103 protein-coding genes, 1 other RNA gene and 2 pseudogenes (2 of these 106 running past the window's edge) are annotated in these 112,388 nt (G+C 64.5%); 41 read left to right on the top strand and 65 right to left on the bottom strand.

From position 1 onward, the window contains the following. The 7 genes from ACEN8U_RS16735 to lnt form a co-directional block, all read left to right on the top strand. A protein-coding gene (locus ACEN8U_RS16735) for a LysR family transcriptional regulator (protein WP_015003705.1) crosses the window boundary here: on the top strand, window positions 1-354 show its 3' portion. The gene continues 621 nt to the left of window position 1, outside the view; only the last 354 of its 975 coding nucleotides appear in the window; its start codon lies off the left edge, out of view; the stop codon is at window positions 352-354. A gap of 365 nt (window positions 355-719) precedes the next feature. Continuing rightward, entirely contained in the window at window positions 720-2,105 is a 1,386-nt protein-coding gene (miaB, locus tag ACEN8U_RS16730) for a tRNA (N6-isopentenyl adenosine(37)-C2)-methylthiotransferase MiaB (RefSeq protein ID WP_015003706.1), read from the top strand. A gap of 90 nt (window positions 2,106-2,195) precedes the next feature. Next, window positions 2,196-3,269, top strand: a complete 1,074-nt coding sequence (locus ACEN8U_RS16725; protein WP_013589566.1) for a PhoH family protein — start codon at window positions 2,196-2,198, stop codon at window positions 3,267-3,269. A 70-nt stretch (window positions 3,270-3,339) separates the two neighbouring features. Then, complete coding sequence (gene ybeY / locus ACEN8U_RS16720) at window positions 3,340-3,801, top strand: rRNA maturation RNase YbeY (RefSeq protein ID WP_015003707.1); 462 nt, start codon at window positions 3,340-3,342, stop codon at window positions 3,799-3,801. Window positions 3,802-3,819: 18 nt separating this feature from the next. Further along, entirely contained in the window at window positions 3,820-4,536 is a 717-nt protein-coding gene (locus tag ACEN8U_RS16715) for a gamma-glutamylcyclotransferase (protein WP_015003708.1), read from the top strand. 329 nt (window positions 4,537-4,865) lie between these two features. Continuing rightward, window positions 4,866-5,759: an HlyC/CorC family transporter gene (locus ACEN8U_RS16710; RefSeq protein ID WP_015003709.1), complete on the top strand. Its 894-nt coding sequence runs from the start codon at window positions 4,866-4,868 to the stop codon at window positions 5,757-5,759. Window positions 5,760-5,880: 121 nt separating this feature from the next. Next, window positions 5,881-7,620: an apolipoprotein N-acyltransferase gene (lnt, locus tag ACEN8U_RS16705; RefSeq protein ID WP_015003710.1), complete on the top strand. Its 1,740-nt coding sequence runs from the start codon at window positions 5,881-5,883 to the stop codon at window positions 7,618-7,620. A gap of 75 nt (window positions 7,621-7,695) precedes the next feature. Here the strand turns inward: lnt and ACEN8U_RS16700 are convergent, their stop codons facing one another. Beyond that, window positions 7,696-8,454 (bottom strand): M48 family metallopeptidase, encoded by a 759-nt coding sequence (locus tag ACEN8U_RS16700; protein WP_041746388.1) that lies wholly within the window; start codon window positions 8,452-8,454, stop codon window positions 7,696-7,698. A gap of 259 nt (window positions 8,455-8,713) precedes the next feature. Next, window positions 8,714-9,328, bottom strand: coding sequence for a glutathione S-transferase family protein (locus tag ACEN8U_RS16695; RefSeq protein WP_175126331.1), 615 nt, complete (start codon window positions 9,326-9,328; stop codon window positions 8,714-8,716). 284 nt (window positions 9,329-9,612) lie between these two features. Between ACEN8U_RS16695 and ACEN8U_RS16690 the strand changes: the two genes are divergently transcribed. From ACEN8U_RS16690 to purH, 5 genes are all read left to right on the top strand, one after another. Then, on the top strand, window positions 9,613-11,019 hold the full coding sequence (locus tag ACEN8U_RS16690; RefSeq protein WP_015003713.1) for an aminopeptidase P N-terminal domain-containing protein: 1,407 nt from the start codon (window positions 9,613-9,615) through the stop codon (window positions 11,017-11,019). 6 nt (window positions 11,020-11,025) lie between these two features. Next, the gene (locus tag ACEN8U_RS16685; RefSeq protein ID WP_015003714.1) at window positions 11,026-12,501 is read left to right on the top strand and encodes a UbiH/UbiF/VisC/COQ6 family ubiquinone biosynthesis hydroxylase; all 1,476 of its coding nucleotides are present in this window, start codon (window positions 11,026-11,028) and stop codon (window positions 12,499-12,501) included. 264 nt (window positions 12,502-12,765) lie between these two features. Continuing rightward, window positions 12,766-13,839, top strand: a complete 1,074-nt coding sequence (gene dusB, locus ACEN8U_RS16680; protein WP_015003715.1) for a tRNA dihydrouridine synthase DusB — start codon at window positions 12,766-12,768, stop codon at window positions 13,837-13,839. Then, the gene (locus tag ACEN8U_RS16675; RefSeq protein ID WP_007180440.1) at window positions 13,836-14,069 is read left to right on the top strand and encodes a Fis family transcriptional regulator; all 234 of its coding nucleotides are present in this window, start codon (window positions 13,836-13,838) and stop codon (window positions 14,067-14,069) included. Before dusB ends, ACEN8U_RS16675 begins: the two co-directional genes overlap by 4 nt. A 46-nt stretch (window positions 14,070-14,115) precedes the next feature. Then, window positions 14,116-15,681 (top strand): bifunctional phosphoribosylaminoimidazolecarboxamide formyltransferase/IMP cyclohydrolase, encoded by a 1,566-nt coding sequence (purH, locus tag ACEN8U_RS16670; RefSeq protein ID WP_015003716.1) that lies wholly within the window; start codon window positions 14,116-14,118, stop codon window positions 15,679-15,681. A gap of 139 nt (window positions 15,682-15,820) precedes the next feature. Here the strand turns inward: purH and ACEN8U_RS16665 are convergent, their stop codons facing one another. Continuing rightward, the gene (locus tag ACEN8U_RS16665; protein WP_015003717.1) at window positions 15,821-16,060 is read right to left on the bottom strand and encodes a hypothetical protein; all 240 of its coding nucleotides are present in this window, start codon (window positions 16,058-16,060) and stop codon (window positions 15,821-15,823) included. A 128-nt stretch (window positions 16,061-16,188) separates the two neighbouring features. On the opposite strand from ACEN8U_RS16665, the gene ruvC reads away from it, so the two are divergent. The 4 genes from ruvC (at window position 16,189) to ACEN8U_RS16645 (ending at window position 19,604) form a co-directional block, all read left to right on the top strand. Further along, entirely contained in the window at window positions 16,189-16,731 is a 543-nt protein-coding gene (gene ruvC, locus ACEN8U_RS16660; RefSeq protein WP_041745765.1) for a crossover junction endodeoxyribonuclease RuvC, read from the top strand. Between the two features lie 105 nt (window positions 16,732-16,836). Continuing rightward, the gene (gene ruvA, locus ACEN8U_RS16655; RefSeq protein WP_015003719.1) at window positions 16,837-17,418 is read left to right on the top strand and encodes a Holliday junction branch migration protein RuvA; all 582 of its coding nucleotides are present in this window, start codon (window positions 16,837-16,839) and stop codon (window positions 17,416-17,418) included. 133 nt (window positions 17,419-17,551) lie between these two features. Then, a complete protein-coding gene (gene ruvB, locus ACEN8U_RS16650; protein WP_015003720.1) occupies window positions 17,552-18,616 on the top strand; it encodes a Holliday junction branch migration DNA helicase RuvB in 1,065 nt (354 codons plus the stop codon). Window positions 18,617-18,659: 43 nt separating this feature from the next. Continuing rightward, window positions 18,660-19,604: an oxygenase MpaB family protein gene (locus ACEN8U_RS16645; RefSeq protein WP_041745767.1), complete on the top strand. Its 945-nt coding sequence runs from the start codon at window positions 18,660-18,662 to the stop codon at window positions 19,602-19,604. Between the two features lie 65 nt (window positions 19,605-19,669). On the opposite strand, the gene ACEN8U_RS16640 is transcribed toward ACEN8U_RS16645, so the two are convergent. From ACEN8U_RS16640 to tyrS, 3 genes are all read right to left on the bottom strand, one after another. Continuing rightward, on the bottom strand, window positions 19,670-20,341 hold the full coding sequence (locus tag ACEN8U_RS16640; protein ID WP_015003722.1) for a histidine phosphatase family protein: 672 nt from the start codon (window positions 20,339-20,341) through the stop codon (window positions 19,670-19,672). 66 nt (window positions 20,342-20,407) lie between these two features. Then, entirely contained in the window at window positions 20,408-20,878 is a 471-nt protein-coding gene (gene dtd / locus ACEN8U_RS16635) for a D-aminoacyl-tRNA deacylase (RefSeq protein WP_015003723.1), read from the bottom strand. A gap of 49 nt (window positions 20,879-20,927) precedes the next feature. Continuing rightward, the gene (gene tyrS / locus ACEN8U_RS16630) at window positions 20,928-22,178 is read right to left on the bottom strand and encodes a tyrosine--tRNA ligase (RefSeq protein ID WP_015003724.1); all 1,251 of its coding nucleotides are present in this window, start codon (window positions 22,176-22,178) and stop codon (window positions 20,928-20,930) included. Between the two features lie 238 nt (window positions 22,179-22,416). Here tyrS and ACEN8U_RS16625 point away from each other — a divergent pair, with 238 nt between their 5' ends. After that, entirely contained in the window at window positions 22,417-23,547 is a 1,131-nt protein-coding gene (locus ACEN8U_RS16625; protein WP_041745769.1) for an anhydro-N-acetylmuramic acid kinase, read from the top strand. 130 nt (window positions 23,548-23,677) lie between these two features. Here ACEN8U_RS16625 and erpA read toward each other — a convergent pair whose 3' ends face one another. From erpA to rplM, 3 genes are all read right to left on the bottom strand, one after another. Continuing rightward, on the bottom strand, window positions 23,678-24,043 hold the full coding sequence (gene erpA, locus ACEN8U_RS16620; protein ID WP_007180424.1) for an iron-sulfur cluster insertion protein ErpA: 366 nt from the start codon (window positions 24,041-24,043) through the stop codon (window positions 23,678-23,680). 265 nt (window positions 24,044-24,308) lie between these two features. After that, complete coding sequence (gene rpsI, locus ACEN8U_RS16615; protein WP_013340464.1) at window positions 24,309-24,701, bottom strand: 30S ribosomal protein S9; 393 nt, start codon at window positions 24,699-24,701, stop codon at window positions 24,309-24,311. An 11-nt stretch (window positions 24,702-24,712) separates the two neighbouring features. Next, window positions 24,713-25,141: a 50S ribosomal protein L13 gene (rplM, locus tag ACEN8U_RS16610; RefSeq protein ID WP_013340465.1), complete on the bottom strand. Its 429-nt coding sequence runs from the start codon at window positions 25,139-25,141 to the stop codon at window positions 24,713-24,715. A gap of 688 nt (window positions 25,142-25,829) precedes the next feature. Between rplM and ACEN8U_RS16605 the strand changes: the two genes are divergently transcribed. After that, window positions 25,830-26,252 (top strand): OsmC family protein, encoded by a 423-nt coding sequence (locus tag ACEN8U_RS16605; RefSeq protein WP_008919632.1) that lies wholly within the window; start codon window positions 25,830-25,832, stop codon window positions 26,250-26,252. Between the two features lie 151 nt (window positions 26,253-26,403). Here ACEN8U_RS16605 and rnpB read toward each other — a convergent pair. The 3 genes and pseudogenes from rnpB to pyrC form a co-directional block, all read right to left on the bottom strand. Beyond that, window positions 26,404-26,826, bottom strand: an RNA gene (rnpB, locus tag ACEN8U_RS16600) — RNase P RNA component class A. An 87-nt stretch (window positions 26,827-26,913) separates the two neighbouring features. Next, window positions 26,914-27,534, bottom strand: a pseudogene (locus tag ACEN8U_RS16595) (DUF3025 domain-containing protein); the annotation flags it as partial. A gap of 229 nt (window positions 27,535-27,763) precedes the next feature. After that, window positions 27,764-28,834, bottom strand: a complete 1,071-nt coding sequence (gene pyrC / locus ACEN8U_RS16590) for a dihydroorotase (protein WP_015003728.1) — start codon at window positions 28,832-28,834, stop codon at window positions 27,764-27,766. A gap of 209 nt (window positions 28,835-29,043) precedes the next feature. Between pyrC and ACEN8U_RS16585 the strand changes: the two genes are divergently transcribed. Next, the gene (locus ACEN8U_RS16585) at window positions 29,044-29,982 is read left to right on the top strand and encodes a class II glutamine amidotransferase (RefSeq protein ID WP_081588226.1); all 939 of its coding nucleotides are present in this window, start codon (window positions 29,044-29,046) and stop codon (window positions 29,980-29,982) included. Window positions 29,983-30,091: 109 nt separating this feature from the next. Here ACEN8U_RS16585 and ACEN8U_RS16580 read toward each other — a convergent pair whose 3' ends face one another. The 6 genes from ACEN8U_RS16580 to ACEN8U_RS16555 form a co-directional block, all read right to left on the bottom strand. After that, a complete protein-coding gene (locus ACEN8U_RS16580) occupies window positions 30,092-30,817 on the bottom strand; it encodes an amino acid ABC transporter ATP-binding protein (protein ID WP_013589589.1) in 726 nt (241 codons plus the stop codon). Next, complete coding sequence (gene gltK, locus ACEN8U_RS16575; protein ID WP_013589590.1) at window positions 30,814-31,491, bottom strand: glutamate/aspartate ABC transporter permease GltK; 678 nt, start codon at window positions 31,489-31,491, stop codon at window positions 30,814-30,816. Before gltK ends, ACEN8U_RS16580 begins: the two co-directional genes overlap by 4 nt. After that, a complete protein-coding gene (locus ACEN8U_RS16570; protein ID WP_013589591.1) occupies window positions 31,491-32,231 on the bottom strand; it encodes an amino acid ABC transporter permease in 741 nt (246 codons plus the stop codon). The genes gltK and ACEN8U_RS16570 overlap by 1 nt, the downstream gene beginning before the upstream one ends. Before the next feature lie 82 nt (window positions 32,232-32,313). After that, window positions 32,314-33,207 (bottom strand): glutamate/aspartate ABC transporter substrate-binding protein, encoded by an 894-nt coding sequence (locus ACEN8U_RS16565; protein ID WP_013589592.1) that lies wholly within the window; start codon window positions 33,205-33,207, stop codon window positions 32,314-32,316. 298 nt (window positions 33,208-33,505) lie between these two features. After that, window positions 33,506-34,819 (bottom strand): Glu/Leu/Phe/Val family dehydrogenase, encoded by a 1,314-nt coding sequence (locus tag ACEN8U_RS16560; RefSeq protein ID WP_013589593.1) that lies wholly within the window; start codon window positions 34,817-34,819, stop codon window positions 33,506-33,508. A 204-nt stretch (window positions 34,820-35,023) separates the two neighbouring features. After that, the gene (locus ACEN8U_RS16555) at window positions 35,024-35,980 is read right to left on the bottom strand and encodes a LysR family transcriptional regulator (protein WP_015003731.1); all 957 of its coding nucleotides are present in this window, start codon (window positions 35,978-35,980) and stop codon (window positions 35,024-35,026) included. Between the two features lie 250 nt (window positions 35,981-36,230). On the opposite strand from ACEN8U_RS16555, the gene purB reads away from it, so the two are divergent. Next, window positions 36,231-37,619 carry an adenylosuccinate lyase gene (purB, locus tag ACEN8U_RS16550; protein ID WP_015003732.1) on the top strand — a complete coding sequence of 463 codons (1,389 nt, stop codon included), beginning with the start codon at window positions 36,231-36,233 and terminating at the stop codon, window positions 37,617-37,619. Between the two features lie 135 nt (window positions 37,620-37,754). Here the strand turns inward: purB and ACEN8U_RS16545 are convergent, their stop codons facing one another. From ACEN8U_RS16545 to edd, 4 genes are all read right to left on the bottom strand, one after another. Further along, complete coding sequence (locus ACEN8U_RS16545; protein WP_015003733.1) at window positions 37,755-38,249, bottom strand: gluconokinase; 495 nt, start codon at window positions 38,247-38,249, stop codon at window positions 37,755-37,757. Between the two features lie 10 nt (window positions 38,250-38,259). Further along, window positions 38,260-39,654 (bottom strand): GntP family permease, encoded by a 1,395-nt coding sequence (locus ACEN8U_RS16540; RefSeq protein ID WP_013589597.1) that lies wholly within the window; start codon window positions 39,652-39,654, stop codon window positions 38,260-38,262. A 247-nt stretch (window positions 39,655-39,901) separates the two neighbouring features. Then, window positions 39,902-40,543, bottom strand: coding sequence for a bifunctional 4-hydroxy-2-oxoglutarate aldolase/2-dehydro-3-deoxy-phosphogluconate aldolase (eda, locus tag ACEN8U_RS16535; RefSeq protein WP_015003734.1), 642 nt, complete (start codon window positions 40,541-40,543; stop codon window positions 39,902-39,904). Between the two features lie 107 nt (window positions 40,544-40,650). Further along, window positions 40,651-42,588 carry a phosphogluconate dehydratase gene (gene edd / locus ACEN8U_RS16530; RefSeq protein WP_015003735.1) on the bottom strand — a complete coding sequence of 646 codons (1,938 nt, stop codon included), beginning with the start codon at window positions 42,586-42,588 and terminating at the stop codon, window positions 40,651-40,653. A 290-nt stretch (window positions 42,589-42,878) separates the two neighbouring features. Here edd and ACEN8U_RS16525 point away from each other — a divergent pair, with 290 nt between their 5' ends. Beyond that, window positions 42,879-43,724 carry a MurR/RpiR family transcriptional regulator gene (locus ACEN8U_RS16525; protein ID WP_015003736.1) on the top strand — a complete coding sequence of 282 codons (846 nt, stop codon included), beginning with the start codon at window positions 42,879-42,881 and terminating at the stop codon, window positions 43,722-43,724. Window positions 43,725-43,870: 146 nt separating this feature from the next. On the opposite strand, the gene ACEN8U_RS16520 is transcribed toward ACEN8U_RS16525, so the two are convergent. The 12 genes and pseudogenes from ACEN8U_RS16520 to ACEN8U_RS16465 all read right to left on the bottom strand — a co-directional run bounded on the left by ACEN8U_RS16520 (window position 43,871) and on the right by ACEN8U_RS16465 (window position 58,081). Continuing rightward, window positions 43,871-45,631, bottom strand: a complete 1,761-nt coding sequence (locus tag ACEN8U_RS16520) for a methyltransferase domain-containing protein (protein ID WP_015003737.1) — start codon at window positions 45,629-45,631, stop codon at window positions 43,871-43,873. 7 nt (window positions 45,632-45,638) lie between these two features. Then, window positions 45,639-47,450: pseudogene (locus tag ACEN8U_RS16515) on the bottom strand (peptide transporter); the annotation flags it as partial. Beyond that, a complete protein-coding gene (locus ACEN8U_RS16510; protein ID WP_015003739.1) occupies window positions 47,363-47,689 on the bottom strand; it encodes a hypothetical protein in 327 nt (108 codons plus the stop codon). The pseudogene ACEN8U_RS16515 and the gene ACEN8U_RS16510, both read right to left, overlap by 88 nt. A 478-nt stretch (window positions 47,690-48,167) precedes the next feature. Beyond that, window positions 48,168-48,584, bottom strand: coding sequence for a CopD family protein (locus tag ACEN8U_RS16505; RefSeq protein WP_015003741.1), 417 nt, complete (start codon window positions 48,582-48,584; stop codon window positions 48,168-48,170). 151 nt (window positions 48,585-48,735) lie between these two features. After that, on the bottom strand, window positions 48,736-50,007 hold the full coding sequence (locus ACEN8U_RS16500; protein ID WP_015003742.1) for a glutamate-5-semialdehyde dehydrogenase: 1,272 nt from the start codon (window positions 50,005-50,007) through the stop codon (window positions 48,736-48,738). A 294-nt stretch (window positions 50,008-50,301) separates the two neighbouring features. Beyond that, on the bottom strand, window positions 50,302-51,426 hold the full coding sequence (gene holA / locus ACEN8U_RS16495) for a DNA polymerase III subunit delta (protein ID WP_015003743.1): 1,125 nt from the start codon (window positions 51,424-51,426) through the stop codon (window positions 50,302-50,304). A gap of 37 nt (window positions 51,427-51,463) precedes the next feature. Beyond that, entirely contained in the window at window positions 51,464-52,018 is a 555-nt protein-coding gene (lptE, locus tag ACEN8U_RS16490; protein WP_013589608.1) for an LPS assembly lipoprotein LptE, read from the bottom strand. A 91-nt stretch (window positions 52,019-52,109) separates the two neighbouring features. After that, complete coding sequence (gene leuS, locus ACEN8U_RS16485) at window positions 52,110-54,701, bottom strand: leucine--tRNA ligase (RefSeq protein ID WP_015003745.1); 2,592 nt, start codon at window positions 54,699-54,701, stop codon at window positions 52,110-52,112. Window positions 54,702-54,853: 152 nt separating this feature from the next. Next, a complete protein-coding gene (locus ACEN8U_RS16480) occupies window positions 54,854-55,348 on the bottom strand; it encodes an ExbD/TolR family protein (protein ID WP_015003746.1) in 495 nt (164 codons plus the stop codon). 124 nt (window positions 55,349-55,472) lie between these two features. Next, window positions 55,473-56,192, bottom strand: coding sequence for a MotA/TolQ/ExbB proton channel family protein (locus ACEN8U_RS16475; RefSeq protein ID WP_015003747.1), 720 nt, complete (start codon window positions 56,190-56,192; stop codon window positions 55,473-55,475). A gap of 79 nt (window positions 56,193-56,271) precedes the next feature. After that, window positions 56,272-57,069: a 4-hydroxy-tetrahydrodipicolinate reductase gene (gene dapB / locus ACEN8U_RS16470; protein WP_013589612.1), complete on the bottom strand. Its 798-nt coding sequence runs from the start codon at window positions 57,067-57,069 to the stop codon at window positions 56,272-56,274. A gap of 175 nt (window positions 57,070-57,244) precedes the next feature. Continuing rightward, a complete protein-coding gene (locus tag ACEN8U_RS16465; RefSeq protein WP_013589613.1) occupies window positions 57,245-58,081 on the bottom strand; it encodes an outer membrane protein assembly factor BamE in 837 nt (278 codons plus the stop codon). A gap of 158 nt (window positions 58,082-58,239) precedes the next feature. Here ACEN8U_RS16465 and fur point away from each other — a divergent pair, with 158 nt between their 5' ends. Continuing rightward, window positions 58,240-58,668: a ferric iron uptake transcriptional regulator gene (gene fur, locus ACEN8U_RS16460; RefSeq protein WP_013589614.1), complete on the top strand. Its 429-nt coding sequence runs from the start codon at window positions 58,240-58,242 to the stop codon at window positions 58,666-58,668. 222 nt (window positions 58,669-58,890) lie between these two features. On the opposite strand, the gene ACEN8U_RS16455 is transcribed toward fur, so the two are convergent. The 3 genes from ACEN8U_RS16455 to ACEN8U_RS16445 all read right to left on the bottom strand — a co-directional run bounded on the left by ACEN8U_RS16455 (window position 58,891) and on the right by ACEN8U_RS16445 (window position 61,971). Continuing rightward, entirely contained in the window at window positions 58,891-59,448 is a 558-nt protein-coding gene (locus tag ACEN8U_RS16455) for an ureidoglycolate lyase (RefSeq protein WP_015003749.1), read from the bottom strand. Window positions 59,449-59,459: 11 nt separating this feature from the next. Beyond that, a complete protein-coding gene (gene alc, locus ACEN8U_RS16450) occupies window positions 59,460-60,470 on the bottom strand; it encodes an allantoicase (RefSeq protein ID WP_015003750.1) in 1,011 nt (336 codons plus the stop codon). Window positions 60,471-60,630: 160 nt separating this feature from the next. Beyond that, window positions 60,631-61,971 carry a C4-dicarboxylate transporter DctA gene (locus ACEN8U_RS16445; protein WP_015003751.1) on the bottom strand — a complete coding sequence of 447 codons (1,341 nt, stop codon included), beginning with the start codon at window positions 61,969-61,971 and terminating at the stop codon, window positions 60,631-60,633. A 228-nt stretch (window positions 61,972-62,199) separates the two neighbouring features. On the opposite strand from ACEN8U_RS16445, the gene ACEN8U_RS16440 reads away from it, so the two are divergent. Beyond that, window positions 62,200-62,892 (top strand): FadR/GntR family transcriptional regulator, encoded by a 693-nt coding sequence (locus ACEN8U_RS16440; protein ID WP_015003752.1) that lies wholly within the window; start codon window positions 62,200-62,202, stop codon window positions 62,890-62,892. A gap of 110 nt (window positions 62,893-63,002) precedes the next feature. Here ACEN8U_RS16440 and gap read toward each other — a convergent pair whose 3' ends face one another. Then, entirely contained in the window at window positions 63,003-64,013 is a 1,011-nt protein-coding gene (gene gap / locus ACEN8U_RS16435; RefSeq protein ID WP_013589619.1) for a type I glyceraldehyde-3-phosphate dehydrogenase, read from the bottom strand. A 118-nt stretch (window positions 64,014-64,131) separates the two neighbouring features. After that, on the bottom strand, window positions 64,132-66,153 hold the full coding sequence (gene tkt / locus ACEN8U_RS16430) for a transketolase (protein WP_013589620.1): 2,022 nt from the start codon (window positions 66,151-66,153) through the stop codon (window positions 64,132-64,134). Window positions 66,154-66,456: 303 nt separating this feature from the next. Between tkt and speE the strand changes: the two genes are divergently transcribed. The 3 genes from speE (at window position 66,457) to ACEN8U_RS16415 (ending at window position 68,623) form a co-directional block, all read left to right on the top strand. Further along, window positions 66,457-67,338 (top strand): polyamine aminopropyltransferase, encoded by an 882-nt coding sequence (gene speE / locus ACEN8U_RS16425; protein WP_041745776.1) that lies wholly within the window; start codon window positions 66,457-66,459, stop codon window positions 67,336-67,338. Window positions 67,339-67,449: 111 nt separating this feature from the next. After that, entirely contained in the window at window positions 67,450-67,863 is a 414-nt protein-coding gene (locus ACEN8U_RS16420; protein WP_028362801.1) for a VOC family protein, read from the top strand. A gap of 19 nt (window positions 67,864-67,882) precedes the next feature. Further along, the gene (locus tag ACEN8U_RS16415; RefSeq protein WP_041746395.1) at window positions 67,883-68,623 is read left to right on the top strand and encodes a 16S rRNA (uracil(1498)-N(3))-methyltransferase; all 741 of its coding nucleotides are present in this window, start codon (window positions 67,883-67,885) and stop codon (window positions 68,621-68,623) included. A 377-nt stretch (window positions 68,624-69,000) separates the two neighbouring features. On the opposite strand, the gene ACEN8U_RS16410 is transcribed toward ACEN8U_RS16415, so the two are convergent. The 3 genes from ACEN8U_RS16410 to ACEN8U_RS16400 form a co-directional block, all read right to left on the bottom strand. Further along, window positions 69,001-69,570 (bottom strand): barstar family protein, encoded by a 570-nt coding sequence (locus ACEN8U_RS16410; RefSeq protein ID WP_015003757.1) that lies wholly within the window; start codon window positions 69,568-69,570, stop codon window positions 69,001-69,003. 7 nt (window positions 69,571-69,577) lie between these two features. Further along, on the bottom strand, window positions 69,578-69,994 hold the full coding sequence (locus ACEN8U_RS16405; protein ID WP_015003758.1) for a ribonuclease: 417 nt from the start codon (window positions 69,992-69,994) through the stop codon (window positions 69,578-69,580). A 406-nt stretch (window positions 69,995-70,400) separates the two neighbouring features. Continuing rightward, window positions 70,401-72,740: an NADP-dependent malic enzyme gene (locus tag ACEN8U_RS16400; protein ID WP_041745778.1), complete on the bottom strand. Its 2,340-nt coding sequence runs from the start codon at window positions 72,738-72,740 to the stop codon at window positions 70,401-70,403. Window positions 72,741-72,836: 96 nt separating this feature from the next. On the opposite strand from ACEN8U_RS16400, the gene thiL reads away from it, so the two are divergent. Genes thiL through ACEN8U_RS16380 form a run of 4 tightly spaced genes read left to right on the top strand, consistent with a single transcriptional unit; the run spans window position 72,837 to window position 75,455 of the window. Then, complete coding sequence (gene thiL, locus ACEN8U_RS16395; RefSeq protein ID WP_015003760.1) at window positions 72,837-73,835, top strand: thiamine-phosphate kinase; 999 nt, start codon at window positions 72,837-72,839, stop codon at window positions 73,833-73,835. After that, window positions 73,825-74,382, top strand: a complete 558-nt coding sequence (locus ACEN8U_RS16390; protein ID WP_013589628.1) for a phosphatidylglycerophosphatase A — start codon at window positions 73,825-73,827, stop codon at window positions 74,380-74,382. The genes thiL and ACEN8U_RS16390 overlap by 11 nt, the downstream gene beginning before the upstream one ends. A gap of 28 nt (window positions 74,383-74,410) precedes the next feature. Beyond that, complete coding sequence (locus ACEN8U_RS16385; protein WP_013589629.1) at window positions 74,411-74,911, top strand: CinA family protein; 501 nt, start codon at window positions 74,411-74,413, stop codon at window positions 74,909-74,911. 28 nt (window positions 74,912-74,939) lie between these two features. Further along, complete coding sequence (locus ACEN8U_RS16380; protein ID WP_015003762.1) at window positions 74,940-75,455, top strand: cupin domain-containing protein; 516 nt, start codon at window positions 74,940-74,942, stop codon at window positions 75,453-75,455. A gap of 219 nt (window positions 75,456-75,674) precedes the next feature. On the opposite strand, the gene pyrF is transcribed toward ACEN8U_RS16380, so the two are convergent. From pyrF to mpl, 16 genes are all read right to left on the bottom strand, one after another. Next, window positions 75,675-76,490 (bottom strand): orotidine-5'-phosphate decarboxylase, encoded by an 816-nt coding sequence (gene pyrF / locus ACEN8U_RS16375; protein WP_015003763.1) that lies wholly within the window; start codon window positions 76,488-76,490, stop codon window positions 75,675-75,677. 86 nt (window positions 76,491-76,576) lie between these two features. Further along, window positions 76,577-77,656, bottom strand: a complete 1,080-nt coding sequence (locus ACEN8U_RS16370; RefSeq protein ID WP_013589632.1) for an aldose 1-epimerase — start codon at window positions 77,654-77,656, stop codon at window positions 76,577-76,579. A gap of 322 nt (window positions 77,657-77,978) precedes the next feature. Further along, complete coding sequence (locus ACEN8U_RS16365; RefSeq protein WP_041746397.1) at window positions 77,979-78,899, bottom strand: SMP-30/gluconolactonase/LRE family protein; 921 nt, start codon at window positions 78,897-78,899, stop codon at window positions 77,979-77,981. Continuing rightward, window positions 78,896-79,696 carry an SDR family NAD(P)-dependent oxidoreductase gene (locus ACEN8U_RS16360; protein WP_015003766.1) on the bottom strand — a complete coding sequence of 267 codons (801 nt, stop codon included), beginning with the start codon at window positions 79,694-79,696 and terminating at the stop codon, window positions 78,896-78,898. The genes ACEN8U_RS16365 and ACEN8U_RS16360 overlap by 4 nt, the downstream gene beginning before the upstream one ends. Window positions 79,697-79,742: 46 nt before the next feature. After that, entirely contained in the window at window positions 79,743-80,759 is a 1,017-nt protein-coding gene (araH, locus tag ACEN8U_RS16355) for an L-arabinose ABC transporter permease AraH (RefSeq protein ID WP_015003767.1), read from the bottom strand. A 52-nt stretch (window positions 80,760-80,811) separates the two neighbouring features. Beyond that, entirely contained in the window at window positions 80,812-82,344 is a 1,533-nt protein-coding gene (araG, locus tag ACEN8U_RS16350) for an L-arabinose ABC transporter ATP-binding protein AraG (RefSeq protein WP_013589636.1), read from the bottom strand. An 86-nt stretch (window positions 82,345-82,430) separates the two neighbouring features. Further along, window positions 82,431-83,429 (bottom strand): arabinose ABC transporter substrate-binding protein, encoded by a 999-nt coding sequence (locus ACEN8U_RS16345; protein WP_013589637.1) that lies wholly within the window; start codon window positions 83,427-83,429, stop codon window positions 82,431-82,433. A gap of 115 nt (window positions 83,430-83,544) precedes the next feature. Then, window positions 83,545-84,321: an SDR family oxidoreductase gene (locus tag ACEN8U_RS16340; RefSeq protein ID WP_015003768.1), complete on the bottom strand. Its 777-nt coding sequence runs from the start codon at window positions 84,319-84,321 to the stop codon at window positions 83,545-83,547. Further along, window positions 84,318-84,998 (bottom strand): 2-dehydro-3-deoxy-6-phosphogalactonate aldolase, encoded by a 681-nt coding sequence (locus ACEN8U_RS16335; protein ID WP_015003769.1) that lies wholly within the window; start codon window positions 84,996-84,998, stop codon window positions 84,318-84,320. Before ACEN8U_RS16335 ends, ACEN8U_RS16340 begins: the two co-directional genes overlap by 4 nt. Window positions 84,999-85,007: 9 nt before the next feature. Then, entirely contained in the window at window positions 85,008-86,117 is a 1,110-nt protein-coding gene (locus ACEN8U_RS16330; protein WP_015003770.1) for a 2-dehydro-3-deoxygalactonokinase, read from the bottom strand. Continuing rightward, on the bottom strand, window positions 86,114-87,103 hold the full coding sequence (locus ACEN8U_RS16325; RefSeq protein WP_015003771.1) for an IclR family transcriptional regulator: 990 nt from the start codon (window positions 87,101-87,103) through the stop codon (window positions 86,114-86,116). The genes ACEN8U_RS16330 and ACEN8U_RS16325 overlap by 4 nt, the downstream gene beginning before the upstream one ends. Window positions 87,104-88,136: 1,033 nt before the next feature. Next, window positions 88,137-88,859 carry a monofunctional biosynthetic peptidoglycan transglycosylase gene (gene mtgA / locus ACEN8U_RS16320; RefSeq protein ID WP_013589643.1) on the bottom strand — a complete coding sequence of 241 codons (723 nt, stop codon included), beginning with the start codon at window positions 88,857-88,859 and terminating at the stop codon, window positions 88,137-88,139. Window positions 88,860-88,908: 49 nt separating this feature from the next. Further along, entirely contained in the window at window positions 88,909-89,772 is an 864-nt protein-coding gene (gene aroE / locus ACEN8U_RS16315) for a shikimate dehydrogenase (protein WP_015003772.1), read from the bottom strand. Further along, complete coding sequence (locus ACEN8U_RS16310; RefSeq protein WP_015003773.1) at window positions 89,769-91,907, bottom strand: ribonuclease catalytic domain-containing protein; 2,139 nt, start codon at window positions 91,905-91,907, stop codon at window positions 89,769-89,771. Before ACEN8U_RS16310 ends, aroE begins: the two co-directional genes overlap by 4 nt. A gap of 186 nt (window positions 91,908-92,093) precedes the next feature. Further along, complete coding sequence (locus tag ACEN8U_RS16305) at window positions 92,094-92,768, bottom strand: YqiA/YcfP family alpha/beta fold hydrolase (RefSeq protein ID WP_310107270.1); 675 nt, start codon at window positions 92,766-92,768, stop codon at window positions 92,094-92,096. Continuing rightward, window positions 92,765-94,159 (bottom strand): UDP-N-acetylmuramate:L-alanyl-gamma-D-glutamyl-meso-diaminopimelate ligase, encoded by a 1,395-nt coding sequence (mpl, locus tag ACEN8U_RS16300; protein ID WP_015003775.1) that lies wholly within the window; start codon window positions 94,157-94,159, stop codon window positions 92,765-92,767. The genes ACEN8U_RS16305 and mpl overlap by 4 nt, the downstream gene beginning before the upstream one ends. Before the next feature lie 269 nt (window positions 94,160-94,428). On the opposite strand from mpl, the gene ACEN8U_RS16295 reads away from it, so the two are divergent. From ACEN8U_RS16295 to ACEN8U_RS16250, 10 genes are all read left to right on the top strand, one after another. Further along, entirely contained in the window at window positions 94,429-95,082 is a 654-nt protein-coding gene (locus ACEN8U_RS16295; protein ID WP_015003776.1) for a hypothetical protein, read from the top strand. Window positions 95,083-95,090: 8 nt separating this feature from the next. After that, entirely contained in the window at window positions 95,091-95,669 is a 579-nt protein-coding gene (locus ACEN8U_RS16290; protein ID WP_015003777.1) for a TlpA family protein disulfide reductase, read from the top strand. Between the two features lie 194 nt (window positions 95,670-95,863). Next, complete coding sequence (gene aroQ / locus ACEN8U_RS16285) at window positions 95,864-96,319, top strand: type II 3-dehydroquinate dehydratase (RefSeq protein ID WP_015003778.1); 456 nt, start codon at window positions 95,864-95,866, stop codon at window positions 96,317-96,319. A 68-nt stretch (window positions 96,320-96,387) separates the two neighbouring features. Beyond that, window positions 96,388-96,867, top strand: a complete 480-nt coding sequence (accB, locus tag ACEN8U_RS16280; RefSeq protein ID WP_015003779.1) for an acetyl-CoA carboxylase biotin carboxyl carrier protein — start codon at window positions 96,388-96,390, stop codon at window positions 96,865-96,867. Between the two features lie 144 nt (window positions 96,868-97,011). Beyond that, window positions 97,012-98,379, top strand: a complete 1,368-nt coding sequence (gene accC, locus ACEN8U_RS16275) for an acetyl-CoA carboxylase biotin carboxylase subunit (RefSeq protein ID WP_013589652.1) — start codon at window positions 97,012-97,014, stop codon at window positions 98,377-98,379. A gap of 3 nt (window positions 98,380-98,382) precedes the next feature. Next, window positions 98,383-99,285, top strand: a complete 903-nt coding sequence (gene prmA / locus ACEN8U_RS16270; RefSeq protein ID WP_015003780.1) for a 50S ribosomal protein L11 methyltransferase — start codon at window positions 98,383-98,385, stop codon at window positions 99,283-99,285. A gap of 48 nt (window positions 99,286-99,333) precedes the next feature. Next, window positions 99,334-100,704 carry a DUF3426 domain-containing protein gene (locus ACEN8U_RS16265; RefSeq protein ID WP_015003781.1) on the top strand — a complete coding sequence of 457 codons (1,371 nt, stop codon included), beginning with the start codon at window positions 99,334-99,336 and terminating at the stop codon, window positions 100,702-100,704. Window positions 100,705-100,777: 73 nt separating this feature from the next. Further along, window positions 100,778-101,278, top strand: coding sequence for a thiol peroxidase (tpx, locus tag ACEN8U_RS16260; RefSeq protein WP_013589655.1), 501 nt, complete (start codon window positions 100,778-100,780; stop codon window positions 101,276-101,278). Between the two features lie 96 nt (window positions 101,279-101,374). Then, the gene (locus ACEN8U_RS16255; RefSeq protein ID WP_015003782.1) at window positions 101,375-102,313 is read left to right on the top strand and encodes a carbohydrate kinase family protein; all 939 of its coding nucleotides are present in this window, start codon (window positions 101,375-101,377) and stop codon (window positions 102,311-102,313) included. 25 nt (window positions 102,314-102,338) lie between these two features. Then, the gene (locus ACEN8U_RS16250; RefSeq protein ID WP_013589657.1) at window positions 102,339-102,815 is read left to right on the top strand and encodes a glycine zipper 2TM domain-containing protein; all 477 of its coding nucleotides are present in this window, start codon (window positions 102,339-102,341) and stop codon (window positions 102,813-102,815) included. Window positions 102,816-103,083: 268 nt separating this feature from the next. Here ACEN8U_RS16250 and ACEN8U_RS16245 read toward each other — a convergent pair whose 3' ends face one another. From ACEN8U_RS16245 to ACEN8U_RS16215, 7 genes are all read right to left on the bottom strand, one after another. Next, complete coding sequence (locus ACEN8U_RS16245) at window positions 103,084-103,728, bottom strand: histone H1-like DNA-binding protein (RefSeq protein ID WP_013589658.1); 645 nt, start codon at window positions 103,726-103,728, stop codon at window positions 103,084-103,086. Between the two features lie 30 nt (window positions 103,729-103,758). Beyond that, the gene (locus ACEN8U_RS16240; protein ID WP_013589659.1) at window positions 103,759-104,085 is read right to left on the bottom strand and encodes a hypothetical protein; all 327 of its coding nucleotides are present in this window, start codon (window positions 104,083-104,085) and stop codon (window positions 103,759-103,761) included. 86 nt (window positions 104,086-104,171) lie between these two features. Further along, window positions 104,172-105,404, bottom strand: a complete 1,233-nt coding sequence (locus ACEN8U_RS16235; protein WP_028362445.1) for a ribonucleotide-diphosphate reductase subunit beta — start codon at window positions 105,402-105,404, stop codon at window positions 104,172-104,174. A gap of 663 nt (window positions 105,405-106,067) precedes the next feature. Continuing rightward, the gene (locus ACEN8U_RS16230; RefSeq protein ID WP_015003787.1) at window positions 106,068-109,070 is read right to left on the bottom strand and encodes a ribonucleoside-diphosphate reductase subunit alpha; all 3,003 of its coding nucleotides are present in this window, start codon (window positions 109,068-109,070) and stop codon (window positions 106,068-106,070) included. A gap of 538 nt (window positions 109,071-109,608) precedes the next feature. Next, the gene (gene ampD / locus ACEN8U_RS16225; RefSeq protein ID WP_015003788.1) at window positions 109,609-110,205 is read right to left on the bottom strand and encodes a 1,6-anhydro-N-acetylmuramyl-L-alanine amidase AmpD; all 597 of its coding nucleotides are present in this window, start codon (window positions 110,203-110,205) and stop codon (window positions 109,609-109,611) included. Next, window positions 110,202-110,528: a PP0621 family protein gene (locus ACEN8U_RS16220; protein WP_015003789.1), complete on the bottom strand. Its 327-nt coding sequence runs from the start codon at window positions 110,526-110,528 to the stop codon at window positions 110,202-110,204. Before ACEN8U_RS16220 ends, ampD begins: the two co-directional genes overlap by 4 nt. Window positions 110,529-110,537: 9 nt before the next feature. Further along, window positions 110,538-111,485, bottom strand: coding sequence for an inner membrane protein YpjD (locus tag ACEN8U_RS16215; RefSeq protein WP_015003790.1), 948 nt, complete (start codon window positions 111,483-111,485; stop codon window positions 110,538-110,540). Window positions 111,486-111,565: 80 nt separating this feature from the next. Here ACEN8U_RS16215 and ffh point away from each other — a divergent pair, with 80 nt between their 5' ends. Further along, window positions 111,566-112,388, top strand: partial view of a signal recognition particle protein gene (ffh, locus tag ACEN8U_RS16210; protein WP_013589665.1) — the 5' portion only. It continues 545 nt past the right edge of the window; 823 of the gene's 1,368 nt are visible here — the first part of the coding sequence; it begins with the start codon at window positions 111,566-111,568; the stop codon falls past the right edge of the window.

Genomic DNA, 112,388 nt, shown 5'->3' with positions numbered 1-112,388 from the left:
GACGAAGTGCAGCATTACACGGTGCCGCTCGACAGCGCGCGCGAAACCAACGACGGCGCCGTCGCCCGCGAATGGGCGCTGCGCGGCTACGGCATCGCGATCAAGTCGATGTGGGACGTCGAAGCGGATCTGCGCGCGGACGGCCTGAAAATCCTGCTGCCCGAATGGCGCTATCCGGATGCGCCGCTGCACGCGCTTTACCACCGCAACCGCTTCATGGCGCCGCGCGTGCGGGTGCTGCTGGATTTTCTGAGCGAGCGCTTCGCGCAGGTGTCGGACGAACTGGAAAGCCTGCTGGGCTTGCCGCCGGCGGGACAGGACGGGGCGCCGGGCGCAGCGCCGGACGCCGTGTAAGGCGGCGGGCTGCGCGCGCTGCACCGCTGCGCCGCAGCGCGGAATCGGGCCACGAGCCCCTATTCGCCGAAGGGCTATAATAGTGCGCCAAGCGGCAAACGGCGGCGGCCTCGGCGGCCTCGGCGGCCTAAGTAGCAGACAGCGGCGGCAGCGGCGCCAGGCAGCCATGCATGGCCACTCCGACCGCGCAGACCGTCCGGCAGTGCGCCATGAAAGCGCACCTGAAAGCGCGGCTGACAGCGCAGCCGGAAACCGCAACCGAAAGCGACCCCAAGCGCCGTCCCACGGACCGTCCGCACGTTTTCGGCTCTCCTTGACCTTTTATTCAGCGCCCCCAGGTTAACCACTGCGACCGGCGAAATTCGATGACCAAGAAAGTTTATGTAAAGACCTTTGGCTGCCAGATGAACGAGTACGACTCCGACAAGATGGTCGACGTACTCGGCGCGGCAGAAGGCCTCGTCAAGACCGACACGCCCGAAGATGCGGACGTGATTCTCTTCAACACCTGCTCGGTGCGCGAGAAAGCGCAGGAAAAAGTGTTCTCCGACCTCGGCCGCGTGCGCGAGCTGAAGGAAGCGAACCCCGATCTGATTATCGGCGTAGGCGGCTGTGTCGCGAGCCAGGAAGGCGCGTCGATCGTCGCGCGCGCGCCCTACGTCGACCTCGTGTTCGGCCCGCAAACGCTGCACCGTCTGCCGCAAATGATCGACAAGCGCCGCGAAAGCGGCCGCGCGCAGGTCGACATCACGTTTCCGGAAATCGAAAAGTTCGACCATCTGCCGCCCGCGCGCGTGGAAGGCCCGAGCGCGTTCGTGTCGATCATGGAAGGTTGCAGCAAGTACTGCAGCTATTGCGTCGTGCCCTACACGCGCGGCGAAGAAGTCTCACGTCCTCTTGACGACGTGCTGACGGAAATTGCCGGTCTCGCCGATCAGGGTGTGCGCGAAGTGACGCTGCTGGGTCAGAACGTGAATGCCTATCGCGGCGCCCTGACGCTCGGCTCGTCGGAAATTGCCGACTTCGCGACGCTGATCGAATACGTCGCCGACATTCCCGGTATCGAACGCATTCGCTACACCACGTCGCATCCGAAGGAATTCACGCAGCGTCTGATCGACACCTATGCCAAGGTGTCCAAGCTCGTCAGCCACCTGCATCTGCCGGTGCAGCATGGTTCCGACCGCATTCTGGTGGCGATGAAGCGCGGCTACACGGTGCTCGAATACAAGTCCGTGATCCGCAAGCTGCGGGCGATCCGCCCCGACCTGTCGCTTTCCACTGACATGATTGTCGGATTTCCCGGCGAGACGGAAGAAGATTTCGACAAGATGATGGCGCTCGTGCACGAGATGAAATACGACACGAGCTTCTCGTTTATCTACAGCCCGCGCCCGGGCACGCCGGCTGCGAATCTGCACGACGACACCCCGCGCGAAGTCAAGCTGAAGCGCCTGCAGCACCTGCAAGCCACTATTGAAGAAAACGTGCAGCGCATCAGCGATTCGATGGTCGGCAAGGTCGAGCGCATTCTGGTCGAGCGCCCCGCGCGCAAGGACCCGAACGAGCTCGCGGGCCGCACGGAGAACAACCGCGTGGTGAATTTCCCGGCGCCGGTGGCCTCGCATGCCCGGCTGATCGGTCAGATGGTCGACGTGAAAATCGTCAAGGCGTACCCACATTCGTTGCGTGGCGAGCTCGTGCTGCTGCACGACCCTGCAGCGGACGAGGCGAGCGCCGCCACCCATTGACCGACCATTGACGCCGACGCGCGGCGCGCCGCCACCGTAACTGCGCCCGCGCCGCCTGCGTACTGAAACCGACAGGATCGACCCATCGCCTTGAAAACCACTCAGCCGCATCTGGAATTCACCGCTCCGCGCGACGACAACGCGCGGCTTGCCAACCTCTGCGGACCGCTTGACGAAAACCTGCGGCAAATCGAGCAGGCGCTCGACGTGACGCTGCAACGCCGCGGCCACCGCATCACGATCCGCGGGCGCGGCGCGAAGCTCGCGCTCACCGCGCTCGAAAACTTCTACAACAACGCGCGCGATCCGCTGTCGGTCGACGACATCCAGCTCGCGCTCGTCGAAGTGCGCCACCCGGCGCGGCATCGCGCGAACGGCAACGGCAATGGCGACGAAGCGGGCGACCCGCGCTTTCCGGGCAATCCCGACCATCCGTTCGACCAGCCGGCCGACAGCGGCGACGACGACCTCGAAGAACTCGGCCCGAAGCTGTACACGCGGCGCGCCGATCTGCGCGGCCGCACGCCTGCGCAGCGCGAGTATCTGAAGCAGATCGTCTCGCACGACGTCACTTTCGGCGTCGGCCCGGCCGGCACGGGCAAGACCTATCTCGCGGTCGCCTGCGCGGTGGACGCGCTCGAGCGCGACCAGGTAAAGCGCATCGTGCTCACGCGGCCGGCCGTCGAAGCCGGCGAGCGCTTAGGCTTCCTGCCGGGCGATCTCGCGCAGAAGGTCGACCCCTATCTGCGTCCGCTGTACGACGCGCTGTACGACCTCCTCGGTTTCGACAAGACCGCGAAGATGTTCGAGCGGCAGATGATCGAAATCGCGCCGCTCGCGTACATGCGCGGCCGCACGCTGAATCACGCGTTCATCATTCTGGACGAGGCGCAGAACACCACGCCCGAGCAGATGAAAATGTTCCTCACGCGCATCGGCTTCGGCTCGAAAGCCGTGGTGACCGGCGACACGACTCAGGTCGACCTGCCGCGCGGCCACAAGAGCGGTCTGATCGAAGCGCAGCAGGTGCTGTCCGACGTGCGCGGCATTGCGCTCACGCGCTTTACCAGCGCCGACGTGGTGCGGCATCCGCTCGTCGCGCGCATCGTCGAGGCCTACGACGCGCATTCGCAGAAAACCGCCAGTCCGGCGGACTCGCGTTGATGCGGCCGGCCGCCCTTCGCGCAGGCGTACACGCCACGGCGCGAAATCTCGTCACCCACATCGAACCAGCATGAGCCGCGCCCCGAAACTGACGCTGAATCTGCAATTCCCGGCCGCCAAGGCGTGGCCCGAACACAAGGCGCTGCTGCCGCGCGCCACGGTAGCCGGCTGGATCAAGGCCGCGCTTTTCGCCGACGGCGAACTGACCGTGCGTTTCGTCGACGCCGAAGAAGGCCGGACGCTGAACCGCACCTATCGCGGCAAGGACTATTCGACCAACGTGCTGACCTTCGCGTACGCGGAATCGGAAGACGATCCTGTGACGGGCGACCTGATTCTGTGCTGCCCGGTGGTGGAGAAAGAAGCCGCCGAGCAGGGCAAGCCGCTCGTCGCGCATTACGCGCATCTGCTCGTGCACGGCACGCTGCACGCGCAGGGCTACGACCACGAGGTCGAGGAAGAAGCCGAGGAAATGGAAGGGCTCGAAACCGAAATTCTCGGCAAACTGGGCTTTCCCGACCCGTACCGCTAACCGCCGTCCGCACCGACCGTGAGCTCCTTTCCTTCTGATGACGCCGCCGCCCGGCCGCCCTGCCCGGACTATCCGCCCGCGCTCGGCGAGTCGCGGCTTCTGACGGACGAGGAACTGCGCGCATCGCTCGAATGCACGCTGCGCGACTGGGACCGCCAGCGCGACTTGTGGCTCTTCGGCTATGGCTCGCTGATCTGGAATCCGGGGCTGCCTACCGTCGAAGCCACGCGCTCGAAGGTGCATGGCTATCACCGCGGTCTGTATTTGTGGTCGCGCGTGAACCGCGGCACGCCCGAGCAGCCGGGCCTCGTGCTCGCGCTCGACCGCGGCGGCTCGTGCACGGGCATCGCGTTTCGTCTCGCGGCAGAAGGCGCCATGCCGCATCTGGAAGCGCTCTGGCGCCGCGAAATGGCGATGGGGTCGTACCGGCCCGCGTGGCTGCCGTGCGTGCTCGCCGACGGCCGGCGCGTCGACGCCTTGGCATTCGTGATGCGCCGCGACGTGCCGAGCTACACGGGCAAGCTCGACGACGACGTCGTGAGAACGGTGTTCGGCTGCGCGCGCGGTCGCTACGGCACCACGCTCGATTACGTAAGCCGCACGGTTCACGCGCTGCGCGAAAGCGGCATGCCCGACCGCGCGCTGGAAGCCCTGCTGGAACGCTGCCGCGAGGGGCACGGCCAACCGGGCCCCGCTCGGGAAGACTTGCGCGCCGCGCCCAGATCCGAGTCATAGAAGGCTTCGCGCGCGGCGAACCCGGTCGCCGGATGCATGGGCAAAAGGGTGCCGGAAACGGTGCGGCGCGCGAACCCGCGCGACAACGAGCCTGGCGTATGCGCTGCGCCAGGTAACAACGTGCCGCCGCCCGAGCGCCGCCCCTTTTTTCTCCAAAGCGCGTATCCCGGTGGAATCAGTTAGGATTGACCCATGGCCCGCGCCTTGCGGCGCTCCGGTGTCAGCCGGTTTCATTCATCGCCCGGCCGGGCGGGACACGGTCCTGCCATGTGCCTGGTGTATCCTTAATGCTCTGCAACAGCGCGCCCAGTCTTGCCGGGCGCACTAACATGAACGACACGTATCCCAGTCGACGCCACACCGACAAACCTCACGAAAAGCGCTCGCTGCTGGAGCGTCTGACCGATTTCATCTCGCCCGAGCCCGACTCGCGCGCCGAACTTCTTGAAATTCTGCAGGACGCGCACGAGCGCAACCTGATCGACGCAGACTCGCTGTCGATGATCGAAGGCGTGTTCCAGGTCTCCGAACTCAGCGCACGCGACATCATGGTGCCGCGCGCGCAGATGGACGCGATCAACATCGCGGACAATCCCGCCGAATTCATCCCTTATGTGCTGGAAAAAGCGCATTCGCGCTATCCGGTCTACGAAGGCAATCGCGACAACGTGATCGGCGTGCTGCTCGCGAAAGACCTGCTGCGCTACTACGCCGAGGAAGAGTTCGACGTGCGCGGCATGCTGCGGCCCGCGGTGTTCATCCCCGAGTCGAAGCGGCTGAATGTGCTGCTGCACGACTTTCGCGTGAACCGCAACCACCTCGCGGTGGTCGTCGACGAATACGGCGGCGTGGCCGGTCTGATCACGATCGAGGACGTGCTGGAGCAGATCGTCGGCGATATTGAAGACGAATACGATTTCGACGAGGAGAGCGGCAACATCATCGCCTCGCCTGACGGGCGCTTCCGCGTGCGCGCGCTGACCGAGATCGAGCAGTTCAACGAAACCTTCGGCACGCATTATTCAGACGAAGAAGTGGATACCATCGGCGGACTCGTCACGCATCATTTCGGGCGCGTGCCGCACCGGGGCGAGAAGGTTCGTCTCGACGATCTGATCTTCGAGATTCTGCGCGGCGACGCGCGCCAGATTCACATGCTGCTCGTGCGGCGCGATCCGCTGGCCGGTCAGCGCGAGCGCGAAGCGCAGCACGTGCAGACCTGAGCGGGCGGCTTTCGCTGTCGCCCCCGCTCTCGTCCGCTTTTCGCACGCTTCTGGCACGTTTTTCGCCTCCACCCTCGCCCGAGTCTTTCAACCTGCCACTTCCCACGCCGACCGCGCAACAATGGCCGACCCGATCACTTCCTCCTCGCGCCGCGGCGGGAGCGCGTCCGCCGCGCACTCCACGCGCGCGCGCACGCTTCCCCGCTGGCATTACCTCGTCGCGCTGGCGGCAGGCGCCGTCAATACGTTGTCGTTCGCGCCCACGCCGCACGGCGGCTGGCTCGAACTCGCGATCTTCGTGTTCCTGTTCGCGTGGCTCACGCGCAGCACCGGCTGGAAAAGCGCCGCACTGACGGGCGGCGCCTTCGGCTTCGGCAACTTCGTGACCGGCGTCTGGTGGCTCTACGTCAGCATGCATTTTTACGGCGGCATGCCCGCGCCGCTCGCCGGCACGGCGCTCGTGCTGTTTTCGCTGTATCTCGCGCTGTATCCCGCTCTGGCTGCCGGCGTCTGGTCGTTTTGCGCCGGACAGGCGCGCAACGGCGCATCGGGCACGGACACACCGTTCGCCCCCACATGGCACGGCGCATTGGCTTTCGCGAGCGCGTGGGCCATCGGCGAATGGTTGCGCGGCACAGTGTTCACCGGCTTTCCGTGGCTCGCAAGCGGCTATGCGCAAGTGGACGGGCCGTTCGGCGGATTCGCGCCGCTCGTCGGCGTGTATGGCGTCGGCTGGGTGCTTGCGTTGGCGGCCGCGCTGATCGCGCAGGCGCTCATGGCCGCGCTGCCGGCGCTGCGCCGCTCGCGCGGTCCGGGCGATGCCTCGTCGGACGCCGCTGCAGATCGCCCAAGCGCGCGCGGCCGTGCAGGGAGCTTTGCGCTGCCGGGCGGCATCGCGCTCGTATTGATCGCGGCGGGTCTGCTGCTGCCCCTCGCGAGCTGGACCGTGCCGGCGAACGCGCCGCTGAGCGTGCGTCTCTTGCAAGGCGACGTCAAGCAGGACATGAAGTTCGAGGAAGCAGGCGTGCGCGCCGCCATCGACCAGTATCAGCAGATGATCACGTCGAAGCCCGCCGACCTGATCGTCACGCCCGAAACCGCCATTCCGGTTCTCGCCCAACAGTTGCCAGTGCCGTTTGCGTCGGCGGTGCGCAGCTTCGCGGACTCCACGGGCAGCGCCGTGCTGTTCGGCGCCATCGGCGGCTCTGTCACGCCCGAAGGGCGCGTGGTCGACTACACGAACAGCCTCTTCGGCGTCACCCCGGGCACACGCGACATCTACCGGTACGACAAGCACCACCTCGTGCCGTTTGGCGAGTTCGTCCCGTGGGGCTTCCGCTGGTTCGTCAATCTGATGAATATTCCGCTCGGCGATTTCGCGCGCGGCGGCCCCGTGCAAAAGCCGTTCGTCGTGCACAACCAGCCGGTCGCAGTCGACATCTGCTACGAAGACATTTTCGGCGAGGAGATTGCGCGAACCATCCGCGAGAGCGAGACGCCGGCCGGCGTGCTGGTCAACTCGACCAACCTCGCGTGGTTCGGCGACACCATCGCGCTCGACCAGCATCTGCAGATTGCGCGCATGCGCTCGCTCGAAACCGGCCGCCCGATGCTGCGCGCGACCAACACCGGCATGACAGCGGCAATCGACGCGAACGGCAAGGTGCTCGGCAAGCTCACGCCCTACACCATCGGCTCGCTCGACGTGACGGTGCAAGGCACGGCCGGCCGCACGCCGTACGTGACGAGCGGCAATAATACGGTGCTCGCCGTGTCGCTCCTGCTGCTCGCATTCGGCTTTGCATTCGGTCCGGGCATGGCGCGACGCAAAAGCGGTCAGGCCGCAAACGGCGCCGAATAAACAATTGAGACGGCAATAGAAAACGCGCGCTGCGGCATGACCGGCAGCGCGCGTTTTTTTATTCGCCCGACAAAGTTACTGATTCGACGCGATGCGCTGCTGAATATGCTGCGCCCGTGCCGGCGACGCCGGATGCGAACTCAACATACTCGATTTGCCGCCATCCATTTGCGCGAGTTTATTGAAAGCCGTGACGAGACCCGACGGGTCGAGATTCTTCTTTTTCTGCAAATCGAACGAATAATCGTCCGCGGCGGTTTCCTGGGTTTGGGAGAACTGCGCGTTAATCAGCTTCTCCGAGAATTCGCCCAATTGCGAACCGGACAGCGCGCCCGCAATGCCGCCCGCCGACGACGCCACCGAGCGCACCGCCGACGTCGCATACGCCACCTGCATCGCCTTCCTGGTATGGCCGAGTGCCACGTGGCCCATTTCATGGCCGACCACGCCACGCACTTCGTTGTCGTTCATCATGTCCATCAGGCCGCTGTAGACGCGCACGCAGCCGTTCGCCATGGCCCACGCATTGACGTCCTTCGTCACATACACCTTGTAATTCACCGGCGTGCCGTTGATGTTGTCGCCCAGTTGCGCGGCGATCTTGGCGAGGCGCTTCTGATACTTGCTGTTGGCGGGCGCGATGGTGTTTTCGCTGTCGAGCTGCGCGCAGGACTTGTCGGTGAGCGCGCGCACGTCGGCGTCCGACAGCGTGGCCGCCTGCGTGGCGAGCTGGCCGGACTGGATCAGCGCGGACGGATCGAGGCTGTTGACATTGGAACACGCGGCAAACAGCGCGCACACGGATGCGGCAATAACGAGGCCATACGGTTTCATCGTGAAAGTCTCTTTGTGTGTTATTCGTTTGACGGCGCGATCAACTCGCCGTCCGTTTGCAATGGCCGCATTCAGCAAAAAAATCTCGCCGGATATGTGAACTGCATAACCATTGCCCCACATGGCAGACGAAAAAAAAAGCGCCTGGCGGGAGGCGCTTTTTTACCACATCTGAAAGCGTTAATTCATGACTTTGAAAGTACGATTAACGCAATTTTGCAAACTCGCTGTAAATGTCAGCAGATTCGCTTTTAGCCGTTCAGCCTGCCGGCATCGTATCGATAAATGACTGGCGCAGCGAAAGCTTCTGAAAATGCTTGTCGAGGTTCGGATACGAATCGCGCCAATTCAGGTCGGGCATGCGGAAGTCGAGGTAACCCAGCGCGCAGCCCACGGCGATATCGGCGAGCGAGTAGTGATTGCCCGCGCACCACGCTTTGCCGCCGAGCCCCTGCGACATGGCGACGAGCGCTTCGTCGATCTTGCGCTGCTGGCGCGCCACCCACGCGTCGACGCGCTGCTCCGGCGTGCGCTGCGTGCTCTCCAGACGAATCAGCACGGCGGCGTCGAGCAGACCGTCGGCGAGCGCTTCCCAGCACCGCACCTCGATGCGCTCGCGCCCCGATTGCGGGATCAGCTTGCCGACCGGCGACAGCGTATCCACGTACTCGCAGATCACGCGCGAGTCGAATACCGCTTCGCCGTCTTCCATCACGAGACACGGCACCTTGCCGAGCGGATTGAAGGTATGAATGCGCGTATCCGGCGCCCAGACGTTCTCGGGCACCAGCTCGTAGTCGATCTTCTTGTCGGCCAGCACGATGCGCGCCTTGCGCACGAACGGGCTGGCGAGCGAACCGATGAGTTTCATCATTGCCATCTGCCTTTTTCTGAATCCGGCGCAAGTATAAGTGCTTGGCGGCGTGCGCGAGCGCCCCGCGCGCGCCTGGCGAGCCGCCCGCGCGATCGCTGTGGATGGATTGCAACATTGCCCTGCCACGCGCGCCGCGTCTAGCCAGCCGAATGGCCAGGCGACGCTGCAGCGGTTAAATAAACCGGTGCGAGCGTCGCGCCCGGACCGGCACGTGCGGTCGCGGCGGCGCCAGGCGCGCGCGGCCGCGCAAAATCCGTCTGCGCATTGGGCGCTACAATCGCACGATGAACCAGCCGACCGAACCCACCATCGCCATCGACGTCTACCGCGCGCGCCGCGAGCGCGTACTCGCCGCGCTGCGCGCAGCGGGCGGCGGCGTCGCCATCGTCCCGACCGCGCCCGAAGCGCTGCGCAACCGCGACGCCGATTATCCGTACCGGCACGACAGCTACTTCTATTACCTGACGGGCTTCACGGAACCCGAGGCGCTGCTCGTGCTCGACGCCAGCGCCGCTGCCGGCGAACCCGCGTCGATCCTGTTCTGCCGCGAGAAAAACGTCGAACGCGAGATCTGGGAAGGCTTTCGTTTCGGGCCCGACGGCGCGCGCGTCGCGTTCGGCTTCGACGCCGCGTTCGCATTCGGCGAAATCGACGCGCAACTGCCTCACATTCTCGCCGACAAGCCGTCGCTGCACTACGCGCTGGGCACGTCGGAAAAGCTCGACGGCCAGGTACGCGGCTGGCTCGAGGCCGTGCGCATGCAGGGCCGCAGCGGCGTGGCTGCGCCCACGGCCGCGCGCGATCTGCTGCCGTTGCTCGACGAGATGCGGCTCGTCAAGGACGACCACGAACTCGCCATCATGCGCCGCGCCGGCCAGCTTTCCGCGCAGGCGCACCGCCGGGCAATGGCGGCCTGCCGCCCGGGCGTGCGCGAGTACGAGCTCGAAGCGGAATTGCTCTACACGTTCCGCAAGTTCGGCGCACAGGCGCCCGCTTACACGTCGATCGTCGCGGCGGGCGCGAACGCTTGCGTGCTGCACTACCCGGCCGGCAATGCGATCGCGCAGGAAGGCGACCTGATCCTGATCGACGCGGCGTGCGAGCTGGACGGCTACGCGTCGGACATCACGCGCACGTTTCCCGCGAGCGGCCGCTTCACGGCGCCGCAGCGCGAACTCTACGACATCGTGCTGACCGCGCAGCAGGCCGCGATTGCCGCGACGCGCGCCGGCGTCACCTTCGACGAGCCGCATCAGGCCGCCGTGCGCGTGCTGTCGCAAGGCCTGCTCGACACGCGCATCGTCGACCGCGCGAAGTTCGCGTCCGTTGACGACGTGATCGCCGAGCGCGCCTACGCGCCCTTCTATATGCATCGCACCGGCCACTGGCTCGGCATGGACGTGCACGACGTCGGCGACTACCGCGAACGCGGCGCGCCGCGTGACGAAGCGGGCGTGCTGCCGTGGCGCACGCTGCAGGCTTCCATGACACTGACCATCGAGCCGGGTCTCTACGTGCGGCCGGCTGAAGGCGTGCCCGAGCGCTACTGGAACATCGGCATCCGCATCGAGGACGACGCGATCGTCACGCCGGACGGCTGCGAGCTGATGACGCGCGACGTGCCGGTCGCCGCCGGGGAAATCGAGGCGCTGATGCAGGAAGCCCGCGCGGCTTACGAACCAAGGAAGTAACCCGCCATGAACGATGTTTCCCCGTCGACGGTCATTCTGAAGCCCGGCGCGCAGCAGCAGGCGTTCGATTTCGACGTGACGATCGTCGGCGCCGGGCCGGTCGGGCTCGCGCTGGCCGGCTGGCTCGCGCGCCGCAGCGTCACGCGCGAGCTGAAGATCGCGTTGATCGACGCGCGCGAGCCGGAAGATTCGATTGCCGATCCGCGCGCGATTGCGGTCTCGCACGGCAGCCGCATGATCCTCGAACCGCTGCGCTGGCCCGCCGACGCAACCGCGATCCAGCGCATCCACGTCTCGCAGCGCGGACATTTCGGCCGCACGCTGATCGACCATGGCGAGCACGGACTGCCGGCGCTCGGCTACGTGCTGCGCTACGGCTCCATCGTGCATGGCCTCGCTGAAGCCGTGCATGCCACGCCGGTCCACTGGTTCCGCTCGACGTCCGCCGCGGCGCCCGTAGAGGAAGAAGACGGCGTCACGCTGCCGATCGAAACCGCGGGCGTGACGCGCCGGCTGCGCACGCGCATTCTGGTGAGCGCCGAAGGCGGCCTGTTCGGCGATCAGAAGGCGGCAAAGCACCGCGACCGGCATGCAGAAAGACACGGCGGCCAGCGTGTGTCAGGCGGCGAAAGCGCGCTGCACGCCGCGCAACCCGTCGCCCGCATCGCCCGCGTCGAACCGGCGGACGACGAGACAGCGCACGCGCAGCTAGCCGCACGTGACGGGCACGACGGGCACGATGGGAACGATGGACGCAGCGAGGCACCCAGCGGGGCCGCCCACCATGCCAACCACGCCAACCCCGCGCACCAGCAGAGCACCGCGCGCCGCGACAAGGCCAGCTCGCGCGACTACGGCCAGACCGCGCTGGTCGGCACCGTCAGTGTGTCGGCGCCGCAGCCGCACGTCGCGTGGGAACGCTTCACGCCGGAAGGCCCCATCGCCCTGCTGCCGATGGGCGGTGTGCGCGGCGCCGACTACGCGCTCGTCTGGTGCTGCGCGCCGGAAGAAGCCGCGCGCCGCGCTCAACTCTCCGACGACGAATTCCTGCGCGAACTCGGTGAAGCATTCGGCGGCCGCATGGGGCGCTTTACGCAGATCAAGGGACGCGCGTCGTTCCCGCTCGGGCTCAACGCGGTGGACACGCTCGTGCGGGGCCGCGTCGTCGCTATCGGCAATGCGGCGCAGACGCTGCATCCGGTCGCGGGACAGGGCCTGAATCTCGGCCTGCGCGACGCGCACGCGCTCGTCGACGCGTTGTGCGCGGAAGGCCCCACGCCGCTCGCGCTCGCCACCTTCGCGCAACGCCGCGCCCTCGACCGGCGCATGACGATCGGCGCCACGGACACGCTCGCGCGCCTTTTCACCGTCGACTTCGCGCCGCTCGCGGTGCTGCGCGGCCTCGCGCTGACCGCGCTCGAATTCGCGCCGCCGGTGAAGACCGCGCTCGCGCGGCAGATGATGTTCGGGCAGCGCCGCTGAGCGTGCCCCGCGCCGCTGCGATGCTGCGCGGCATGGTCGGCGCAGCATTGCGAGCCGGACCGGCAGCCGTCGCGCGGGCGGACCGAACTCTATGGCGCCGGCCACTTTCATAGAAGATTTAATGAGTTACGACGCCCGCAACTGAAGTGCGGGCTATCTGTTAACGCTAAAATAGCGGTTTTCCCTCGCATTTCGCGAACGCTCCGATTGACTGCATCGAGCAATCGACCAATCGACAATCGGGGCCGCGCGCGCGTCCACGTCATGCCCACCATCGGCTCGCACAATCTGCGCAATAACCTGTTCGTCGCGCCCATGGCCGGCGTCACCGACCGTCCGTTCCGGCAGCTGTGCAAACGGCTGGGTGCAGGCTATGCCGTGTCGGAAATGGTCGCGTCGAATGCGCAGCTGTGGAAAAGCGAGAAGACCATGCGCCGCGCGAACCACACGGGCGAGGTCGAGCCGATCGCCGTGCAGATCGCGGGCGCCGATCCCGCCATGATGGCCGAAGCCGCCCGCTACAACGTGGCGAACGGCGCACAGATCATCGACATCAACATGGGTTGCCCGGCGAAGAAGGTGTGCAACGTGGCCGCGGGCTCGGCGTTGCTGCAGAACGAGCCGCTCGTGCAGCGCATCGTCGAGGCGGTGGTGGGCGCGGTCGGCGTCGGTCCGGACGCCGTGCCAGTCACGTTGAAAATCCGCACCGGCTGGAATCGCGAGAACAGGAACGCGTTGAACGTCGCGCGGCTCGCCGAAGCCGCCGGCATTGCCATGCTGACGGTGCATGGCCGCACCCGCGCCGACCTGTATCACGGCGAGGCCGAATACGACACCATCGCCGCCGTGAAGGCCGCCGTGCACATTCCGGTCGTCGCCAACGGCGACATCACGTCGCCGGAAAAAGCGCGCCACGTGCTCGCCGTGACCGGCGCGGACGCCGTCATGATCGGCCGCGCGGCGCAGGGCCGCCCGTGGCTCTTTCGCGAGATCGAGCATTTCCTGCAGACGGGCGAATTGCTGCCGCCGCCGCGCATCGACGAAATCCAGCAGGTCATGAACGAGCACCTGGAAGATCACTACGCGTTCTACGGGGAATTTACGGGCGTTCGCACTGCGCGCAAGCACATCGGCTGGTACACTCGCGGCCTTTCTGGCGCCAACGTGTTCCGGCATCGCATGAATACGCTCGACACCACGCGCGAACAACTCCTCGCCGTCAACGAATTTTTCGACGCACAGAAGGCGCTCTCCGACCGCCTCGTTTACGTCGACGAAAACGTCGACGAGACGCCCGGGCACAAGGGCGAGGACCACACCGACAAACTAGCAGCATGAGCAAGAACAATATCGAACAATCTGTCCGCGACAGCCTGGGCATGTATTTCCAGGACCTCGACGGCTCGAATCCGCACGACGTCTATGACATGGTGATTTCGTGCGTGGAAAAACCCCTGCTCGAAGTGGTGCTCGAGCAGGCCGGCGGCAACCAGTCGCTGGCCGCCGAGTATCTCGGCATCAACCGCAATACGCTGCGCAAGAAACTGCAACAGCACGGCTTGTTGTAGCCTTCACGCGCCCTGCCACGTTTCCCTTCGGCTTTTCGTCTTCATCATGATCAAGCAAGCGCTCATCTCCGTTTCCGACAAGTCCGGCATTGTCGACTTCGCCAAGTCGCTGTCGGACCTCGGCGTCAAGATCCTGTCGACCGGCGGCACCGCGAAACTGCTCGCGGACGCGGGCCTCTCCGTCACCGAGGTCGCCGACTACACGGGCTTCCCGGAAATGCTGGACGGGCGCGTGAAAACGCTGCATCCGAAGGTGCACGGCGGCATCCTCGCGCGCCGCGACCTGCCGGAACACATGGCGGCGCTCGAAAAGCACGATATTCCGACCATCGACCTGCTCGTCGTGAACCTCTACCCGTTCGTGCAGACGGTGTCGAAAGAAGAGTGCTCGCTGGAAGACGCCATCGAGAACATCGACATTGGCGGCCCGACCATGCTGCGCTCGGCCGCGAAAAATCATCGCGACGTGACAGTGGTGGTCGACCCGGCCGACTACGCGGTCGTGCTCGAGGAAATGCGCGCGAACAGCAATGCGGTCTCGTACAAGACGAACTTCCGCCTCGCAACCAAGGTCTTCGCGCATACCGCGCAGTACGACGGCGCGATCACGAACTACCTGACGAGCCTGACCGACGAGCTGCAACACGCGTCGCGCAACGTCTATCCGGCCACCTTCAACCTCGCGTTCAACAAGGTGCAGGATCTGCGCTACGGCGAAAACCCGCATCAAAGCGCCGCGTTCTACCGCGATCTGTCGGTGCCGGCCGGCGCGCTGGCGAACTACAACCAGTTGCAGGGTAAGGAACTGTCGTACAACAACATCGCCGATTCCGACGCTGCTTGGGAATGCGTGAAGACCTTCGACGTGCCGGCCTGCGTGATCGTCAAGCACGCTAATCCGTGCGGCGTGGCGGTGGGCGCGGACGCGAACGAAGCCTATTCGAAGGCATTCCAGACCGATCCGACCTCGGCGTTCGGCGGCATCATCGCCTTCAACCGCGAAGTGGACGAAGCCGCGGCACAAGCGGTGGCCAAGCAGTTCGTCGAAGTGCTGATCGCCCCGTCGTTCAGCGAAGCGGCGCGCCAGGTGTTCGCCGCGAAGCAGAACGTGCGTCTTCTGGAAATCGCGTTGGGCGAAGGCCATAACGCATTCGACCTGAAGCGCGTGGGCGGCGGCCTGCTCGTCCAATCGCTCGATTCCAAGAACGTCCAGCCGCGCGAATTGCGCGTGGTCACAAAGCGTCATCCCACGCCGAAGGAAATGGACGACCTGCTCTTCGCCTGGCGCGTGGCGAAGTACGTGAAGTCGAACGCGATCGTGTTCTGCGGCAACGGCATGACGCTCGGCGTCGGCGCGGGCCAGATGAGCCGCGTGGACTCGGCGCGCATCGCGAGCATCAAGGCGCAGAACGCCGGCTTGACGCTGGCCGGCTCGGCGGTCGCGTCGGACGCGTTCTTCCCGTTCCGCGACGGCCTCGACGTGGTCGTGGCCGCGGGCGCGACCTGCGTGATCCAGCCCGGCGGCTCGATGCGCGACGACGAAGTGGTAAGCGCCGCCGACGAGCACAATATCGCGATGGTGCTGACCGGCGTGCGTCACTTCCGGCATTGAGTTCGGCTTGCGCGGCGGCGAGGTGTTGCAGCCGCCGCTGTAGGTGAGGATTTAGCGGCCTGGTGGAAATTTCTGCCGGGCCGTTTTGTTTTTGCTTTGGCCGGCGCCCGGTGCCCGGGATCTGACACCGTGCCGGTCGTCAGCCGGGCGGGTCGTCGCGGTCGTAGCCGTGCCTCACTTCCGGATGCTGGCTGATATAAGTGCTCAGGCCCTCGCCCAGCTTGGCGAGCCGCTTCAACTCGGCGAGATGCCGCGCGCCGACGCCCTTTTTCGAGTACCGGTACGTTTCGCCGCCATCGAACTGCGCGCGAACAAAATCCTCGCCGATTTCATATGCGACGACGCCGGATATCCCACTCCTGTTTCCATAGGGCTGCATAGCTGATCACCTCCTTCCGACGGACGCAGCAGCTTTTATTCCTCTCGCGCGACCCTTTGCAAGCCGCCGCGCCGCGTGTCTGTTGTAGTATCGCAGGCACCTGGCCTTAACCGCATGTGCGGCACTTCATGAGAATTCTTGGCATCGACCCCGGCTTGCGCGTCACCGGCTTCGGCGTGATCGATCAAAGCGGACACACGCTCAGCTACGTGGCGAGCGGCGTGATCAAGACCGCCGACGCCGACCTGCCGTCGCGCCTCGGCACCATTTTCGACGGTATTTCCACGCTGATCCGCCAGCATGCGCCGGACCAATCGGCGATCGAAAAGGTGTTCGTCAACGTCAATCCGCAGTCCACCTTGCTGCTCGGCCAGGCGCGCGGCGCGGCGATCTGCGGCCTGGTCGCGGGCGGCGTGCCGGTCGCCGAATACACCGCGCTGCAGTTGAAGCAGGCGGTGGTCGGCTATGGCCGCGCGACCAAGGAACAGATGCAGCAGATGGTGGTCCGCCTGCTCAACCTGTCTGGCGTGCCGAGCACCGATGCCGCCGACGCGCTCGGCATGGCGATCTGTCACGCGCACGGCGGCACGACGCTCAGCACGCTCGGCGGCATCGCGCCCTCGCTCGCCAAAAAGGGCTTGCGAGTGCGGCGCGGGCGTCTCGTCGGCTAGGCGCCGCACAGCCAACAGGCTTTTTTCGCGCGGTGCCGGCGCCCGCCGTCGGCGGCGCATCTTCGCTGCGCTACACTCGCCCTTTCTCACACGTCTGAACTCGCCATGATCGGTCGCATTGCCGGCGTTCTGCTGGAAAAAAACCCGCCGCATCTGCTCGTCGACTGCAACGGCGTCGGTTACGAAGTCGATGTGCCGATGAGCACTTTCTACAACCTGCCTTCCACCGGCGAGCGGGTCGTGCTGCTCACGCAGATGATCGTGCGCGAAGACGCGCATCTGCTGTACGGCTTCGGCACCGCCGAGGAACGCTCCACCTTCCGCGAGCTGCTCAAAATTTCCGGCATCGGCGCGCGCATGGCGCTCGCCGTGCTGTCGGGCATGAGCGTCCACGAACTTTCGCAGACGGTCACGCTGCAGGACGCCGCACGCCTCACGCGCGTGCCGGGCATTGGCAAGAAAACCGCCGAGCGGCTGCTGCTCGAACTCAAGGGCAAGCTCGGCGCGGACCTGGGCGCCATGGCCGGCGCGGTGTCGGCCTCCGACCACGCTTCCGACATTCTCAACGCGCTGCTCGCGCTCGGCTATTCGGAGAAGGAAGCGTTGGCGGCGATCAAGAACGTGCCGGCCGGCACGGGCGTGTCCGAGGGCATCAAGCTCGCGCTGAAGGCCTTGTCCAAGGCCTGAGGCTTGCAGCCGAAGGCTGATGCCGTGCGCCGGCCGCACGCGCGATAAAACAAGCTTCGCACAGCCCGACGAGCGGCGCACCCTGGCCGTTCGGCCGGGTTTCGCAACGCGCCTCGCGCGGTACAATGACCGGATGATCGAAACCGACAAACTCGCCGCCGAGCGCATCATCGCGGCCACGCCCGTCTCGCCGAACGAGGAAGCGTTCGAACGCGCGTTGCGCCCGCGCCAGCTCGAAGAATATGTCGGGCAGGAAAAGGTGCGCGGCCAGCTCGAAATTTTTATCGAGGCCGCCAAGCGCCGCTCGGAGTCGCTCGACCACGTGTTGCTGTTCGGGCCGCCGGGTCTCGGCAAAACCACGCTTGCGCACATCATCGCGCGCGAAATGGGTGTGAATCTGCGGCAAACGTCCGGGCCGGTGCTTGAGCGCGCGGGCGACCTCGCCGCGCTGCTCACCAATCTCGAAGCAAACGACGTGTTGTTCATCGACGAGATTCACCGGCTTTCGCCAGTCGTCGAGGAAATTCTGTACCCCGCGCTCGAGGATTATCAGATCGACATCATGATCGGCGAAGGCCCCGCCGCGCGCAGTGTGAAGCTGGACTTGCAGCCGTTCACGCTGGTCGGTGCGACCACGCGCGCCGGCATGCTGACCAATCCGCTGCGCGACCGCTTCGGCATTGTCGCGCGGCTCGAGTTTTACAACGCCGACGAACTCGCGCGTATCGTCACGCGTTCGGCTTCGCTGCTGAACGCGCAGATTCATCCGGACGGCGCGTTCGAAATCGCAAGGCGCGCGCGCGGCACGCCGCGTATCGCCAACCGCCTGCTGCGGCGCGTGCGCGACTACGCGGAGGTCAAGGCCGACGGCAACATCACCGCGCAAGTGGCGGACGCGGCGCTCCGAATGCTCGACGTCGACGCGGTCGGCTTCGACCTCATGGACCGCAAGCTGCTGGAAGCGATCCTGCACAAGTTCGACGGCGGCCCGGTCGGCGTCGACAATCTGGCGGCCGCCATCGGCGAAGAGCGCGACACGATTGAGGACGTGCTCGAGCCGTATCTGATCCAGCAAGGCTTCCTGCAGCGCACGCCGCGCGGCCGCGTCGCCACGCTGCTCACTTACCGGCACTTCGGACTCGCGGCGCCGGACGCGTCGAGCGCGCTGCCCGGTCTGTGGGACTCGGCTGCAACCTAGCCGCGGCATAAGCAGCGGCACGGCGCAGCGAGGCGGAACAAGCATGTCCGATGAGACGAGACAACCCCGATCTCCCGGTATGATGGCGCAGTTGCTGACCGGGCGCCTTCGCGCAAGACTCGCGGCGGGCGTCACGCATCTGACTACCGGCAGCGGCCCGACGCTCGACTATTCATCGCCGCCCGGCGACCCTGGCCTCTTTGGCCCGGACTCCGTGTGCTGGAAAGTGCACGCCGACTTCACCTCGATGATGACGGGCGGCATCAGCGCGTTGCTGTTGCAAGCCTTGCATCCGCTCGCGCTGGCGGGCGTCTGGGACTACTCCACCTTTCGCACCGACATTCTGGGCCGTCTGCGCCGCACGGCGACGTTTATTGCCGGCACGACGTACGGCAGCCGGAACGATGCGCTTGCGCTGATAGAACGCGTGAAGCGCATCCACCTCGGTGTGAGCGGTATTGCGCCCGACGGCCGGCCTTATCGCGCAAGCGAGCCTGCGCTGCTGACGTGGGTTCACGTCGCCGAAGTGTCGAGCTTCATGACCGCGCATCTTCGCTATGTGAACCCCGCACTTCCCGTTGCGGCGCAGGACCAGTATTTCGCGGAAACCGCGCGCATCGCGCAGATGCTCGGCGCGTCGGACGTTCCGCGCTCGCGCGCCGCGATCGACGCTTATCTGCTGGCCATGCGATCCGAACTGCTCGCAAGTGAACGCACGCGCGAGGTCGTCCGGATGCTGAAGCATGCGCCGGCCCCGAGCGCAGCGATGCGTCCCGCCGGCGTGTTGATGTTCAATGCGGGCGTCGACCTTCTGCCCGATTGGGCTCAGACGATGCTGGGATTAGAGCGCCATGCGCTGATGCGCCGCGCGGTGGCGCGACCTGGCGTACGCGCCGTCGCGCCTGTTATCAGATGGGCGCTGGTGAATGGCGTGTCGAAGCGGGCGCGCCGCCGCGTTGCGGTTAAGCCGGAGGGCGGCTCACGCTGAGCTGAACTTGCGTCGCGCCGTGGGGCGCGTGCGTAGCGCTGGCGTCCGTGGCTGGCGTTGCGTGATTAGCGCCCCGGCTCCGGAACCTTCTTGAAACTGTCGTCGGCACTGGGCGCGTCGAGATGCGATACGTCGCCCCACGACACGATCGTCGCGCGGCCGTCGGCGAAATCGACCACGTTCACGCTCGTGTTCAGCAACGTGTAGTCGCGCGGGGCATCGAGCGCCAAACTGCACGCGAAGCGCCGCACGCAATCCAGCACGCCCCCGTGCGCAACGCAGGCGATCCGGCCGCCGGGATGCGCAGCAACGAGCGGCTCGACGGCATGCAGCACGCGATGGTAGAACGCGCGCTGCGACTCGCCCTCCGGCGGTGCGAAGCCGGGGTCGCGAGTTTGCCAATGGGCATATTCGTCGGGGAACCGCTCGGCGATTTCATCGCTGTCGTGGCCCTGAAACGCGCCATAGGAGCGCTCGCGCAAGCCTTCGCGCAGCTGCACCGGCAAGCCGAGCGCGTCGGCGATCGGTTGAGCGGTTTGCCGCGCGCGCTGCAGATCGCTCGAATAGATCGCATCGAGCCGCGCGCCGTTTCGCACTTCAGCGGCGATGCGGCGCGCGAGGTGTTGCGCCTGGGCAAGACCCGCCGCTGCAAGCGGAATGTCGATATGCCCTTGAATGCGCTTGATGCGGTTCCAGTCGGTCTCGCCGTGCCGGATAAACAGAATCTGCGTGGTCATGGGATCAAGATGGGCGCTCTTCGCCGGTTGTGCCGAGCCGCTATGGTCGCAAGAACCGCGCGGAACTCAGGCGTTGGTCTGCAGCCAGAATGTGACGGGCCCGTCGTTGACGAGCGAAACTTGCATGTCCGCGCCGAACTCTCCCGTCTCGACGATGGGATGCTTCGCGCGCGCCGCCTCAACAAAATAGTCAAAGAGGCGCTTGCCTTCGTCCGGGGGCGCGGCCGGCGTGAAGCTTGGACGCAGGCCGCTGTTGGTGTCCGCCGCCAGCGTGAATTGCGAAACCAGCAGCAAGCCGCCCGCGCGGCCCGCGCCGTCAAGATTCTGTACCGACAGGTTCATCTTGCCCGCCGCGTCGCTGAACACGCGGTAGCCGAGCACCTTCGCCAGCAGCCGGTCGGCCGCCGCCTCGGTGTCGCCACGCTCGGCGCAGACGAGCGCGAGCAGGCCGGCGTCGATCGCACCTGTCACACGCTCGTTTTCACCGTCTGCGACGCGCACTTCGGCGCGCCGCACGCGCTGGATTAACGCGATCATCGGACTGCTTCCGGCTTCGACATTCGGATCGTGATCATGGCCTGCAGGCTCACGCCGTCAGCGTGACGCGCGCGAAGCGGCGCTTGCCGACCTGAACCACGTATTCGCCGGCCTCGACTTTCAGGCCCTTGTCGGACACCGTCGCGCCGTCGATCTTCACGCCACCCTGCTCGATATTGCGCAGCGCTTCGCTTGTCGACGGCACGAGGTTCGCCTGCTTGAGCAACTGGCCGATGGCAAGCGGCGCCCCGGCGAGCACGACCGCCGGAATGTCGTCCGGCACGCCGCCCTTCGCGCGGTGATTGAAGTCTTCGAGCGCACGCTCAGCGTCGGCTTGCGAATGAAACCGCGCGACGATTTCCTGCCCGAGCATCACCTTGAAGTCGCGCGGATTACGGCCAGCCTCGGCTTCTTTCCTGAACGCGGCAATCTCGTCCATCGGACGGAACGACAGCAGTTCGAAGTAACGCCACATCAGCGTGTCGGAAATACTCATCAGCTTGCCGAACATATCTGTCGGTTTTTCGCTGATGCCGATGTAATTGTTCTTCGACTTCGACATTTTTTCGACGCCGTCGAGCCCTTCGAGCAGCGGCATCGTCAGAATGCATTGCTGCTCCTGGCCGTACTGCTTCTGCAATTCGCGACCGACCAGCAGGTTGAACTTCTGATCCGTGCCGCCGAGTTCGAGGTCGGCGTTCAGGGCCACCGAGTCGTAGCCCTGCATGAGCGGATACAGGAATTCGTGAATCGAAATCGGCACGCCGCTCTGGAAACGCTTGGTGAAGTCCTCACGCTCGAGGATTCGAGCGACCGTGTAGCGCGACGCGAGCTTGATCATGCCGTCGGCGCCGAGCGGCATCGACCATTCGCTGTTATAGCGAATCTCGGTCTTTTCGCGATCGAGCACGAGCGCAGCCTGCTCGAAGTAAGTCTTCGCGTTCGACTCGATCTGTTCGCGCGTGAGCGGCGGGCGCGTGGCGTTGCGGCCCGACGGATCGCCGATCAGCGAGGTGAAGTCGCCGATCAGAAAAATGACCGTGTGACCGAGGTCCTGCAACTGGCGCATCTTGTTCAGCACGACCGTGTGGCCGATGTGGATGTCGGGTGCGGTCGGATCGAGCCCGAGCTTGATGCGCAGCGGCGTGCCGGTCGCCTGGCTTTTCGCGAGTTTTTGCGCGAATTCATCTTCGATCAGCAATTCGTCGACGCCGCGCTTGGTAACGGCGAGCGCGTGACGGACTTCGTCGGTGATCGGGAAGGCAGGGGCGGGGTTCGGCTTGTTGGACTCGGTGCTCATGCTGGAAACGTGAAGTCGCGAAAAAAACAGATTGTCCCATAGATGCGCGCCGCCGCGCCCACCAAAGCCGTGGCGGGCGCGCCTCTACGCGGCGATTGGCACGCCGCGCCCGGGTTCAAGGCCACGCGGCCGCTTCATATTCGAGCGCGCTTGCGTCGATAATCTGCTACAACCTTCGCAAACGAGCGATCAGGAACGAGCCGTGAATCCGCAACGAATCATCGACAGAAGCAGTAACGTGACGCAAGTCTCCGCAGACGGCGTCTATTTTGGCCTCATGTCCGGCACGAGCATGGACGGCGTGGACGGCGTGGCGGTCCGCTTCGCCGAAGGCAAGCCGCCCGTCGTGCTGGCGGAGGCGTTCGTCGGTTTCGCCGCCGGCTTGCGCGAGGCGCTGTTCGCGCTGCAACAGCCGGGCGCCAACGAAATCGAGCGCGAGGCGCTCGCGGCCAACGCGCTCGCCACGCGCTATACCGTGTGCTGCCATGAACTGCTGCGCGGCTGCCACGTGTCCGCGGCTGAAGTCCGCGCCATCGGCGTGCATGGGCAAACGGTGCGGCATCGGCCGGAAAAGGGTTATACGCGGCAGATCAACAATCCCGCGCTGCTCGCCGAGATGATGCATATCGACGTGGTCGCCGATTTCCGCAGCCGCGACGTCGCCGCGGGCGGCCAGGGCGCGCCGCTGGTACCGGCTTTTCACGCAACGGTGTTCGGCGCCAAAAACGAGACGCGTGTGGTGTGCAACCTGGGCGGCATCAGCAATATCACCATTCTGAACGCCACCGGCGGCGTGCGCGGCTTCGATTGCGGTCCGGCGAACGCGCTGCTCGACGAGTGGGCGCAACGCCATCTAGGCAAGCCATTCGACGAGAACGGTCAGTTCGCAGCGAGCGGCCAGGTGGACCGCTCTCTGCTCAACGCATTGCTCGACGAGCCGTTTTTCGTCCAACAGCCGCCCAAGAGCACCGGCCGCGATCTCTTCAACGCCGAGTGGCTGGACGCGAAACTGCAGCCGTTCGCAGCGCTCGCGCCCGCCGACGTGCAGGCCACGCTCGTCGCGCTGACCGCGGTGACGGTCGCGCGAGAAATCGAACGGCATGCATCCGACGCGAGAGCGGTCTATGTCTGCGGCGGGGGCGCGCGCAATCCGGAGATTCTCAAGGCCTTGCAACGGGCGCTGGAAGACAGCGGCGTGAGCGGCGTGCCGGTCATGACGACGGACGCGCTCGGTGTGCCGCCAAGCCAGGTGGAGCCGCTGGCGTTCGCGTGGCTGGCGATGCGCTGCATCGCGAGACTGCCGGGCAGTTTGCCGGCCGTGACAGGGGCGAGCGCCGAGCGGGTGCTCGGGGCGATTTATCCGCGTTAATGCCGGGCCCACCTGGCAAGCCCGGTGGGCCCATGGTGGGCTTCCGCGCCCGGTCGTTGCCCTGCCGGCAATGAAAAACGGGGCCGAAGCCCCGTTCCTTGATGCGGATGTGCTGTTGTCCGGCTGGCGTTCAGACCGAGAACGACGAACCGCAGCCACAAGTCGTAGTGGCGTTCGGATTTTTGATGACGAACTGCGCGCCGTTGATGTCGTCCTTGTAGTCGATCTCAGCGCCCACCAGGTACTGGTAGCTCATCGAGTCGATCAACAATTGCACGCCGCTCTTGTTCATGACGGTGTCGTCTTCATTGACGGCTTCGTCGAACGTAAAGCCATATTGAAAGCCCGAGCAGCCGCCGCCCTGCACGAAAACGCGCAGCTTCAGGTCCGCATTGCCTTCTTCTTCGATCAGTTGCTTGACCTTGTCAGCCGCTGCGTCGGTAAAAACGAAGGGGGCGGGCATCTCGGTCACGGGTGTGTCGGTGACTGCGTTCATTCGAACTCTCCAGAAATCTCTAACCGCTATTGTAGGGCCGATCTCAATATCGTGCTGATGCCCACAAAATCAATGGGTTCTTACAGGATTCGCGCGCGACAGCGGCAGCGGGCAACGAATTGGCGCTGGGCGGCCGCCACGGCGAGGCACGGCGGCTGCGCCCACATCCGCCGGTGGCGGCAAAAGCATAAAAAAAGCCGCCTTCGCGACAGCGTTGGCGGCTTTTGCTGCGTTCCGGCGATAAACCGGTTCGCGCCCGAAACGATTAACGCTTCGAGAATTGCTTGCGGCGACGTGCCTTGTGGAAACCGACCTTCTTACGTTCCACTTCACGAGCGTCACGCGTCACGAAGCCGGCCTTCGACAGTTCCGGCTTCAGCGTTGCGTCGTAGTCCATCAGCGCACGGGTGATGCCGTGGCGAACCGCACCGGCTTGACCCGTTTCACCACCGCCCGTCACGTTGACCTTGATGTCGAACGTGGCAGCGTGGTTCGTGAGTTCCAGCGGCTGACGCACGATCATCAGCGACGTTTCGCGCGAGAAGTAGTCGGCGATAGGCTTGCCGTTCACAACGATGTCGCCCTTGCCTGCCTTGATGAACACGCGTGCGACGGCGCTCTTGCGGCGGCCCGTGCCGTAATTCCAGTTACCGATCATGTGGGCTCCCCTTAGATCTCGAGCGCCTTCGGCTGTTGTGCCGAATGCGGATGCGTTGCGTCAGCGTAGACCTTCAGCTTCTTGATCATCGCGTAGCCGAGCGGGCCCTTCGGCAGCATGCCCTTGACCGCCTTCTCGAGCGCGCGGCCCGGGAAGCGTTCCTGCATCTTGCCGAACGTCGTTTCATAGATACCGCCCGGGTAGCCCGAGTGACGGTAGTACTTCTTGTCCGTGGTCTTGTTGCCCGTGACCTTCAGCTTGCCGGCGTTGATAACGATGATGAAATCACCGGTGTCGACGTGGGGAGTGAATTCAGGCTTGTGCTTGCCGCGAAGACGGTGTGCCACTTCGCTGGCGACACGCCCGAGAACCTTATCCGTCGCGTCAATCACGTACCATTCGCGCGCCACCTCATGGGCTTTTGCGGAAAACGTCTTCATGATCGATCCAAAAAAATTGCTGCGCCCAATGTGTTTTTTCCTGCTTGTAGTGTGCGCATCGAGGCGCGTGCAGGCTCTCCCTGTTCTTCCTCCGCGGGCGCGGATGCGGAAAAGCCCTGAATTATAAAGGAATTTGCAACGCCAAGTCAAAATGTACGGGACTTGGTGCCGCAAGGCGCCGCCAACAGACTTCAAAGCGGCTTCAAAGCGCTCCGCAACGGGCCGGCTCTTACGAAACGCACCCTCGAGCGCGGCAAGATCGCAGGCGAAAAAAAACCCGAACAAGTGGTTCGGGTTTAATCCACCAAAGGAGGAGGTGGAGGAGACAGCGGAGGTTGCGCACTGCTGCAACCGATGGACCAATTATATGAAGCATCCTTGTGCGTTGCAAGAAGATTTGCAATGCGAAATCAGATTTTATATTGTGGGATTTACAGACGCATCTGCCGGGATCCCCGCTACACCGGCAGATCAGGGTGTCGCGACGCCGGATGTGAGTCAGTTAAGGTCAACCCTTAGAGTAAAACCCCTAAATCTCCGGCAATATGCGAGCGACGACGCAACATGCCGCGCCGCAACACGCAAGCCGCTATCGCGCATAAATTTTCCGTCGAAGCCCCCTCGGACGGACACTGAAAGGCCGGGCTACAATGCCGTCTCGATATTGCGCAGCGCGGTGGAGCACAGCATGGAATGCAAAGTGAGCTGGATGGGGCAAGACGGCATGGCGTTCGCGGCCGAGACAGGCAGCGGCCACCTGGTCGCGATGGACGGCGCGCCCGAAGGCGGCGGCCGCAACCTCGCGCCGCGCCCCATGGAAATGGTCTTGCTCGGCACAGGCGGCTGCACCGCCTACGACGTCGTGATGATTCTGAAGAAAAGCCGTCAGGAAATTGCCGGTTGCTCGGTCACGCTGAAGGCCGAGCGCGCCAGCGAAGATCCGAAAGTGTTCACGAAAATTCACTTTCACTTCACCGTGACCGGCAAGAACCTGAACCCGGCGACCGTGGAGCGCGCGATCAACCTGTCGCACGACAAATATTGCTCGGCGTCGATCATGATCGCCAAAACGGCGGAACTGACGCACTCGTTCGACATCGTGGCGAGCTGAGCATCGCGGTCGGCGCGCCGGAAGCGGTTCGGCCCAGGCGCCAACGCGCGCGGCGCCTGATGTGCCGCGCAAACGTGCCGCGCAAACCAAACGTGCCGCTGAAACAAAAATGCCGGCGTCCTGAAAAGACGCCGGCATTAATGTTGTGAGGTGGCAAAGCAGGCCGATAAGCCGGATTCTGTGCACGCGCAACGTCCGAAGACGCGACGCGCGTGGCAGCCATTCCTCTAGGCGCGCCATTACTGACGCGCTCAAGCTTCCTACCCGCAGACGAGACGGGGGCCCCGCCCTGCATCTCGAAGATGCGCGCCTGCCTACTTGGAATTGCTCCGGGTGGAGGTTACCGTGCCGGTCTGCCTTGCGGCAGCCGCGGTGCGCTCTTACCGCACCGTTTCACCCTTACCTGATCCCGGCTTGCGCCGGGCCATCGGCGGTTTGCTTTCTGTTGCCCTGTTCCGCGTGTCGCCACGGATGGCCGTTAGCCATCACCCTGCCCTGTGGAGTCCGGACTTTCCTCGCCCCCGCCGGTTCCAACGTGTGAAACCGCCGAGGCCGCGACTGCCTGGCCTGCTTTGCTGGCGCCGATTTTAGCATCTGTGCGCCGGCCCGCGCGGAACACCGACTTGTCGTCGTAAAAGCCCGGCTCGGCGTTCTGCCGCCACCAGCCGGGGATGCCCAGCACCGGAAGCGGCGCGAACAGCCGGCTCGTCAGCGCCTCGGTGTCCAGCAAAGCCGCGCTGACCGCCTCGTCGAGCCACGCGTCGCGCAAAGCCGCATCCCATTCGAAATAGGCGGGCGGCACGTCGACGATCCACGCGTGGCCGGTGCAGGCCTTGAACGGCGCGATCAGCTTCTCGAGCAACGCATGGCCGAAACAGCGCACCTCGCAGCTCCCGCCCCACGCATCGCGCCGTTCAACGAACAGCGTGCGCCAGTCAAAGCCGCGGAGCGCCGCGCTCAGGGCCGGATCAGCCGACGCGAAGAGCAGCGCGTTTTCGTCGAACAGCGTCAGCGCGTCGCGCACGCCGCCGCGCGTCGGCCCAACGCCCAGCTGGTCGATCGCCGCCGACTGCCGCGCGTTCAGCGCCGCCTTGATGCGCGGAAACGCAAACCACATCGACGCATTGAAGAAGTCGTGCAGATTGTGGCGCGTCGGCACGCAGCCGGTGGACGCGATATGCGCCTCGTAGGCGGCGCCGGGCGGCAGGTCGTCCTGCGCGATAAACGCAAGGCGCTGGCCGCGGCCGGTGAGCTGGCGCGTCTGCCCGGCGTCGGCATTCATTTCGGCGAGCAAAGCGGCGTAGCTTTCGAGCGCCGCACGCTGCCAGCGCTGGCCGCGCGCGGCGAACTGCGCGAACCACGGCCTCGACCAGTCGATGGCGGCGAAGGCTGACGCGTCGGGCGCCAGCGCTTCATTTCCGGCTCGCCGGCCCGGGCATGAGCGTGCGCTCGCATCGCGCCCGTGCGGCAGATCACGCACGTCTTTGCGCTCCGCCATCCTCAACCTCGCCTCACACCAAACGCCAGCCGATCGGTTCACCGCCGCGCAGCGGCACAACCGGCGTATCGCCGACGGGCAGCTCCGCGGGCAGCGTCCATTCCTCGCGGCGCAGCGTGACCTGCTCGCCGTTGCGCGGCAGACCGTAAAAATCCGCGCCGAAGAAGCTCGCGAAGCCTTCCAGCTTGTCCAGCGCGCCGGCTTTGTCGAACGCCTCGGTGTACAGCTCCAGCGCGTGCAGCGCGGTGTAGCAGCCCGCGCAGCCGCACGCGTGCTCCTTCAGGCCCTTCGGATGCGGCGCGCTGTCCGTGCCGAGGAAGAAACGCGGATTGCCCGACGTAGCCGCCTCGACGAGCGCCACGCGATGCGTCTCGCGCTTGAGCACCGGCAGGCAGTAGTAATGCGGGCGAATGCCGCCCTGGAAGATCGCATTGCGGTTATAGAGCAGATGGTGCGCGGTGATGGTCGCGCCCAGCAGATCGGGGCCGACGCCCGCTTCGCAAATGTAGTCCACCGCGTCTTTCGTCGTGATGTGCTCGAACACTACCTTCAGCGCCGGAAAATCCCGGCGCAGCGGCGTCATGACCCGGTCGATGAACACCTTTTCGCGGTCGAACAGATCAATCGACGAATCCGTCACCTCGCCGTGCACGAGAAGCGGCATGCCGGCTTCCTGCATCGCCTCGAGCGTCTTTGCGCACTTCATGATGTCGGTCACGCCCGCGTCGGAGTTGGTCGTCGCGCCGGCCGGATACAGCTTCACGCCGTGCACGAAACCGCTTTCGCGCGCGCGGCGAATTTCGTCGGGCGGCGTGTTGTCGGTCAGATACAGCGTCATGAGCGGCTCGAACTTCGCACCGGCCGGGATTGCGGCGACGATCCGCTCGCGGTATGCCGCCGCCATCGCCGTGGTCGTGACCGGCGGCTTCAGGTTCGGCATGATGATCGCGCGGCCGAACTGGCGCGCCGTGTCCGGCAACACCGCCGCCAGCATGGCGCCGTCGCGCACGTGCAGGTGCCAGTCGTCCGGGCGGGCGAGCGTGATGGAGTCGCGGGAATCGGGAGAAGCGTTGGAAGCGGTCATGGCAAGAGGAGAACGGGAGCGGAACGGATGGCAGCGCCGAATGCGCACGATACGGAACGATGGCCGGACAATGCACCGACGATGAGGTCAAACCGTTGTGTTGCGGCCTGAATACACGTCAATTTTGCTATTTGGCGCTTCTGGCTCGGTGATATGCTTGGAAAATCATCATTGTAACGGCTTGCCCCGTTCACAGGCTCACCCGCAACATGTGCCAACTTCTCGGAATGAATTGCGCCGCGCCGACGGACGTCACGTTCTCTTTCACCGGCTTTGCGGCGCGCGGCGGCGTCACCGATCACCATGCCGACGGCTGGGGCATCGCCTTCTTCGAAGACAAAGCGTGTCGCCTGTTCATCGACCATCAGTCGTCGGCCACTTCGCCGATCGCCGAAATGGTCAAGCGCTATCCGATCAAGTCGAAAAACACGATCGCGCATATCCGCAAGGCGACGCAAGGGCACATCCTGCTCGAAAACTGCCACCCGTTCATGCGCGAATTGTGGGGGCGCCATTGGATCTTCGCGCACAACGGCGATCTGAAGGACTATTCGCCGGTGCTCTCGGGCGTCTATCAGGCGGTCGGCACCACCGACAGCGAACTCGCCTTCTGCGCGCTGCTCGAAGGGTTGCGCAAGGCGTTCCCAGGCGCGCAGCAGCCGCCGCTCAACGAGCTGTTCGCCGCGCTCGAAACGCTCACGCGCGAGATCACCCAATTCGGCGTGTTCAATTTCCTGATGTCGAACGGTCAGGCGCTGTTCGCGCATTGCTCCACGCACCTGCATTACATCGTGCGGCGCTGGCCGTTTTCCACCGCGCATCTGGTAGATGCCGACGTGTCCATCGACTTCGCCAAGTACACCACGCCCGAAGACCGTGTCGCCGTCATCGCGACGCAGCCGCTCACGGACAACGAAGTGTGGACCGCGTTTGCTCCCGGCGATCTGCTGATGTTCCAGCACGGCGACGTGATTGGCCGCGTCAATGTACCGGTGCCGGCCTCGGTGCTGGAAAAACTGCGCAATCCGTGTCTGGACGCGTCGGCTTCGGCAAGCACGATTGCGGCTTCGGTCGCCGCTTCGCCTGCTCTCGCGGAAGTGGAAGTGGATCTCGAAGCGGCGGACGACGCCGCGGCATTCGAGTCGTGACGCGCACCGGCGAACCCGCTGCGCGTCGATAAAAAAAGCCGCTCGTTCGAGCGGCTTTTCGTTGGCCGAGCGCCGCGCAAAAAGCGCTGCGGCCTCGGGTGTTCCAGCCTCAGTGCAGGATCTTCGCCAGAAAATCCTTCGCGCGATCCGACTTCGGATTGGCGAAGAAGTCTTCCTTGCGGTCGTCTTCGACGATCAAACCCTTGTCCATGAAAATCACGCGATGCGCGACCTTCTTCGCGAAGCCCATTTCGTGCGTCACGCACATCATGGTCATGCCTTCCTGCGCGAGTTCGACCATCACGTCGAGCACTTCGTTGATCATTTCCGGGTCGAGCGCGGACGTGGGCTCGTCGAACAGCATCGCGATCGGGTCCATGGACAGCGCGCGCGCAATCGCCACACGTTGTTGCTGACCGCCCGACAACTGCCCCGGAAATTTGTCCGCGTGCGCGCGCAGGCCGACGCGCTCCAGCAGCTTCAGACCCTTCGCCGACGCTTCGTCCTTCGAGCGGCCGAGCACCTTGATCTGCGCGAGCGTGAGGTTTTGCACGATCGACAGATGCGGGAACAGCTCGAAGTGCTGGAAGACCATGCCGACCTTCGAGCGCAGCTTCGACAGATTGGTTTTCTTATCCGTCAGCGACTGCCCGTTGATGACGATCTCGCCCTTCTGGAACGGCTCCAGGCCGTTCACGGTCTTGATCAGCGTGGACTTGCCCGAACCCGACGGGCCGCACACCACGACCACTTCGCCCTTTTTGACTTCCGTGGTGCAGTCGGTCAGGACCTGAAACTGGCCGTACCACTTCGAAACATTCTTGATAGAGATCATCTTGCGACCTTTTTCTGAAGACCTTTGACGAGGCTCGACGCGATCACGCAGATCACGAAATAACACGCGCCCGCGAACAGTACCATTTCGACATTCGTGCCGTCACGGTCGCCAATATTCGTGGCGGTGCGGAAGAAGTCGGCGAGGCTGATCACGTAGACGAGCGACGTATCCTGAAACAGCACGATGCCCTGCGTGAGCAGCAAGGGCACCATCGCGCGAAATGCCTGCGGCAGGATGATGAGGCGCATGGCCTGCCCGTAGCCCATGCCGAGGGCGAACGCCGCGTTGACCTGCCCGCGCGGCACTGCCTGAATGCCCGCGCGAATGATCTCCGAGTAATACGCCGCCTCGAAGAGCGAGAACGCGACCATGGCCGACGCGAGACGAATGTCGATATCCGCCGACAGCCCGAGCACGTTCTGCAGCACCTGCGGCACGATCAGGAAGAACCACAGCAGGACCATCACGAGCGGGATCGAACGGAAAATCGTCACGTAGCCCTTCGCGAACCACTCGAAAGGCTTGAACGACGACAGCCGCAGCATCGCGAGGACCGTGCCCCAGACAATGCCGACCACGATCGCGATCAGCGTGATCTTGAAGGTGACGATGGCGCCGGTCCACAGCGTAGGCAGTGCGCCCGGAATACCGCTCCAGTCGAAATGGTGCATCACTTGCCTCCGATATAGCCGGGCAACCGGGTTCTTGCTTCGACCCAGCGCATCAGTTGCATCACGACCAGGTTGATCAGCACGTACGCGAGCGTGACCGCGATGAACGACTCATAGGTCTGCGACGTGTAATCGACGAGCTGACGCGCCTGCGCCGACAGATCGAGCAGACCGATGGTCGACGCGACCGCCGAGTTCTTGAAGATATTCAGGAACTCGGACGTGAGCGGTGGCACGATGATGCGGTACGCGACCGGCAGCAGCACATAGCGATACGTCTGCCATTGCGTGAAACCCATGGCGAGGCCCGCGGCGCGCTGGCCGCGCGGCAGCGCATTGATGCCCGAGCGCACCTGCTCGCACACGCGCGCGGCCGTAAAGAGCCCGAGGCAAATGATCGACGCGGAGAAGAACTGCGCACCCGGCGGCAGTTGCTTGAACCAGTTGCCGATGGAGACCGGCAGCAGTTCCGGTATCACGAGATACCAGGTGAAAAACTGCACGATCAGCGGAATGTTACGGAAAATCGCAACGTAGACGGTGCCGATGCCCGACGCCCATTTATTCGGCACCGTGCGCAGCACACCGAAAAACGAACCGACGATCAGCGCGATCACCCATGCCGACAGCGACACGGTAATCGTCACCCAGAAGCCCGACAGCAGCCAGCCCAGATAAGTGGTCGGCTCGCCGGTGGAGACCGGACTTAGCAGAATGCCCCAGTTCCAGTGATATGACATGACCAAGACTCCAGCAAAAAGAAACGGAAGAAGCGCGCGGCCCCTTCCGTTTCATTCAGCATTTCAAAAAAACAGCTAAGGTTTAATCGATTGCCTTGTCATTCGGGCTCTTGAAGAGCGCCTTGATGTCGTCGCTTTCCGGGAAGTTCAGGTTCAGGCCCTTCGGCGGAATCGGCGATTCGAACCACTTCTTGTAGATCTTGTCGGCTTCGCCCGAGGTTTCCACCTTCGCGATGGCTTCGTCCACCACCTTCTTGAACTCCGGATCGTTCTTGCGCAGCATGCAGCCGTAAGCTTCATGCGACTGCGGCGCGCCGACGATCACGAAATCGCCCGGATTGTTCGACTTGGCGCGCTCGCCGGCGAGCAGCGCGTCGTCCATCATGAACGCGGCGGCGCGGCCGGTGGACAGCGTCAGGAACGACTCGCCGTGGTCCTTCGCGCTGATGATGTTCATGCCCATGTTCTTGTCCTGGTTCATCTTGCGAAGCAGGCGCTCGGACGTGGTACCGGCGGTCGTGACGACCGTCTTGCCCTTCAGGTCGGCCCAGTCCTTGATGCCCGAATCTTTCTTGGTCATCAGACGCGTGCCGATCACGAAGATCGTGTTCGAGAACGCCACCTGTTGCTGGCGTTCCGCGTTATTCGTGGTGGAGCCGCATTCCATGTCGACGGTGCCGTTCTGCACCAGCGGAATACGGTTTTGCGACGTGACCGGAATCAGCTTCACTTTCAGGTTCGGCGCATTCAGCTTCTGCTTGACCGCGTCGACCACCTTCAGCGCGAATTCCTGCGAATAGCCGATCACATTCTGCTTGTCGTCATAGTAGGAAAACGGAATCGACGATTCGCGGTGACCCAGCGAAATGACGCCCGTGTCCTTGATTTTTTTCAGCGTGCCGGCGTCCTGCGCGTGCGCGCCAACCGTAAACAGTCCGAGAGTCGCGAGCAGCAGCGCAGCCTTTTTAACCTTCATGTTTGATCTCCTTGGCAAGAACCGGCGCCAGTTTAGCAAAGTAATTATTCTGAAAGTACGGCAGTAAACCATGGTTGTTGCGTGTACGCCGCTATCGGCGGGCGGCGGCTTCGCGCAGTCGGTCAAGGTTTCCGGATATGCAAAGGCGGGCGGCATCTTTACGATGCCGCCCGCCAGGTCCAACGCGCGCTCTTGTGGAGCACGTTCAGGCATGCGCATTCACGTGAAATGCACGGCGCATCCGCGAGGTAGCGGACCCGCCGTTTTCTCTTCCGCCGGCCGCTTTAGCAGCCTGCGATCAGGGGTACAGGCCGCGCATTTCGCGCGCTTGCAGAATCCGCTTACACGCGACGATAAACGCCGCCGTGCGCACGGAGACGCTCTGCTCGCTCGACACCTGCCACACGGCGGCAAATGCTTCGCGCATGACGCGCTCAAGGCGCTGGTTGATTTCGTCTTCGGTCCAGAAGAAGCTGGAGAAGTCCTGCACCCATTCGAAGTACGACACCGTCACGCCGCCGGCATTGGCCACCACGTCCGGAATCACGAGGATGCCGCGGTCGTGCAGGATGTCGTCGGCAGCCGTGGTGGTCGGGCCGTTCGCGCCTTCCACGACGATCCGCGTCTTGATCTTGCCGGCGTTCTTTTCGGTGATCTGGTTTTCGAGCGCCGCCGGAATCAGGATGTCCGACTCCACGGTCCAGAACTCTTCGTTCGTCACCGCGTCGGCTTCCGGGAAACCGCCCACGCCACCCGTCTTCGCGACGTGCTCGAGCAGCGCGACCGCGTCGATACCCGTCGACTTGTACAGCGAGCCCGTGTGATCCTGCACCGCGACGACCTTCGCGCCCGCTTCCTGGAAGAGACGCGCCGCAATTCCGCCGACGTTGCCGAAGCCCTGCACGGCGATGCGCGCGCCTTCGATGTCGAAACCGATGCGGCGTGCCGCTTCGCAACCCACCACGAACACGCCGCGGCCCGTTGCTTCGCGTCGGCCGAGCGAACCGCCGAGCGTGATCGGCTTGCCGGTCACGACGCCGGTTGCCGTTTGGCCCTGGTTCATCGAGTACGTGTCCATCATCCACGCCATGATCTGCTCGTTCGTATTCACGTCCGGCGCGGGAATGTCGGTATTCGGTCCGATGATGATGCCGATTTCGCTCGTATAGCGGCGCGTCACGCGCTCCAGTTCGCCACGCGAGAGCTTGCGCGGATCGAGGCGGATACCGCCTTTCGCGCCGCCGTAAGGAACGTTCACCGCAGCGTTCTTGACCGACATCCACGCGGACAGCGCCATGACTTCCGACAGCGTCACGTCCTGGTGATAACGCACGCCGCCCTTGCCCGGACCGCGCGACACATTGTGCTGCACGCGGTAGCCCTCGAAGTGCGCGACCGTGCCGTTATCGAGTTCGATAGGCACGTCGACGATCAGGATGCGCTTCGGGCGCTTCAGGGTTTCGAGCCAGCGGGACAGCGAGCCGAGATACGGCGCGACGCGGTCGACCTGGCGGAGGTAGTTACCCCACGGGCCGAGGTCATCGCTATTCAGGTAGGAGGGAACGGACTGCAACGTTGAGGCGGATTGGGCGACTTGCTGCTGGGAAGACATGAACGCTCCGGCGTTGATCGAATAGCAGCATTGTCGAAAAAGGCCGATTTGAAATCCAATGCCGTTTCCTTATCCGGTTATGTTTTTTTTGCATAACCGCTCGGAAGCTGCAAATTCGTGTCGCGAGCGCGCAGGTTTGCGGCGGGCTTCGTGCAGGTTCCAGGCAACCCTCGACCCGCTTTCAAGCGTAGCTCGCGTCGGCGTTCATGCGCCGCCGTGCGCCAGCTCTTCCGACACCACGTCCCACAGCTGCCGCACGAGAATCTGCCGCGCGTCGTCGCTCTTGGCGGCGAGCTTGTCGCGGTAAAGGCGTATTTCCATGGTGAGCGTGAGTTGCCCTTCGGGCGTGCCGCGCGTGCCACGGTCGAGCCGGATGAGCTTGCCGTCCGCGACGGCGTCTTCCACCGCGCTGTGCGGCAGGAAGGCAATGCCGTGGCCGGCGAGCGCCATCGCCTTCAGGCCTTCGGCCATGTCGGTCTCGTAAAGCCGGTCCAGATAGAGGCGCTCCGGCGCGTTGGCCAGAATCACCTCGGTCATGCGGCCGAGGTAAGCATTGGGCGTGTAAGACAGGTAAGGCGTGGGCGCCTCGGCAGTACCCGGCAACGTGTGACGGGGACGGCCCGCGCGGCCCGGCGCGGAAAACGGACTGATCGGCTCGTTGCCGAGCGTCAGCATGTCGTAGCGGCCCGGATCGAGCGCGACGGGATGGCTGGGATGGTGATAGCCCATCATCAGATCGCAGCCGCCTTCCACCAGCGAGAGCGCCGCGTCGTGCACGTTGAGCGCGCGCAGCCGTGTGTGAATCGGGCCCATTTGCGCCTCGATGCGTTGCAGCCAGCGCGGAAAGTAGGTGAGCGACAGCGTGTGCGGCACGGCGAATTCGATGGTCGCCTGCGGCGTCGCGGTGTGGCCGCGCAGCAGTGCGCGAGCCTCGTGGAACTGCGACAGCATGGCGAGCGCCTGCTCGTTGAACACCTGGCCCGCCGGCGTCAGCCGCGTCGGATACACCGAGCGGTCGATCAGTTCCGTGCCGAGCCATGCCTCCAGCGCCTGGATGCGCCGCGAGAACGCCGGCTGCGTGACATGGCGCAGCTCAGCGGAGCGGCTGAAACTGCGCGTTTCCGCGAGCGAAACGAAGTCTTCGAGCCATTTGAGTTCCATGCGAAGCCTGCTGCCGGCGAGAAAGAAGAAGTCAGCATTCTAGTGGGTCCGCAGGTGCGTCCCATCCGGTCGGCGGTCGCGTCACCCGTGCGGCGCTCAGTGCGCGGTTCAGTGCAGTCCAGCGCGGTTCGGGCACCGGCAGCCGGATTCCGGGCGAATCCGCCTGTGGTGGTAAAATTCGCGGTTCCCTCCGTTCCGATCCGCCCGCTGTCACTTCAGCAGGCGCTCAACGCTTAGACCAGCCGCCATCATGTCCGACACCCGCCCCGACACCCTGTTCGCGCTGAATGCGCTCTCTCCGCTCGACGGCCGCTACGCGTCGAAAACCGAAGCCCTGCGCGACTGGCTCTCGGAAGCCGCGTTCATGCGCAATCGCGTGACGGTCGAAATTCATTGGCTGATCGCGCTGTCGCGCGCCGGTTTCGCCGAAGTGCCGCGCTTCTCCGAAGCGTCCGAGCAGTTCCTGCTGCAACTGGCCGAGCGCTTCACCGCGCACGACGCCGCGCGCATCAAGGAAATCGAGCGCGTCACCAACCACGACGTGAAAGCCGTCGAATACTGGCTGAAGGAGTCGGTCAAGGGTCAGGAAGAGCTGGAACGCGCGAGCGAGTTCATCCACTTCGCGTGCACGTCGGAAGACATCAACAACACGTCGCACGGCCTGATGCTCGCGGGCGCCCGCGAGCACGTCATTCTGCCGGCGCTGCGCACCGTGCATCAGAAGCTCGTCGCGCTCGCGCACGCGCATGCCGCGCAGCCCATGCTGTCGCGCACGCACGGCCAGCCGGCCAGCCCGACCACGCTCGGCAAGGAAATCGCCAACGTGGCCGCGCGCCTCGCACGCGCCATCGAGCGTATCGCGAAGGTCGAACTGCTCGGCAAGATGAACGGCGCGGTCGGCAACTTCAATGCGCACCTGTCGGCGTATCCGGAATTCGACTGGGAAGCGTTCTCGCGCGAAGTGGTCGAACAGCGCCTGAAGCTCACGTTCAATCCGTACACGATCCAGATCGAGCCGCACGACTACATGGCCGAACTGTTCGACGCCGTCGCGCGCGCGAACACGATCCTGCTGGACCTCGACCGCGACATCTGGGGCTACATTTCGGTCGGCTATTTCAAGCAGCGCACCAAGGCCGGCGAGATCGGTTCGTCGACGATGCCGCACAAGGTCAACCCGATCGACTTCGAAAACTCCGAAGGCAACCTGGGCCTCGCGAACGCCACGCTGCGCCACCTGGCCGACAAGCTGCCGGTTTCGCGCTGGCAGCGCGACCTGACGGACTCGACGGTGCTGCGCAACATGGGCGTCGCGTTCGGCTATTCGCTGCTCGCGTACGACTCGCTGATCCGCGGTCTGGACAAGCTGGAAGTGAACGCGCAGCGTCTGAACGAAGACCTGGACAACTGCTGGGAAGTGCTGGCCGAGCCGGTGCAAACGGTGATGCGCCGCTACGGCATCGAAAATCCGTACGAGCAGCTGAAGGAACTGACGCGCGGCAAGGGCATCACGCGTGAGGCGCTGCAGGCGTTTGTCGGCGGCCTGGCAATTCCGCAGGACGCGAAAGACCGCTTGCTCGCGATGACGCCGGCGTCGTATATCGGCAAGGCTGTGGAACTGGCAAAGCGCATCGGCTAAAGCCTGACGCATGACGCCCGAAGCTTGACGCGTTACGCCTTGCCCGGCCCCGGCCGGATGTAAGCGCCGCAGCAAAAGAAAAGCCGCTCCAGGGAGCGGCTTTTCCACATCTGAACGATAAAAAAGGCGAGAAACCTAGCGCTTGTCGATCTGTTTCAGCACTTCATCGACAATCTGTCCCGGCGACAGCTCGATGCTCACGGTCACCGCCTCGTCCGCGCCCGGCTCCTCGAGCGTGTCGAGCTGGCTTTGCAGCAGCGACGGGTCGAAGAAATGGCCGGTGCGCGTGGTGAGACGCTCCTGCAGCACCTCGCGCGAGCCCTTCAGGTACACGAAGCACACGTCCTTGTCGCCGTCGCGCAGGATGTCGCGGTACGAGCGCTTCAGCGACGAACACGTGAACACCGCCGTCTCGCCCGCCCTCTGCTTTTCTTCGATCGCGGCGCGGATAGTTTTGAGCCACGGCCACCGGTCTTCGTCGGTGAGCGGAATGCCGTGGTGCATCTTCTCCTTGTTGGCGGCGCTGTGAAACGCGTCGCCGTCGGTGAACGCGCAGTGCAGGCGTTCCGCCAGCATCTCGCCGATTCTCGTCTTGCCGGCGCCCGACACGCCCATTGCGATCAAAATCATCAAAAACTCCTTACAGGACCGCCGCCAGCGCGAAGGTCAAGCCCAAACCCATCAACGAAATGATGGTCTCGAGGAGCGACCATGTCTTGAAGGTCTGCCCCACCGTCATACCGAAGTATTCCTTGATCAGCCAGAAACCGCCGTCGTTCACGTGCGAGAAGATCAACGAGCCTGAGCCCGTTGCCAGCACGAGCAGCTCCGGCTTCACCTGAATGGCGCTCGCCGCCGCGATCGGCGCGACGATGCCGCAGGCGGTCGTCATGGCGACCGTCGCCGAACCCGTGGCGAGACGGATCAGCGCGGCGACGAGCCAGCCGAACAGCAGCGGCGACAGATGCGCCGAGGTTGCCGCGGCGACGATTTCCTTCGAAATGCCGCTATCCATCAGCACGCGCCCAAAACCGCCGCCCGCACCGACGATCAGCGTGATGCCCGCGATCGGCGCGAGACATTCGCCGCAGAACTTCTGGATCTGATCGCGATTGAAACCGCGGCTCGCGCCGAAGGTCCAGAAGCTGACCAGCACGGCGATCAGAAGCGCTACGTCAGAATTGCCGACGAAGTGCAGCAGGTCGTTCGGCAGCGTCTTCGGCGTGAAGACAAGATCCGCCCAGCTGCCGACCAGCATCAGGATCACCGGCAACAGCACCGTGAAGAGCGTCACGCCGAAGCTCGGCAGATCGCGCCTGGGCGCCGCGCTCGCGCCGCCGGGCGTGCCCGACATCGCCACTTCTTCCTTGTTGAGGAATTGCGAGGCCAGCGCGTTGTCCTTCGGCAGCTTCACCGTGCGATGAATCAGCAGCGCAAAGAGCGGACCGGCGACGATAGCCGTCGGCACGCCGACAATCAGGCCATACGCGATCGTCTTGCCGATGTCCGCGTGATACTGCTGCACGGCGAGCATCGCGGCCGGGTGCGGCGGAATCAGTCCGTGCACGACGGACAGGCCCGCGACCATCGGCAAGCCGACGAGCAGCAGCGACTTATTGGTGCGCTTGGCGACGTTAAACGCAATCGGAATCAGCAGCACGAAGCCGACTTCGAAGAACACCGGCAAACCGACGATGATCGCGACGACCATCATCGCCCAGTGGATGTTCTTCTCGCCGAACCAGCTGATGAGCGTGGTGGCGATGCGCTCCGCGCCGCCGGATTCGGCCATCATCTTGCCGAGCATCGTGCCGAGGCCTACCACCACCGCGATGTGGCCAAGCGTGTTGCCGTTGCCGGTTTCGAACGACTTGACGATGGTCGCCATCGGCATGCCGGACACGAGCCCGAGCAGCAGCGACACGATAATCAGGACGAGGAACGGATAGACCTTGAAGCGGGTGATCATCAAGATCAGCAGGGCGATGGCGATCACCCCGTAAACCAGCAGCATGCTGCCGTGAACAGCTTCCATGAAGCTCCTCCTTTGCGTTATTGATTGTGGGTGCGGACGACGGCAGCCACCTGTCTCATGGCGACCGGCGCGCCTCAAAAGCTGCAAGCCACGCGGTCGCTGAATTTTACTGTCTGTTGTCTCTAAAAGCCCGCGAAACCAGCATGCCTATCTGCAACGAAGCCTCGCCGCGACAGCCCGAACGGCTGTATCGACGAGGCTTCATGGTTGCCGGCTCGCTGAGCGGCTAAGATCCGGCGGTTATCGACTAATGAGCGGGCGCCGCCAACTGACTCGCCGCGCGCGCAAGTCGCGTGACTTCGTCCCAGTTCTGCGCGGCCAGGGCCGCTTTCGGCGTGAGCCAGGAGCCGCCCACGCACACTACGTTCGGCAGCGACAGGAAATGCGTGGCGGTTTCCGCGGTGATGCCGCCCGTCGGGCAGAATTTCAGCGTCGGGAACGGACCGTGGAAAGCTTGCAGCATCGGCACGCCGCCTGCTTGCTGGGCCGGGAAGAATTTCACGATCTCATAGCCGAGTTCGAGTGCGGTGATGATGTCGGTCGGCGTCATCACGCCTGGCAACAGCGGCAGGCCGGCGTCCTCTGCGGCCTTGTGCATATCTTTCGTGAGGCCCGGCGAGACGCCGAACTGCGCGCCCGCTTTCTTCGCCTGAGCGCAGTGCTCCGGTTTGGTGATCGTGCCGACGCCGACCACGATGTCTTCGGCCAACTGACTCGCGCGTTCGATCGCCTCGAGCCCGGCCGCCGTGCGCAGCGTAATTTCCAGCACCTTCACGCCGCCGGCATGCAACGCTCGCGACACGTGTTCGCCCTGCTCGACGGAATCGAACGCGAGCACCGGAATCACCGGGCCGAGGCGGACGATCTCGCTTACTGTTTTCGACGTCATAGTGACACTCCTTGTTTCTACCAGTAGCCGTTGGATGGTGGATCGCAAGGCCTGGTTTGTCTGGCTGCCCAATGGGGCTGCTCCGTTGGACGGCTTGCGGCGCGCGATTAGCCTGCCTGGGTCGTGCTCGTACTACGTGCTTCGCCATGTTGAACCGCAGCCGTTGCAGCGGCCGCCGCGTGTGCGCCGTGCTCGCCGTGAGAGGCCGGACGCTCGCCGACCATCGGCCCGAACACCGACGCGCCCTGCTCCGCCGGCGCCGCCGCCGCGCGGAACACGCCGAACAGCTCGCGGCCGAAACCGACTTCGTTTTCCGCCTGATTGAGCGGCACGGCGTTCGGCCGCGCGGCCCACTCGGCTGCATCGATCTCGATGTCGAGCACGCCGGCTTCGGCATCGATCACGAGCATGTCGCCGGTGCGCACCTTGCCGATGGGCCCGTGCAGCAGCGCTTCCGGCGACAGATGAATCACCGCCGGCACCTTGCCCGACGCGCCCGACATGCGGCCGTCGGTCACGAGCGCAACATGGAAACCCTGATCCTGCAACACGCCGAGCAGCGGCGTCAAACGGTGCAGCTCGGGCATGCCGTTTGCGCGCGCGCCCTGAAAACGCACGACCGCAATGAAGTCGCGCTTGAGTTCGCCGTTGTCGAACGCTTCCTGCACGGCTTCCTGCGAGTCGAACACGATGGCCGGCGCCTTCACCTTGCGATGCTGCTGCGCAACCGCCGAAATCTTGATCACGCCGCGCCCCAGCTTGCCCTGCATCAGACGCAAACCGCCGTCGGGCTGGAACGGCTCGCCGATGCCGCGCAGCACCGCCGTGTCGCCGCTCGCTTCGGCGCCCGCTACCCATTGCAGCTTGCCGTCGATCAGCTTCGGCTCTTCCGTGTAGCGGCTCAGTCCCTTGCCGACGACCGTGTTGACGTCTTCGTGCAGCAAGCCGCCTTCCAGCAGATTGCGGACCAGGAACGCGACGCCGCCTGCCGCGTGGAAATGGTTCACGTCGGCTTTGCCGTTCGGATAGATCTTCGCAAGGAGCGGCACGGCTTGCGAGAGCGTGTCGAAGTCGTCCCAGTCGATCACGATGCCCGCCGCGCGCGCAATCGCCACCAGGTGCAGCGTGTGATTGGTCGAGCCACCCGTGGCGAGCAAGGCGACGATACCGTTGACGATCGCCTTCTCGTCGATCACATGGCCGATCGGCATGTAATTGCCGCGCTCGACCGTCAGATCGAGCACGCGGCGCGCGGCCTGCGCGGTCAGCGCGTCGCGCAAGGGCGTATGCGGATGCACGAACGCCGAGCCCGGCAGATGCAGGCCCATGATTTCCATCAGCATCTGATTGCTGTTCGCCGTGCCATAGAACGTGCACGTGCCGTGGCCGTGGTACGCGGCAGCTTCGGCTTCGAGCAGCGCGTCGCGGCCGCATTGGCCAGTGGCGAACTGCTGGCGGGTCTTGGCTTTGTCGTCGTTGGAAAGGCCGCTCGTCATCGGGCCGGCCGGCACGAAGATAGTCGGCAGATGACCGAATTGCAGCGCGCCGATCAAAAGGCCCGGCACGATCTTGTCGCAAATGCCGAGGCACAGCGCCGCGTCGAACATGTTGTGGGTGAGCGCAACCGCCGTGCTCATCGCGATCACTTCGCGCGAGAAGAGCGACAGTTCCATGCCCGCGTTGCCTTGCGTGATGCCGTCGCACATGGCCGGCACGCCGCCCGCGAACTGCGCGACGCCGCCGTTTTCGCGCGCGGCCTGCTTGATGATGTCGGGGTAGCTTTTGTACGGCGCGTGGGCCGACAGCATCTCGTTATAGGACGACACGATGCCGATGTTCGGCTCGCGAATCTGCTTGATGACGAGCTTGTCGTTGCCTTCCAGACCCGCGAAACCGTGGGCCAGGTTGGCGCAGGAAAGCGCGCCGCGCGCCGGAAAGCGGCCCTGCGCCTGATGGATGCGGGACAGGTACGCCTCACGAGTCGGCTTACTGCGTTCGATCACGCGCTGCGTGACTTTCAACAATTGCGAATGCGGGGAAACCATCGGAGCTCCTTCGTCGCTGGCGGCAGGTCGGGTCGCGCTATGCCAGGTGGTATCGCGGGGTCGTCGGGTGAAACCGACGACGGCCATGTTAGTAGAAAAACTACATCATCGCAATCGGATTTCCTGCTGCGGTGCCGCATCGCATTGGCCGGCGAAACGCTTTGCTGGCGGCGCGTCAACGCAAATACGCCCATACTTAGGGATAACACCTACTGCAGATATGTAGTTTTTGTACCTTACTGGCAATCAGCTATAGTCCACGGATTCTTCAGCATAGTGCGAGTTTTCCAATGATGCTGTCCCAAGTCGAAGCGATGCGCGAACAATTGCGCCCGTCGGAGCGCAAGCTCGCCAACTATGTGATCGAGGCGCCGCGCGAGGTGCTCGACCTCTCGATGACGGAAGTCGCGGCGCGCGCGGGCGTGAGCCAGCCGACCATCGCGCGGTTTTGTCATGCGCTCGGCTTTTCGGGGTTTCGCGAGTTCAAGATCCGGCTTGCGCAGGGCATCGCCACCGAAGTGCCCGCCGTCTATCGCGACGTGCGTCCCGACGAACCCGCGCCCGGCGTGGCCGCGAAGGTGTTCGACCGGACCATCGGCGCGCTGATCCAGGTGCGCAACACGCTGTCGTCGGATAGCGTGGCGGCCGCCATCGACGTGCTCGCGCAGGCGAAGCGGATCGAGTTCTACGGCGCGGGCGGCTCGGGCATCGCCGCGCTGGACATGCAGCACAAGTTTTTCCGGCTCGGCATGCCGAGCGTCGCCTATTCCGATCCGCACACGTTTCTGATGTCGGCGGCCATGCTCGGCGAAGGCGACGTCGTCGTCGCGATTTCGAATACGGGGCGCACGCGCGACATTGTCGATGCGGCGAAATCCGCGGTGGCGGGCGGCGCCAAGGTGATCGCGATCACGCACGGCAACTCGCCGCTCGCACGGGTCGCGTCGGTCGGACTGTTTGCCAATGTCGACGAAGACACGGACATTTTTTCGCCGATGACCTCGCGCACGTCGCACCTCGCGATCGGCGACATTCTGGCTGTCGGCGTCGCGCTGCAACGCGGGCCGGATCTCGCTGAAAAACTGGCCGGCGCGAAGGACCTGATCGCGCGGCGCCGGATTGGGCCGGAAGGGTGAGCGCCTGGTGAGTCTCACGCGACCCATTGCGCCGCGCCGCTTTGAATATGAAAAAGGGAAGCGGAAAGCGAAACGACAACAACGAAACGGGCTCCTGTGCGGAGCCCGTTTCATGTGTGTTGCGGATTGTCAGGCCGGTACGGCTCTCATGGATTCGTGCGTTCGGCATTCACCGCCGTCAGCAAACGTCCGCGAATGCGCGCCACCACCGGTGACCAGTCCGCGCCCGGCGGTCTGCGAAACAGGCGCAGGGTCGGATACCACGGACTGTCGTCGCGCGTGTAGTGCCAGCGCCAGTCGCCGAAGAACGGCAGCATCAGCCACGTCGGTTTGCCCATCGCGGCCGCCACATGCGCGACGGACGTATCGACGGTCAACACGACGTCGAGGGCGGCAATCGCGTTGGCGGTCTCGTCCATGCTGTTCAGCGACGCACCCACGTCGTGGAAATTCGGCAGACGCTTCGCGTAATCCGCGGCTTCGTCGGCGCCCGCGCCTTTTTGCAGACTGAAGAACTCGACGCCCTCCACGTTGAAGAGGTCGTCCAGCACCGAGAGCGACGGCAACGAGCGCTGCTTGTCGTTCTCATGCGTCGGCGCGCCCTTGAAGGCGAGCCCGACCTTCAGCTTGCCTTTGCTTTCGACGAGCGCCGGAAACGCGGTCTTTCCGGGCGCATGCAGGAAAGGCACCGACGGCGGCAGCGCTTCGAGATCGAGCGCCAGGTAAGCGGGAATCGCGTGCGGAAACACCCAATAGTCGTGCGGCGGCAAGGCGGCGGCCTGCGCGACGCTGAACACGGCGTCCGCCTCGCCGGAGCGCTCGAACAGCGTGACGAGCGGTGCCTGGCAAACCACCGACACGTGCGCGGCGCCGCAGCGCTCGCGAAGCATCCGCGCGAAACGCAGGAAGAAAATTTCATCGCCGAGACCGAACTCGCTCCAGATCACAATCGACTTGCCTTCGAGCGGCTCACCCGTCCAGGCCGGAATCGCGGCGGGCGGCTGCGCGGTCGTGCGACGCTGCCAGCCGAACTTGCCCATCCACGATTCGCGGATGCGGAAGCCTTCCTGCAGTTTGCCGCGCGCAATGGTGTGCAGCGCGTGATACAGCCTCGGCAAATGCTGGTCCGGCAGACGTTCGACGCATTGCGCCCACAGGCCGTCGATCGGTTCGAGCAAGTCCCAGCGCAGCCACGCGAGCATCGCGCCGTGGTACACGTCGAAGCGATACGGGTAAGACTTGAGCACGGCCTGCCACGCGCGCAGGCTTTCGTCTGCGTCGCGCGCCTTGGACGCGGCGTCCATCATTTCGCGCGCGCCCGGCACCGCGCGCTTGCGCAGCACAATCTCGATTGCGCATTCGGCCAGGCCCCGCGCCGTCTGGTCGACGCTCGCGCGCCGCTCGTCATAGTTGTCGCGCACCAGCGCGACGCGCTCGCAGGAAGCAATCGACGAAAACGCGCACACCATGTCCAGCACGTTGACCGAGCCGGGCAGCGCTTTTTCCGGCTTGCAGATCGTGAAGCTGACCTTGTGCTCCCGATTGAACGGGCTCGGCCACCTGCCTTTCTCGTACAGATCCTCGTCCGGCACGGTCAGGATGGCGTAGCCGCCCGGCTTCAGCAGCTCAAGCCACCGCGCGAGCGCCTGGTAAGGATTCGCGAGGTGCTCGAGGCAATGGCTCGAATGCACGAAATCGAACGACGCGTCTGGCGCGCCCGCCATGCGTAGCGCGTCGCCCTGCGGCTTGTCCCACGGCACGATCTCGCTAACGCGCGGAAAAACATGCGCGTGCGCGCTGAGCGGATCGTCTCCGGCGCCGATGTCGATGCCCTTGCCCACGAAATAATGCTGCTGGAAAGCGGGATCGCGCGCGCGGCGCATGGCGGATTTGCTGGTTTCGTTCATGCCGTCCTCACTGCGCCTTGTTCAGTTTGTCCTCGAGCAGCGCCTGCATGCGCTCGCCGAGAATTTCCGGACGTCCCTGGAAGATCAGCTTTTCGATGGCCTTCGGGCCTGCCAGCGACGCGCCCAGTTCGCGGCGCTCCTGTGCGTTTTCGATCAGGCGCAGTGCTGCGGCCTTGTATTCGTCGTTGGTTTTCGTGATGGTCCACTCGGGGAAACCGAGGCGGCGGAACATGCCTTCGTCGATATGTTCATGCACTTCGCGGCCGGTCTTGCAGATGCCGACGAGCCCCGCCCACACCGTATCGACAATGCCGTTCGTATTACCGAACGGGAACGGATTCAGGAACATGTCGCAGCCCGCAATCACGTTCATGTAACCGGCGTAGCCCTGATGCTTGTGCACGACCGCGTTCTTGCCGATCAGGCGGCGAATCAGATTGCGCACCTGCGGGAACACGAGACCCGTCGCCTGGCCGACGAGGAAGTGGAACTCCACCGGCACGCTCGCCTCGCGAGCAATCGCGGCACAGGTATTGAGAAAACCGGGGTTCAGCTTGATCGTCGTGCCGGCCACCGCGATCTTCAGTACGTTCGACGGCGCCTTTTCCTTCGGCAGATCCAGTTCGAGCATGGCGGCCGGCGCGCGATACGGCATGCCGTCGGAAGGCAGCTTCAGCAGCTTCTCGCTAAAGCAGGCTTCGTCGCCCACGTAGTCTTCCTCGACGACGACGTAGTCCATTGCATGGCCGTGCGTCGTGGCCGGATGCCCCAGCGCCATGAGTTGCAGCGGCGCGACGCGCAAACACGCGAGCACCATCGTGATTGGGAACATTCCGACGCTCGGCATGTACATCATCTGCGCGTTGCGCGCCTCGCTCGTGTCGCGCACGTGCCGTGCGGCCTCCCACACGTTGCCACCTTGCAGGGCAATGAACTCGTGAAAGACGGCCTTGCCGGCCTCATCGACGCGGCCGTCGTAGCCCATGCCCACCAGATGGAACTTGTCGCGCATCGCAACGAGCGTTTGCGAGTGCGTGCGGTAGATCGAGTGGTTCTTCGAAAACCATTCGAGCACGACGAGCAGCACGGGCTTGTCGCCCTCCACTTTGGCGGCCGGACGCGTGACATCATGAATGCCGAGCTCTCCGAGCTTGCGGCGGATCAGCGCGTTGATCGGCTTCTTGATGTCGTGCTTGGCGGCCATGTCCGCATAGCTGCAATGCATGTAGACGTCGTGCAGCACGCCCATGGGCAGAGAATCGATGCTGTCGATCTGCTCGAGCCGCTCCGGCAGCCAGCGCAACAGCAGTTCGCGTTTCTGATGTGCCGACGGCGTGCCGAGAAAGCGCGACGACATGATGGTCATGGCAAGCGACGCCGCCTTCGTCTTGTCGAAGTTCCACAGCGCGTCCCAATCGAGACGAACTTCCGACTCCGGCAAATAGAAGAGCTGGAACTTGCGGATTTCGCTGTTGCGCAACTCGATCGCATTGCGCGCGAGTTCGTCGACGCCGAGCGATCGCAAAATGTGATCGGCGTTGCGGAATGGGCTCGCCGCGAACATGGCGGCCAGCCAGCGCTGGAACAATGCCGTGCGGGCAATGCCGGCGTCGGAGAAGGTGAACTTCGGATCGGTGACGAGGCTCGTGATTGCCGAGGTGAGACGCGCAAGCAGGTGGTCGTCCATGATGTCCTGCGCTTCGTTGGACTGCGCCCACACATCCACATCCATCAGGACACCATAATGCTGGTCGATCTTGTTGAGCAGTTGCAGCAGCTCGCGGCTCGCTTTTTCGTGTTCGCGGCGATACGCTGCGTACCCTGATTGATGGTCATCGTGTTGGTGTTCTGCGAGATGCTGGCCTGACCGGCGATCACCTGGCCGTTGGTCGGCAGCGACTGCGCGCGACTGAGCGACGGATGAAACGCGATCAGCGCGAGCGCCGTGGCAGTCATTGTCGAGATGACGCCGATCTCGCGGCCCGAGGGGCTTGCGCCGGAAGTTTCGCCTGCCGTTTTGCCTTGGCTCGTCACATTTTCTGCAACCGCGACGAGCATGCCGAGACGTTTGCTAAATACTCGGCGAAATCTATTCTTGTTCATGAAGACTCACAAATTTGTAGGGAACGCGACCGCCGCACACTGCGGCTCGACATTGCGCGAAGCGGGGCTACGGGCCGTCGTACTGCGCCAATGTTCGCCTTCGAGAATATGAGTCGCGCTATACAGACTGAATCAGACAAGGACTAAAAGCGGCTCGGATCAAGCGGAGCGTGTGCAGACAAATGCGGAAGCCAAGACCGCGCGTTGAGCGCATTGAGAAGGGCTTGAGAGCGCGCCGCCGCGCGGCTGAAGACGAGAAATGTCGTGACGCGCCAGCGCGAAAAGCGCGGGCGGCAGAGAAAAGACGAAGAGGAATTGCGAAACGTCGGCAGCGAGCGCAGCACCGCGCCCGGCAAACGCGGCGAAGACTCCGCGCGACGTTTCGGAAAAGTCTTAGACGCGACTGCGAAACCGTGGCCGCAATGAAAACTGCTTAGAAAGGCTTAATAACGACCAACGCCACCGCCGCGAGCATGCCAAGCACCGGCAATTCGTTGAACATGCGATACCACTTGTGCGAGCGACGGTTCCCGCCACGCTCGAAGGTCCGCAGCAGCACGCCGCAGTAAGCGTGATAGACGATGAGCAGCACGACCACGCCGACCTTCGCGTGAATCCATCCCTGACCTTGGCCGATTCCGGCCACGAGCCAAAGCCACAGTCCGCAAGCAAGCGCCGGCACGGCGATAAACGACATGAAACGGAACAGCTTGCGCGCCATGATCAGGAGACGCTTGACCGCGGCAGGCTCGGTTTCCATCGCCAGATTGACGAAGATGCGCGGCAAATAGAACAGGCCGGCAAACCAGGAAGCGATCAGAACGATGTGGAACGTCTTGATCCAGAGCATCGGGTGTCCTTGGGTGGTGGATGAGTTGTTCTAAACAGCGCTGGCGATGTTGCCGTCCTTGCAGCGCGGCGTGAAGTGACGCGGCGTCGCGGTCGGGAAAAGAGGTGAAGCGCGGCCGCGTTGCACGGCCACGCGTTGAATCGGCAGGCGCTTACTGGCGCCCTTCGCCATGCCCGAGCACGACATACTTGAGCGACGTCAAGCCCTCCAGGCCGACTGGACCGCGCGCGTGAAGCTTGTCGTTGGAGATGCCGATTTCCGCGCCGAGGCCGAATTCGAAGCCATCCGCGAAACGGGTCGACGCGTTCACCATCACGCTTGCCGAATCCACCTCGCGCAGAAAGCGCATGGCGCGGTCGTGGTCTTCCGTCACGATCGCGTCGGTATGTTGCGAGCTGTAGGTGTTGATGTGCTCGATGGCTGCGTCCAGATCGTCCACCACTTTGATCGCGAGCACGGGCGCGAGGTATTCGGTGCGCCAGTCTTCTTCAGTCGCGTCGACAAGCGGACCCACGCCCGCGTCCGCCAGCACCGCGCGCGCCGCCGCGTCCACGCGCAGCTCGACATTTTTCTCGCGATACAGCTTGCCGAGCGGCGGCAGCACGGCCGACGCAATGCCGCGCGCGACCAGTAGCGTTTCCATCGTGTTGCAGGTGCCGTAGCGGTGAGTTTTGGCGTTGTCGCAAACGGTCAGCGCCTTCGCGAGATCCGCGCGGTCGTCCACGTACACGTGGCAGATGCCGTCCAGATGCTTGATCATCGGCACGCGCGCTTCGTTCATGAGCCGCTCGATCAGGCTCTTGCCGCCGCGCGGCACGATCACGTCGACATATTCGGTCATCGTGATCAGCTTGCCGACCGCGGCGCGGTCCGACGTGGCGACCACCTGCACCGCGTCCTGCGGCAAACCGGCTGCCTGCAATCCCTCGCCGATCAGTCTCGCGAGCGCCGTATTGCATTCGAGCGCTTCCGAACCGCCGCGCAAAATGGTCGCGTTGCCCGACTTGAGGCACAGCGCGGCAGCGTCGATCGTCACATTAGGACGCGATTCGTAGATGATGCCGATCACGCCGAGCGGCACGCGCATCTGCCCGACCTGGATGCCGCTCGGCCGGAACTTCAGATTGCTGATTTCGCCGATCGGGTCAGCGAGCGCCGCCACCTGGCGCAAGCCTTCGACCATCGTGTCGAGCGCCTTGTCCGACAAGGTGAGGCGGTCGATAAAAGCCGCATCGTGGCCCTTTTCGCGCGCCCGCGCGACGTCGCGCGCGTTAGCTTCCTTGAGCAGCGCGGCGTCGCGCTCGATGCCCGCTGCGACCGCCGCCAGCGCGGCGTTTTTGGCAGCCGTCGACGCCCGCGCCATCGCACGCGATGCCTGGCGGGCGCGGCGGCCGAGGTCGGTCATGTACTGGTCGATATCCATGGTGATTCTCGTCATGCCGCATCCGCGGACGGGCGGCGAACAGGCTGATTAACTGACTAGCAAAAGATGCAACGATTGTAAGTCGGGCCCGGGCGCTTCGCTCGCGAGGGCATGGGCGCCGTGCTGCGTGCCTCGTGCCTGGTGCTTCGTGCGCTTACTTGCGACAGCCGGAGGCTGTGGTGCTGCGGGGCCGCGCTGCGCGCGCTGCCAGTTCTGTGGCGCAGCTTCGCTCGACTTCCTGCCCTGCGGCCTCGCCGCCTCAAAACCCGCCGAGGCTGTGCACGGCCCTGAAACTCACGCCGGCCTGCGCGCCGCCGCAGCATCCGCCGCCCCGCTGCGAGGTCGCGCCGGCGGCACAGCAGACGTCTTCGGCGACGCCACCGCCATTGCGAGCTCGAAGAGCCCATCCCACGGATCAGGCGGCGGATCGTTGCGATGATTGCCCGGCGTGCCGCCCGACAAACCCTTCACCTGCCGGTCCAGCCGCGCCGCCAGCGCCAGCGCCTTTTCCAGCGCCGACTCGGTGACACGCGACAAAGCCGGCCCGATCAGCCGCTCGCGCGGACCCCACACGCGGTTTTCGCGCACCAGCATGGCAAGCGGCTTGCCGGCCGCGACGCCGCGCTTGATGCGCAACAGCGTGCGCAATTCCTCGACGACGGCCCACAGCACCAGCACCGCCGCCTCGCCTTCGCCCTTCAGACCGTCGATCATGCGCGACAGGCGGCCGACGTCGCCCGCGAGCATTGCCTCGTTAAGCTTGAACACGTCGTAACGCGCAACGTTCAACACCGCGTCGTGAATCTGTTCGAAGCTCAACGCGCCGGCCGGATACAGCAGCCCGAGCTTCTGAATTTCCTGATGCGCGGCGAGCAGATTGCCTTCCACCCGCTCCGCGATAAACGCGAGCGCGCGCCGCCCTTCTTCGCCTGCGGCCACGCGCTGGCCTTGCGCCGCAAGCCGCTGGCCGACCCAGTTCGGCAGCTGCGCGCGCTCGACCGGATCGATTTTCAACGCGACGCCTGCGTCGGCGAGCGCCGTGAACCACGCCGACTTCTGCGTGGCTGCATCGAGGCGCGGCAGCGTGATCATGGTGAGCACGTCGTCGTTGACGGAGCCCGCGAGCGCCTTGAGCGCGTCCGCGCCTTCCTTGCCGGGCTTGCCCGACGGAATGCGCAACTCGACCAGTTGCCGGTCGCCGAAGAGCGACATCGACTGACTCGCGCCCAGAAGCGAACTCCAGTCGAAACTGCGCTCCACGGTGAATACCGAGCGGTCCGTAAAGCCGGCCGCGCGCGCCGCCGCGCGAATGCGGTCGCACGTTTCCTGCGCGAGCAGGTGCTCGTCGCCGTACACGACGTACAGTCCGGCGAGTCCCTTGGCGAGATGCGCTTCGAGCGCGTCAAGTCGCAGTTGCATGGCTAGGTGTATCTCTGATCTGATCGGCGCGCGACGCTCACAGCGGCGGCGGCGGCAACGGCGCGCGCGGCGCGACGCCCGGCACCTGCTCGCCCGGCGCCGGATGCAGCGAACGCACGCTCGACAGACGCCGCGTAAGCTGGTCGATTGCGTCGTTTTCCATGTCGGCGAAGAGAATGTCCGACTCGGCCGTTTTCGCCTGCGAGTACCGGTCGCTATAGGTCATCGCGCGGTTCAGCGCGATCACGCTCGGCGGGATCAACACCGTGCCGTCCTTGCCGACGAGCGTGTAGTTCATGTTCAGATTCAATTGATATTCGGCGACGACGCCCAGCGAATTCAGCGTGAGCGTGCTCGTGCCGCGCGCTTCGGTGATCTGCAAGGTCGCGTCCGCGTTCGCCACCGACGTCACCACCACCGTGTCGCTGCCGCCCTGCACGATGCGCGCGAGCCGCGCGCTCGCCGCTGGCGAGCCGCCCGCGATGAAGAGGCGCTTGAAGGCATAGTCCTGCTGGCCGCGCAGCTGGAAGCCGCACGCGGACAACATCAATACGCTGCAAGCCAGCGTTACAAAAAGCGATCTGCGAGTCACATTGGCTCCTGGTTCGCAGTGAATTCCCGGCGCGCGGCATGCGCCGCCGCGCGAGGCGGCGCGATGCCTGCCGGCAGGTAGGGCAAGGCGGTCAAACGACCACGTTCACGAGACGGCCCGGCACCACGATAATCTTCTTGGGCGCCTTGCCTTCGCTGAACTTCGCGACCATTTCGTGCGCGGCCGCAAGCTGTTCGATCGATTCGCGCGACGCGTCTTTCGCCACCGTCAGCGCGCCGCGCACCTTGCCGTTCACCTGCAGCACGAGTTCGATTTCGGACTGCTCGAGCGCTTTTTCGTCGACCTTGGGCCACGGCGCGTCGAGCAGCGAGCCGAATTCGTCGGCATAACCGAGTTCCTGCCACAACTGGAACGTGAGGTGCGGCACGACCGGGTACAGCACGCGCAGCATCACGCCATAGGTTTCGCGCAGCACGGCCGGCAGCGCGCCCTTTGCGCCGTCGAGCGCGTTGAGCATCTTCATGGCCGCCGACACGACCGTGTTGTACTGCAGACGCTGATAGTCGAAGTCCGCCTGCTTCAGCACGCTATAGATTTCGCGGCGCAGCAGCTTGTCGGCGTCGCCGAGTTGCGCGGCGTCGAACTGTCCGCCCGCGCGCAGCGCGGCTTCGTTCGCGTGAGCGAAGCTCCAGACGCGGCGCAGGAAGCGGCTTGCGCCTTCCACGCCCGAGCCCGACCATTCGAGCTGCTGCTCAGGCGGCGCGGCGAACATCACGAACAGACGCGCGGTGTCCGCGCCGTGCTGGTCGATCAGCGATTGCGGGTCGACACCGTTGTTCTTCGACTTCGACATCTTTTCGACGCCGCCGAGCACGACCGGCTGGCCGTCCGCGTTGAGCACGGCGCCGACCGGGCGGCCTTTGTCGTCGAACGAAACCGTGACGTCCGCCGGGTTGTACCAGGTCTTCTTGCCCGCCGCGTCTTCGCGGTAATACGTTTCGTTGAGCACCATGCCTTGGGTGAGCAGGTTCTTGGCCGGCTCGCCGAACTTGACGAGACCCAGGTCGCGCATCACCTTCGCCCAGAAACGCGAGTACAACAGGTGCAGAATGGCGTGCTCGATACCGCCGATGTACTGGTCCATCGGCGCCCAGTAGTCGGTGCGCTCGTCGACCATGGTCTTCGCGTCCGGCGACGCGTAGCGGTAGAAGTACCACGACGAATCGACGAAGGTGTCCATCGTGTCGGTTTCGCGTTTGGCCGCGCCGCCGCAGGTTGGACAACTGCAGTTCAGGAACGCTTCCGACTTCGCGAGCGGGTTGCCCGTGCCGTCCGGCACGAGGTCTTCAGGCAGCACGACCGGCAAATCTTTTTCCGGCACCGGCACGTCGCCGCACTTCGGGCAGTGGATGATCGGAATCGGCGTGCCCCAGTAGCGCTGACGCGACACGCCCCAGTCGCGCAGACGCCACGTGATCTGCTTGTCGCCGAGACCGAGCGCCTTCAGGTCGGCGGCAATGGCGTCCACGGCCTGTTCATAGTTGAGGCCGTCGTATTTGCCGCTGTTGACGAGCGTGCCCGTCTTCTCGCCGTACCATTCCTGCCAGGCGTCCGTCGAAAACGCCTTGCCTTCCACGGCGACCACCTGCTTGACCGGCAGACCGTATTTCTTCACGAATGCGAAGTCGCGCTCGTCGTGCGCCGGCACGCCCATCACCGCGCCTTCGCCGTAGCTCATCAGCACGTAGTTGCCGATCCACACCGGCACCTGTTCCTGCGTGAGCGGATGCGTGACGTAGAAGCCGGTCGCCATGCCCTTCTTTTCCATGGTCGCGACGTCGGCTTCGGCCACGCCGCCGCGCTTGCATTCGTCGATGAACGCCTGCAGCTCCGGCTTGTCTTTCGCGAGGCGCGTGGCGAGCGGGTGCTCGGCGGCAATCGCGCAGAAAGTCACGCCCATGATCGTGTCGGCGCGCGTGGTGAACACGCGCAACAGCTTCTGCTCGCCGTCGATCTCATACGGGAAACCGAAATTCACGCCGAAGCTCTTGCCGATCCAGTTCTGCTGCATGATCTTGACGCGCTCGGGCCAGCCGAGGCCCTCCAGATCGTTCAGCAGCTCGTCCGCGTACTGCGTGATGCGCATGTAGTACATCGGGATTTCGCGCTTTTCGACGAGCGCGCCCGACCGCCAGCCGCGACCTTCGATCACCTGCTCGTTCGCGAGCACGGTCTGGTCGACCGGGTCCCAGTTGACGGTGCCGGTTTTCTTGTACGCGATGCCTTTTTCCAGCATCTTCAGGAACAGCCACTGGTTCCACTTGTAGTAGTCCGGGCTGCAGGTGGCGACTTCGCGCGACCAGTCGATGGCGAGGCCCATGGACTGCATCTGCTTCTTCATGTAAGCGATGTTGTCGTAGGTCCATTTGGCCGGCGGCACGTTGTTCGCCATGGCCGCGTTTTCCGCGGGCATGCCGAACGCGTCCCACCCCATCGGCATCAGCACGTTGTAGCCGTTCATCCGCAGATAGCGGTACATCACGTCGTTGATCGTGTAATTGCGCACGTGCCCCATGTGCAGCTTGCCCGACGGGTACGGCAGCATCGAGACGCAATAGAACTTGGGTTTGTCGGTGGTTTCCGACGTCTTGTACGCGTCGACGGCGCGCCATTGCCCTTGCGCGGCGGATTCGACGTCGGAGGGAACGTATTTTTCGTGCATGGTGTGATGGGATCGCTGGGTTCGGTGCTTCCGCACCGGCCGCTATGCTGCTTTGGTGCTTTTGCTGGATGAAATGGCGTCGTTTCCCCTTCTGCGGGGGAAAGCGCTGATTATACCGTTCGCAGACCGCGGCGCCGCGCTCCGAACGCCGCCTACTGCTTCGGGGCCGGCGGCGGCGGGTCCGTCACGAAGCCGATGCGCTCGAGACCGGCCTGCTGCGCGGCGCCCATCACCTGCGCGATCACCTCGTAGCGGGTATTGCGCTCGGCGTGCAGGTGGATTTCGGGCTGTCCGGCGGTGGTGGTTTCGTCGGCCGCTGTCGTTGCGGTACTGGCTGCGGCCGCGGTGGATGCTGTGCTGGCCGTGGCGGCCTGCGCGAAGCGCGCGCGCATCTGCTCGAGCGTGATCGGCGCGCCGTTCCAGTAGAGCTTGCCCGCGGCGTCGATGGAAAGCGAAATGGTTTGCGGCGTCTCACGCGAGGGCGCGGCCGCGACTTTCGGCAAATCGAGCCGGATGGCGTGCGTGAACAACGGCGCGGTAATGATGAAAATGACCAGCAGCACCAGCATGACGTCGATCAACGGCGTCATGTTGATCTCCGCCATGGGCGCGGCCGTCTGCTTTTTCTCGAGTCCGCCGAATGCCATGTCAATCTCCTTCGTCGCGTGCCCGGTTGGCCTGTTGCGTTATCGCGTTAGCGTGCCGGATGGAACGGTCGGGCTGTCGAATTCATCGGAGCGTGCCTCATCGCTCAGCGCGGCATGCAGCGGCTCAGCGAGCCTGTTGAGCGGCGGCCGGCTGGCCGCGCGGCGCCGCCTGCGGTTGCCCCGCGGGCGCGCAGACATAGGCGTGCAGGTCGTGCGCGAAGCCGTCGAGCTCTTCCGACAACTGCCGCACGAGACGCCCCAGCACGTTGTACGCGAGCACGGCCGGAATCGCGACGACGAGGCCGAAGGCGGTCATGATGAGCGCCTCGCCGACCGGTCCGGCGACGTTTTCGATCTGCGCCTGACCGCTTGCCGCAATGCTGCCGAGCGCGTGGTAAATGCCCCAAACGGTGCCGAGCAGCCCGACGAAAGGCGCCGTGCTGCCGACTGAAGCGAGCAGCACCTGACCGAATTCGAGCCGTCGTTGCGACGCATTGAGCGCCTGGCGCAGCGCTCTGAGCACGCGCTCGCCGCGCTCCACGCGCGCGAGCAATGCGCCCGGAATGTCGACCTCGGACGCATGGAGCGCCGCTTCGGCGAGCGGCGCGAAGACGCGCTCGCGGTCGGCGCGCTTCAACGCGGCGACGCCTTCCGCAAGCGTCGGCGCCTGCCAGAAGCGTGCGACCGCGCGTGCGCCCTGGCGCTTCGCGCGCAGCAGCACCCAGCTCTTGACGATCAGAAAGCACCAGCTCGCAATCGACATCGCCAGCAGCACATAAGCGACGCCATGCGTGATTGCGTCGCTCGTTTGCAGGTAATGGATGATGCCGCTGCCGCCTGCCATCTGACCTCGCCTGAAGAAAATCCGCCTTGGCCTGCCGCGTTGGCCTGCCGCGTTGGCCTGCCGCCTTGGCCTGCTTTACTTAGCGCAGACCGAGCACGTCCTGCATGTCGAAGAAACCGGTTTCGTGGCCTTCGAGGAAACGCACGGCACGAAGCGCGCCCTGCGCGTACGACAGACGGCTCGCCGATTTGTGCGTGATTTCGATGCGCTCGCCGATGCCCGCGAACAGCACCGTATGGTCGCCGACGATATCGCCACCGCGAATCGCCGAAAAGCCGATGGTGGACGGATCGCGTTCGCCTGTCACGCCTTCGCGGCTGTAGACCGCGCAGTCGTCGAGATTGCGGCCAAGCGCATTGGCGATCACCTCGCCCATGGTGAGCGCGGTGCCCGACGGCGCGTCGACCTTGTGACGGTGATGCGCCTCGATAATCTCGATGTCGTAGCCGGTCGCGAAATGCTTGGCCGCGAATTCCAGCAGCTTCAGCGTGACGTTGACGCCCACGCTCATATTCGACGCGAACATGATCGCGATCTTGTCCGCCGCGGCCCGCAATTGCGCTTTCTGCGCGTTGTCGAAGCCGGTCGTGCCGATCACCATTTTGACGTTGTGGCGCTGCGCCGCTTCGAGGTGCATCAGCGTGCCTTCGGGGCGCGTGAAGTCGATCAGGTAGTCGGACTCGGCGAACACCCGTTCGATGTCGTCCGTCAGCGCGACGCCCGTCTGTTTGCCGAGAAAAGCGCCGGCGTCCTGGCCCAGCTGCGGGGAGCCCGCGCGGTCGAGCGCGCCGGACAGCGTGGCGTCGGAATCGTTGAGAACGGTTTCGATGAGCATGCGGCCCATACGGCCCGATGCGCCAGCAATCGCAATTTTCATGGCTACGAGGGTTCGGAAGAACAGCCCGGCAAGGGCGGGCAAAAGCGGCGGCGGGCAGCACGCCCTCGCGCCGCGCATGACTGGAACAGCAGAGAACCGGACGGCGCCGCGCAACCAAGCGCTGCATCACAGCGGGCGATTGCACAGCGACCGTCTTAAAACAAGGACAGCGAGATTACTGGCTCGTTCCCGACGTGGACGGCGCGGTGAGCGGCGCGTTGTACGTCGGGCCGTTGCCGCCTTGCGACGAACCCGTGGGCCCAACCGGATTGTCTTGCGCCGACGGCGACGGCGGCGGCGGCGGACGGTGGAACTGGAACTGCGGCTGCCCGGCGGACGTGGGGCCTTGCGACGGCACGCCGCCGGCATTGGCCGTGGGCGCCGTGGAGCGCACCGACGAAGGCGTGTTGCGCGAAGGCGCCTGCACCGCATTCGTCGCACGATTGGCGGCTTGGGCGGCTTCCGCGTTCGGGTCGGTGGACGGCGCGGCGACGGCGGCCGCACCCTCGACGGACGGCGAACGCGTGGTGTCCACGGTGACCGGCGCCGCCGCGGCCGGCGCGCTGGTAGCTGCGGCGCTAGCGGCGCTCGCCGCAACCGGCGCCGCGGCCTTCTTGCCACGCTTGTCGCCGTCGATCTCGGCCAGCAGTTCGAGGTTGGACGGCAGATCTTCCCCTCCGCTCCAGCTCGCGACGCGGTCGCCCGCGAACATCACGACGAAATCGCGCTGCTGCACGACGTTGGTCGAGCCGCGCTTGAAATAGAACACGTAATCCCAGCGGTCCGCGTGGAACATGTCGGTGAGAAGCGGCGTGCCGAGCAACTGACGCACCTGGGCGCGCGACATACCCACCTGCATTTGCGCAGCGGCTTCTTTCGAAACGAAATTGCCTTGCACAACGGTAATCCGGTACGGCGTGATGCTTTGAGCAATCCGCTGCGTAACGCTGTCGTACGTGGAACATCCTGCGAGAATCGCGACAGCCGCAACAGCGATCAAGGTACCCCGCATGCGGCTCCCCCGGTAGATCAGTTGAGATTTTGAAATCATTTCACTCACCGTGCGGGCCCGCTGACGAGCCGCGCGAGTTTCATTCCATCGAAGATGACCAGAACGGCAAAAACACATTACTATGAGAGCCCAGCATTGTACTCTAGGGATCCCTTGTCATGACCAATCCAACCGATCTCAAGAATATCGGGCTCAAGGCGACCCTTCCGCGCCTCAAAATCCTTGAGATTTTCCAGCACAGCCCGGTCCGTCACCTGACGGCCGAAGACGTGTACCGCAACCTCCTGCATGAGGAGCTCGATATCGGTCTCGCCACCGTTTATCGCGTGCTGACGCAGTTCGAGCAGGCAGGCCTGCTGTCGCGCAGCAACTTCGAATCGGGCAAGGCGGTGTTCGAACTGAACGAAGGGTCGCATCACGACCATCTGGTGTGCCTCGACTGCGGGCTCGTCGAGGAATTTTTCGACTCCGAAATCGAGAACCGTCAGCAGTCCATTGCGAAGGAACGCGGCTTCAAGCTGCAGGAGCACGCGTTGGCGCTGTACGGCGTCTGCACGAAGGAAAATTGCCCGCATCGCAAGCATTGACGCGGCGGCGGCCGTGTCGGGGGGCGCGGTCGCAAGGTGAGCAATGAGCAGAAAATGGCCCGGCCGGGTGAAATCGGCCGGGCCATTTTTTTTGTTGGGCAGCGCTTGTTGGGCAGCTTCTGGTTCAACAGCAGCGGCACAGCAGCGAAGCTTGCCGGAGCGCCACTTCCCTGCGCTTTATCCCGCTTCTTTGCGCTTCGTTCGGCTTGCCTGCTGCCGCGCTTACGCCACGATCTCCGCGCTTCCCACGCGCTCCGGAAACGTCTCCGGCAGCGCGAGCCGCAACGGCTGCGGCAAGTCCTGCTCGTCGCAGTTGTGCTGTTCTCCGCCGCGGTCCACGACCAGAAAATCGCTCACGCGGTCTAGCGCGAGAAGCGGATGATGCCAGACGCCCTTCGCATAGTTGACGCCCTGCCAGGCGTCGGTCCAGAAGCCGCGCAACTGCGAGGCGTCCAACTCGCCGGCGGGCGCCACGACGATCAGATACCGGCACGGCGTCAACGGAATGAAAGCCTGACTGCCGAGCGGGTGCCGTTCCATCATCCTGATGTCGACCGGAAGCGCGTGCGGCTGCGCGCGGAACAGGTTGATGAGCGGCCGGCCGCCGTCGTCCGTCACGTCGACGCGCGCGAGGTCGTGATAGCGCTCGGTCGTGCCGCTGTTGATCGGGAAATGACGCGCGCCGTCGAGCTCGATCACGTCGCCGAACGGGGCGAACGTCTCGCGCGTCAGACGCTGCAGCGGCAATGTGCCCGGCAATGTCGCTTCTGATGTCTTCATGCGACGCTCCGTCAGGCGAGCTCGCCCCAGAGGCGCAGCCGCGACACGCCGCCATCGGGGAAGATATTGAAACGCACGTGCGTGACCGCGCCGAGCGACGCGAGGCCGTCCGCGAACGTGTGGACGTGGTCCATCTGCAGCTTCTGCTCGTCGAGCAGCACGGGCCAGAACATGGCCTGCGTGACGAGCGAGTCGTCCGTGCCGCCGGTGACGCGCGCCGCCTGCAGCGAGCAGCGATCCGGGAAATTGCCCTTGAAATGGGCCGTATCTACTTCGATCTTGCGGATCACGCCAGGCCGTGCGAGCGCGACGATCGCCCAGTCGTTGCCCGGCTCGCGGCGGCGCCGCGTTTCCCAGCCGTCGCCCATGTTGACGCCGCGGCCGGGCATCAGCATCTGCGAAGCGGGGCCGAAATGCTGGTTGTTGGCAGCGACCAGATAGGCGCCGTTTTCAATCGCCGCGAGGTCGAGCAGCGTGCCGCGCTCGACGCGCTCCCAGTCGCGCTTCGGCTGTCCATACACACGCAGACGCGCGAGGCCGCCGTCCGGATACAGATTCACGCGCAGGTGCGTGAAGGCGCGCGCGTCGTTCACTTCGACGTAATGGTGCTGGTTGCCCTGCAGCGTCGTCGCCGGGACGAGCGTTTGCCAGTCGGCGTTAGCGGGCGGGGCGTCGCCCTCCACGTGACAAGCGTCGATCGACGCGGCCGGCGGGAAGTTGCCGGTGAAGTGGCTCGTGTCGAGATCGACGCCATGCACGACGCCCGGCCGCGCGAGCCGGATCACGCAGTGATCGTGGCCGCTCGTGCGCTTGCGGCGGGTTTCCCAGCCGTCCATCCATTTGCCGTGGTCGTCGTATTTGCCGGGGATGAACACCGCCGGCTGCGGATCGAGCATGCGCTCTTTCGGCGCGAAGAATTCGTCGCTCGCAAAGAGCGCCTTTGCGCCGAGCCGCGGATCGGCGAGATTCATGTAGCGACGGGTGAAAGCGGGAGCGTTCGGGTCGAGGATTGGATTGGCCATGATTTGGAGTCGAGCGACGAAAGGGTTGGAGATGCGTCGGGGCGGGTCGCGTCAACCGTGCGGGGCGCGGATCGCATGGGCCGCGCCCGGCGCGGGAAACGTGCGAGGCGGACGCGTCAGGCCGACGCGCGAAGCACCCGCCCGCACGCTCACGCCGTCCTTAGACGGCCGGTGCGCCGTTGCCGGTGGCCGGTTCGATAGCCGGTTCGATAGCCGGTTCGGCGCCGGTCGCGACGTAGCGAAAATCGGCGTCGCCGTTCAACACGCGGTGCGCGCGCGCCCGGTCGATGTCCTTCTCCCACACGGCGACCACCACCGTCGCCACGCAGTTGCCGATCAGGTTGGTCAGCGCGCGAGCAATGCCGACAAACCAGTCGACGGGAAGAATCAGCACGAGGCCGAGCACGGGAATCGCCGGAATCGCGGACAGCGTCGCGGCCAGGATCACGATGGCCGAGCCGGGAATGCCGTGCGCGCCCTTCGACGTGACGAGCGACACCAGCACGACCACGATCAGGTCATGCGTGGAAAGCGGCGTGTTGGTCGCCTGCGCAATGAACAGCACGGCGAGCGTCAGATAGATCGAGAAGCCGTCAAGATTGAACGAATAGCCGGTCGGAATCACGAGACCGACTGTCGAATCCTTCACGCCCATCCATTCGAGCTTGCGCATGACTTGCGGCAGCACGGCATCCGACGAGGCGGTGCCGAGCACGATAGACAGTTCTTCGCGCAGATAGCGCATCAGCTTGAAGATGCTGAAGCCCGCGAGCCGCATGACGGCGCCGAGCACGACCACGACGAACACGACGCAGCTCGCGTAAAACACAAGCACGAGCATGCCGAGCTGCTTCAGCGATTCGACGCCGTACTTGCCGGTCGTGAACGCGATCGCGCCGAGCACGCCGAGCGGCGCGAGCTTGATGATGAAGCCCATCACGCGGAAGAACACCTGCGCGAGGTCGTCGATCATGCCGCTCACGCGCTGCCCCTTGCTGCCGAGCAACGAAAGCGCCGAGCCGAACAGCACCGAAAACACCAGAATCTGCAGGATGTCGCCGGTGGCGAACGCGTTGAATGCCGTATCGGGAATGATCTTCAGCAGAAAGCCGGCGGTGTCCTTCAGACTTTTCGCGTGCTCGGTATAGGTGGAGAGCGAGGCCGGATCGAGCGAATGCACGTCGATGTTCATGCCGACGCCGGGCCGCGTCGCGTAGGCCAGCACCGCGCCGATCACAAGCGCGATCGTCGTCATCGCTTCGAAGTAGACCACCGCCTTCAGGCCGACGCGGCCGACCTTGCGCAGATCGCCCGCGTGAGCCATGCCGCTCACAACCACGCAAAACACGATCGGACCGATCACCATCTTGATCAGCTTCAGGAAGCCGTCGCCGAGCGGACGCAGCGATTGGGCGAACTGCGGATAAAGCGCGCCGATCGCGACGCCGATCACCAGCGCAATCACGACCCGGCCAAACAGCGAGTTAAGAAACTTCAGCACGGCTTCCTCCTGGGGTGGATGTCCATCTGTTCAGACTGGTCCGACCAGTACTGTTATGGTGGATAGTAGGAAGCCGATATACTGGCGTCAAGCAATCATAAAACGGTGTTTACCCGCGTTTGTTGGGCGGTCCAGCGCGTTTTTCTGGGCGTGAGCCGGGTCCTCAAACGCACTGTCGTAAAGCCCGTACTACAATGCCGGTCAGACCGCACTTTCCAGTGAATTCCGATGAAAAATGTCCCGCACACCGTCACCGATGCCGCCATCGCGACCATCCGCGAACGGATTGAAGCGGGTGTTTATCCGGTGGGCAGCCTGCTGCCGGCACAACGCCAGCTTTCGGAGGAACTCGCGATCAGCCGCGCGTCGCTGCGCGAGGCGCTGTCCACGCTGGAGGCGCTCGGTCTGCTCGTCATCCGGCCCGGCAAGGGTGTGTACGTGGAACGGGCGCAGGCCGCGGCGGCGCAGTCGTGGCGTTTTGCCGCGCAGTCGTCGCTGCCCGACACCTATCAGATGCGCTACGCGCTGGAGGGCTTTATCGCGCGCATGGCGGCGCTCGCCGTCAGCGACTCCGACCTCGCGTGGTTCGAAGAAAACATCGCGGCCATGCAAACCGCGCTCGCGTGCGACGAGCTCGACGAAGCCGCGCGGCTCGATTACGACTTCCACATGCGGATCGTGAGCATTGCGGGCAATGCCGCCATCGAGTCGATCCTGAGCAGCAGCGCGGACATCATGAAGGAAAGCCAGCGCATGCCGTTTTACCGGCGCGAACTGGTGCTCTCCACCTACACCGAACATCGCGCGATTCTGGACGCGCTCAGGGCACGCGATTCGGCTGCCGCCGGCAAAGCCATCGAGACACATATCTCGAACGCCGCGCAGCGCGCCGGCGTGTACTTCCCCACTCCGCAGGCGTAAAAAAGCCGCTCCGAAGAGCGGCTCCTGCCCGCCGGACGAACCGCCGACTCTTGCAACGCGGCGGCCCGAAACACCTGGCAAAAGCGTGAGTTTCAGCTCACGGCGGCAGCTTACTTCGCGTTCGCGAGCGCCACAGCCGTGTCGAGCATGCGGTTCGAGAAGCCCCACTCGTTGTCGTACCAGCTCGACACCTTCACGAGACGGCCCGAGACCTTGGTGAGCGTCGCGTCGAACGTCGACGAAGCCGGGTTGTGGTTGAAGTCGACGGACACCAGCGGCGCGTCGTTATAGCCGAGAATGCCCTTCAGCGCGCCTTGCGACGCTTCCTTCATGATCGCGTTGACTTCTTCGACCGTCGTGTCGCGTGCGGCGATGAACGACAGATCGACCACCGACACGTTGATGGTCGGGACGCGAATTGCGTAGCCGTCCAGCTTGCCGTTCAGTTCCGGCAGCACGAGGCCGACAGCGGAAGCCGCGCCGGTCTTGGTCGGGATCTGGCTGTGGGTGGCCGAGCGCGCGCGGCGCAGGTCTTCGTGATACACGTCCGTCAGCACCTGGTCGTTCGTGTATGCGTGGATGGTGGTCATCAGACCGTTCACGAGGCCGATCTTGTCGTTCAGCGGCTTGACGAGCGGCGCGAGGCAGTTCGTCGTGCACGATGCGTTCGAGATGACCGTGTCCGATGCCTTCAGCACGTTGTGGTTCACGCCGTAGACGATGGTCGCGTCGACGTCCTTGCCGCCCGGCGCCGAGATGATGACCTTCTTCGCGCCGCCCTTGATGTGCGCGCTCGCCTTTTCCTTGGTCGTGAAAAAGCCCGTGCATTCCATCACGACGTCGACGTTCAACTCGCCCCACGGCAGTTCGGCCGGGTTGCGGTTGGCCAGCACGCGAATCTTGTCGCCGTTCACAACCAGGTAGTCGCCGTCCACCGATACTTCGCCCGGGAATTTGCCGTGCGCGGTGTCGTATTGCGTGAGGTGGGCGTTCGTTTTTGCATCGCCCAGATCGTTGATGGCGACGATTTCGATATCGTGCTTCTTGCCGTTTTCATAGAAGGCGCGCAGGGTGTTGCGGCCGATCCGGCCGTAGCCGTTGATTGCGACGCGAATCGTCATGGTCTATCTCCTGATGGCTGAAAAAATACGTCGATGTTTCGTCTGACCGGCCGCGCTGCCGCGCGTTCAGCGCCTTCCTGCCGGCGCTGTCACCCATGCGGCAACGCAGTGCGCGGGATCAGCCGAGCGCGGCTTTAGCCGTCTCCACTACGTGCTCGACGGTGAAGCCGAAATGCTTGAACAGCACGCCAGCCGGGGCCGATTCGCCGAACGTGTCGATGCCGACCACGCCGCCTTCCAGACCCACGTACTTGCGCCAGAAATCCGTCACGCCCGCTTCGATCGCGACGCGCCGCACGCCTTGCGGCAGCACGCGCTCGCGGTACTCGGCGTCCTGCTTGTCGAACACCGTGGTGGCCGGCATGGAGACGACGCGCGCCGCGATGCCCTCGCGCGCCAGCGGCTCGACCGCCTTCAGCGCGAGTTCGACTTCGGAACCCGTGGCGATCAGGATGATCTTGCGCGCGACGATTTCGTCGTTCCAGTCGCGCAGCACATAACCGCCCTTCTCGATATTGGCGATCTGCGCGTCGGTGCGTTCGGAGAACGGCAGGTTTTGACGGCTGAAGATCAGGCACGACGGGCCGTGATGTTCCACTGCCTGAGTCCACGCCACCGCCGTTTCAACGGTGTCCGACGGACGCCACACGTGCAGATGCGGAATCAGGCGCAGGCTCGCGACGTGTTCGATGGACTGGTGCGTCGGGCCGTCTTCGCCGAGACCGATCGAGTCGTGCGTGAACACGAAAATGGACGGCGCCTTCATCAGCGCGGCGACGCGCAGCGCGTTGCGGCTGTAGTCGGAGAACGTGAGGAAGGTGCCGCCGAACGCCTTGAAGCCGCCGTGCAGCGCGATACCGTTGATGGCCGCGCTCATGCCGAATTCGCGCACGCCGTAGTTGACGTAGTTGCCCGCCGCGCGGCCTTCTGCATTCACGCGCACCGGCTTTGCGGCCTTCCAGTTGGTCAGATTGGAGCCGGTCAGGTCAGCCGAACCGCCGAGCAGTTCCGGCAGAACAGCCGACAAACCTTCGATGGCCTGCTGCGACGCCTTACGGGTCGCGACCGTTTCCGCGCGCTCGTTCGCGCCGGCGATGATCGCCTTCGCCTTTTCCTTCCAGTCGGCAGGCAATTGCTTCGCGCTACGGCGCTTGAATTCGGCCGCTTCTTGCGGATATTTCGCCGCGTAGGCGGCGAAGGCCTTGTCCCAGTCGGATTCGAAGCGCGCGCCGGCTTCCTTCGCGTCCCACGCCGCATAGACTTCCTGCGGAATCACAAACGGCTCCCACTTCCAGCCGATCGCCTCGCGCGTGGCCGCGATTTCCTTGTCGCCTAGCGGCGCGCCGTGCGAATCGTGGCTGCCGGCCTTGGTCGGCGCACCTTCGCCGATCACCGTCTTGCAGCAGATCAGCGTCGGTTTGTCCGACTGCTTGGCCTGTTTGATGGCGGCGTCCACCGCGTCGACGTCGTGGCCGTTCACGCCCGGAATGACGTTCCAGCCGTAGGCTTCGAAGCGCTTCGGCGTGTCGTCGTGGAACCAGTGCACCACTTCGCCGTCGATGGAAATGCCGTTGTCGTCGTAGAACGCGATCAGCTTGTTCAGCTTCAGCACGCCGGCGAGCGAGCAGGCTTCGTGCGAGATGCCTTCCATCAGGCAGCCGTCGCCGACGAACACGTACGTGTGGTGATCGACGATCTTCGCGTCAGGCTTGTTGAATTCGGTGGCGAGCAGCGACTCTGCGAGCGCCATGCCGACCGCATTCGCCAGACCTTGGCCGAGCGGGCCCGTCGTGGTTTCGACGCCCGGCGTGATGCCGTATTCGGGGTGACCCGGCGTCTTCGAATGCATCTGGCGGAAATTCTTCAGCTCGCCGATCGGCAGGTCGTAGCCGGTGAGGTGCAGCAGCGAATACAGCAGCATGGAGCCATGGCCGTTCGACAGCACGAAACGGTCGCGGTCCGCCCATTGCGGGTTCTTCGGATTGTGGCGCAGATGGCGCGACCACAGGGCCACGCCGATTTCGGCCATGCCCATCGGCATGCCGGGATGGCCCGAGTTCGCTTGTTGAACGGCGTCCATGGACAGCGCGCGGATCGCGTTGGCCATCAAGGAAGTGGGTGCGGGAGACGGGGTCGTCATGTCGAGTCCGGAGACAGAGTCAGAAGGCGGTGCGCGCTTGAGGTCCGGGAGCTCGGCGGCCAGTTCGCTTCGGCGCACGGTGCGGCGCCGGGAGACGCGAAACGGGCAGAGCAAACGGACAAGGCTGAAAGCGTGACATTCTAACAGAACGCGGCACGCCCCCTGTGCGCCAAGCCGCATGGCGGCGCGGCCCTCGGCCGGTCGCGAAGCCGCGCCGATCTGGCCGATGCCGCGGACCGCCAAGGCCGTCGGCCTTTACAATCGAGCCACCCGATTCAACGTGTTTTCGTGCAGGCAAGCCCCTTGAGCGCTCCGTTGCTGTTTCACCCTTCTCCAGACGCCGTCTACGGATTTCCGCAGGCCTCGCTGATTGCGCGCGTCGACTCGGCGTTTCAGCGCATCGAGGTGTGGGAGACGCCCCAGCTCGGCCGCCTTTTCACGCTGGACGGCCGCCCCATGACCTCCACCGGCGACGAATTCATCTATCACGAATGCATGGTGCATCCGGCGGCGCTGGCGCATCCCACGCCGAAGGCCGCGCTGGTACTGGGCGGCGGCGACGGCGGCGCCGCGCGGCAACTGCTCGCGCATCCCGGCATCGAAAGAATTGTCGTTGCGGAGCTCGACGAGCAGGTGGTTCGGCTGACGCGCGAGCATCTGCCCGAGGTGCACGGCGGAGCGTTCGACGACCCGCGCGTCGAACTGGCGATCGGCGACGCCGCGCATTACGTGGCCGCTGCCGCCGACGCCCAGTCCGCGCCATTCGATCTGATCGTCTTCGACCTGACGCCGCCCGACTCGCCGGCCGCAGCCTTGTACACGACGGACTTCTACCGCCAGCTCAAGCGCGTGATGAGCCCGGAGGCCGCGTTGTCCGTCCACCTCGGCTCGCCGTATTTCCACGCCGCGCGCATTGCCGGGCTGCTCGACGACCTGCGCCGCGCGTTCGCCGTGGTCCGCACGATGAACACCTTTGTCCCGCTGTACGGCTCGTTATGGATGATGGCCGCAGCCAGCGACACGCTCGACCCGGCCGCGCTGAGCGCCCAGCTCGTGGCCGAACGGCTCGCGGCGCGTCGAATCGACGCACTGAAGCACTACGGCACCGCCACACACGCCGGACTCTTTTCAGTGTCGCCGTCAGTGCGCGATAAACTAAGTCAATTCTTAAAGCCGACAAGCTGACGCGCGGGCAAAATGCACGACCTGACCCGTGCGCGCTATCCGATAGCCGATACGGACTCGCTGCCCGCCTTACAGCATGCGTCCAACAATCCTATAGATCCGGAGAACTCCATGACCGCCTCCCGCCCAGCCGGTGTGCCCTGGTTGACCCCCTATCTGACGGTGCGCGACGCACGCGCCGCGACCGCCTTTTACACGGCCGCGTTCGGCTTCGACTTGCGGGACAGCGTGCAGGACGACGGCGTCGTGATGCATGTCGAGATGACCTACCAGGGCCAGTTGATCGTGATGTTCGCGCCGGAAGGCGCGTTCGGCTCGACCGCCAAAACGCCGCGAAGCGCGGGTGCCATTGCCCCGCAATCGTTTTATGTCTACGTCGACGATGTCGACGCGGTTTACGCCCGCGCGCTGGCCGCCGGCGCCAAATCGTTGAGCGAGCCACAGGACCAGTTCTGGGGCGACCGCTTCGCCCAGGTCGAGGATCTGGACGGCTACCGTTGGGCGCTCGCTCGCCACCTTTCGTGAACTAATGAGTATTTTTCTGATGCCTCGCTTCTTCGTCGGTACGCCCCTTTCGCCCGACGACATCGTGCAACTTCCCGATGACGTCGTCCGGCACGTCCTCGTACTGCGCTTGCAGACGGGCGACTCTATCGTGCTTTTCAACGGAGAAGGCGGCGAATACAGCGCTGAACTCGTCGCGATCGAGCGGCGCGCGGTCACGGTCAAGATTCGCGAGTTTCGCGATATCGAAGTCGAGCCGCCGTACCGGCTCACGCTCGCGCAGGGCATTGCGAGCGGCGACAAGATGGACTGGCTGATCGAGAAAGCGGTTGAGCTAGGCGCGGCCAGCTTCGTGCCGCTCACGACCACGCGCAGCGTCGTGCGGCTCTCCGGCGAACGCGCATTGCGGCGGCACGCGCATTGGGAAGGGATCGTGCGGGCGTCGTGTGAGCAATGCGGGCGCAACCGTCTGCCGGAGGTCATGCCGGTGCGCGAAATCGCCACCTGGCTCGGCGCGATGCCGCGCGTGCCCGTCGGCGACGAACTGCGCATTCTGCTGTCGCCGCGCGCCAGCATCCATTTCTCCGCATTGCCGGCGAGCCCGCCGAAGGGGCCCGTCACCGTGCTGGTCGGCCCGGAAGGCGGATTTTCCGCCGCCGAGGAAGCCGCCGCGATGGATCACGGCTTTCAGGCCGTGGGCCTCGGGCCGCGCGTGCTGCGCACCGAAACCGCGGGCATCGCGGTGCTGTCGGCGCTGGCCGCTACGTGGGGCGGGTGGTAGGCGGCTGAACGGCTTTCGTTGCGCGGGAGACCGCGCGTCGGTCAGGGGCTGCGGCTGCGGCAAAAGCGGTGCGAAGCGTGGTCCCGGCGCGCGGTTCCGGAAGCGCGGCCCGAAAGCGCGGTTCCAGAAGCGCGGTCCAGAAGCGGTCCCGGAAGCGCGATCCGAAAGCGCAGCTCCAGAAGCTCTGGCCTAAAGCGTGAGCCAAAAGCGATCAAAAAGCAGTCAAAAGCGGTCAAAAGCCGTCCTGGCAACGCACCATGGCTCGCCGTCGCTATGAACCCCAAAAACAAAGCCCGCCAAATCGGCGGGCCTTTCACATTCTGGCAGCACTCCCGGTGGCGCTCCAGTTAAGAACTGAGAAGCGCCCTTCAGCACATTCAGGCGAACGAATAAAAAACGCGGAACGCAACCTTGCGCTCGGCCCAGAATTCAGCCGCCTCGCGGAATACGTCCAGCAGGGTTTCGCGCCCTTCCTTGTCGAATTTCTGTGCGACAGGCAACTGCTCGAGCACGATCACGAAGCCCGGCTGCGCGCCCGCCTTGTGGACCAGGTCGGTGAGGCAGTCGTACAGCGCATCATAATTCTTGCCGAAATGTTTCGGAAACAGGAACGACGTGGCAATGGTCTCCAGCACTTCCTGCTTGGACTGGGCGTTCGCGCAGTACGCATAGAGAAAATGCTGTCCGAGTTGATTCGCCTCGTCCGCGAGGTCCTGAACGCGGAATGCGCGGATCGACTGTACGATGTTCGGTCGTACGGTCCTGAAAAGACTCATGGGCTCCTCGTTCGATGAAACCACACTGTCAGGCTCGCTCCGGTTCTCACGGCCCTGGTCGCCCGCGCGCATTTGCATGACGCGCTGGAACAGGTTGCCCTCGCCGGCCGCGAAAAGATCCGTCGCGACTCCGGTGTCGTGCGCGTAGACGTTGTCGCTCATGCCGTTCATCCCGATGTCATTCAACAATACGATTAAAACTGGTGTAGTGGTCGTCCGAGTAATAACAATTGTCGGTTCGCTTCAGCGGACCTCCGCAGACGATGCGACGCGCCCCGCGATTACGTGAGCGAGGCGTGGGAACGGTGTATTCGTGGTAGTAGCCGCGCCGGTTGGGCGGCAGCAACCGTTCGCGGTTGCCGAACACGACGCCGTCCTTTTCATACGGGTAAGGCCCGCCCGCGGCAATCAAGTTCAATGTATTGACGGCCTCGCGGGGCAGTTGCGCCACCGTGACGGTGCCCTCTGCCTGTGCCTGCGTGCCGGCGGGTGCGTTGTAGTTGCGCGCGAACGCTTGAGGCACGGGGCCGCACCAAGCGCACAGCGCAACAGCACCGATCAGCACGCCCTTGATGCGCTGCCACCTGCGTGCCATTTACAGGATTCCCGGCTGTGAGATCACGAAATTGACGACCATGAAAGTCGTAAGGGTATCGCTAATGGTCCCCGGAATCAACGTTCGGCAGACCGGTAAAATCGCCCGATTTCGCGCGAAAGCCCCGCCCGTCGCGATTTGACGACTTTTGACAGAAAATTTAGCCGGAGCGGGCTAAGATGAGCCCAACGAAGCAAACACAACACCCGACGGGCGTTTGCCGAGCTTGCAGAGAGCAAAGCCTGGCGCTGCACTTTCTGCGACGAAGTCTGTTGTTTGCCGGTCTGTTGTTTGCCGTTTTGGGGCGGCTATCCCCTGTTCGCCCTAAGGCGTGCCCGTTGCGGGCACGCCTTCTTTTTCTCCGGGCGAAGCCGGCCGCCGCGCGGGCCGGCCGTTTTCAGCGCAATCAGCGCGCCGCGATCACATCCGCCACCAGCAGCGCCGTCATGTTGACGATGCGCCGAACCGTCGCCGAGGCCGTCAGCACGTGCACCGGCTTGTCCGCGCCCAGCAGCATCGGGCCAATGGCGATGTTGTTGCCGGCCGCCGTCTTCAGCAGGTTGTACGAGATGTTGGCCGCGTCGATGTTCGGCAGCACCAGCAGGTTTGCGTCGCCTTCGAGCGTGGAGTCCGGCAGGATTTCGCGGCGCAGGTTCGCGTCGAGCGCGACGTCGCCGTGCATTTCGCCGTCCACCTGCAGCTCGGGCGCGCGTTCACGCAGGATCGCGAGCGTATCGCGCATTTTCTGCGCGGTCGGCGCGTGGCTGGAGCCGAAGTTCGAATGCGAAACCAGCGCGACCTTCGGCTCGATACCGAAACGGCGCACTTCCTCGGCGGCCATGATCGTGATTTCGGCCAGTTGCTCCGGCGTCGGATCGACGTTCACGTGCGTATCCACGAGGAAAATCTGCCGGCCCGGCAGCACCAGCGCGTTCATCGCGGCGTAGACCGCGCAGCCCTCGCGCTTGCCGATCACCTGGTCGATAAAGTGCAGATGGCGATGCGTCGTGCTGACCATGCCGCAGATCATGCCGTCCGCTTCGCCCTTTTTCACCAGCATCGCGCCGATCAGCGTGGTGCGGCGGCGCATTTCGAGCTTCGCCATTTGCTGCGTGATGCCCTTGCGCGACATCATCTTGTAGTATTCCTGCCAGAAATCGCGGTAACGCTCGTCATGATCGGTGTTGACGACCGTGTAATCCTGACCCGCGACGAGCCGCAGCCCGTAGCGCGCAATGCGTTGCTCGATCACCGCCGGGCGGCCAATCAGAATCGGCTTCGCCAGCTTTTCGTCGACGATGATCTGCATCGCGCGCAGCACGCGCTCCTCTTCGCCTTCCGCGAACACAATCCGCTTCTTCTCCGGCTCCACGCCGCGCGCGAGCTGGAAAATCGGCTTCATTGTCGTGCCGCTGTGATACACGAACTGCTGCAGGTGCTGCTCGTACGCCTCCATGTCCTCGATCGGACGGGTCGCGACGCCGGAATCCATCGCGGCCTTCGCCACGGCCGGCGCGACCTTGACGATGAGGCGCGGGTCGAACGGTTTCGGAATCAGATAGGCCGGCCCGAACGACAGGTCCTGAATGCCATACGCCGTCGCGACGATATCGCTCTGCTCCTGGCGCGCCAGTTCAGCAATCGCATTGACCGCCGCGATCTCCATTTCCCGCGTGACCGTGGTCGCGCCGGCGTCGAGCGCGCCGCGGAACAGGAACGGGAACACCAGCACGTTGTTCACCTGGTTCGGATAGTCGGTGCGGCCCGTGCACAGCACGGCGTCCGGACGCACTTCGAGCGCCAGTTCCGGCAGGATTTCCGGCGTCGGGTTGGCAAGCGCGAGGATCAGCGGCTTGTCGGCCATCTGCTTGACCATGTCCTGCTTGAGCACGCCGCCCGCCGACAGGCCGAGGAACACGTCCGCGCCGCCGATCGCCTCGGCGAGCGTGCGAGCGTCGGTTTCGCGCGCAAAGCGCTCCTTGTCCGGGTCCATCAGCTCGACGCGGCCCTTGTACACCACGCCCGCGAGGTCGGTGACGAGAATATTTTCGAGCGGCAGGCCGATGTCCACCAGCAGGTCCAGACACGCCAGCGCCGCCGCGCCCGCGCCGGAGGCGACCAGCTTGACTTCCCTGATGTCCTTGCCGACCACCTTCAGACCATTGGTGATCGCCGCCGCGACGACGATTGCCGTGCCGTGCTGGTCGTCGTGGAAGACTGGAATCTTCATGCGCTTGCGGCACTCGCGCTCGACGATAAAGCAGTCCGGCGCCTTGATGTCCTCGAGGTTGATGCCGCCAAAGGTCGGCTCCAGCGCCGCGATCACGTCGACGAGCTTGTGCGGATCGGACTCGTTCAGCTCGATGTCGAACACGTCGATGCCGGCAAACTTCTTGAACAGCACGGCCTTGCCTTCCATGACCGGCTTGGAGGCGAGCGGCCCGATATTGCCGAGCCCCAGCACCGCGGTACCGTTCGTGACGACGCCGACCAGGTTGCTGCGCGCCGTGAAGCGCGCGGCATTCATCGGGTTTTCGACGATTTCCTCGCATGCGAAGGCGACGCCCGGCGAGTAGGCCAGCGCGAGGTCGCGCTGATTGATCATCTGCTTGGTCGGGGTGATCGCCAGTTTCCCCGGGGTGGGAAACTCGTGGTAATCGAGGGCGGCTTCGCGGAGTTTGCTATTGACGGGAGTCGACATAAGGCGGGCTTCGAAGTGCGGATTAGAATAGATGTTCGACGGCATTGTAGCCCCAATTGCCGGCCCAATCCCTTCAATACGGGTACAACTGCCAAGACTGAAGCGTAGCAAAAGGCCGTTGCCCCCGCACTTTTCCTCACAATGCTCTCAGAGTTTTCGCTGATCGAACGCTTCTTTGCCCGCCGCGCGGCGGGTCAGCCGTCGCCTGCCGCGAACGGCTCGCTCGGTATCGGCGACGACTGCGCGCTGCTCGCGCCGCGTGCGGGCCAGATGCTGGCGATATCGACGGACATGCTGGTGGAAGGCCGCCATTTCTTCGCCGATGTCGATCCCGAGGCGCTCGGCCACAAGGCCCTCGCCGTCAATCTGTCGGACTTGGCGGCGATGGGCGCACAGCCGCAGGCCTTCACCCTCGCGTTCGCGCTGCCGAAAGCCGACGAAGCGTGGCTCGCCGCCTTCAGCGAGGGCCTCTTTGCGCTGGCCGAACGGCACGGTTGCGCGCTGATCGGCGGAGATACGACCGGCGGGCCGCTGAATCTGTGCATCACCGTGTTCGGCAGCGTGCCGCCGCACATGGCGCTGCGCCGCGACGCCGCCCAACCCGGCGACGACATCTGGGTGTCCGGCACGCTCGGCGACGCGCGCGCCGGCCTCGGCATCCGGCGCGGCGAATGGAGCGCCGATGCCGCCGACGCCGCGTTCTTTCACCGTGCGCTCGAACGCCCCGAGCCGCGCATTGCGCTCGGTCTCGCGCTGCGCGGCGTTGCACATGCGGCATTGGACGTGTCGGACGGGCTCGCGGGCGACCTCAAGCACATCCTCGACCGCTCGACTGTGCGCGCCACCGTCGACGCCGACGCCGTGCCGCGCTCCGCCGCCCTGCGCCGACTGCCGCTCGACACGCAGCGGCGCTGCACACTCGCCGGCGGCGACGACTACGAACTGTGCTTCACCGCCCCGCCCGCGGCGCGCGGCGCGGTGGACAATGCCGGCCGCACGGCGGGCGTGCCGGTCACCCGCATCGGTACAATAAGCGCTCTTCAAACGGCGGCCGACCGCCCGGCGATCGACTGGCGCGACGCCGCCGGCGCGCCGCTCACCCTGACGTTGCAAGGCTTCGACCACTTTCATGCAGACTGATCCCCCGCTCAGGCCCGCCGACGAGCTCGTCGGCGGCCCGCCTCCCAAGCCGCAACGCCCGCAGCCGCGCCGCGCAAGCGCGCGCTTCATGCTGTCGCATCCGCTGCATATTCTGTCGCTCGGTTTCGGCAGCGGCCTGTCGCCGTTTGCGCCGGGCACGATTGGCACACTGTTCGCGTGGGCGTCGTTCGCCGTGTTCAGCCGCTATCTGACCGTGATCGAATGGGGCGTGCTGATCGGCGCCGGTTTTGTCGGCGGTATTGCGATTTGCGGCTTCACCGCGAAAAAGCTCGGTATCGACGACCCGTCGCCCGTCGTGTGGGACGAAATCGTCGCGTTCTGGCTGGTGTTGCTGATGGTCACGCCGGTCACGCTGACCGGCCAGTTGTGGGCGTTCATCCTGTTCCGCTTCTTCGACATGGTTAAACCGCCGCCCATCGGCTATTTCGATCGCCGGCTGAAAGGTGGATTTGGCATCATGTTCGACGATCTTGTCGCCGCCTTCTTCACCTTGCTCGTCATTGCGCTCTGGCGCATGTCCGTTTAACCGCCGCGCCCCGTTCCGGATTGACGTCATGCCTACCGATTCCGTCGTTCACCAGCTCGCGATCCGCGTGAGCAACCGTCTGCGCGACGAGCGCCTGATGCTCGTCACGGCCGAGTCGTGCACGGGCGGCATGGTCGCGACCGCGATTACCGACATCTCCGGCAGCAGCGGCTGGTTCGAGCGCGGCTTCGTCACCTATTCGAATCAGGCGAAGAGCGAAATGATCGGCGTGCCGGCGGACATGATCGAAAAATTCGGCGCGGTCAGCGAGCAGGTGGCCCGCGCCATGGCCGAAGGCGCGCTGCGCAACAGCCGCGCTCAAGTCTCGCTGTCGATCACGGGCGTCGCGGGCCCGGGCGGCGGCACTGAGACGAAGCCGGTCGGCATGGTGTCGTTTGGCTGGAGCAACCGGCTGCACACATCCGTCGAAACGAAGATTTTCAAGGGCGACCGCGAGCAGATTCGCGTGCAGGCCGCGGCGCACGCGCTGCGCGGCGTGCTTGCGCTGCTCGACGAGCGCGAACATTGACCGTTGGGTCAGCAAGAGGGAAAAACGCATGCCGGATTCCCGTGCAGCGAAAGACGAGTTGATTCGCCGCTTCGATCTGAAGCCGCATCCGGAAGGCGGATATTTCAGCGAGACGTATCGGTCGGCGGAGCGCGTGAGCCGCGCTCATGGCGAGGCGCCGTCGCGTTCGGCCTCCACCGCGATCTACTACCTGCTGTGCGACGGCGCGCATTCGGCCTGGCATCGGATCCGATCCGACGAGGTCTGGCATTTTTATGCGGGCGAGCCGCTCAACGTGCACGTGCTCGACGGCGCCGGCAAGCTGGTCACGCATAAGCTCGGCAATGCGCTGATTCATCGCGACGCGGTGTTCCAGGCCGTGGTGCCCGCCGGTTTGTGGTTCGCGGCGGAATGCGCGGACCCGGCGAGCTTCGCGCTCGTGGGCTGCACGGTCGCACCGGGTTTCGAGTTCAGCGAGTTCGAAATCGCCGATGTGCAAACGCTTCAGGCGGACTACCCGGAGCATGCCGGGTTAATCGGGCGGTTAGGACCGGCCGCGGTTTGAGGCGGCTTCGGCTCTGACTTCAGACTGCGGAAAGGTGAATTGCGCCGGCCGCCGCGCGGCCTCGTGGCACCGGCTGACTTTGGCGCCTGGTATGCAGCCTCGCTCCGTCGCCTGACTTCACAGCACAGCCTCGCTCCACCACCTGACTTCGCAGCCTCGCTCCGTCGCCTGACTTCACAGCCTGACCTCGCCACCTCACTTCGCCGCCCGACAGCGCGATCAGCGAAACGCGTTGATCCTGTCGCGCGTCTCCATCGCGGCCTTCGCCGCCGCTTGAGCAAAATCCTCGCCCTTGCCCGCATAGATAATTGCGCGCGACGAGTTGATCAGCATGCCCGTGCCGTTCGCGGTGCGGCCGGCGCTGACGGTCGCCTGCACGTCGCCGCCCTGCGCGCCGATGCCCGGAATGAGCAGCGGCATATCGCCGACGATGCCGCGCACCACCTCAATCTCTTTCGGAAAAGTCGCACCGACGACGAGACCCAGCTGGCCGCTCGCGTTCCACTTCTCTGCGGCGAGTTGCGCGACGACCTGGTAAAGCGGCCGGCCGCCCGTCTCCAGGAATTGCAGGTCGGAACCGCCCGCGTTCGACGTGCGGCACAACACGATCACCCCTTTGCCTGCATGCTGCAAATACGGCTCGATGGAATCGAAGCCCATGTACGGATTGACCGTCACCGCGTCCGCCTGGTAGCGCTCGAACGCCTCGCGCGCGTATTGCTCGGCGGTGCTGCCGATGTCGCCGCGCTTTGCGTCCAGAATCACCGGCAAGCCGGGATGACGCGCATGGATATGTGCGATCAAATGCTCGAGCTGATCTTCCGCGCGATGGGCGGCGAAGTAGGCGATCTGCGGTTTGAACGAGGAGGCGTAAGGCGCGGTCGCGTCGACGATCTCGCGGCAGAAGTCGAAGATCGCGTCGGGCCGGCCCGCGAGCGCGCCGGGAAACTTGCTGGGCTCGGGATCGAGGCCGACGCACAACAGCGAGTTCGTGCGCTGCCAGGCGTCGTTGAGTGTCTGGATGAAATTGGACATGGTGGGTCTCGCGGCGAGCCGGTAATCGGGTGAGGCGCGTATTTTACCTGCCCGGCGCGACGGCCCGCCGCGGGAGCGCCCACCTCCTACTGCCGGCGCCGCGTTCCGCGCGCGCCCGGCATCGACCGCAAGCCGGTGCGCTCGACCGTAAAGCGGAACGTGCGCGTTAGCCGCTCGCCCCGCCCGAGCTGCGTCATGCCGTTTTCGCACGCGCCGCCCGCCAGATTCATCGCGTTGATCGGATGATCCACGGGCTCGAAGCAGAAGAAGTCCTGGCCCGGCGGCGTGTACAGCACGTAGTAGTCCGTGTCGGCGGCAATGTTCAGCGACAGCCGGCGCTTCGGCCACACCACGGCTGCCTGCCCGCTCCAGCCGGTGAATGCATGATTGACGATGGTCTCCGGCAATGGATACGCCACGCCGAACTGCCACGCGGGCGGCGCCTGCACGTGACGGACCGGCAGCCAGTCGTCGCCGGTGAGCCACAAGCCGCCGGCCGCCGCCGAGAGCTCCGTGTCCGCGTCGCGCACGAAAAACGGATGCACGCCGAGTCCGAAAGGCAAAGCATCGCGGCCCGTGTTCTCAATTTCGAGCGTAATGACGAGCGACGGCCCGTCGAGCTTGTAGGTTTGCGCCGCGCGAAACGAGTACGGCTTGCCGTCGCGCCGATCGAGCGTCAGGCGCACATACTCGCGGTCCGAGTCGGCGACCTGCCAGGCGGACTGCCAGCCGTCGCCGTGAATGGGCAAGGGCTCGTCCGGGCGATTGCGCGCCACGTCGACGCGTCGCCCGGCAAAATTGAAGTGGCCGCCGCCAATCCGGTTCGAATACGGCAGCAGCGGATAACAGGCGAGTTCGTTCGGATGCGTGTCGGCCGTGACATGGCGGCAGCGCCGGAAAATCGGCGTGAGCGCGCCGTCGTCGCGCCAGTCGAAGCGCGTGATACCGCCGCCGAGCGTCGGCGCGACGTCGAGCCGCAACTGCGCATTGGCCAGCGTGACACACGCGACGTCGCCGGCCGGGCTGTCACCCACGGCGACCGCCGAGGTGCTCGGCCCCGGCATCACCGGATTGGCCGCCGCCGCGAGTCGGGCACGCCGGCTTTGGGCGCCCGGTGAGGTCTGTGCACTCTGAGGAAAGGCGGAAACAGGATTCGCAACACTCATATCTGGCTCCTTCGAGAGGCTTGGCACATTGCCGTCATGGATGGCGGATACTTGTCGGGCGATTGTCCTGAACCGGTCGCCTCTGGTCCGAACTCGGGTTGCTGCGCCGGCTGATTGCCGCCGCTATCGACACCTTTGTCGTCAACTACATGGCCAACTGCATTGCATCTTCATTGCCGACTTCGCTGCCAACTTGTCGCCGGCTTGACTTCCGGTCTTGCTGCTCGATATGGCGAACCTCGACCCTGCACCGGACTCGCCGCTGCGGCCCGGCTCCTTCACGCTGCCGTGGGAGCCACGCAGCGTTCATGCACCGCTCGCGCTACACCGGCGCGCCGAGAAAAACCGGCTCGGACAAACCGCGCCGCGCCGGCGTCGCGATAAACACGCCGCCCGCCCGCGAATCCGCGGCAAGCGCGGCTGCGTCGAGACCGACACGCGCGCTCGTGATGTACAGCGTGCCCAACTGCGCGCCGCCCAGCGCGACGCAACTCGGTTGCACCGTCGGCACCTCCACGCGCTCGGTTTCGACGCCGTCCGCGCCATAACGCACGACGCGCGCACCGCCCCATTGCGCGTTCCACAGGCCGCCGTCGCGATCGACGGTCGAGCCGTCCGGCTCGCCGGTGGCATCGGCAAGGCGCGTGAAGAGGCGATCGTTGGCGACACTGCCGTCTGCGCCGTAGTCGCAGGCGCGGATTTCACGCGTCGGCGAATCGCAGTAATACATCGTCGCGCCGTCCGGGCTGAACGCGATGCTGTTCGAGATGGCAGGCGCGGGCAGCGGCAAACGCTCGAGCGTGAGGTCGCGATTGAGCCGGTAAAACCCGCCGATGGCCTGCAACGGCGAGCCTTCGTCTTTGGTGCCGAACACGAAACGCCCTTGCCGGTCGCAGCGGCCGTCGTTCACGCGCGTGTTCAGACCCGGCTCGACGTCGACGATATGACGCGTTTCGCCCGTCGCCAGATCGAAAAACGCGAGCCGCGACGCGAGGCCGAGCAACAGGTAATGCGGATCCGCGCACAGCGCGAAGGTGGCGAGGCGCTCGGGCATCGCCCATGAGGTGCTGCGGCCGTCCGCGGGATCGTAGCGCCACAAACGCGCGCCTTCGATATCCGTCCAGTAGAAGCGGCCGGTCTTCGCGCACCATGTCGCGCCTTCGCCCAACGTGCACTTGCTGTCGACGACGAGCGCGGCGCGCGACGTGCGCGTGGTGGCGCCCGCAGCGACGGTGGCCGTCACGCCCAACCTCCGTCCACGACGATATCCTGCGCGGTGATCATGCGGCTGTCGTCGGCGGCGAGGAACAGCGCCATGCGCGCGAGGTCGGCGGGCTGCAGTTCCGCGTCGATGCACTGGCCTTCCTTGATCGCGCGGCGCCCTGCGTCGTCGAGCCACAGGCGCTTCTGCTTCTCCGTCATCACCCAGCCGGGCACGAGCGTGTTCACACGAATATCGAAGTGGCCGAGGTCGCGTGCGAGACCGCGCGTCAAACCTTGCACCGCGGACTTCGACATCACGTAGACGGGATAGCCGCCGTTCTTCAGCATCCAGCTGATCGAGCCGAGGTTGATGATCGAGCCGCTTTTCGCGGCCTTCATGTCCTCCATGACCGCCTGCGCCGCGAAGAACTGGTGACGGATGTTCACCGCGATGCCGGCGTCGAAAGATTCGCGCGTGACTTCGCCGATGCTGTGACGCTTATCGTTCGCGGCATTGTTCACGAGCACCTGGACCGGGCCGATGGCGGCTTTCACGTCGGCAATCGCCTTTTGCAGCGCGTCGATGTCCGTCAGATCGCACGGCAGGAAAAGCGGCTTGTGTTTCGAGTCGCCGAGTTCGTCGGCGAGTGCTTCGCCCGCCGTCGCGTCGATATCGAAGAACGCAACGCGCGCGCCTTGCGCCGCGAAATGCTCGACGAACGATGCGCCGATGCCGGTCGCGCCGCCCGTGATCAGCACGGTGCGGTCGACAAGACTCGGGTAGCGCGCGAATGCGTTGTTCGCGAGGCGCTCGTTTGCATTGGCCGGAGACGACATCGTTCGATTCCTTTATTAAAGCGGGATGAAGGGTTGAGTCACGGGATCAGTCGCGCGACCCGCGGTTCTTCAGCTGGTCGAGCAGCACGGCGGCGAGCAGGATCGCACCGCGCACGAGGTACTGATAAAACGCGTCGATGTTCATCAGATTCATCACGTTCTCGACGGTACCCATGATCAGCACGCCGATCACCACGCCGGAAATCGTCGCGCGGCCGCCGAGCAACGACACGCCGCCCAGCACGCACGCGGAGATCACATTCAGCTCGAAGCCTTGCGCGGCATTCGGCTGGCCTGACGTAATGCGCGAGGCCAGAATCACACCGGCGAGCGCGGTCACCGCGCCCTGGATCAGGAAGATGTAGACGCGCGTGCGCTCCACATTGATACCGGCGAGGCGCGACGCTTCCGGATTGCCGCCGATGGCGAGCGTATTGCGGCCATACAGAGTCTGATTGAGCATCACGCCGAACACGATAAAGCACAGCAGCGTGACCCAGATCGGCAGCGAGACGCCGAAAAAGCTGAGGCCGCCGAGCGCAATGAACGTATCCGACGACACGCCCACAGCCTGGCCGTGCGACACGATAAAGCCAAGGCCGCGCACGATTTCCATGGTCGCGAGCGTGGTGATCAGCGCGTTGATGCGCAGATACGCGATCACGGCGCCGTTGACGAAGCCGATCACCGCGCCGGCCGCCACCGCCGCAACGATCGCGATGAACGTGTTGTCGGTCGCGTTGAGCACCATCGCGCACAACACGCCGGCAAACGCGACGGTGGAGCCGATGGAAAGATCGAAGTCGCGCGACGCGAGGCAGAACATCATCGTGCACGCGACCATGCCGATCTGCGAAATGGACAGCGCGAGGCCGAGCATGTTCTCGATCGAGAAGAAGTGGTCGACGGTCAGCGACATCGTCACGAACATCACGAGGAAGATGAGAATCAGGCTGTACTCGGTGATCTGCTGCCACCACTTCGCCTTGTCGCTCGTCTGCGGAATCAGCGCGTCGGCGGCGCTCTTGGCGGCCTGTTGCGCGAGGTTTTCTCTAGCTTGCATTTGAAGACTCCTCCCGTTCCCCACGGGTTGCCGGACTTGCGTCCAATAATGTTCAGGCCGCCTGTTGAGCGGCAGTTCCTGGCAGTGCGGTCGAGCTTTGCGGCAACGCGAGGCTCAACACCGCTTGTTCCGTCGCATCCTTGCGGGCGAGCTCGCCGGAAATCCGGCCCTGGCGCATCACGACGATGCGGTCGGACACACCGAGCACTTCCGGCAGTTCCGACGAAATCATCACGATCGCGCAGCCGCGTTCGGCGAGCTGATAAATCACGTTATAGATTTCATGCTTCGCGCCGACGTCGATGCCGCGCGTCGGCTCGTCGAGAATCACCACTTTCAGATCCGGTTCGGCGAGCCAGCGCGACAAAATTGCTTTCTGCTGATTGCCGCCCGACAGAAAGCGGATTTTCTGGCGGCGGCTCGGCGTCTTGATCTTCAGCAGCTTGATGAAACGGTCCGCGGTTTCCGCTTCTTTCTTGCGGTCGAGGAACACGCCCGCGCGCAGATAATGGCGCCGGCAACTGATGTTGATGTTCTCCGATACCGTCGCCATCGCGACAATGCCTTCTTCCTTGCGGTCTTCCGGACACAGCACGATGCCGTGGCGAATCGCTTCGCCCGCACTCTTCACGCGGATCGGCTTGCCGTCGAGCAGCAGTTCGCCGCCCTTCTTGTGTTCGGTGCCGTACACGAGATGCATCAGTTCGCTGCGGCCCGCGCCCACGAGTCCGAAAAAGCCGACGATCTCGCCGCGCCGCACTTCGAAGCTGGCCGGCTGGGACAGCGCGTGGCCTTCGATCGCCTTCGCCGCAAAGCGCACTTCACCGAGCGGCCGCGGCGAATAATTGTAGATGTCCGAAATTTCCCGCCCCACCATTTCGCTGACGATGGTGTCGCGCGAGACGCCTTCGAGCGTCGCGTGCGAGGCGACCTTGCGTCCGTCGCGGAAAATCGTGCAGGCGTCGCATAGCTCGTAGATCTCATCCATGCGATGCGAAATGTAGATCATCGCGCGGTTGTCGGCGCGCAGATCGCGCACCAGCTTGAACAGCACCTCCGTCTCGCGATGCGACAGCGAGCTGGTTGGTTCGTCGAGCGCAATCACGCGCGCATTGCGCAAAAGCGCCTTGCAGATTTCCACCATCTGCCGCTGCGCGATGGAGAGCTTGCGCAACTTCGCGTCGGGATCGAGCGCGACGCCCATTGCTTCCAGACGCTCGCGCACGAAGCGCTTGGCGTCGCGCTTGTTGACCCAGCCGAACGAATTCGGCAACTGGCCAAGCAGCAGGTTTTCCGCGACCGTGAGATCGGGCACGTATTGCAGTTCCTGGTGAATCACCGCGATCCCGGCCGCAATCGACGAAGCGGCGCTCGTAAAGCGCACTTCTTTTCCGTCGATCATCACGCGGCCCGAGTCGGGCTGATATTCACCGCCGAGAATTTTCAGCAGGGTCGACTTCCCCGCGCCGTTTTCGCCCATCAGGCCGTGCACCTGGCCGACGTTGACGTCGAAAGACACACCGTCGAGCGCACGCACGCCTGGAAAGACTTTGCCGATATTGTCAAAACGTAGCGTCGCTGACACTTCGCCTCCTCTGTCGATCTTTGCTGTTGCCGGCGCAGCCGCTCTAAAAACGCGGCGCGCCGGCAGTTCACTTCGTTGCGTTGCGCTTATTTGGAAGCCAGACCCATCTTCTCGCGCACTTCGCCGACGTTCTCACGCGTGGCCAGCATGCCGGTCGTCAGCGTGAGCGGGGGCGGTGCCTTGCCTTGCGTGATCCAGTCGTACATCAGCGTGGAGGTTTCCTCGCCGTGACGCTTCGGGCTGATGATGACCGTGCCGAAGAAGCCCGTCGGGTTCGGCTTCTTGAACTCGTTCAGCGCCGAATCCGAACCGCCGATGCCGATGCCGATCATGTTGTCGGCCTTGAAGCCGCGGCCTTCCGCTGCGCGCACCGCGCCGAGCACGGCTTCGTCGTTCAGGCCGTACGCCACCCAGTGCTTGAACTGCGGGTTCTTCGTGAGCGCGATGTTGGCGGCGTTGAACGCGTTTTCCGTGTCGGTCTTTGCTTGCGGCGCGGCGATCACGTTGGCCTTCGGGAAGCCGGCGGCGAGCAGTGCGTCGGTGGCCCCGCTCGTGCGGTCATGCGCGGTCGGCAGCTGTTCGTACGTCACGTCGATCGCGCCGACGTCCTTCATGTCCCAGCCGCGCTTCTTGATTTCGGCGGCGAGGCCGTCGCCGACCTGCTTGCCGATGTTGTACGCGGAGATGCCCATATGCGGCACCGACGCGATCGGCTTGCCCGCGCCGTCCACGAGACGGTCGTCGACGGTCATCATCTTCAGGCCGTCGGCCTTCGCTTTCGCGACGATGCCCGGTCCGAGCTTGACGTCAGGCGTGCAGATCACGAAGCCCTGCGCCTTTTGCGCCGACAGGTTGTCGATAGCGCTCATCACCTTTTCGCCCGACGGCGCGCCGATCTTCACGAGGGTGAAGCCCTTTTCCTTGGCGGCGATTTCGGCGAACTTCCATTCGTCCTGGAACCACGGTTCCTCCGGCTGCTTCACGAGGAAACCGATCTTGACCGGGTCGGCGGCTTGCGCGACCGGTGCGTTGAAAAGCACACCCGCCGCCGCTGCTGCCAGCGTGAGGAAAATTCTGCGTTTCATGTTGTGTGTCTCCTGACTAATTGATAACGAGAAGGTATCGGCCGCGTCTTCTTGTACCGGTTGTGACACACGCGGCCAGCGCGTCGTCCGGTGAAACGGTGCTGCGTTGTCTTCTTCAGTCGTGGTACAGAACCGAGCGTCCGCCGTCCACGGTGATGCAGGTCGCGTTGATGAAGGGCGCCTCGTCCGATGCGAGGAAAACCGCTGTCATCGCCACCTCTTCCGGGCGGCCAATGCGCTTCATCGGCTGCAAATCGATCGTGGCCTGTCTTGCCGCAGCCGGATCGGGCTGCTCATTCCACCAGTCGTGCGTCAGTTGCGTTTCGATATAGCCCGGCGCAATGGCATTCACGCGCACGTTGCGCGGCGCGTACTCGATGCCGAGCGCGCGCGTGAGGCCGATCACGCCGTGCTTCGCGACGGGATACGGAAAGCAGCCCGGAATGATCTTGAACGCATGCGTCGACGCGATATTCACGATGCTGCCCGCGCCGCGCTCGACCATGCCCGGCAGCACCGCGCGGCAACCGTTCCAGACGCCGTCGAGATCGACCGCGAAGCAGCGGCGCCAGTCGTCGTCGGTCATCGTGAGCGGGTCGCAAAAGACGTTGATGCCCGCGTTGTTCACCAGCACGTCGACGGGGCCGAGCGCGCGCTCCGCTTCGCTCACGGCGTGCTGAACCGAGGCCGATCGCGTCACGTCGGTCTGCACGGCGAGCACGCGTGCACCGGTTTCCGAGCGGATCTGCTCGGCCGTTTGCCGCGCCGTGTCGATGTCGAGCTCGGCAAGCGCCACCGCCGCGCCTTCGCGAGCAAACGCAAGCGCGATCGCCGCGCCGATGCCGCGGCCGGCGCCGGTGACCAAGGCGACTTTGCCGGCAAGCCGTGTCATTTCTTTGCACCCGCGCGAGCAATGCGCAATCCGTTGATGAACGCCTTCGCGTGCGAGGCCGTCACGGCCGCGCTCTGGCCGGGCTTGTACAGCGCCGAACCGAGCCCGAAGCCATTGGCGCCCGCGCTCAGAAACGGCCCCATGTTGTCCGGCGTGATGCCGCCGACCGGCACGAGCGGCACCTGCGCCGCGATCACCGCGCGCCACGCCTTCACGACCTGGCAGCCGAGCTGCTCGGCGGGGAACATCTTCAGCACGTCGGCGCCGTTCTTCAGCGCGATGAACGCCTCGGTCGGCGTCGCCACGCCAGGCGCGCACGCCATGCCTTGCGCTTTGGCGGCGCCGACCACTTCCGGGTCGCTATGCGGCATGACGATCAGTTCGCCGCCCGCGGACTTCACGTCCTTGACGAAACTCGGATGCAGCACCGTCCCCGCGCCGACGATCGCATCGGCGGGCAGCGCCTTGCGAATTGCGGCGATGCTGTCGAACGGCTGCGGCGAATTCAACGGCACCTCGACGATGCGAAAGCCGGCTTCATACAGCGCCTGACCGTGCTCGGCCGCATCGGCGGGCGTCACGCCTCGCATGATCGCGATCAGCGGACATGCCTCGAACGCCGCGATCAGACCCGCATGCGGCATGTACGGAGCGGGCAGATTGATGTGAGGTTGCATGTCGGTTCCCTATTTCGTGGATGACGGCGCGGCGGCCTCGCCGGCGCGCGCCGCGTGGGCGGCCGGCTTGACGAGCCCCGCCTCTGAGGCGACGCGCCACAAGCCGCGCTCGGTCGCATGTCTGACGAGCTCGGCCTGGGTGCAGCCGAACTGCGCGAGCGCGACGCGATAGCGCTCGCACAGCGCCTCGTTGCCGATGAGGCGCAGGCTCTGGCCCGCGAGCGAACTGTGCTGCTGCGCAAGCACGGCCTCGAGGCCAGCCAGCTCGTGCCCGATCAGGAGGCCGGACAGATAATCGGGCTGCTGCTCGCGCGAAAGTTGCCCCGTCAGACCGAGCGTGCGCGAACTGAAGACCGTGGCGAGCACGCCCGCCTGTCCCTTTTCACGAGCGATGGCGACGCCGCGCAAAAACGATTCGGAATCCGGACGATCCGGCGTGACCATCGTGCGTCCGAGAATTGTGTGTTCGCGCAGTGCGCCGAACACTTCGCCGGTCATGAAAGTATGAAAACGTTCGATGCGGCCGCCCTGCACCACGGCCCATTTGGCGTGCGTGCCGGGCAAGCCGATCAGTGCGCGTTTGCCGTCGTCCCTGCGGTCGAGGTCCTGACCCAATGCGCCGAAGATTTGCGTTTCTTCGCCGCGCATCACGTTGGGCAATTCGCCGCGTTGCAGTACGCCGGGCACGATGTGCAGCGTCGCGCCGCACGCCGCCTGCACACGCACGATGCCGGCCGCGAGCGCGTCGGCGCTCGCGGGTGTTTCCACATAGGGCGCTTCGAGCCAGCCTTGCGCGCTGCCGACCATGCCGGCCGCAATCACCGGCGTGCCGCGCGCGGCATCGAGCCAGGCGCCGCAGGCGTCCTCGAAAGCCGCGTCGAAACCGCCCTGATCGGCGCTGCGCGGCAGATTCATGATGCCGGCCGTCGATGCGCGCGTCGCCAGCACGTTGCCGGACGCGTCGTAGAGATACGCGCGCAGCGACGTCGTGCCCCAGTCGAGCCCAATCAGGGCCGCCTGACCGCTGCGTTCTGCGTCGGCGCCCGGTTTTGCGTTGACTCCAGCGGCGCCGGCTGCGACCTCTGCGTTCGACGGAGTGGGAGAACCCGCCTGTTTCATCGCTTGATCCTGCGGGTTGTGGGTTGCGGGGCGCGCCAGCCGAGTTCTTCGGAGATCGCGCGCGCTTCGCGCTGCACCACCGGAATGAGCTCGTCCATGCGTTCCAGCGACATGTAGGGAATCGTGCTCGCCACCGACAGCGCCGCGACGATCGCGCCCGACGCATCGCGCACCGGAGCCGCGACGCAGCGGATCGACGCTTCGTTCTCCTCCAGGTCGAACGTGTAGCCGCCGGCGGCGTAGTTCGTCATGCGCTGCATGAAGGTCTGCGCGTCCGGGCGGTTGTCGGGTTTGAACGTGACGCTCGCGAGCGCGCGGCGCGAGGCGTCGAAAAGCGACTGCCAGAGCTCGGGCTTGAGGTCGAGCATCATGGCCTTGCCGATGCCGGTCGACGCGAGCGGCATGCGGTGACCGACGCGCGAGCGCATTTCGAGGCCGCGCGTGCCGGGGATCTTGTCGATATAGAGCACGTCGTCGCCGTCGCGCACGCCGAGGTGAATGGTGTCGAGCGTCTGTTCGGCGAGCGATTCGAGATGCGGACGCGCGACTGCGGTCAGCGGCATCTGCTCGAGCGCGATCGTGCCGAGTTCGATCAGCTTGGGACCCAGCAGATAGCCGCCTTGCACCTGGCGCAGGTAGCGCGCCTGCACGAGGCTGCTCACCAGCCGATGCGTCGTGCTGCGCGTCGTGCCGAGCGCCGCGCCGAAGGTGCGCAGATCGCGCACGCCGGCGGCGGCCGCCTCGAGAATCGCGAGACCGCGCAGAAGCGTCTGGGTGCCGGCCTGTTGCGGCGTGATGTCGAGCAACGTGCTCGGCAGCGCGATTTCGTTGACGACGGCGGGCTGCGCCGCGGCGCGGGGCGCTTTCGCGCTCGCTGCGGCCGCTGCAGCCGTCGTACGCGGCGCGGCGCTCGATGCATGATCGGCACGCGGCGCCAGATCGGCTTCGGCCGGGCTTTCGGCGTGATGGGGCATCGCTTTGTTCATGGCGATTCGCTTTTCGGTGGTTTCTGCGCTTACAGCGCGGGGCCGGAGAGCGGGCCTTGAGTGCGCGCGACGGTGCGGGCGCGGAGGTGCTGCCTGGCGGTTCGGGTCGGCATTTGGCTTTGTCTCCGTTTTGTTTTTTGCTCTTGCAGAGCGGTGTCTGCTTGTTGGAATCGATTGTAGGGCGGTTTTTGAGAAAGCTCCAATATGTGATGGGTGTGGTCAGATAATGGGATTTTTTGTTGCCTTGCGCTTGGCTTGCCCCCTTGGCCTTCCTTGTGTTCACGGTGGTCTATTGGTGTTGCCCCTGTGCGGGGCGGCACCTACTTTCTTTGCATGCCGCAAAGAAAGTAGGCAAAGAAAGCGGCTTCACACCGCCAGCTTATAAGTGGGTCCCCTGGCTTGGAGGGGGTAGTGGTGCATCTGGAATCTGTGTTTTCGCACACTCCGCGCTAGTGACAAGGCAGTCATGCTTCCCACCTCGCACTGCGTGCTCGCCGGAAGGGTCGGGCCCAACCCAGTCGCTCGCGATTACGCGCGGTGGAGCCATCGGCTGCGCCTCGGCGAGGTGCTCAGGGGTTTGGCGAGGCGGCGCTGAAATGTGGGGCGCAATCGGCGCGTGTCCTGGTCAGGGACCGGCGCAACTGACCCACAAAATGATCAGGAAACCAAACAGAACTGGGAGCGGTTCAATGGAGGGCGGTGTTGAGAACGACCGCTGCGGCGCGCGCAGCGCCGCCGGAAGCATGACTGCCTTGTCACGCACGCGGAGTGTGCGAGGGCACGGATTCCAGATGCACCACTGCCCCCTCCAAGCGAGGGCCCCACTTATGAGCTGGCGGTTGGAGCCCGCTTTCTTTGCTTACTTTCTTTGCGGCGGCAAAGAAAGTAAGTGCCGCCCCGCACAGGGGCAACACTAATAGACCACCGTGACCTCAAGGAAAGGCCAATGGATTTCTCAAGGAAAGGCCAAGGGATTTCTCAAGGAAAGGCCAAGGGATTTAAAACAAGAAAAAACCAAAAGCGCGCCGCAGGCTCACTCGGGCAATTCCGCCGCCCCCATCCTCCCGGCAATCACCCGCGACCTCGCCGCCAGATACCTCGACCCGCGATGCTCATCGAAATACCTCGGCTGCGGCAGCATCACCGCGAGCCTCGCTGACTGCGCCGCCGTCAGCGCGCTCGCCGACGTCCTGTAGTAATACCGCGCCGCCGCCTCGGCGCCATACACGCCATTGCCCCACTCGACGGAATTCAGGTAGATCTCGAAGATGCGCTCCTTGTCCATCAAGGTCTCCAGCATCCACGTAATGATCAGTTCCTGCCCCTTGCGGATATAGCTCTTTTCGCGCGACAAAAAGAGGTTGCGCGCGAGTTGCTGCGTGATCGTCGAGCCGCCTCGCACAATCTTGCCCTTCGTCTTGTTGCGCTCCCACGCCTGCAGAATCGCGTCGGTTTCGTAGCCGTTGTTGTTGACGAAGTTCGCGTCTTCCGAGGCAATGATTGCCCGCTTCAGATTGCGCGAGATCTGCTCATACGGCACCCACGTGCGCCGGATCGCGAGATCGGGCCGCTCGCGCGACAGGCGCCACGCGTCCGAGCGCATGTAAGCCGTCGAACGGGGATTCACGTAGTTCCACACCGCGATCTGCGCGAAGTAATACACCTGTGTCGCGAGCCACGCGAACACCAGCACGGCGACCCCATAACCGATCCATCGCGCCGGACCGGGCCGGCTCGCGCGCCGCGTTGCTGTCATCGTGGTCTCAGGCCTCGTGGGAATGCGGTGATGTCGCGAACTTCGCGCGTCAGGCGTGCGACGGCGCGCTCAACAGCGCGCGCAGTTCCGCGAGCACCGGCGCGCCGTCGGGCCGCACGCCGCGCCACACATAAAACGATTCGGCCGCCTGCTCGACGAGCATGCCGAGGCCGTCGGCGCCGCGCGCGCCGAGCTTCTGCGCGTGCTCCATGAACACGGTCGGATGCGCGCCGTACATCATGTCGTATGCAAGCGTGCCGGTGCCGAACGCGCCGTCGTCGCATTCGGGCAACGACGCCTCCAGACTGCCCGCCGTTGCATTGACGATCACGTCGTACGCCCCCGGCTCAATTGTGCGTGCGTTGCCGCCAGTGAGGCGGCAGCCGGCGTCGCGCGCAGCCTGCGCGAACTGGTCGACCAGCGCTTCGGCCTTCGCGCCCGTGCGGTTGACGATGGTGAGCGAATGCGGCACGCGCTCGAGCATCGGCAGCACCACGCCGCGCGCCGCGCCGCCGGCACCGAGCAGCAGAATGCGCGCGCCCTTCAGCGGCACGCCGAGATTCACCTCGATATCGCGCACGAGCCCGAAGCCGTCCGTGTTGTCGCCGTAGACGCCGTTCGAATCGACGCGCAGCGTATTGACGGCGCCGGCCGCGGCCGCGCGCGGCGACAGCGTGTCGGCGAAAGCGTGCGCGTCGAGCTTGAACGGCACCGTCACGTTCAGGCCGCGGCCACCCGCTTCGATGAACGCGCGCACGTGCGGCACGAAGGCGTCCACCGGCGCGAGCAACGCGCCGTACTCGACCGGCTCGCCCGTCTGCGCGGCAAAGCGGCTGTGAATGAGCGGCGATTTGCTATGGCCGACCGGATTGCCGATCACCGCATAACGGTCTTTCGTCTCTTTACCGCTCATCGCCCCGGTTCCGTGATGTGTTGCCCAGCGGCGGCATTCGTGCCCTCGCCGCCGGGCGCGCTGTCGGCGTCGCTGTCGTCGTTCGCTTCGCCATTCTCGTCGCTGCCGGGCTCGACAGCGGCTTCTGCCTGTGCCTCAGCTTCGCTCTCGGCGCTTTCATCCGATGCGTCGACGATTTCGTCCTCTTCGCCTTCGTCGGCCTCGTCCGCTTCGCTGCCGCTCGTGACAGTCGGCGCATCCAGCACATGCAGAAGACGCACGGATGCCTCGACCGTCAACTCGTCAATCGACATCACTTCCATTTGCAGGCGCGTGCCGCGCGCATGCACGCCGAGGCCCGGCACATGCAGCAGCAGCGGAATCTCTTCGAGCCGCACGAGATCGCCCTTCACGACCGACGCCACCACCTGCTTCCTGTTCTCCTGCTTGAGCCAACGCAGACACCAGAAATACTCCATGCGGCGCTGGTGATCGGCGTAGGCACTGTAGGTATCGTCGAAACCTTGCACGACGGCGAACAGATCGGCGTCTTTCGGCTTGAACGGCGCGGCCAGCTTCGCGGTCACGCCGTGCTGCACGCACGCGAGCAGTTGCCACTGATTCACCAGATCGACATAACGGCGCAGCGGCGACGTGCTCCACGCGTATTGCGTGACCCCGAGCCCTTCGTGCGGCGCGGCATTGGTCTGCATGCGCGTGCGCTTGGGGCCGCTCGGCGCGCCGAACGCGCGCTGCGTGCGATAAATGCCCGGCACGCCGTGATCGTGCAAAAACGCGCCCCACGAGGAGTTCGCGAGAATCGCCAGTTCGGCGACGATCGTGTCGAGCGGCGACCCGCGCCGGCGCGGGGTGATCGTGATGTGCTCGCCGTCCACGTAGAAGTTGAAGTCGGTATTGCGCTGCACTTCGCGGCGCAGGCCGTAGCCCGCGCGCGCGGCCTGGCGCTTTTCGAACAGCGCCTGCGCGAACGGCCACAGCACGGCAATGTCGTCCTTGTGCGGATAGTCGCCCGTGCCGGCGGCGAGCGCTTCTTCGGTGACGACTTCGTCGAGCGTGTTGTGCCGCAGATTGTTCTTCACGAACACGCGTTCGGCGCGTGTTTCGCTCGCAACGATTTCCTGCGTCTCGCGATTGACGATCACATACAGCGACAGCGCGGGGCGCAAGCCGCCCTCGGCGAGCGTGAACGCGTCGACGACGCTGTCGGGCAGCATCGTGATCTTGTCGCCCGGCATGTAAACCGTCGACAGACGCGCGCGAGCAATCGCGTCGATCTCGTCGCCGCGCTGAATGCCGAGCGCCGGCGCGGCGATGTGCACGCCGATCCGCACGCGGCCGTCCGCGAGATGTTCGACGGAAAACGCGTCGTCGATTTCAGTGGTCGTAATGTCGTCGATCGAAAACGCCTCGACCTCCGCCTCCGGCAGATCGTCCGGCAAGGCTCCCAGCGTGACAGCCGGAAAGCCGGTGCCGTGCGGAAAAAACTCCGCGAGGAATTTGGCCTCGTGCAGCGCGCGCGCCGACGGAATCGCGCCGCATTCCAGCATCAGACGCGCCTGCGAAATGCCGCGCGCAGCCGCCGCGGCTTCCAGCGCCTTGTATTCGATGGTGTTTTTGTCGGGCTTCGTGAGCAAGGCGAGCGCCGTCTTGCCGCTGAAGGCCTCGGGCAGGCGGCCGGCCTTCAGCTCTTCCTCGTAGCCTTGCTGCACGAGGGCCTGTTGGCGCTTGCGCTCCAGACCGGCGAGCGCCATTTTCAGCTGCTCCTGCGGCGCGCGCTGATACATGCCGCGGCCTTTACGACGGAAATAGACCGGCGCGCCATGCATGCGCAGCACCAGCGCCGCGCGCTCGGTCGGGCCGAAGCGCTCGCCGAAATATTCCGCGCCCAGGGTGGCGAACGGAAACTCCTCGTCGGGCGCGCATTCCCACAGGAAGTCGAGATCGATGTCCTGCGCGACGGCGTCCGCCTCCTGCATCAGTTCGGCCGCGCCCGGTTTTTCGAACTCGATCAGCACGTCTTTCGCGCGCACCTTCGCGCGCCGGCCGCCCGGCAACTCGACCTGGAACGCATCGCCCTGGCGCGACAGTACGCTGCCGGCCTTGAAACTGCCCGATTCCTCGAAGAAAACGTTCACTCAATACTCTCGTCTGACTTGCATGCGCCGGCGCGGGCGGCACGGCAACGTGTTCGTGATGATGAATCCGCCGCGCGCCACGGCGCGCAGGCGGCATGAATTCTGATGACCGGCGGCGTTTCCGCTGTCGGACGGCCGGCTTTCAGGGCCGCGCCGGTTAGGTGCGCTGCGGGTGCTTCCTTGTATTCAGGCCGCTTCGCGCGGCGCCGGCGGCTCTTCGTGCGCGGCGTCGCAGAAGGCCAGCACGTCGTCGAGGTAGTCGGCGAATTCGCTGATCGCATGGTCGCTGCCTTCGATCAGCGTAGTCCGCGCGCCGGGATAGTGCGCGAGCATTTCGCGGTAGTCGAGCACTTCGTCGCCGGTTGCGGCCAGCAAATAATAACGTTCGGGACGCGTGATCGCTGTCACACTCAGCGCCCGCAATTCGTCAAGATGATGCGGCTCGACGACGATGCTGCCGCCGCCATGCCACAGCGGCTGCTCACCGAGATAGGCGCTGAGGTCGCGCTGCGGCACCACGGCCGGGTTCAGCAGCACCGCCGGCCAGCCGTGCTTCTCCGCCAGATAAGTGGCGAAGTAGCCGCCAAGCGAACTGCCTATCACCGTCACGCCGCTGGGGTCGTGCTTGGTGTCGTGCTTTGTGTCGTGCTTTGTGTCGTGCTTTGTGTCGTGCTTGGTGTCGTGCCCGGCCCCGGCGGCGGCCACCAGCGACTCCACAAGCGCAACCGTCTCGAACGGCGAAACCGGCAGCATCGGGCAGCACCATTCGTCGCCGCGGCCCAGTTCGGCGAGCCGCGCCGCCAGGAGGCGCGCCTTGAAAGAATTGGGCGAAGACCGAAAACCGTGCAAATAGAGAATCACGTGGCGCCTCGCGCGGAGAGGGCGTCGAGCAGCTTCTGATGCACGCCGCCAAAACCGCCGTTGCTCATCACGAGAATCTGGTCGCCGGGGCGCGCGGCGTGAACCACGGCTTTCACGAGCGCGTCCAGATTGTCGAAGGCTTGCGCCTTGGCGCCCAAGGGCGCGAGCGCTTCGCCCAGGTTCCAGCCGAGCGCGTCGCGGCCGCTCGGCGCGCCGTAGCCGAACACGAGGTCGGCGTCGGCGAGACTGGCCGGCAATTGCGCCTTCATGACGCCGAGCTTCATGGTGTTCGAGCGCGGCTCCAGCACGGCGAGAATGCGCGTGTTGTCGCGGCCCACGCGCGCGCGCAGACCGGCCACGGTGGTGTCGATCGCGGTCGGATGATGGGCGAAGTCATCGTATACGGTCACGCCGTCCACGCTGCCGCGCACTTCCATGCGCCGCTTGACGTTGCGAAAGCTCGCCAGCGACCTGGCCGCCTGCGCCGGCGGCACGCCCACATGGCGCGCGGCGGCAATGGCGGCGAGCGCGTTCATACGGTTATGTTCGCCCTGCACTTGCCACTCCACCACGCCCACGCGCTCGGCGTTGTGGTACACGGCAAAGCGTTCGTCGACAGGCACGCCGTCTTCTGCAGGTTGAGTTTCCCAGCCGCCCTGCACGCCGAAGCGTTCCACTTCGCTCCAGCAACCGCGCGTCAGCACGCGCTCGAGCGCATCTTCGCGACCATTGGTCACCACCCGGCCAATGCGCGGCACAGTGCGAATCAGATGATGAAACTGCGTCTCGATCGCGGCGAGATCCGGGAAGATATCGGCATGATCGAACTCCAGGTTGTTCAGGACGGCGGTTTTCGGCCGGTAGTGGACGAACTTCGATCGCTTGTCGAAGAAGGCGGTGTCGTACTCGTCCGCCTCGATCACGAAGAAGCTCGAATCCGTGAGCCGCGCCGACACGCCGAAGTTCAGCGGCACGCCCCCAATGAGGAAGCCTGGGTTCAGACCCGCGTCTTCCAGCAGCCACGTCAGCATGGAGCTCGTGGTCGTCTTGCCGTGCGTGCCGGCCACGGCCAGCACCCACTTGCCGTTCAGCACGTGTTCGCCGAGCCATTGCGGGCCGGACACATACGGCAGGCCGCGGTCGAGAATCGCTTCCATGAGCGGATTGCCGCGCGACACCACGTTGCCGATCACGAACAGGTCGGCGTTCAGACCGTCCAGCTGTTGCGCGTCGTAGCCCTCGATCAGCCGGATGCCTTGCGCCTCGAGCTGCGTGCTCATGGGCGGATAGACGCCGGCGTCGCAGCCCGTCACCGTGTGGCCCGCGCCGCGCGCGAGGACCGCGAGACCGCCCATGAACGTGCCGCAGATACCGAGGATGTGGATGTGCATAAGCCTGTCGTGCCGCGCGGGCGTTATTCCTGGAAGAGCCCCTTCTCCGGCGTTTCGCCAGACCCGGGAGGGCCAGAAAAACCCGGCTGGCCGGCGCTTTCCTGTGAGGGATGTGAGATGAGCGGGCCGCCGGAACGGCTTCCCGCAAAGCACGCTATTGTAACCGACGCCTCCCGAACGCCTAAGCGCTCTCGCCCGCCGCGAGCGCCGCGGGCAGCCGCTCCGAGCCGCCAGAAAGGGCTGTCATCAATCTCTAGTATGATGGACGGATGGTTCGCAAATCACATTTTGATCCGCAGCGCGTGCGTGAAGAAATCGCCATCGCGGCTGCGCGCCTCATCGCGGAAGACGGTCTCGACTATGCCACGGCCAAGCGCAAGGCGGCCCGGCAGGTCGTGGGGGAAAGCCGCGTCGCGGGGGAATGGCTGCCGGATAACGACCAGATCGAGGAAGAAATCCGCGAATATCAGTCGATCTTTCAAGGCGACAGTCAACCGGCGTTGCTGCGGCGTCTGCGCCGTATCGCAGTGGAATGGATGGAGCGGCTCGCGCCGTTCAACCCGTATCTGACGGGCGCCGTGCTCGGCGGCACGGCGGGGGAACATTCCGACATCCATCTTCAGGTGTTCTGCGACAACCCGAAAGAAGTCGCCATCTACTTTCTGAACGCGAATATTCAGTACGACGTGTCGGAAACGCGCCACTTTGCTGGGCGCGGCTACGTCGAAACGCTCAGCTTCCTGTGGCGGCCGGCGAGCGAAGGGCGCGACTCCGAACCCGTCGGGGTGCACGTCGCGCTGTACGAATCGGACGACCTCCGCGGCGCAGTGAAGGCCGATGCACGCGGACGCACGGCGCGCGCGAACCTGCAGGCGGTCCAGTCGCTTCTCGACGGCAGCGGCGTCGCTCCTTCCACTAATTAATTCGCATCATGAACTTGAGACGTATTCTGTTCGGCGCGGTCGTCGCCGTGATCGCTGCCGCGAGTGGCGTGCTGGCTCATCACTGGCTGAACGGCAATGCACACAGCCGGAGCGACAACGACGGCGTCAGCGAAGTCGCGCACGGCGCGCAACCGGCCTCCAGGGAAAGCGCCGTCGCGCAGTTCTGGGCGGCGCCGGTGACGACGGCCGACGGCAAGCCTGAATCGCTAACTGTGTTCAAAGGACGTCCAATCGTCGTCAACTTCTGGGCCTCCTGGTGCGGCCCGTGTGTCGAGGAAATGCCGGCGCTGTCGCAGCTCCAGCGCGACTATGCGAACAAAGGGATCCAGTTCGTAGGACTTGGCGTGGATTCGGAGAAAAACGTCCAGACTTTCCTGCAGAAGGTCAAAGTGGCCTATCCAGTGTACGTAACCGGTTTTGGCGGGGCCGATCTCGCGCGAGCCTTCGGCAACACGGCGGGCGGCCTGCCGTTCACCGTCGTGATCGACGCAAACGGCAATATCCGTTCGACAAAATTGGGCCAGATCGATCCAAAAATACTGAAACAAACCCTCGACGCGCTCTAGATTTCACAATCTTTTCACGTTGGTTTGCTGCTGGAACGAGCGAAATTCGGCACAAATCGGTAGCAATTCGTAGAAGTTGGACCGCCGCCAAGACGCCAAAAACCGGCTTGCGGTGCTTCGTCCGTGCATGAAACTAGACAAGTTTCTCTAATCAGCGCTAAAGTGCGCCCAATTCCACGGAAAAAGAAGCGACCATGACGCGACTGCTGGTACTGCACGGCCCCAACCTCAATCTTCTCGGCACCCGGGAACCCGAGGTCTACGGCCGCGTGACTCTCCCGCAGATCGATCAGGCGCTCGCCGACCGCGCGGCCGACGCCGGCGTCGAGCTCGCGTCGTTCCAGAGCAATCACGAAGGCGCGCTCGTCGATCGCATTCAATCCGCGCGAACTGAAAAAACCGATTTCATTCTGATCAACCCGGCCGCGTACACGCACACGAGCGTGGCGATCCGGGACGCACTGGCGGGCGTCGGCATTCCGTTCGTGGAGATTCATCTGTCGAACGTGCATCGTCGCGAACCGTTCCGGCATCACTCGTATTTCTCCGACCAGGCGGAGGGCGTGATCTGCGGCCTCGGCTGGAAGGGCTATCTGTACGCACTGGAGTTCGCGCTCGACCGGCTCGCCGCCGGCTCGTCGCGCGTCTGAATCAACAACACGTCTAATTGCGCCGGCCGCACGCGCGCCGGCATCCACGCATTGAAAGGGGCTTCCTGATGGATCTACGTAAACTGAAAACTCTGATCGACCTCGTCTCGGAGTCGGGTATTTCCGAACTCGAAGTGACCGAGGGCGAAGGCAAGGTCCGCATCGTCAAGAATGCGCCGCCGGTTTACGTGCAACCGTCCGCCTCGTACGCGCCGCAGCCGTTCGCGCAAGCCGCGCCCGCCAACGGCGGCGAAGCACTGCCCGCAGCCGCCGCAGCAGGCGCACCGGCCACCCCGGCCGCCGCTGCTCCGCAAGGCCACGTCGTGACGTCGCCGATGGTCGGCACGTTCTACCGTGCGCCGTCGCCGGGTGCTGATCCGTTCGTGCAGGTCGGCGACACGGTCAAGGAAGGCCAGACGATCTGCATTATCGAAGCAATGAAACTGCTGAACGAAATCGAGTCGGACAAGTCCGGCGTCGTGAAGGAAATCCTCGTCGAAAACGGCCAGGCAGTGGAATACGGCCAGCCGCTGTTCGTGGTCGGTTAAACGCGGCGCGCATCGCCTTTCGCGTGCATGCCGCCCGCGCGCCCGTGCACGAGCCCGCTCCGTTGCACGGAGCGCGCGCCCGATCCTCTGAGGCAGCCGGTGTTGTGAACGACCCGGCGCCCACTGATGAGTCGAAAACCCGCTATGTTTGAAAAAATCCTTATTGCCAATCGTGGCGAGATCGCCCTTCGCATCCAGCGCGCCTGCCGCGAACTCGGCGTCAAGACGGTCGTCGTCTATTCGGAAGCCGACAAGGAAGCCAAGTACGTCAAGCTCGCCGACGAGGCGGTCTGCATCGGCCCGGCGCCCTCCAATCTGAGCTACCTGAACATGCCGGCGCTGATCAGCGCGGCGGAAGTCACGGACGCCGAAGCGATTCACCCCGGCTACGGCTTCCTGTCCGAAAACGCCGACTTTGCCGAGCGTGTCGAGCAGTCCGGCTTCACCTTCATCGGCCCGCGTCCGGAAACCATCCGCATGATGGGCGACAAGGTCACGGCGAAGCAGACCATGATCAAGACCGGCGTGCCCTGCGTGCCCGGTTCGGAAGGCGCGTTGCCCGACGATCCGAAGGAAGTCGTGAAAATTGCCCGCCAGATCGGCTACCCGGTGATCATCAAGGCGGCGGGCGGCGGCGGCGGCCGCGGCATGCGAGTCGTCCACACGGAAGCGGCGCTCGTCAACGCGGTCAATATGACGCGCGAAGAAGCGGGCCGTGCGTTCGGCAATCCGCAGGTCTACATGGAGAAATTCCTGGAGAACCCGCGGCACATCGAAATTCAGGTGCTGTCCGATTCGTTCAAGAACGCAATCTGGCTCGGCGAGCGCGACTGCTCGATGCAACGCCGTCACCAGAAAGTGATCGAAGAAGCGCCGGCGCCGGGTATCGCGCGCCGTCTGATCGACCGCATCGGCGATCGTTGCGCGGACGCCTGCAAGAAGATGGGCTATCTTGGCGCCGGTACGTTCGAGTTCCTGTACGAAAACGGCGAGTTCTACTTCATCGAGATGAACACGCGCGTGCAGGTCGAGCATCCGGTGACGGAACTCATCACGGGCGTCGACATCGTGCAGGAACAGATCCGCATTGCGGCCGGCGAAAAGCTCGCCTTCCGTCAGCGCGACATCGTGTTCAAGGGCCATGCCATCGAATGCCGGATCAACGCTGAAGATCCGTTCAAGTTCATTCCGTCGCCGGGACGTTTGACGTCGTGGCACATGCCGGGCGGCCCCGGCATTCGCGTCGATTCGCATGCCTACAATGGCTATTTCGTGCCGCCGAACTATGATTCGATGATCGGCAAGCTGATCGCTTACGGCGCGACGCGCGAGCAGGCGATCAAGCGGATGCGCATTGCGCTGTCCGAAATGGTCGTGGAAGGCATTCAGACGAACATCCCGCTGCATCGCGAATTGATGCTGGATGCGAAGTTCGTCGAAGGCGGCACGAGCATTCACTACCTCGAAAACCGGTTGGCCGCGAAGCAGCAGGCCGCGCCGGAAGAAGCGTAAGTCATGAGTTACCGGGAACTGGTCGCCGAACTGGCACGCGAGCACGCGGAGGAACTGTCGGACGCGCTGCTCGAGTTGGGCGCGCTGTCCGTGTCCGTCGAAGATGCGGACGCCGACACGCCCGACGAGCAACCGCTCTTCGGCGAGCCCGGCCTCACGCCCGAACGCACCGCGTGGCAGCGCTCGCGCGTGATCGCCTTGCTCGCGCCGGAGCACGAGCCGGCGGTGTTGCTTGCCGCCGCGTCGAACGAAATCGGCCTCGCCGAGGCGCCGCCCTTCAGCGTGCGCGAAGTCGAGGAACAGGACTGGGTGCGGCTCACGCAGTCGCAATTCGATCCGATTCCGATTGGCGAGCGCATCTGGGTGGTGCCGTCGTGGCATGACGCGCCGGACCCGAACGCGCTGGTGCTCGAACTCGATCCCGGCCTCGCCTTCGGCACGGGCAGCCATCCGACCACCCGTCTTTGCATGGAATGGCTGGAGCAAGCCGTGCAGCCGGGACAATCGGTGCTCGACTACGGCTGCGGCTCGGGCATCCTCGCGATTCTCGCGAAAAAATGCGGCGCCGATCCGGTGTTCGGCATCGACATCGACCCGCAGGCTGTCGAGTCCGCGCGTCACAACAGCGAGCGCAACCGCGCGGAAGTCACCTACGGCTTGCCCGACGCCTGTCCGGCCGGCGAATTCGAGATCGTGGTCGCCAATATCCTGTCCAATCCGCTCAAACTGATGGCCTCGATGCTGTCGTCGAAGGTCAAGCCGGGCGGCCGCATCGCACTGTCGGGCATCCTGGCGCGACAAGCCGACGAGGTCGCGCAGGTGTACGCGCGCTGGATCGACATCGGCGTATGGCGCGAACACGAAGGCTGGGTATGCTTAACGGGAACGCGCCGCGAAAGCCATTAGAATAAGGCGTATTGTCCAACCAACAGCCTCGCGGCTAACCGGCTCAATATGCTTCTGGCGACGCGCTGCCCCTTCTGCCAAACCGTTTTCCGCCTGCAACCCACGCAGCTCGCGCTGCGTCGCGGCCTCGTGCGTTGCGGGCAATGCCACGAAGTATTCGACGCGTCCGGCAGCCTTTACGACATCAGCGAAGGCGGCGACTTTTCCACTGCCAGACACGTGTCCGCCGCGGCGGCCATGGAGGCGCTTTCCGGCACGCGGCCGAGCGGCGCCGACTTCAGCCCCGCCGCGTGGGATCCCTGGGCGCCCCGGCCCACGCCGCTTTTCGAGGAACGCTTCCGTCATAACGCGGAGAACGTTTCAGCCGGGCCGCGCTACACCGACGCCCCCACGCCCGCGGCGCCGGGCCACGCGGCAGCCGGTCCGGAGTTGTCCGCCGGTGCGTCAGGTGCATCAGGCGCTTCAGGTGCCGCAGCTCGGCCCGACCACGAGCCCGTGCTTGCGGACGCGCCGCTCGAACCGTTCGCGTACGAGGAAGAGCCCGCGAGTGAGCCAAGGCGCGAGCCAACACGCGAACCAACCAGCAAGCCGATAAACGCGCCGATAAGCGAACCACCCAGCAGGCCGCCCGCCGACGAAGCTCCGCGCGTCTGGCATAAAACGGAGCGCCCCGCTGGCTCTCCGGCCGACGAACCGGTGTTCAATGAACCGACGAGCTTCCACGGATTTCCCGACAACGAACCGCATTTCGGTACCACCGGCGTAGGTGCGGCCGGCCTCGGCACGACGCATCCGCATCCGCATCTGGACGATCCGGACCTGCGCGGACCGGCACGTGCGGCTGCGACGCCGGGCGGCGAGCCGTTCTCGGTGAACCCCGTGAACGACGACGCCGATCCGTTTCCGGTGGTGCGCGAAACGCGTCCGGCCGAGCCGCGGCGTCTTGCGTGGATCATCGGCGGATCGGTGGCGGCGGGACTGCTCGTGATCGCCCTGCTTGCGCAGCTCGCGTGGTGGCAGCGCGAAACCGTGCTCGTCTATCTGCCGAGCACGCAGGCGTTGTACGCGAAGGCATGCGCGCAGCTCGGCTGCCAGATCACGGCGCCGCACGACATCGACGGTCTTCAGGTCGAGCCGTCCGATCTGCGCCAGGTCGACGGGCCGCACAAGCTCGAGTTGCGCATGCCGCTGCGCAACCGCTTCAACGTCGCGCTCGCCTATCCGGCAATCGAACTCACGCTGCTCGACGACCAGAACAACATTGCGCTGCGCCGCGTGCTCTTTCCGCAAGACTACGTGCCGCCCGGCACGCCGATCGCGGCCGGCCTGCCGCCGCACATGACGCAAACCATGATCGTGCGCCTCGACACCGGCAACGCGGTCGCCTCGAATTTCCGCGTACAGATTTTCTATCCGTAACGCATCCCCGCGTGCCCGGCTCGAACCGGGCGCGTTCACCGTCATCACTGACGAACTTTCGGAGCACAACAACATGAGTCAAGTCACGCTGGGTGGTAACCCGATTGAAGTAGCCGGCACGTTCCCGTCGGTCGGTCAGACCGCTCCTGCTTTCTCGCTGGTCGGCAAGGACCTGAAGCCGCTGTCGCTCGCCGATTTCGCCGGCAAGCGCAAGGTGCTCAACATTGTCCCGAGCCTCGACACGCCGACCTGCGCGACCTCCACCCGCAAGTTCAACGAAGCTGCCGCGAAGCTCAGCAACACGGCCGTGATCGTCGTGTCGGGCGACCTGCCGTTCGCCGCCTCGCGCTTCTGCACGACCGAAGGCATTGAAAACGTCGTGACGGCCTCGACCTTCCGCGGCCACGAATTCGCCCAGGCGTACGGCGTCGACGTGACGAGCGGCCCGTTGACGGGTCTGACGGCGCGCGCCGTCGTCGTGATCGACGAAAACGACAAAGTCGTGCACGCGGAACTGGTCGGCGAAATCAAGAACGAACCGAACTACGACGCTGCACTTGCCGCGCTGAAGTAAAACTTCAGCGTAGGACGACCCGGCGCCGCGCTCACCGCGCGGCGCTGTCACATCGTCACTTCCATTTCTCCACAGTTTTTTACAGGAACGCTCGCCTTGGCTACGCTGATTTGCGGCTCGCTCGCCTACGACAACATCATGACCTTCGAAGGCCGGTTCCGGGAGCACATCCTGCCGGAGCAGGTTCACATCCTGAACGTGAGCTTTCTCGTGCCGACCATGCGCCGCGAGTTCGGCGGCTGCGCGGGCAACATCGCCTATTCGTTGAATCTGCTGGGCGGCGACGCGCGCATCATGGGCACGCTCGGCGAGGTCGACGCGCAACTCTACATGGACCGCTTCGCGCAGTTGGGGTTGTCCACGGAAAACGTGCTGGTCGTGCCGGGCACCTACTCCGCGCAGGCGATGATCACCACCGATCTCGAGAACAATCAGATCACCGCGTTCCATCCGGGCGCGATGATGCAGTCGCATCTGAACCGCGCTGACGAAGCGAAGGGCATCACGCTCGGCATCGTCGCGCCGGACGGCTACGACGGCATGGTCCAGCATTCGGAACATCTGGCCGCCGCCGGCGTGCCGTTCATTTTCGATCCGGGCCAAGGCCTGCCGCTCTTCGACGGTGCTGCACTGCGGCGCATGATTGAACTTGCGACTTACGTAGCTGTCAACGATTACGAAGCCAAGCTCGTGAGCAACAAGACCGGTTGGTCCATCGAGGAGATCGCCGGCAAAGTGGAAGCGCTCATCGTCACGCTCGGCGAACACGGTGCGCAGATTCATCACGCGGGCGGCGTCGAGCAGATTCCGGCCGTCAAAGCGCAACAGGTGCTCGATCCGACCGGATGCGGCGACGCGTTCCGCGGCGGTTTGCTGTACGGCATCGAAAAGAAGCTCGGCTGGGCGACCACCGGCCGTCTCGCGAGCCTGATGGGCGCGCTGAAGATCGAACACCAGGGTCCGCAAAATTATGCGCCCACCCGGGCGCAGATCAACGAACGGTTCAAGCAGGCGTTCGGGTACGACCTGCCGTAATACCGCAAGCTATTGGAGTTAGGGAATGAGAACAACGAGTCGCCTGATAGTGGCCGCCTTGATTGCCGGTTCGCTGGCCATGTCGGGGTGTGCGTATAACAGCAGCTCTGCCGACGTCTACACGGCGTCGCAGGCGCAGCGCGAGGAAACGGTCCGCATGGGCACGGTCGACAGTGTGCGCGCAGTCAAGATCAGTTCGAACAACGGTCAGCCGAGCGGCCTCGGTGCGATCGGCGGCGGCGCACTGGGCGCGGTGGCCGGCAGCGCGATCGGCGGCGGACGCGGCTCGATCGTGACCGGCATCATCGGCGGTCTGGCGGGCGCGGTGGCCGGCAATTCGGTCGAGAACAGCGTCGCCGTGCGCGACGGCCTTGAAATCACCGTGCGGCTCGACAACGGCGACATCCGCGCCATCACGCAAAGCGCCACCGGCGAAATTTTCCGCGCCGGCGACCGCGTCCGGCTGCTCTCCAGCGGCGGCGTCACGCGCGTGACGCACTAAGTTTTCCCCTCTCGAGCGGCCAGCCTGACGCGGCCGCATCGACCTCACACGCATGCCCTCCCCTGTGCATGCGTTTTTTTTCGCCCACGCTTTTCGCGTCACGGCGCGCTCCACGCTCGACGTGTTCGAGCGGCGAAAAAAAATCCCGCGGCCGGAAACCGGCAACGGGATTCTGACCGCGTGGCGCTCGCAAGACTGCGTCAAGCGCCACTCGGTCATCCGGCACACCTAACGATGTGCCGAAGTGCTGCTACTGCCTGTCGTCCGATTACGGACGGCTGCCCGTCGGGAACGGCCATGCCGCTGCCGGGTTCAGCGCGGTCTTCACCGTCGCCGCCGGCGCGCTCGAAACAGAAGTCGCAGCGGGTGCAGGCGCTGCCTTCTTGGCGACAGCCTTCTTCGCAGGGGCAGCCTTCTTCGCAGGAGCGGCGGCCTTCTTCGCAGGAGCAGCCTTCTTGGCAGGCGCAGCTTTTTTAGCAGCAGCCTTTTTCGCAGGCGCGGCCTTCTTGGCAGCGGCCTTCTTCGCAGGCGCGGCTTTCTTTGCAGCAGCCTTCTTCGCAGGCGCGGCCTTCTTCGCAGCAGCCTTCTTCGCGGGCGCGGCCTTCTTCGCAGTCGCCTTCTTGGCAGGTGCTGCCTTCTTCGCTGCAGCCTTCTTGGCCGGCGCTGCCTTCTTCGCGGCTACCTTCTTGGCCGGTGCTGCCTTCTTCGCTGCGGCCTTCTTAGCCGGTGCAGCCTTCTTCGCTGCAACCTTCTTCGCCGGCGCTGCCTTCTTCGCTGCGACCTTCTTGGCCGGCGCTGCCTTCTTCGCTGCTACTTTCTTGGCCGGTGCGGCCTTCTTCGCCGGAGCTGCCTTCTTGGCTGCGACCTTCTTCGCTGCAGGCTTCTTAGCGGCGGCTTTCTTTGCAGTTGCCATCATTTTCTCCTTCAGGTTTTCAGATGAGAGTCAGTTCAAACTACACCCTTCGTCAAAACCCGCTTCCCGCGGACGCTTCTCAGGGCGCGCGCTACGAAGCGGGCTATTCATCGGCGTACGCAGGTGCTGCGCGCTTACGCTAATGAATGCGGTAAGGCGCGCCGTGCCCGAAGGCACCGCGCGCCAAATGTCATCGGCGTTGGGTTTCAACGCCGGCAATTGCTTGATCGAGCCGACGGCGATCACGCCGACGGCTTTTTCCGGGGGGAAGTTTGCCCATCCCACTGAAGGGTTCGCAAAGTGCCGGTCATGTTTGTGGGCCGCGAAGGCACGCGGCGCACGGGGCACGCTTTGCATCAGGCGGTTCAGCTCCTAAACATAATTGCCGCAGCCGGAGGCCGACGGCATCCCCATCGATGAATGCATCACAGCACGGACCCGGTTTACTCCCAGGTCAGCGCGCCGCCAGTCTGATATTCGATAACACGCGTCTCGAAGAAGTTGCGCTCCTTCTTCAGGTCGATCATCTCGCTCATCCACGGGAACGGGTTTTCCTCGTTCGGGTACAGCGGATCGAGACCGATCTGCTGGCAACGGCGGTTGCAGATGAAGCGCAGATAACTCTTGAACATCGACGCGTTGAGGCCGAGCACCCCGCGCGGCATCGTGTCTTCTGCGTAACGATATTCGAGTTCGACCGCCTGCTGGAAGATCTCGCGGATCTCCGCGCGGAATTCAGCCGTCCAGAGTTGCGGGTTTTCGAGCTTGATCTGGTTGATCAGGTCGATGCCGAAGTTGCAGTGCATCGACTCGTCGCGCAGGATGTACTGGTACTGCTCCGCCGCGCCGGTCATCTTGTTCTGGCGGCCGAGCGCCAGGATTTGCGTAAAGCCGACGTAGAAGAACAGGCCTTCCATCACACAGGCGAACACGATCAGCGAGCGCAGCAACGTCTGGTCTGCTTCGAGCGTGCCGGTCTTGAAGGCCGGATCGGTCAGCACGTGGATGTACGGAATGAGGAATTCGTCTTTCGCGCGGATCGAGGGAACCTCGTGATACGCGTTGAAGATTTCGCCTTCGTCGAGACCGAGCGATTCGACGATGTACTGGTATGCGTGCGTGTGGATCGCCTCTTCGAACGCCTGGCGCAGCAGGAACTGGCGGCATTCGGGCGCCGTGATGTGGCGGTAGGTGCCCAGCACGATGTTGTTGGCGGCGAGGGAGTCGGCCGTCACGAAGAAGCCCAGGTTGCGCTTGACGATGCGGCGCTCGTCTTCGGTCAGACCGTTCGGGTCTTTCCAGAGGGCGATGTCGCGCGACATGTTCACTTCTTGCGGCATCCAGTGGTTGGCGCAACCAGCCAGATACTTTTCCCAGGCCCACTTGTACTTGAACGGCACCAACTGATTGACGTCGGTCTGGCCGTTGATGATGCGCTTGTCGGCGACATTGACCCGCGCTTCGGAAACAGCAGCGGTTCCGGCAGCACGCGCCGCGGTGGCAACGGGAGCGACAGCGATGTCGTTCGCGAAGATGTCTTGAGCCGAGGGAGCATGAGGAGCGGAACGCGTTCCGACTTGCGAACCGACAGCCGGTCCCGCAGCGTTGCGCAACACGTTCTGTTGCGTAGCGCTCGAGGGAGTTACGGCAGTGATCTCGTCATCCCAGTTGAGCATAAATGTCACCATCAATTTAGAACGGTTTGTACCATCTTTTCACGAGCGATAAAAGAGTCCGCTTGCGAAAAATCCTGTTTTCGATTCGCGTTGCTACGTTCATACAACACTTTGTTCAACGTAGTGTGCGCATCACCTCATGTGAGGCGTGTTGAACGTGTGTCGTCGAGGTACTTCGCGAGCTCGGAGAGCAACGTGTTCAAGCGTCGTTTCGCTGCTCTATCTATCTGTATTGCGCGAGTGCTCTTGCCGCATGTGCTGCACGTGCTGCGCGTTGCCGGTTCGTCCGCGTGAGTGAGTTGAAGTTCAACGCAGCCTCGGGCGATGCATGTGGCCGGCGAGCTTGCCTGCTCCGCGTGCTTGGCGGGCTTGCTCGGTTTCCTGCTCCGTTCACCGAAGCGTTGACGACGCGTTGCCGAAGCGCCGGGGTCTTGCAGTCTGCTGTCGGCTTGCGCGCTTCATCACACGCCGACTCGTTGCTTCGCTACTGCACTGTCCGACGATGAGCGGTGCGGCTTTCACTTCCTGCTGGCTTCAGCATCGCGCTTGCCGCGCCGCTCGTCGGATGACTTCTGCTTCATCTCTGCGAGGTTCGTTGCTGCTGCATGCGGGTGATTACCTAGAACCCGTCAGCAAACAACGAACCTGCCTGCTGCTCGCTGCTTACTGGCAAGCCTCGCACTCGTCGAAGCCGGGGTCGCCCGGACGCATCATGCACACGGGACCGTCCGCTTCAGGCGCTGCTTCGACTGAAACAGCCGGCGCTGCCGCCGCTGCTGCCTGCAGGCCGCCAGCACCGCCGCTCACGCCGAAGCCACCTGCCGCGCCGCCGCTGATGCCGCCAGCGCCGCCGGCACCTTCGCCGCCGCCCGAGCTCACCGCGTTGAGCGCGCCGTGAGCAACCGTCGATTTCTCGACGTGCGTGGCCGCCATCGTGCGGAGGTAGTACGTGGTCTTCAGGCCGCGCACCCACGCGAGTTTGTAGATCTCGTCGAGCTTCTTACCCGATGCACCCGCCATGTAGATGTTCAGCGACTGCGCCTGGTCGATCCACTTCTGACGGCGCGAAGCCGCTTCGACGAGCCACTTCGGATCGACTTCGAACGCGGTCGCGTAGATCGCGCGGAGGTCGGCCGGAATGCGGTCGATGCGCGAGAGCGTGCCGTCGAAGTACTTCAGGTCGGCGACCATCACCTCGTCCCACAGGCCGCGTGCCTTCAGGTCGCGCACCAGGTAGTCGTTGACGACCGTGAATTCGCCCGACAGGTTCGACTTCACATACAGGTTCTGGAACGTCGGCTCGATACAGGCCGACACGCCGATGATGTTCGAGATGGTCGCCGTCGGCGCGATCGCGATGCAGTTCGAGTTGCGCATGCCGTAGGTGGCGATGCGCGAACGCAGCTCCGTCCAGTCCATCGACTCGCTCGAATCCACTTCGACATAGCCGCCGCGCGCTTCGGCGAGCAGCTTGACCGAGTCTTGCGGGAGGATGCCGCGATCCCACAGCGAGCCGCGGTAGCTCGAGTAGCGGCCGCGCTCCTGCGCGAGTTCCGTCGACGCGTAGTACGCGTAGTAGCAGACCGCTTCCATGGACGTGTCCGCGAACTTGACCGCTTCTTCCGACGCGTACGGCGTGCGCAGCAGATGCAGACAGTCCTGGAAGCCCATGATGCCCATGCCGACCGGACGGTGCTTCAGGTTCGAGTTACGCGCCTTCGCCACCGCGTAGTAGTTGATGTCGATCACGTTGTCGAGCATGCGCATCGCGACGCTGACCGTGCGCTTCAGCTTGTCGTGGTCGAGTGCGAGCGTGCCGTCGGCCTGTTCCTTCAGATGCGCGACGAGATTCACCGAGCCCAGGTTGCAGACGGCGATTTCGGCGTCGCTCGTGTTCAGCGTGATTTCCGTGCACAGGTTCGACGAGTGCACGACGCCCACGTGCTGTTGCGGCGAGCGCACATTGCACGGATCCTTGAACGTGATCCACGGATGGCCGGTTTCGAACAGCATGCCGAGCATCTTGCGCCACAGCTGGGCCGCCGGAATCTTCTTGAACAGCTTGATTTCGCCGCGCGCGACCTTGTCTTCGTAAGCCGTGTAAGCCGCCTCGAATTCCGCGCCGAACTTGTCGTGCAGATCCGGGCAGGTGGACGGCGAGAACAGCGTCCAGTCGCCGCCTTCCATCACACGCTTCATGAACAGGTCGGGAATCCAGTTCGCCGTGTTCATGTCGTGCGTGCGGCGACGGTCGTCGCCCGTGTTCTTGCGCAGCTCGAGGAATTCTTCGATGTCGAGGTGCCACGTCTCCAGGTACGCGCACACCGCGCCCTTGCGCTTGCCGCCCTGGTTCACGGCCACGGCCGTGTCGTTGACGACCTTCAGGAACGGCACGACGCCTTGCGACTTGCCGTTGGTGCCCTTGATGTGCGAGCCGAGCGCGCGCACGCGCGTCCAGTCGTTGCCGAGGCCGCCGGCGAACTTCGAGAGCAGCGCGTTTTCCTTCAGTGCTTCGTAGATGCCGTCGAGATCGTCGTCGACCGTCGTCAGATAGCACGACGACAGTTGCGAGCGGCGCGTGCCCGAGTTGAACAGCGTCGGCGTGGACGACATGAAGTCGAAGCTCGACAGCACGTTGTAAAACTCGATGGCGCGCGCTTCACGGTCGATCTCGTTCAGCGACAAGCCCATTGCAACACGCATAAAGAATGCCTGAGGCATTTCGATACGCACGCCGTCGTGATGCAGGAAGTAACGGTCATACAGCGTTTGCAGACCGAGGTAGCCGAACTGCAGGTCGCGGTTCGCGTCGAGCGCGGCGCCGAGACGCTTCAGGTCGAACTGCAGGAGCTTGTCGTCGAGCAGTTCCGCTTGCACGCCGCGCTTGATGAACTGCGGGAAGTATTCGGCGTAACGCTCGCCCATTTCGGCTTGCGTCACCTCTTCTTCGAGAATCTCGCGGCGGATGGTGTGCAGCAGAATGCGCGCGGTGACCTGGCTGTAGGCCGGATCTTTTTCGATCATCGTGCGCGCGGCGAGAATGGCCGAGTCGTAGACCTGGCTCATCGGCACGCCGTCGTACAGGTTCTTCACCGTTTCGGCGACGATCGGCTCGGCGCTGACGGCGTCGCCCAGATTCGCGCAAGCCGACTCGATGATGCCGCGCAGCGCCGCCATGTCGAGCGGACGCGTGACGCCGTTGTCGGTGACGCTCAGGCCCGGCGTGCTCGCCGCCGCCTGCTCGTCGTGACCGCGCGCCTGCGTGCGCTTCTCGCGATACAGCACGTAGGCACGCGCGACGTTGTGCTCGCCGCCGCGCATGAGCGCGAGTTCGACCTGATCCTGAATGTCTTCGATATGGAACGTGCCGCCGTTCGGACGGCTGCGCAACAGCGCGCGCACCACGTTCTGCGTGAGTTGCTCGACCAGTTCGCGCACGCGTGCCGACGCCGCGCCTTGACCACCGTTGACGGCGAGGAAGGCCTTCGTCACGGCGATGGCAATCTTCGACGGCTCGAACGACACGACGCTGCCATTACGGCGGATCACCTTGTAGTCGGCATAGGTCGCTTGCGGCGCGAGCGCCTGAGCGCCTTGTGCCTGGCCGAAAGCCTGGCCAGTCGGCGATCCCTCATACCGGGTCGTCACATTGTCGGTGGTTTGCATGTGCAAAGCTCCTGGTCCTGGAAATGTTGCGGCGAGTGCCGCGGATTAAAACGAACGCTGCGCCGCCGCGTGCGCAAGCGATGAGGTGCAGGAAAAAGACCGGCCTTGGCGGCTGGCGGGATGCGACTGCGATGAAGCCTGATTCGAATTCGTAACGGTCTTCTTCGTAGTGGTCGCGATCACTCTCAGCCCCTTTCCTGATGCTTTCTGGTTGCCGCCGGTTGGTCTTGACCGGCGCGCCGCAGGAATTTTTTCGCTGCCTGGAATGCTTGCGGCGCCATGCTCCGGGAGCGGGGCGCCGCAGACTTGTGCACGCAGTTATGCACTCGGTTATTCACATAGTTATACACAAGACACACAATATCTAGTGCGTAACTGAATGTGTGGCACCAAGTATAGTGGACTTTCAAGACAGATCAAATCGTTTTATTTGCTTCCGACGTCTTGACTTTTGGCTCGCGCGACGCGAAGCCGCCTCCCCGGAGAACCAGGCTGCGCCTCGTTCTCCTCGCATCACGCGAGTTCGCGCGAAGGGGCTTTACGGCGTTTTAGAAAACTTGAGATAGGGGAAATACCGATCCGCGAGCGCGGTGTCGGATTGCAGGCGCGCCCACTCGAAGTGAGGTCCTGGATCGGTCTTGCGGCCGGGCGCAATGTCGGCGTGCCCCGCGAGTGCCTCGATCGGATAGCGCGACAGGAGCGCGGTGACGAGCGCGCTCAGCGTGTCGTATTGCGCGGACTCGAAAGCGGTCGTGTCGCTACCCTCAAGCTCGATGCCGATGGAGAAATCATTGCAGCGCTCGCGTCCGAAAAAATTGGACGGCCCGGCGTGCCACGCACGCTCGTTGCACGACACGAACTGTTCGAGCGCGCCGTCGCGATGAATCACGAAATGCGCCGACACGCGCACGCCGCGCAGATGCGCGTCGTAGTACGGATGAGCGTTACAGTCGAGCGTATTGAGGAAGAGTTCGGCGATCGCGGTGCCGCCGAATTCGTCAGGCGGCAAGCTGATGTTGTGCACGACAATCAGCGTGGGCACCGCGCCTTGCGGCCGTGCCTCGACATTCGGCGAGGGCAGTTTGCGTGCTTGCGGAACCCAACCGTCTGCGTCGACGGTGAATGCGACGCTCATCGGGCGTCGCGGCCCGTGGGTCTTGCGCCGTGGCGCTGCGCATGCGCGGCGCTGCAGAACGCCTCTCCAGCGACGACGACGGAATCGCTCTTCGGCGCATGCACGCCGCACTCGACGCAGCGGATCATCGGCTCGGCGAGTTGCGGCGTGGCGGACTGACGCGCGGCGCCGTTGCCGCCGTTGCGATAGTCGGCTTGGTCGGCTGCCCCGCGTGCGCCATCCGCGCCGGTACGTTGCGCCGTGTGCGCGTCATGACGGCGCAGCGCCTTCACAAGCCACTGGCCGACGATGAACAGCAGGATCAGCAAAAAGATTTGTCGCATGGAACACGCTCACACTACGGCACGGTGCAGCAGCACCTCGAAAACAAAACGGCTGCCGACATAAGCCAGCAGCAGCGCGACGAACGACGCCAGCACCCAGCGCAACGCGGCACGGCCGCGCCAGCCGGAGATCTTGCGCGCGGTCAGCAGCGCGCCGAACATCACCCACGAAAGAATGGCGAACACGGTCTTGTGGTCGAGGCTGAGCGCCCGGTCGACCAGTTGCTCGCTGAAGAGAATGCCCGACACGAGCGTGAGCGTAAGCAGCACGAAGCCCGCGCCGATCAGACGGAACAGCAGCTTCTCCAGCGTGAGCAGCGGCGGCAGCGTGTCGAGCCAACTGGAGAGCCAGCCGTTGCCGGCTGCGGCGACGTGACGCTGCGCGAGGCCGCCGCGCATGGCATGCAGACGTCGCTCGACGAGCAGCATCAGGACGGCATGCAGCGCCGCGATGGCGAACAGTCCATAGGCGATGTTGGCGATCAGAAAGTGCAGCTTGAACAAGGGCGCGGCCGAATACGGCAGCACGCGCACGCCGTTGAACGCCAGCGGCAAAAGCGAAGCGACGCAGGCGAGCGGCAATACGAGTAGCCGCAGCCCGTCGAGCGGAAAGAAAAAGCTTTCTATCCAGTAGATGCCGGCGCCGAGCCAGAACATGGCCGAGAGCGCGAAGGCGAAACCGAACACCATCGCATTCTGCGGAAAGATCGTGGTGTGCAGCAGCACGCCGTGCGCGAGGAGCGCCACGAACAACAGCGCGCGGCCCGACGAGCCCATGCCGGAAGCCGCGGCGCCGGCGAGCCCCGGCTGCGCATGGCCGCCCGTTATGGCGGCGGCCGGCAACGGCGGCATGCTCTCCAGCATGGGGCGCGATCCGGCGTGCCGGTGCGAGCGCCAGCCGGCCACGGCGAGTCCGCCATAGAGGAGCGCGGTGAGGGCATACAGTACAATATCCATATTCGAAGTTTACACTAGGCCCCTGCTCCGCGACGTCTTCCGCTTCGCGCCCGCCCGGGCCGCACTGTTCATCGCTCCCCATGCTCGACAATCTGACTCAACGGATGGCGCGCGTCGTCAAGACGCTGCGCGGCGAAGCCCGGCTCACTGAGGCGAACACCCAGGAAATGCTGCGCGAAGTGCGTCTCGCGCTGCTCGAAGCGGACGTGGCGTTGCCCGTCGTGCGCGAGTTCATCGCAAAGGTCAAGGAGAAGGCGCTCGGCGAGGAAGTCATCAGCAGCCTGTCGCCGGGCCAGGCGCTCGTCGGCGTGGTGCAGCGCGAGCTGACGGCGGTCATCGGCGGCGACTATGAGGGCAAGGCCTCGGAGCTGAATCTCGCCGTCACGCCGCCGGCCGTGATTCTGATGGCGGGTCTGCAAGGCGCGGGTAAAACGACCACGGTCGGCAAGCTCGCCAAGCTGCTGCGCGAGAAGTACAAGAAGAAGGTGCTGACCGTTTCGTGCGACGTCTACCGCCCCGCTGCTATCGCGCAGTTGAAGACGGTGACCGAGCAGGTCGGCGCGGACTTCTTCCCGTCTGAGCCGGATCAGAAACCCGTCGACATCGCGCGTGCCGCCGTGGATTGGGCGAAGCGCCACTACCACGACGTGCTGCTCGTCGACACGGCCGGCCGTCTGGGTATCGACGAGGCGATGATGCAGGAAATCGCCGCGCTGCACAGCACGCTGAAGCCGGCCGAAACGCTCTTTGTCGTGGATGCGATGCTCGGCCAGGACGCGGTCAACACGGCGAAGGCATTCAGCGACGCGCTGCCGCTCACCGGCGTCGTGCTCACCAAGCTCGACGGCGACTCGCGCGGCGGCGCCGCGCTTTCGGTGCGCCACGTGACGGGCAAGCCAATCA

Origin of the sequence: Paraburkholderia phenoliruptrix, assembly GCF_047325075.1 — a bacterium.
Classification (GTDB): Bacteria; Pseudomonadota; Gammaproteobacteria; order Burkholderiales; family Burkholderiaceae; genus Paraburkholderia; species Paraburkholderia phenoliruptrix.
Note: the sequence above shows the minus strand (reverse complement) of the source record. Positions and strands in the feature narration are given on the sequence as shown.

What these genes read in the sequence shown, in the direction of transcription:
- miaB (WP_015003706.1), top strand. Translation starts at nt 720, where the DNA reads ATGACCAAGAAAGTTTATGTAAAGACCTTTGGCTGCCAGATGAACGAG.
- ybeY (WP_015003707.1), top strand. Translation starts at nt 3,340, where the DNA reads ATGAGCCGCGCCCCGAAACTGACGCTGAATCTGCAATTCCCGGCCGCC.
- ACEN8U_RS16710 (WP_015003709.1), top strand. Translation starts at nt 4,866, where the DNA reads ATGAACGACACGTATCCCAGTCGACGCCACACCGACAAACCTCACGAA.
- lnt (WP_015003710.1), top strand. Translation starts at nt 5,881, where the DNA reads ATGGCCGACCCGATCACTTCCTCCTCGCGCCGCGGCGGGAGCGCGTCC.
- ACEN8U_RS16700 (WP_041746388.1), bottom strand. Translation starts at nt 8,454, where the DNA reads ATGAAACCGTATGGCCTCGTTATTGCCGCATCCGTGTGCGCGCTGTTT.
- ACEN8U_RS16695 (WP_175126331.1), bottom strand. Translation starts at nt 9,328, where the DNA reads ATGATGAAACTCATCGGTTCGCTCGCCAGCCCGTTCGTGCGCAAGGCG.
- ACEN8U_RS16690 (WP_015003713.1), top strand. Translation starts at nt 9,613, where the DNA reads ATGAACCAGCCGACCGAACCCACCATCGCCATCGACGTCTACCGCGCG.
- ACEN8U_RS16685 (WP_015003714.1), top strand. Translation starts at nt 11,026, where the DNA reads ATGAACGATGTTTCCCCGTCGACGGTCATTCTGAAGCCCGGCGCGCAG.
- dusB (WP_015003715.1), top strand. Translation starts at nt 12,766, where the DNA reads ATGCCCACCATCGGCTCGCACAATCTGCGCAATAACCTGTTCGTCGCG.
- ACEN8U_RS16675 (WP_007180440.1), top strand. Translation starts at nt 13,836, where the DNA reads ATGAGCAAGAACAATATCGAACAATCTGTCCGCGACAGCCTGGGCATG.
- purH (WP_015003716.1), top strand. Translation starts at nt 14,116, where the DNA reads ATGATCAAGCAAGCGCTCATCTCCGTTTCCGACAAGTCCGGCATTGTC.
- ACEN8U_RS16665 (WP_015003717.1), bottom strand. Translation starts at nt 16,060, where the DNA reads ATGCAGCCCTATGGAAACAGGAGTGGGATATCCGGCGTCGTCGCATAT.
- ruvC (WP_041745765.1), top strand. Translation starts at nt 16,189, where the DNA reads ATGAGAATTCTTGGCATCGACCCCGGCTTGCGCGTCACCGGCTTCGGC.
- ruvA (WP_015003719.1), top strand. Translation starts at nt 16,837, where the DNA reads ATGATCGGTCGCATTGCCGGCGTTCTGCTGGAAAAAAACCCGCCGCAT.
- ruvB (WP_015003720.1), top strand. Translation starts at nt 17,552, where the DNA reads ATGATCGAAACCGACAAACTCGCCGCCGAGCGCATCATCGCGGCCACG.
- ACEN8U_RS16645 (WP_041745767.1), top strand. Translation starts at nt 18,660, where the DNA reads ATGTCCGATGAGACGAGACAACCCCGATCTCCCGGTATGATGGCGCAG.
- ACEN8U_RS16640 (WP_015003722.1), bottom strand. Translation starts at nt 20,341, where the DNA reads ATGACCACGCAGATTCTGTTTATCCGGCACGGCGAGACCGACTGGAAC.
- dtd (WP_015003723.1), bottom strand. Translation starts at nt 20,878, where the DNA reads ATGATCGCGTTAATCCAGCGCGTGCGGCGCGCCGAAGTGCGCGTCGCA.
- tyrS (WP_015003724.1), bottom strand. Translation starts at nt 22,178, where the DNA reads ATGAGCACCGAGTCCAACAAGCCGAACCCCGCCCCTGCCTTCCCGATC.
- erpA (WP_007180424.1), bottom strand. Translation starts at nt 24,043, where the DNA reads ATGAACGCAGTCACCGACACACCCGTGACCGAGATGCCCGCCCCCTTC.
- rpsI (WP_013340464.1), bottom strand. Translation starts at nt 24,701, where the DNA reads ATGATCGGTAACTGGAATTACGGCACGGGCCGCCGCAAGAGCGCCGTC.
- rplM (WP_013340465.1), bottom strand. Translation starts at nt 25,141, where the DNA reads ATGAAGACGTTTTCCGCAAAAGCCCATGAGGTGGCGCGCGAATGGTAC.
- ACEN8U_RS16605 (WP_008919632.1), top strand. Translation starts at nt 25,830, where the DNA reads ATGGAATGCAAAGTGAGCTGGATGGGGCAAGACGGCATGGCGTTCGCG.
- pyrC (WP_015003728.1), bottom strand. Translation starts at nt 28,834, where the DNA reads ATGACCGCTTCCAACGCTTCTCCCGATTCCCGCGACTCCATCACGCTC.
- ACEN8U_RS16585 (WP_081588226.1), top strand. Translation starts at nt 29,044, where the DNA reads ATGTGCCAACTTCTCGGAATGAATTGCGCCGCGCCGACGGACGTCACG.
- ACEN8U_RS16580 (WP_013589589.1), bottom strand. Translation starts at nt 30,817, where the DNA reads ATGATCTCTATCAAGAATGTTTCGAAGTGGTACGGCCAGTTTCAGGTC.
- gltK (WP_013589590.1), bottom strand. Translation starts at nt 31,491, where the DNA reads ATGCACCATTTCGACTGGAGCGGTATTCCGGGCGCACTGCCTACGCTG.
- ACEN8U_RS16570 (WP_013589591.1), bottom strand. Translation starts at nt 32,231, where the DNA reads ATGTCATATCACTGGAACTGGGGCATTCTGCTAAGTCCGGTCTCCACC.
- ACEN8U_RS16565 (WP_013589592.1), bottom strand. Translation starts at nt 33,207, where the DNA reads ATGAAGGTTAAAAAGGCTGCGCTGCTGCTCGCGACTCTCGGACTGTTT.
- ACEN8U_RS16560 (WP_013589593.1), bottom strand. Translation starts at nt 34,819, where the DNA reads ATGTCTTCCCAGCAGCAAGTCGCCCAATCCGCCTCAACGTTGCAGTCC.
- ACEN8U_RS16555 (WP_015003731.1), bottom strand. Translation starts at nt 35,980, where the DNA reads ATGGAACTCAAATGGCTCGAAGACTTCGTTTCGCTCGCGGAAACGCGC.
- purB (WP_015003732.1), top strand. Translation starts at nt 36,231, where the DNA reads ATGTCCGACACCCGCCCCGACACCCTGTTCGCGCTGAATGCGCTCTCT.
- ACEN8U_RS16545 (WP_015003733.1), bottom strand. Translation starts at nt 38,249, where the DNA reads ATGATTTTGATCGCAATGGGCGTGTCGGGCGCCGGCAAGACGAGAATC.
- ACEN8U_RS16540 (WP_013589597.1), bottom strand. Translation starts at nt 39,654, where the DNA reads ATGGAAGCTGTTCACGGCAGCATGCTGCTGGTTTACGGGGTGATCGCC.
- eda (WP_015003734.1), bottom strand. Translation starts at nt 40,543, where the DNA reads ATGACGTCGAAAACAGTAAGCGAGATCGTCCGCCTCGGCCCGGTGATT.
- edd (WP_015003735.1), bottom strand. Translation starts at nt 42,588, where the DNA reads ATGGTTTCCCCGCATTCGCAATTGTTGAAAGTCACGCAGCGCGTGATC.
- ACEN8U_RS16525 (WP_015003736.1), top strand. Translation starts at nt 42,879, where the DNA reads ATGATGCTGTCCCAAGTCGAAGCGATGCGCGAACAATTGCGCCCGTCG.
- ACEN8U_RS16520 (WP_015003737.1), bottom strand. Translation starts at nt 45,631, where the DNA reads ATGAACGAAACCAGCAAATCCGCCATGCGCCGCGCGCGCGATCCCGCT.
- ACEN8U_RS16510 (WP_015003739.1), bottom strand. Translation starts at nt 47,689, where the DNA reads ATGCTCGTCGCGGTTGCAGAAAATGTGACGAGCCAAGGCAAAACGGCA.
- ACEN8U_RS16505 (WP_015003741.1), bottom strand. Translation starts at nt 48,584, where the DNA reads ATGCTCTGGATCAAGACGTTCCACATCGTTCTGATCGCTTCCTGGTTT.
- ACEN8U_RS16500 (WP_015003742.1), bottom strand. Translation starts at nt 50,007, where the DNA reads ATGGATATCGACCAGTACATGACCGACCTCGGCCGCCGCGCCCGCCAG.
- holA (WP_015003743.1), bottom strand. Translation starts at nt 51,426, where the DNA reads ATGCAACTGCGACTTGACGCGCTCGAAGCGCATCTCGCCAAGGGACTC.
- leuS (WP_015003745.1), bottom strand. Translation starts at nt 54,701, where the DNA reads ATGCACGAAAAATACGTTCCCTCCGACGTCGAATCCGCCGCGCAAGGG.
- ACEN8U_RS16480 (WP_015003746.1), bottom strand. Translation starts at nt 55,348, where the DNA reads ATGGCATTCGGCGGACTCGAGAAAAAGCAGACGGCCGCGCCCATGGCG.
- ACEN8U_RS16475 (WP_015003747.1), bottom strand. Translation starts at nt 56,192, where the DNA reads ATGGCAGGCGGCAGCGGCATCATCCATTACCTGCAAACGAGCGACGCA.
- dapB (WP_013589612.1), bottom strand. Translation starts at nt 57,069, where the DNA reads ATGAAAATTGCGATTGCTGGCGCATCGGGCCGTATGGGCCGCATGCTC.
- ACEN8U_RS16465 (WP_013589613.1), bottom strand. Translation starts at nt 58,081, where the DNA reads ATGCGGGGTACCTTGATCGCTGTTGCGGCTGTCGCGATTCTCGCAGGA.
- fur (WP_013589614.1), top strand. Translation starts at nt 58,240, where the DNA reads ATGACCAATCCAACCGATCTCAAGAATATCGGGCTCAAGGCGACCCTT.
- ACEN8U_RS16455 (WP_015003749.1), bottom strand. Translation starts at nt 59,448, where the DNA reads ATGAAGACATCAGAAGCGACATTGCCGGGCACATTGCCGCTGCAGCGT.
- alc (WP_015003750.1), bottom strand. Translation starts at nt 60,470, where the DNA reads ATGGCCAATCCAATCCTCGACCCGAACGCTCCCGCTTTCACCCGTCGC.
- ACEN8U_RS16440 (WP_015003752.1), top strand. Translation starts at nt 62,200, where the DNA reads ATGAAAAATGTCCCGCACACCGTCACCGATGCCGCCATCGCGACCATC.
- gap (WP_013589619.1), bottom strand. Translation starts at nt 64,013, where the DNA reads ATGACGATTCGCGTCGCAATCAACGGCTACGGCCGGATCGGCCGCAAC.
- tkt (WP_013589620.1), bottom strand. Translation starts at nt 66,153, where the DNA reads ATGACGACCCCGTCTCCCGCACCCACTTCCTTGATGGCCAACGCGATC.
- ACEN8U_RS16420 (WP_028362801.1), top strand. Translation starts at nt 67,450, where the DNA reads ATGACCGCCTCCCGCCCAGCCGGTGTGCCCTGGTTGACCCCCTATCTG.
- ACEN8U_RS16415 (WP_041746395.1), top strand. Translation starts at nt 67,883, where the DNA reads ATGCCTCGCTTCTTCGTCGGTACGCCCCTTTCGCCCGACGACATCGTG.
- ACEN8U_RS16410 (WP_015003757.1), bottom strand. Translation starts at nt 69,570, where the DNA reads ATGAACGGCATGAGCGACAACGTCTACGCGCACGACACCGGAGTCGCG.
- ACEN8U_RS16405 (WP_015003758.1), bottom strand. Translation starts at nt 69,994, where the DNA reads ATGGCACGCAGGTGGCAGCGCATCAAGGGCGTGCTGATCGGTGCTGTT.
- ACEN8U_RS16400 (WP_041745778.1), bottom strand. Translation starts at nt 72,740, where the DNA reads ATGCCGTCGAACATCTATTCTAATCCGCACTTCGAAGCCCGCCTTATG.
- thiL (WP_015003760.1), top strand. Translation starts at nt 72,837, where the DNA reads ATGCTCTCAGAGTTTTCGCTGATCGAACGCTTCTTTGCCCGCCGCGCG.
- ACEN8U_RS16390 (WP_013589628.1), top strand. Translation starts at nt 73,825, where the DNA reads ATGCAGACTGATCCCCCGCTCAGGCCCGCCGACGAGCTCGTCGGCGGC.
- ACEN8U_RS16385 (WP_013589629.1), top strand. Translation starts at nt 74,411, where the DNA reads ATGCCTACCGATTCCGTCGTTCACCAGCTCGCGATCCGCGTGAGCAAC.
- ACEN8U_RS16380 (WP_015003762.1), top strand. Translation starts at nt 74,940, where the DNA reads ATGCCGGATTCCCGTGCAGCGAAAGACGAGTTGATTCGCCGCTTCGAT.
- pyrF (WP_015003763.1), bottom strand. Translation starts at nt 76,490, where the DNA reads ATGTCCAATTTCATCCAGACACTCAACGACGCCTGGCAGCGCACGAAC.
- ACEN8U_RS16370 (WP_013589632.1), bottom strand. Translation starts at nt 77,656, where the DNA reads ATGAGTGTTGCGAATCCTGTTTCCGCCTTTCCTCAGAGTGCACAGACC.
- ACEN8U_RS16360 (WP_015003766.1), bottom strand. Translation starts at nt 79,696, where the DNA reads ATGTCGTCTCCGGCCAATGCAAACGAGCGCCTCGCGAACAACGCATTC.
- araH (WP_015003767.1), bottom strand. Translation starts at nt 80,759, where the DNA reads ATGCAAGCTAGAGAAAACCTCGCGCAACAGGCCGCCAAGAGCGCCGCC.
- ACEN8U_RS16345 (WP_013589637.1), bottom strand. Translation starts at nt 83,429, where the DNA reads ATGAAACGCAGAATTTTCCTCACGCTGGCAGCAGCGGCGGCGGGTGTG.
- ACEN8U_RS16340 (WP_015003768.1), bottom strand. Translation starts at nt 84,321, where the DNA reads ATGACACGGCTTGCCGGCAAAGTCGCCTTGGTCACCGGCGCCGGCCGC.
- ACEN8U_RS16335 (WP_015003769.1), bottom strand. Translation starts at nt 84,998, where the DNA reads ATGCAACCTCACATCAATCTGCCCGCTCCGTACATGCCGCATGCGGGT.
- ACEN8U_RS16330 (WP_015003770.1), bottom strand. Translation starts at nt 86,117, where the DNA reads ATGAAACAGGCGGGTTCTCCCACTCCGTCGAACGCAGAGGTCGCAGCC.
- ACEN8U_RS16325 (WP_015003771.1), bottom strand. Translation starts at nt 87,103, where the DNA reads ATGAACAAAGCGATGCCCCATCACGCCGAAAGCCCGGCCGAAGCCGAT.
- mtgA (WP_013589643.1), bottom strand. Translation starts at nt 88,859, where the DNA reads ATGACAGCAACGCGGCGCGCGAGCCGGCCCGGTCCGGCGCGATGGATC.
- aroE (WP_015003772.1), bottom strand. Translation starts at nt 89,772, where the DNA reads ATGAGCGGTAAAGAGACGAAAGACCGTTATGCGGTGATCGGCAATCCG.
- mpl (WP_015003775.1), bottom strand. Translation starts at nt 94,159, where the DNA reads ATGCACATCCACATCCTCGGTATCTGCGGCACGTTCATGGGCGGTCTC.
- ACEN8U_RS16295 (WP_015003776.1), top strand. Translation starts at nt 94,429, where the DNA reads ATGGTTCGCAAATCACATTTTGATCCGCAGCGCGTGCGTGAAGAAATC.
- ACEN8U_RS16290 (WP_015003777.1), top strand. Translation starts at nt 95,091, where the DNA reads ATGAACTTGAGACGTATTCTGTTCGGCGCGGTCGTCGCCGTGATCGCT.
- aroQ (WP_015003778.1), top strand. Translation starts at nt 95,864, where the DNA reads ATGACGCGACTGCTGGTACTGCACGGCCCCAACCTCAATCTTCTCGGC.
- accB (WP_015003779.1), top strand. Translation starts at nt 96,388, where the DNA reads ATGGATCTACGTAAACTGAAAACTCTGATCGACCTCGTCTCGGAGTCG.
- accC (WP_013589652.1), top strand. Translation starts at nt 97,012, where the DNA reads ATGTTTGAAAAAATCCTTATTGCCAATCGTGGCGAGATCGCCCTTCGC.
- prmA (WP_015003780.1), top strand. Translation starts at nt 98,383, where the DNA reads ATGAGTTACCGGGAACTGGTCGCCGAACTGGCACGCGAGCACGCGGAG.
- ACEN8U_RS16265 (WP_015003781.1), top strand. Translation starts at nt 99,334, where the DNA reads ATGCTTCTGGCGACGCGCTGCCCCTTCTGCCAAACCGTTTTCCGCCTG.
- tpx (WP_013589655.1), top strand. Translation starts at nt 100,778, where the DNA reads ATGAGTCAAGTCACGCTGGGTGGTAACCCGATTGAAGTAGCCGGCACG.
- ACEN8U_RS16250 (WP_013589657.1), top strand. Translation starts at nt 102,339, where the DNA reads ATGAGAACAACGAGTCGCCTGATAGTGGCCGCCTTGATTGCCGGTTCG.
- ACEN8U_RS16245 (WP_013589658.1), bottom strand. Translation starts at nt 103,728, where the DNA reads ATGGCAACTGCAAAGAAAGCCGCCGCTAAGAAGCCTGCAGCGAAGAAG.
- ACEN8U_RS16240 (WP_013589659.1), bottom strand. Translation starts at nt 104,085, where the DNA reads ATGCAAAGCGTGCCCCGTGCGCCGCGTGCCTTCGCGGCCCACAAACAT.
- ACEN8U_RS16235 (WP_028362445.1), bottom strand. Translation starts at nt 105,404, where the DNA reads ATGCTCAACTGGGATGACGAGATCACTGCCGTAACTCCCTCGAGCGCT.
- ACEN8U_RS16230 (WP_015003787.1), bottom strand. Translation starts at nt 109,070, where the DNA reads ATGCAAACCACCGACAATGTGACGACCCGGTATGAGGGATCGCCGACT.
- ampD (WP_015003788.1), bottom strand. Translation starts at nt 110,205, where the DNA reads ATGAGCGTCGCATTCACCGTCGACGCAGACGGTTGGGTTCCGCAAGCA.
- ACEN8U_RS16220 (WP_015003789.1), bottom strand. Translation starts at nt 110,528, where the DNA reads ATGCGACAAATCTTTTTGCTGATCCTGCTGTTCATCGTCGGCCAGTGG.
- ACEN8U_RS16215 (WP_015003790.1), bottom strand. Translation starts at nt 111,485, where the DNA reads ATGGATATTGTACTGTATGCCCTCACCGCGCTCCTCTATGGCGGACTC.